Here is a 100901-nt window from a genome sequence, read left to right as displayed (position 1 = left end):
CCCGTAGTCAGACTGCTGGCCGTAACCGGGCTGAGCCTGCCCGGGTCCGGTGTTCTCCGATCGGTATCCCACGATCGTCACATCGGGGTCGAGCCCGCCCTGGGCGCGACCCGCGTTCTGCTGTCCGTATTCCGGCTGCCCCGACGGTGTGCGATCGCGGTCGGGATCATCCTGCGGATACGGCGGCTGTCCGGTGCTCACCGCGTCACCTCACTTCGACTGGGCATGTGACTTATGTCAGGCACATGCGGTGCTGGTGCACAAGGTATCGATATAGGTAACAACAGTCATCTTTTCCTACGAGTCAGCGCCAGGCCCACTCGCGTCCAGATGAAGCAGCATCCTGGTGTTTCCCAAGGTGTTGGGCTTGACGTGTTCCAGGTCCAGAAACTCGGCCACTCCTTCGTCGTAGGAGGCGAGAAGTTCGGCGTAGACCTCCGGCGCGACGGGCGTGCCCCGGATCTCCCGGAATCCGTGCCCGGCGAAGAAAGCGACCTCGAAGGTGAGGCAGAAGACCCGGCGCAGGCCGAGCTCCCGGGCGGTGCGGATGAGCGCGGAGACGATCAGGTGGCCGATGCCCATCCCCCGGCAGGAGGGATCGACGGCGACGGTGCGGATCTCCGCGAGGTCCTCCCAGAGCACGTGGAGCGCCCCGCAGCCGACCACCTCGCCGTCCCGCTCGGCGACCCAGAACTCCTGGACGTCCTCGTACAGCGTGACCGTCGCCTTCTCCAGCAGGCGCGGACCGGCCCCCGCGTAAGTGTCGACGAGCCGCCGGACGGCGCGCACGTCCGGGGTGCGGGCGCGCCGGACCGTGATCGTGCCGACTTCCCTCCGCTCCGGGAGTTCCCGTCCCGGCGATGGCTCCACAACCTGCTCCATAACCGCTCAGAGTACGTCCTCGGGGCGTGCGGATTACGGCCCATCCCTAACTCCCGCCCCACAAGCACTCGTGACGGTCTGTGGACGGCCGGTCACGATGCGCTGGCCGCACCGGCCGCAGCTCGTCCTCCACCTGGAGAAAGCACGCGGACCTGCGGAGATTCGGCGAAGTGCGACGGTGAACGGATCAGCCCAGGGTAATAGCCATGTTGATCATTCTTTCATGTGATCTGTCTGTGATCTTCCGGTTGTGGAACCTCTACCCAGTTAGCAGTTCTGGTTGAGCACGAACCTCCATTGCACTAATGTCCAGGCTCGATACCGGCCCTCCCGAAGCGGCCGGTTCGCCGAATCTCCGAACCTGGGGAACCGGGGACCCATACCTCCGGGGTGAATCCGTGGTGCGCCCCCGCACCCCGGTAGGGCTGTCTCCCGGCCCGAACCCGTCAGCTAACCCGGTAGGCGGCGTAGGAGAGGAGCCTGTTGGTGAAGCGCACGCGCGATCGTGGAGGAAGGCATGCGGGCAAGCGCGCCCGCTGCCGAGAACACGGCCCGCACGGAGCCCCCGGGAGGCTCTCCCAGAAGATCGCAGTCATCGGGATCGCTTTCGCCGCCCTGGCCCTCGGCACCCCGCTGAGCACGGCCACCGCCGATCCCCGGCCCGACATCCAGGATCTCGCCAAGCAGGCCGACAAGCTGCACACGGAGATCGGTCGGCTCACCGAGCAGTACAACGGCGAGCGGGTCAAGCTCAAGCAGGCCGAGCGGGTCGCCGAGGCGGCCAAGAAGACGCTCTCCATGAGCGAGGCCGAACTGGAGGAGCGGCGGCGCAAGGCCCGCCTGCTCGCGCAGCGGAACTACATGACCCGCGGAATGGGCCCCGGGTTCACCTTCGTCGGCTCCGGCGACCCCGACGCCTTCCTCGACCAGGCCACCACCGCCTACGCGCTCCAGCAGCGGCAGAGCGAGGAGGTCGCGCAGGTCAGCGAGGCGATGGAGGCCGCCGAGAAGGCCAAGGTCACCGCCAAGGCCCGGACCACCGAGGTCAAGGAGATCATCTCCCAGATCGAGACCAAGCGCACCAGGATCGAGCGGCTGGTCACCAGGGTCGAGAGCGACCTGTTCAGGGAGGTCCGCGAGCGGGCCGGCAACCGGGGCCGCCGCGTGAAGGTCGACATGCCCGTCACCGGCACCGGCAAGGCCGCCGAGGCCGCCCGGTGGGCGCTCACGCAACAGCTCAAGCCGTACGTGTGGGGCGCCGAGGGTCCCAGCGGCTTCGACTGCTCCGGCCTGGTCATGTGGGCCTACCAGAAGGTCGGCATCAGCCTGCCCCACTACACCGGCAACCAGTGGACCGCGGGCACGCACATCTCCAGGGAGCAGCTGCGCCCGGGAGACCTGGTGTTCTTCTACAGCGATCTCCACCACGTCGGGATCTACATCGGCGGGGGCCTGATGGTCCACGCGCCGCAGACCGGCGACGTCGTCCACATCGCCCCGATCTCGGGCCGCCCGTTCGCCGGAGGAGTCCGCATCGCGGACTGAGCGGGATCCACCGGGATCCGCGCGGTCCGCGAGAGATCCGCGAGCGGGCGGCTCGGATCAGATCAGGCGACGACGGGCGGCCCAGGCCACCGCCTCGATGGCGGTGGCCACCCCGATGCGGTCGCAGATGCCGCGGAGCCTGCGCCGGACCGTCCGCCCGCTGATGTCGAGACGGCGCCCCACACGGTCCACGGTGACCCCCTTGGCGAGCTCCGCCAGGAGGACGAGGTCGTCGTTGCTCAACCCGGCCGCACGCGCGTCCGGAAGACTGCCACTTCGATGGGAATCCACAACAGCTTCTGGATATGCCATCTCGAGATCCTCCCCCCGCACCGGAACCCAGCCGTGAGTGATCGGATGAAAATGCCGCCCGCCGGGAACGGTACCGTCAGGAACGTTAAACGCCTTCTTCAAAGGTCGTCAAGCTTCGTTCTCCGTAGAGGCGGCAGACAACATTGACATAACGGACAGCGCATGAACTACTCACGATATGTCGGAGCCTTTAAGGTTAAGCGGATTACGCGGTCACGACTCGGGTGATATGCACACGCGCAAATGCGGTTTCCGAGCTGCGCGTTAACCCCGCCGGAGTCTCGCCCCGGTCCCGCGCGGACCGCTGGGAAACAGGGCCCGGACCGCTTGACGGCACGGCCCGGACCGCGTCGGGTTCGTCCCGGACCGCGCTGATCGGCCGGGGTTCCCTCCCCGACAACGGCGATCCGCCCGGCCCGCGATCGGGCCGGGCGGATCGTCCCCTGCCTCAGCCCGCCGGCTTGACCAGCGGGAACAGGATGGTCTCGCGGATGTTCCTGCCGGTGAAGGCCATGATCATCCGGTCGATGCCGACCCCGACGCCGCCGGTGGGCGGCATCGCGAATTCCAGGGCGGTGAGGAAGTCCTCGTCAAGCTGCATGGCCTCCGGGTCGCCGCCCGCCGCCAGCAACGACTGCTCCACCAGGCGGCGGCGCTGCTCGATCGGGTCGTTCAGCTCCGAGTAGGCGGTGCCCAGCTCGGTGCCGAACCCGATCAGGTCCCACTTCTCCGTCACCAGCGGGTTGTCGCGGTGCTGGCGGGCCAGCGGGGAGGTCTCCAGCGGATAGTCCATCACGAACGTGGGCTGGATGAGCGTGTGCTCGACCAGCGCCTCGAAGAGCTCCTGGACGATCTTGCCCTGTCCCCACTTGGGGTCCCAGTGGACCTCCCTGGCGTCGGCCAGCTTGCGGACCTGCTCCAGGGAGGTCTCGGTGGTGATCTCCTCTCCGATCGCCTCCGAGACGGAGCCGTACAGCGTGATCCGCGGCCACTGGGCCAGGCCCAGGTCGACCTCCCGGCCGTCGTGCACCACGACCGTGGTGCCCAGCGCGGCGACCACGGCCTTCTGGTACATGCGCTGGGTCAGGTCGGCCATGTCGTTGTAGTCGAGATACGTCCCGTACGCCTCGAGCATGGTGAACTCGGGGTTGTGGGTGGCGTCCGCGCCCTCGTTGCGGAAGTTGCGGTTGATCTCGAAGACCTTCTCGATGCCGCCCACCACGAGCCGCTTGAGGTAGAGCTCGATCGCGATGCGGAGGTAGAGCTCCATGTCGTAGGCGTTGATGTGGGTCTTGAAGGGCCGGGCCGCCGCGCCGCCGTGGATCGGCTGCAGCATCGGCGTCTCGACCTCCAGGTAGCCCTCCTCGTGCCAGAAGTCGCGCACGGCCCGCACCGTCTCGCTGCGCAGGCGGGCCATCCGGCGGGCCTCGTCGTTGACGATGAGGTCCACGTAGCGCAGCCGGACCCGCGCCTCGGGGTCGGTGAGCCCGGCGTGCTTCTCCGGCAGCGGGCGCAGGCACTTGGAGGTGATCGCCCACCGGTCGGCCAGGATGGACAGCTCGCCCCGCTTGGAGGTGATCACCTCGCCCTCGACGCCGATGTGATCGCCGAGGTCGACGTCGCGCTTCCAGGCGGCGAGGGACTCCTCGCCGACCTTGTCCAGCGAGATCATGACCTGGAGGTCGCCGGAGCCGTCCCGGATCGTGGCGAAGCAGAGCTTGCCTCCGGTCCGGGAGAGCATGATGCGGCCCGTGACGCCCACTTTGTCGCCGGTCGCGGTGTCAGCGCCGAGATCAGCGTATTTCTCGCGGATCTCGGCGTTGGTCGCGGTGCGCGGGAAATTCACCGGGTAGGGGTCGACGCCCTCGGAACGGAGGCGGTCGAGCTTCTCCCGGCGCACGCGCATCTGCTCGGGCAGATCCTCGGCTGGAGTCACATGGTCGGTCACGCAGCCAAGGGTACCGACATTAGAGAATTGGCGTTCATCTGTATTGACGTGCGCGCGTCATGCGGTGTTGCGGTGATAGATGAGCCGGAGCCCGATCAGCGTCAGCCACGGCTCGTGCACGTCCACCGTGGCGGCCTCGCCGACCACGAGCGGCGCCGCGCCGCCCGTCGCGACCACGGTGACGTCGTCGGGGTCGTCGGCCAGCTCCGCGGCCATCCGCTCCACGATCCCGTCCACCTGCCCGGCGAAGCCGTAGATGATGCCCGACTGGAGCGCCTCGACCGTGTTCTTCGCGATCACCGAGCGGGGCCGGATCAGCTCCACCTTGTGCAGCTGCGCCCCGGCCGCGGCCAGCGCGTCCACCGAGATCTCGATCCCGGGCGCGGTGACGGCCCCGACGTACTCCCCCTTGGCGGAGACGGCGTCGAAGGAGGTCGCGGTGCCGAAGTCGACGATGATGCACGGCCCGCCGTACAGCTGGATGGCCGCCAGCGCGTTGACGATCCGGTCGCTGCCGACCTCCTTGGGGTTGTCCATCCGGACCGGCACCCCGGTGCGCACGCCGGGCTCCACGATGACCGCGGTGACGTCGCCGTAGTAGCGGCGGCACATCTCGCGCATCTCGTTGAGCACCGAGGGAACGGTGGAGCAGATCACGATGCCGTCGACGTCGGCCCCCTTGAGCAGGGGCGACTGGGCGAGCAGGCCCTGCAGCACGACGGCGACCTCGTCGGCCGTGCGCCGGGCGTCGGTCGCGATCCGCCAGTGCTCGATGACCTCCTCGCCCTCGAACAGGCCGAGAACGGTGTGCGTGTTGCCGACGTCGATGGCGAGCAGCATCAATTCCCCCGAAGGTCCAAGGCGATGTCCAGGGCCGGCGCCGAGTGCGTGAGCGCGCCCACGGCAAGGTAGTCAACGCCAGTTTCGGCTACATCACGGGCCGATTCCAAGGTCAATCCCCCGCTGGACTCCAACCGTGCCCTGCCGTTCACCAGCCGTACGGCCTCCGCCAGCTCGGCCACCGTGAAGTTGTCCAGCAGGATCTCCTCCGCCCCCTCCGCGAGCACCGGCTCGATCTGGTCGATCCGGTCGACCTCGACCTCGATCGGCAGCCCGGGGTAGGCGTCCCGGACCGCCCGGAAGGCCTCGGCCACCCCGCCCGCGGCCACGACGTGATTGTCCTTGATCAATGCGGCGTCCGACAAGGACATGCGGTGGTTGACCCCGCCGCCGGCGCGCACGGCGTACTTCTCCAGCGCGCGCAGGCCCGGCAGGGTCTTGCGGCTGTCCCGGATGCGGGCCCCCGTCCCCTCGACCGCCCGGACCCACCGGCCGGTGAGCGAGGCGACGCCGGACAGGTGGGTGAGCAGGTTCAGCGCGGTCCGCTCGGCTGTCAGCAGGTCGCGGGTGGCGCCGGTGACGGTCATCAGCACGTCCCCCCGGCTCACCCGCTCGCCGTCCTTGACGTGCCGCTCGGCGCGGCTCGCCCCGAAGCGGGCGAAGACCGCCTCGGCGACCGCGAGGCCCGCCACCACGCCGTCCGCCCGCGCCACCACGTCGGCCGTCGCGACCTGGCCGGCCGGGATCGTGGCGATGCTCGTCACGTCGCCGGCCTCCTGGACGTCCTCCCGGAGCGCGGCGTCGATCACCGCGCCGACCTCGGCGGGCTCCAGCCCCGCCGCGGTCAGCTCGTCGGCCACGTGCGCGGGCAGGGAGGCGTCGTACGCCTGCGGGGAGACGGAGTGCGGGCGGTGGCTCATCGTCAGTCCTTCTCCTGTCAGGGTCACGTCGAGGTGGCTCAGCCACCGGGCGTCGTCGCGCTCGGGGAAGTCCTCCCGCCAGTGCGACCCGCGGGTCTCCCGGCGGGTGCGGGCCGCCTCCACCAGCGCCGAGGCGACGGTCAGCAGGTTGGTGGTCTCCCACGCCTCGGTGCACGGCTCGACCGCCACCGGGGTCCAGCGGAAGTTGATCAGCGCCCGGCTGACCTCGTCGAGGCTCTCACCGCTGCGCAGCACGCTCGCACCCCGGCTCATGTGCCACTGGATCCTGGACCGGGCCCGGGAGTCCACCAGGCCGCCGGGAAGCCCGTCGGCCGCCGGTTCACGGGGCGAGAGCCGTACGGCCTCGTCCGCCCGGGGACCCCGCCGCGCGTGGATGTCCGCGGCGATCCGCTCGGCGAAGACCAGCCCCTCCAGCAGCGAGTTGGAGGCCAGCCGGTTGGCGCCGTGCACGCCGGTGCAGGCCACCTCGCCGCAGGCGTACAGGCCCGGCACGCTGGTACGGCCGTGCAGGTCGACGCGGACGCCGCCGCTGGCGTAGTGGGCGGCCGGGGCGACCGGGATGGGCCGGGTCACCGGGTCGATGCCGTGCTCCAGGCAGACCGCGTGGATGGTCGGGAAGCGGGTGCGCCACTTCTCCTCGCCGAAGTGCCGGGCGTCGAGGTACATGTGGTCGGCGCCCGTCTCGCGCATCCGCCGCATGATCGCTTTGGCCACGACGTCGCGGGGCGCGAGGTCGGCGAGCTCGTGCACGTCCTTCATGAAGCGGACCCCGTCGGCGTCGACGAGCACCGCGCCCTCGCCGCGCACCGCCTCGGAGATCAGCGGCTGCTGGCCGGTGGAGTCCTCGCCGAGCCAGAGCACGGTCGGGTGGAACTGGACGAACTCCAGGTCCCTGACGACGGCTCCGGCCCGCAGCGCGAGCGCCACCCCGTCCCCGGTGGAGACCAGGGGGTTGGTCGTGGCGGCGTAGACCTGCCCCATTCCGCCGGTGGCGAGCACCACCGCCGGGGACCGGACCGCGCCCACGCCGTCGCGCGTGCCCTCCCCCATCACGTGCAGGGTCACCCCGGCCGTACGGCCCGCGGCGTCCTTGAGCAGGTCGAGCACCAGCGCGTGCTCGATCACCTCGATGCCCGGCGTCGCCCGGACCGCCGCGATGAGGGCCCGCTGCACCTCGGCCCCGGTGGCGTCGCCGCCCGCGTGCACGATGCGGTCGCGCCGGTGACCGCCCTCCCGGGTGAGCTGGAGCTCGCCCGAGGCGTCGGTGTCGAAGCGCGCGCCCGCCGCGATCAGGCGGCGCAGCGCGTCCGGGCCCTCGGTCACCAGGACCCGGACCGCCTCCTCGTCGCAGAGGCCCACCCCGGCGACGAGCGTGTCGGACAGGTGCTCGGCCGGGCTGTCCTCGGGGTCGAGCACCGCGGCGATGCCGCCCTGCGCCCAGCGCGTGGAGCCCGCCGAGAGCACGTCCTTGGTGACGACCAGGACGCGTGCCCCGGGGTCGAGTGCGACCTGGCGCAGCGCCAGGGTCAGACCCGCGATCCCGGAGCCCACCACGACCACGTCCGCCTCGACTGTCCAGCCCGGCTCGGGCGCGGTCAGCCTCTGGGGGATGGGAGGAATACTCACGGCCGCCTCCTCGCTGTGTTTTTGGCCGTGCTGCGCACGGCGGCTCCTCGCGAACCCACGTATTTCGTCAACATGACGATAACGCCTCGCAAAGCGCGGGCCTTCCCCGGGGGCGGTCGGAGCGGGCGGGGTCAGCCCGAGACGAGGTCTCCGCGGAGGTCGGCGGAGCCGGGGACGGGCTCGGCGGGGTCGTCGCCCAGGTCGACGATCCGGTTCTCCCGGTCGACGTGGACGACGCGGGGACGGAAGATCCGGGCCTCGGCGTCGTCCATCTGGCCGTAGGCGATGATGATCACCAGATCGCCCTGGTGGACCAGGCGGGCGGCGGCGCCGTTGATGCCGATGACCCCGGAGCCGCGCGGCCCGGTGATCGCGTAGGTCACCAGCCGGGCGCCGTTGTCGATGTCCACCACGTGAACCTGCTCGCCGGGGAGCAGCCCCGCCGCGTCCATCAGGTCCTCGTCGATGGTGATCGATCCCACGTAGTGCAGATCCGCCTGGGTGATGGTGGCCCGGTGGATCTTGGAGGTCAGCATGGTTCGCAGCATGCGTCGTCTGCCTTTCTCAGGGTCGCGTCGCCAAGGGGCTCAGGGTCGTGTCGCCATGGGGCTCAGGATCGCTTCGCCACGGGCGTGCACGCCGGACAGAAGAGATGCCAGGGTATAGATCGACCTCGTACGAGGACAATGCCGCCGATCGACGCCGCCGATCAGCCCAGCGTGAGGACAACGTTGTCGATCAGCCGGGTAGTCCCGACCCTGGCCGCGACGGCGAGAATCGCCTCTCCCCCATGATCGTCGCCCACCTCGGCGAAGGTCGCCGGGTCCGCGAGGATCAGATAGTCGACGTCCGCCTCGGGCTCGGCGTCGAGCACGGCCCGCGCCGCCCGCCGGATCTCCGCGGGCGTGCCCTCCTGCGCCCCCGCGAACAGCGCCCGGGACAGCGCGAGGGCCACGGTCCGGTCCTCCGGCGACAGGTAGCGGTTCCGGCTGGACAGCGCCAGGCCGTCCGCCTCGCGGATCGTGGGGGCGCCCACGACGGAGACCGGCACGTCGAGGTCGGCGACCATCCGCCGGATCAGCGCGAGCTGCTGGGCGTCCTTGCGGCCGAACACCGCCGCGTCCGGCCGGACCAGGTTGAACAGCTTGAGCACCACGGTCAGCACGCCGTCGAAGTGCCCCGGCCGGAACGCCCCCTCGGCGACCGTGCCCATCGGGCCCGCCGAGACGGTGACCTGACGGTCCGGGAGGTACATCTCCTCGGCGGCGGGGGCGAAGACGACGCCCACCCCCTCGGCGGCGCAGACCTCCAGGTCGGCCTCGAACGTCCGGGGATAGCGGGCGTAGTCTTCGCCGGGGCCGAACTGGAGCGGGTTGACGAAGATGCTCACCGCGACGTGGTCGGCGTGCTCACGGGCCAGGCGCATGAGCGAGCGGTGCCCCTCGTGCAGGGCCCCCATGGTGGGCACCAGCGCCAGCGTGGAGCCTCCCTCGCCCACTCCCAGCGCCTGCCGGGCCTCGACCAGCTCGGCGCGGTCATCGGCCACGATCACGTCCATATGTTCCCTCCCAGCGCGTCCAGGAGGCGTTCCGCGGCCTCGGGCTTGAGCAGCCCGGCCGCGAGCGCCCGGTCCGCCGTGAGCCTAGCGAGGGCCACGTAGGCGTCCGCGGCCTCGGGTGCGGCGAGGATCAGAGCGTCCACGTGCTTGCGGACCGTCCCGGCGTCACCGCGCACCACCGGGCCCGTCAGCCCGGCGATGCCGAGCCGGAGCACGTTGTCCAGGGCCGCGCCGAGCAGCGGGCCGAGCATCCGGCCCGGCTCCCGGACCCCGATCTTCTCCAGCAGGTCGGAGGACTCCGCGATGAGCGTGACCATGTGGTTCGCCGCGCCGGCCAGGGCCGCGTGGTAGAGCGCCCGGTCCTTCTCCTCGATCCAGACCGGCTCGCCCTCCATCTCGATGACCAGGGCCTCGGCCACCATGCGGAGCTGGTCGGGCGCGGTGACCCCGAACGAGATGCCGGTCAGGCGGGCGAGGTCGTCGTCCCTGCCGGTGAACGTCATCACCGGGTGCAGGGCCAGCGGCAGCGCCCCCGCCTTGGTCGCCGGGTTCAGCACCGCCAGGCCGTACGCGCCGCTGGTGTGGACCACCAGCTTGCCCCGCAGGTCGGCGCCCGTCTCGGCGAGGCCCGTGACCAGGTCGGGCAGGACGTCGTCCGGGACCGTGAGGAGGACGAGGTCGGCCCTGGCCACCACGTCCTCGGGGCTGCTGGGGGCCACACCGAGCCGGTCGGCGGCCCGCTGCCGGGAGGCGTCGGAGACGCCGCTCGCGGCCACGATCCGATGGCCCGCGCGCGCGAGCGCGGCGCCGACCACCGAGCCGACCCGTCCGGCTCCGAGCACCCCGACCGCCAGTCGCGCCGGGTGAACACCTGTGTCCACGACGTCCCGTCCTCCGACCATCTGGAGCTCCGTCACTGGGGCTCCGCCGCCCAGTTGACCAGCGTAACGGGCGGTGCTCTCCCAACCGCGTCCCGGCATGCGCGGGAGCGGTGGTGGCGTGGCGGGGAGGCCGCGGGAGACGAGGAACCCCGCGGCGAGGAGGCCGGTGGCGGACGCCGGGCCTCTGCCTCTGGCCCGGCGTCCGCCGGAATCCGACCGGCGGGGAGACGACGCGGACCGCGCCCGCTGGGGGAGCGGGCCGGGACGGCCGCCGTCGCCGGTAAGGCAACGGTAACGCAAAGCGACGGCAAGTCCACGTCATTCATCCACCGCGCGTGTCATGGAGATCCCATTTCCCCTCCTGCCCGGCCGGGTAACGTCTGCTCTCATGTGGCTCCCCTGGCGTGCGGCGATGGAACGGGCGCTCTACGGCGAGGACGGCTTCTACCTGCGCGAGCGTCCCTCCGGGCACTTCCGCACCTCGGTCGGGGCCTCCCCGGTCTTCGCCGAGGCCCTCGCCCGCGAGCTCGTCGAGGTCGACCGCGCGCTCGGCCGCCCGGCCGTCGTCGACCTGGTGGACATCGGCGCGGGCGAGGGCATGCTCGCGGCCGGCGTCATGGCCGCCGCGCCGTCCGGGCTCCGGGCCAGGCTGCGGGTGACCGCGGTGGACCTGGCGCCCCGGCCCGCCCGGCTCCCCGGGGAGATCGTGTGGACGGAGACCCCTCCGGAGAAGATCCACGGTCTGGTGGTCGCCAACGAGTGGCTGGACAACGTCCCCGTGGACATCGCCGAGCAGACGCCGCAGGGCCCCCGGCTGGTGCTGGTCGACCCGGAGACCGGTGAGGAGCGGCTGGGGGAGCGCCCGGACGGGGCCGACCTCGCCTGGCTGGCCCGCTGGTGGCCGATGCGGGCGGCGGGCGGGCGGGCGGAGATCGGCAGGCCGCGCGACGAGGCCTGGGCGTCGGTGATCGTACGGCTCGCCCGCGGGCGGGCCATCGCGATCGACTACGCCCACCTGGCGGGGGACCGCCCGCCGTACGGCACGCTGGCCGGTTACCGTGACGGCGCGTCCGTCGCGCCCGTCCCGGACGGCTCGTGCGACGTCACCGCGCACGTCGCCCTGGACGCCTGCGCGGCCGCCGGGGAGCGCGCCGGGGCCGTCACGACGGCCCTGACCACGCAGCGGGCGGCCCTGCGGGCGCTCGGCGTCACCGGCGCCCGCCCGCCCGCCGAGTTCGCGCGCACCGACCCGTCCGGCTACCTGCGGGCGCTCGCGCGGGCCTCGGAGGAGGCGGAGCTGATCGCCCCCGACGGCCTGGGCGGCTTCGGCTGGCTCGTCCAGAGCCGCCTCTGAGGCACGCGCGGGGCGGCGGCGCGGCGGTCAGAGGCGGACCTCCAGGGAGCGCAGGCCGCGGATGATGTAGCCGGGGCCCCACTCCGGCTCGGCGGTGAGCTCCATCTTCGGGGCCCGGCGGAGCAGCGCCCCGAACGACTCGGCGAGCTCGATCCTGGCCAGCGGCGCGCCCAGGCAGAAGTGGATGCCGGCACCGAAGGAGATGTGGGGGTTGTCCGCCCGGCCCACGTCGAGGCGGTCGGGGTCGTCGAACACCTCGGGGTCGCGGTTGGCCGAGCCGAACAGCAGCGCCACCTCGCTGCCGCGCGGGATGTCCACCCCGCCGACCGAGACGTCCTCCAGCACCCAGCGCTCGAACATCTGCAGCGGGGTGTCCCACCGCATCAGCTCCTCGATCGCGGTCGGCAGCAGGCCGTGGTCGGCGCGGAGCCGTTCCAGCTCGGCGGGGTTGCGGAACAGCGACCACCAGCCGTTGCCGGTGACGTTGACGGTGGCCTCGTGCCCGGCGTTGAGCAGGAGCACGCAGGTGCCGACCAGTTCCTCCTCCGTCAGCGTGTCCCCCTCGTCGGCGACCTGCGCGAGAGCGCTGATGAGATCGTCTCCGGGGTTCGCCCGGCGGGCGCGGGCCAGCCCGACGAGGTAGTCCGAGAACTCGGAGGCGGCGCGCACGGCGGTGTGCTGGGCCTCGACCGAGGGGTTGAGCTCGTACATCCCGCAGATGTCCGCCGACCAGGGCCGGAGCAGGTGCCGGTCGGCCTCGGGCACGCCGAGCATCTCGGCGATCACGGTCACCGGGAGCGGTTCGGCCACCTCGGCGATCAGGTCTCCCCCGCCGCTGTCGGCGAACCGGTCCACGAGCTCCCCGGCGATCTGGGCGATCTTGGGGCGGAGCGCCTCGACCATGCGGGGGGTGAACGCCTTGGACACCAGCCGCCGCAGCCGCGTGTGGACCGGGGGCTCGACGTCGAGCATCCCGGCCCTGATCACCCGCCAGAACGGTTCCTGGAACTCCGGGTCGTCCGGCCTGCCGAACTCGGTGTGAGTGGCCACGTGCAGGTAGGAGCGGCCGAGCCTGCGGTCCCGCAGCAGCGCGTTGACGTCGGCGTGCCGGGCGATCAGCCACTGGCCGGTCGGCTCGAAGAAGCTGACCGGCCGCTCGCGCCTGAGCTCGGCGTAGGCCCCGTAGGGATGGGCGACGAATTCCGGATTCCAAGGATCAAAGCGCACAAGCCATGGTAATCCGGAGCCACGGCAGCCCGGGTATGGAGACACGGCGATCCGGGCGCGGAGACCACGACGGCCCTGGCGAGGCCACCGCGGCCCGGACGCGGAGACCACGACGGCCCGGGCGCGGAGAGACCCGATCGCTCAGGACTCAGGACGTGGTGCGCTCGTCCTCCTCGTAGCGGTGGTGCAGCTCGACCGGCTCCGCGCGCCCCGCCTTGGTCCGCGCCCGGATGTTGAGCAGCTCCACCACCAGGGAGAAGGCCATCGCGAAGTAGATGTAGCCCTTGGGGACGTGCTGGTCGAAGCCCTCGCCCAGGAGCACGACGCCGACCAGGACCAGGAAGGCCAGGGCGAGCATCTTGATGCTCGGGTGCTTGTCCACGAAGCGGCTGATCGGCCCGGAGGCGACGAGCATCACGATGACCGAGACGACGACGGCCGCGACCATGACGCCGATCTCGTCCACCATGCCGACCGCGGTGATCACCGAGTCGAGCGAGAACACGATGTCGAGGATCATGATCTGGACGATCACCGCCGAGAAGGATGCGGCGACCTTGCCGCTGGCGTGGCCGGACTTGCCCTCCAGGCTGTCGTGCATCTCGAAGACGCTCTTGCCCAGCAGGAACAGGCCGCCCAGGATGAGGATCAGATCTCGCCCCGAGATCTCCTGGCCCAGCACCTCGAAGAGCGGGGCGGTGAGCCGTACCACCCAGGACAGCGCCAGCAGCAGCGCCAGACGGCTGAGCAGCGCGGCCAGCAGGCCCAGCTTGCGCGCCTTGTCCCGCTGCTCGGGAGGGAGCTTGCCCGCCAGGATGGAGATGAAGATGATGTTGTCGATGCCCAGGACGATCTCCAGGCCGACGAGGGTGAGGAACCCTATCCAGATCTGCGGGTCGGTCACCCAGTCCATCGTTCTCTCCTCCGTGAACTCGCTGTGCGCCTCTGTGAGCCTCTGCGGACCTCTGCGGACCTCTGTAGACCTCTGTGAGGCCGCATCGCGTGCTTGCCGCGCCCGTCGGGCGCGCGCCGGATCGCGGCACGCGTCCGTGCCGTCACGTCCCATGACGATCGGGAGATGCCAGGAGTTCCTGCCCGTGACGATCGACACATCCCATTACGGACTTGCAAAAACAGGGTGGGTGATGGTTATAGTTCGGCCGTAGGTCATGAGTGCCAGCGACAAGCCCCGGCTAGCTGGCCGGCAACCCTCGCGCTCGCGGCGGGGTGCCCCGGGTGAGGACCTGGTCCGGCACGAGGTGTGCCGGGCAAGCGCGGGCTCCATGCACCAATGCCACGGCTTGGGGTCCGATGACCTCGAAGGAGCCCTGGCGTGTCCGCACTCAGCATCTTCGCCGCCCCCTCCCCCTCCGCCGCCGGTCCCGCCGCCGCGGACGGCCTCCTCAGCGCCTCCGGTCCCGCGGACGGCCTCCTCAGCGCCTCCGATCCCGCGGACGGCCTCCTCAGCGCCTCCGATCCCGCGGACGGCCTCCTCAGCGCCTCCGGTCCCGCCGGTGCCCTCCACGCCGCCCTCGCCGTCCCCGCCGCGCGGCCGTCCGGGGAACGGGAGATCCCCGCGGTGCTCGGAGCCGACCTGGAGGTCCCGGTCAAGGGCGGCAGGCTCGTCCGCTACGCCAACCTCGACTACGCCGCCAGCGCGCCCTGTCTGGAGCCGGTGAGCGCCGCCGTCGCCGCCGCGCTCCCGGCCTACTCCAGCGTCCACCGCGGCGCCGGATACGCTTCGCAGCTGACCACGGCCCGCTACGAGCGGGCCCGGCACACGGTCCGCGCCTTCGTCGGCGCCCGCCCCGACGACGCGGTGGTCTTCACCCGCAACACCACCGACGCCACCAACCTCCTGGCCCGCGCCCTCCCCGAGGGGACCACCGCGGTGGTCTTCGACACCGAGCACCACGCCTCGCTGCTGCCCTGGGCCGACGCCGTACGGCTCGCGCCCCCGGCCTTCCCCGGCGAGGCGGTCCGGGCCGTCGACGAGGCCCTGACCGGGATCGACGGCCCCGCGCTGCTCGTCGTGACCGCCGCCTCCAACGTCACCGGCGAGCTCTGGCCGATCGCCGCCCTGGCCCACATCGCCCACCGCCACGGCGCCCGCATCCTCGTCGACGCCGCCCAGCTCGTCCCGCACCGCCGCGTCAACCTGACCGCGCTCGACCTGGACTACGTGGTCTTCTCCGGGCACAAGCTGTACGCCCCCTTCGGCGCGGGCGCGCTCGTCGGCCGCGCCGACTGGCTGGCGGCGGCGCAGCCGTACCTGCGGGGCGGCGGCGCGGTGAAGGCCGTCGGCGACGCCGGGGACACGGCGGGGACCGAGTGGTACGACGACCCCGAGGCCCGTCACGAGGCCGGCACGCCGAACGTCCTGGGCGCCATCGCCCTGGCCGCCGCCTGCGACGCGCTGACCGCCACCGGCTGGACCGCGCTGGTCCGCGAGGAGGAGCGGCTGGTCGCCCGCCTGCGCGCCGGGCTGGACGGCGTCGAGGGCGTGCACCAGCTCTCCCTGTGGGACCGCGACCACCCCCGGGTGGGCATCGTCTCCTTCGTGGTGGACGGCCACACCGCCCGCGAGGTCGCCGAGGCGCTGTCGAGCGAGTACGGCATCGGCGTCCGCGACGGCAAGTTCTGCGCCCACCCCTTCGTCCGCCACCTGCTGGGCGCCAAGGACGGCGGCTGCGACGACGTCACGGCCTCCGCCGTCCGCGCCTCCATCGGCATCGGCACCACCGACGAGCACATCGACCGCCTGATCACCGCGCTGAAGGAGCTGACCTCCCGCTGAGGGATGTATGGGCGAGACGGTGGGGTCGTGGCAGCATGGCCCTATGACGGAACGTGTCGTGGGAGTCGGTGCGGGCGCGGACGCGGTGGGCGGCAAGGAGCTCGCGACCGAGGACATGATCCTCAACATCGGGCCGCAACATCCGTCCACGCACGGGGTGCTCCGGCTCCGGCTCACGCTGGACGGCGAGCGCATCAGCTCGGCCGAGCCGATCGTGGGCTACATGCACCGCGGCGCCGAGAAGCTCTTCGAGGTCAGGGACTACCGGCAGATCGTCGTGCTGGCCAACCGGCACGACTGGCTGTCGGCGTTCGCCAACGAGTTGGGCGTGGTCATGGCCGTGGAGCGCATGCTCGGCATGGAGACGCCGGTCCGGGCCGTCTGGGCCAGGACCCTCCTGGCCGAGCTCAACCGGGTGCTCAGCCACCTGATGTTCCTCGGGTCCTACCCCCTGGAGCTGGGCGCGATGACCCCGATCTTCTACGCCTTCCGGGAGCGCGAGACGCTCCAGGCCGTCATGGAGGAGATCTCCGGCGGCCGCATGCACTACATGTTCAACCGGGTCGGCGGCCTGAAGGAGGAGCTCCCCGAGGGCTGGCTGGGCCGCGTCTCCGAGGCGGTCGCGGACGTGCGGCGGCGCCTGCCCGACATCGAGGCCCTGCTCGTCGGGAACGAGATCTTCATGGCCCGCACGCGCGGCGTGGGCGTGCTCTCCCGCGAGCAGATCATGCAGTACGGCGTGAGCGGCCCCATCGCCCGCGCCTCCGGAGTCGACCTCGACCTGCGGCGCGACGACCCCTACCTCGCCTACGGCGAGCTGCCGGTGAAGGTCGTCACCCGGACGGCCGGAGACTGCCACGCCCGGTTCGAGGTGCTGCTGGAGCAGGCGAAGGTCTCGCTGGACCTGGCGGACGCCTGCCTGGAGCGGCTCCGCGCGCTGCCGCCGGGCCCGATCAACCAGCGCCTGCCCAAGGTGCTGAAGGTCCCCGAGGGCCACACCTACGCCTGGACGGAGAACCCGCTCGGCATCAACGGCTACTACCTCGTCTCGCGCGGCGAGAAGACCCCGTGGCGGATGAAGCTCCGCTCCGCCTCCTACAACAACGTCCAGGCGCTGCGCGAGATGCTCCCCGGCCAGCTGGTCGCCGACATGGTCGCCATCCTGGGCTCGATGTTCTTCGTGGTGGGCGACATCGACAAGTGACGGCATCGACGAGTGACGACGGCCGCCGTCTCAGCCCGCCGGGCGGGTCTTGTTGAGGTCCCCGCCGGGGTCCTTCGGCACCTTGCAACAGTGCTCCAGGTACAGGGCGGCGCCGATCAGCACCGCGCAGGCGGCGAACGAGCCGCCGGCGATGAAGAAGTCCTGGCGGGGCGTCTCCTTGTCGAGGTGGCCGGCCGTGTAGAGCGCGAAGCCGGCGAAGACGCCCGCGAAGACCGCCCCGCCGTACGCCGAGGCCTTGGCCAGGGCGGCCAGGCGCGCCACGGCCAGCGGCTCCACCGGCTCGGTGCCCGGCTTGCGACGGATCCGGGCCCTGGTCATCCAGCCGGTGTAGGCCTCGCCGACCGCCAGCAGCAGGACCGTCGGGATCGCCGTCCACGGCACGGCGGGCAGGGAGCCGTACAGATCGGGCTGCTTCAGCACCGCCCAGGTGAGGATCGCCAGGACGACCACGAGGCCGGTGAGCGCACCGGGATGACTCGGTCTCACGCGGGCTCCTGCAGGGTCAGATCGGCGCGGAGCCGCACGTAGCCCTTGTCCAGTCCGGCCAGCAGCTCCGCCACCGGCCGCCCGCCGAGGGCCGCGCCGGGATCGGCCTGGAGCCAGGGCACCAGCACGAACGCGCGCTCGTGCGCGCGGGGGTGCGGGAGGGTGAGCCGTGGGTCGTCGGAGACGACCTCGCCCGGCGCGCCGGCCGCCGGGCCGGCGATCGTGATCACATCGACGTCCAGGGTGCGCGGGCCCCAGCGCTCTGTCCGGACCCGGCCGAAGGCGTTCTCCACACCCTGTGCACGATCGAGGATCGTCCAGGGTTCCAGTGAGCTCTCCGCGACCACGACGGCGTTGAGGTACGGGTCCTGCTCGGGGCCGCCGACCGGGTCGGTCTCGTAGACCGGCGACACGGCGACGAATTCCAGGCCCGGGGCGTCGAACAGCGAGTCGATCGCGCCCTGCAGCGTCTCGAAGCGGTCTCCCAGGTTGCTGCCCAGCGCCAGCACGACCTTCATGACCGGCTCCGGGTGATCGTCACGATCACGTCGTCGAAGGGCAGCGGGATCGGGGCGGCCGGCTTGTGCACGCTCACCTCCGCCGACTCGACGAGCTCGCGGGAGAGACAGACGTCGGCCAGCCGCTGGGCCAGGGTCTCGATCAGATCGACCGGCTCCCCCTCCACGACCTTCACCAGGTCCTCGGCGAGCTCGCCGTAGTGCACGGTCTTGGTGAGGTCGTCCCCGGCCGCCGCAGGCGCCGTATCCAGAAAAAGCGTGACATCGATGATGAATTCCTGGCCGAGCTCACGCTCGGCCGCCAGCACACCGTGCCGCCCCCGGGCGCGCAGCCCCCGCAGAGCGATCCGGTCCAGCCTCCCCGTCACGACGCCTCCTCTTCCTCCTCGTCGTCGCCCTGCAGCACCGGCGAACCGTGGTGGAGCCAGAGCCGCCATCCCTCCGGAGTCCGGACGAAGGTGTTGCTCGCCACCACCTTGCCCGCCGCGAAGCTGGAATCACCCTCGTCCCCCGCGGTGAGGATGTTCTCCTCGCACGTCAGGACGGCGACGTCACCGAGCACCGTGACGCGCACGTCGGTCAGGACGAACTGGATGTAGGGGGTGTTCGCCATGATCAGCGCCCAGGAGCGCAGCACCTCGGCCCGGCCGCTCACGATCGGCCAGCCCGGGTGCACGCAGCTCACCTGGCCGCCGCCGGACTCCTCGGCCCAGATCTCCGTCATCCGGTCGAGGTCGGCGTTCTCGATGGCGGTGTAGAACGCCTGGTTGACCGTCTCGACGGCCGCGGTGTCGACGCTCATGCTCTCGCCCTCGCTCCTCGGACTGCGGCCGCCACGCGGACGGCGTCCGCGTTCGGGCCCACGTTGTGAACACGCACGCACCACGCCCCGGCCTGTGCGGCGATGGCGGTCACGGCGAGCGTGGCGTCGTCACTGCGGTCGAAGGGCCGCGGGGCTCCGTCGGGACCGGCCAGCAGGCGGCCGAGGAACCGTTTGCGCGAGGCCCCGATGAGCAGCGGGTATCCCAGCTCGGCCAGCTGGTCGATGCCCGCGAGCAGGGCCCAGTTGTGCTCGGGGTTCTTGGAGAAGCCGAGGCCGGGATCGAGCACGATCTGGCTCTCCGCGACCCCCTCCGCCAGCACCGACGCCACCCGCTTGGACAGCTCCTCGCGCACCTCCGCCACGACGTCGCCGTAGATCGCCCGGCTGTCCATCGTGTGGCTGTGCCCGCGCCAGTGCATCACCACGTACTGCACGCCGGAGTCGGCCACCACCCGCGGCATGTCGGGATCGGCCAGACCGCCGCTGACGTCGTTGACCAGCGTCGCGCCGGCCTCCACCGCGACCCGGGCGACCTCGGCCCGCATGGTGTCCACGCTGACCGTGACGCCCCGGCGGCTCAGCCCCCGGATGACCGGCTCGACCCTGGCCAGCTCCTCCTCCAGCGACACGCGCGCGGCGCCCGGCCGGGTGGACTCCCCGCCCACGTCCACGATGTCGGCGCCCTGCTCGACGAGTTCCAGGCCGTGCCGTACGGCCGCCGCCGGGTCGAACCAGAGCCCGCCGTCGGAGAAGGAGTCGGGGGTCACGTTGACCACCCCCATCACCAGGCACCGTTGCGGCGGCGACGCTGACACGTCCTCGCCCGTTCCCGGCCGGAGGCGTTCCCCGGTCGGTTCACCGGCGCCCCCTCGCGGCCCGGAGGGGCCCGAGATCTGGTGACGCGGCGTGTCACGAGGGGCGGAGGTCATCATGAAGTCAAGCCTAGGCGTTCGTGACGGGCGAACCGGCGGGCGGGTATCGCCCGCCGGTAACGAATCGGCCCCACCTGGGACCGCGGCGCGCGGGCGATCTCCGCCCCGGCTCGGGCGGTCCCCGGGCGGCCCGCCGGCGCAGGGGCCTTCAGAGCGGAGGCCCTCAGAGCAGGAGCCTCCAGAGCGGAGGCCTTCAGGGCGGAGGTCCTCAGCGCAGGATGAGGGCCATCGCCTCGGCCCGGGTCTTGTCGCTGTCGCGGAAGCTCCCGCGGACGGCCGAGGTGGTGGTCTTGGCGCCGGGCTTGCGGACACCGCGCATGGTCATGCACAGGTGCTCGCACTCGATCACCACGATCACCCCGCGCGGCTCCAGCACCCGCATGAGCGCGTCGGCGATCTGCGAGGTCATCCGCTCCTGGACCTGGGGACGCCGGGCGTAGACGTCGACCAGGCGGGCCAGCTTGGACAACCCGGTGACCTGGCCCTTCTCGTTCGGGATGTAGCCGACGTGGGCCAGCCCGTGGAACGGGACCAGGTGATGCTCGCAGGTCGAGTAGACCTCGATGTCCCGGACCAGGATCATCTCGTCGTGGTCGACGTCGAAGACCTTGGTCAGCACGTCCTCGGGGACCTGCCCCAGCCCGGCGAACTGCTCGGCGTAGGCGCGGGCGACGCGGGCCGGGGTGTCCTGGAGCCCGTCGCGGTCGGGGTCCTCCCCGATCGCGATCAGGATCTCGCGGACGGCCTTCTCGATCCGGGCGTGGTCCACCTTGAGTGGCTCACGCCCGATCTCGTCGGCCTCGAACGGCTCGCGGTCCACGTCAGTTTCCGTCCACGGCGGTGGAGTCCGAGTGGCTGCCCGCCGGGAGCGCGCCGTTGCCGGCCTGCTCCTTCGGGGTCAGGATCGGCGGGCGGTTGGACGGCAGCCGCTTGCCGTACCCGGAGTAGGACGGGCGGTGCTCCTTGACCACGACCGGAGCGAAGATCTGCAGGACCTGCTCGCGGGAGAGGGTCTCCTTCTCCATCAGCTCCAGCACCAGGTTGTCGAGCACGTCGCGGTACTCGACGAGGATCTCCCAGGCCTGGTCGTGCGCGCTCTCGATGAGGCGGCGCACCTCCTCGTCGATCGTGGAGGCGATCTTCTCGGAGTAGTCGCGCTCGTGGCCCATCTCCCGGCCGAGGAAGACCTCGGCCTGGCCGCTGCCGAACTTGCGGGCGCCGAGCTGCTCGCTCATGCCGTACTCGGTGACCATGCGGCGGGCGATGGAGGTGGCCTTCTCGATGTCGTTGGAGGCGCCGGTGGTGGGCTCGTGGAAGACGAGCTCCTCCGCGGTGCGGCCGCCCAGCAGCATCGCCAGCTGGTCCATCATCTCCGAGCGGGTCGCCAGGAACTTGTCCTCCATCGGCAGCGTCATCGTGTAGCCGAGGGCGCGTCCGCGGGACAGGATCGTGATCTTGTGGACCGGGTCGGACTTGGGAAGCGCGTGCGCGACCAGGGCGTGACCGCCCTCGTGGTACGCGATGATCTTCTTCTCCTGGTCCGACATCACGCGGGTCTTGCGCTCGGGACCGGCCATGACGCGGTCGATGGACTCCTCCAGGAGCTCCATCGTGATCAGCTTCTGGTCGGCGCGCGCGGTGAGCAGCGCGGCCTCGTTGATCACGTTGGCCAGGTCGGCGCCGGTGAACCCGGGCGTCCGGCGGGCGATGATGTCGAGGTCGACGCCCTCGGCGAACGGCTTGCCGCGGCCGTGGACCTTCAGGATGCCCTTGCGGCCCTCGAGGTCGGGACGGTCGACGGTGACCTGCCGGTCGAAGCGGCCCGGACGCAGCAGCGCCGGGTCGAGGATGTCGGGGCGGTTGGTCGCGGCGATGAGGATCACGCCGCCCTTGACGTCGAAGCCGTCCATCTCGACGAGGAGCTGGTTCAGCGTCTGCTCGCGCTCGTCGTGGCCACCGCCGAGACCGGCGCCGCGGTGGCGGCCCACCGCGTCGATCTCGTCGATGAAGATGATCGCCGGGGCGTTCGCCTTGGCCTGCTCGAACAGGTCGCGGACACGCGAGGCGCCGACACCGACGAACATCTCGACGAAGTCGGAACCGGAGATCGAGTAGAACGGCACGCCGGCCTCGCCGGCGACGGCGCGGGCGAGCAGGGTCTTGCCGGTTCCGGGCGGGCCGTACAGCAGCACGCCCTTGGGGATCTTCGCGCCGATCGCCTGGAACTTGGCCGGGGCCTGGAGGAACTCCTTGATCTCCTGGAGCTCCTCGATGGCCTCGTCGGCGCCCGCGACGTCGGCGAAGGTGGTCTTGGGGGTGTCCTTGCTGATGAGCTTGGCCTTCGACTTGCCGAAGTTCATCACCCGGGAGCCGCCGCCCTGCATCTGGTTCATGACGAACAGGAAGATCAGCACGATGAGGACGATCGGCAGGAAGCTCACCAGGAGGCCGAGAAGGAAGTTCTCCCCGGGAACGTCGGCGGTGTAGCCCTCCTTGACGCTGCCGGCCTTCTTCTGGTCGTCCAGTTCCTTCATGATCTGGGCGCCCTGGCCGTCGATCCAGAACGACTGGATGCGGTCCGTGGGCTTGCCCGCCACCGACACCGGCTTGGTGAGCGTGAGCTCCGCCCGCTGCTCCTTGTCGATGACCTTGGCGCTCTTGACGTTCCCCGCGCGGATCTGCTCGAACAGCAGCGAGGTGTCGGCCTTCGTGAAGTTGCCGTCACTGCTCCACATCGTGGTGACGAGCAGGAGCAGCACGACGATACCCAGGATCCACAGCAGTGGCCCACGTGTAAATCGCTTGAGATCCATCCGATGCGGAACCCCGGCGGGCCCGTCCCTTCCTGACCAAGGCCTGGAAGCCCCGGGCGGACCCGAGGCCGCGGCATCCCTAACCGCTCCAACTGACTACCCAGAGATGACGCGAAGCCACCTCTTGGCGTCCGAAGGTACACCGGTGCGCCGCGCAGGGTAACCGCCCGGGAGGCACCGGCTCTCTCTTAGACCAACGTACGTCAAGGGAACCCTGTTCCCTGACGCTGCGGCTAATATCACGTTCGAACTGGGCACAGAAGGGGCTCAATTCGCCCAGGGCGTATTTTCGGGCCGCCTCAGCTCGCGCCGTAAACGTGCGGGGCGAGGGTTCCGATGAAGGGAAGGTTGCGGTACCGCTCCGCGTAGTCGAGGCCGTACCCGATCACGAACTCGTTCGGGATGTCGAAGCCGACGTACTTCACGTCGATCGGCACCTTGATCGCTTCCGGCTTGCGGAGCACGGTGCAGATCTCGACGGAGGCCGGATTGCGCGACTTCAGGTTCTGCATCAGCCACGACAGGGTGAGCCCGGAGTCGATGATGTCCTCGACGACGAGCACGTGGCGGCCCGCGATGTCGGTGTCGAGGTCCTTCAGCACCCGCACCACGCCCGACGACTTGGTGCCCGCCCCGTAGGACGACACGGCCATCCAGTCCATCTGGATCGGCAGGCTCAGCGCCCTGGCCAGGTCGGCCATGGCCATGACCGCGCCCTTGAGCACGCCGACGATCAGCAGCTCCTTGCCCGCGTAGTCCGCGTCGATCTGGCCCGCGAGCTCCTTGATCTTCGCCTGGAGCTCTTCCTCCGAGATGAGGACCTTCTCGAGGTCCTTGCCCATGTCGGCTGCGTCCACCTGAGGTTCCTTACAAGGCTGGGGCTGCTGTTTACGTCGCGACGGGGGAGCGTCGCGACCCGGGGCGGGCCCTCGGGGCGGCCGGCCGGCGGCCGATCGCACCGCTAGGGCGTCGCGGCGAATATCAGGGTGCCATACCGGCGGACCGCTCCGACCCCCCCGGCCACCTCCACGCGCCGCTGGCCCCGCCAGGCGGTGATCAGACGGTCTACCTGGAGGATGTGCGCGGCCGAGAGCGTGCCCGGCGGCGCTCCCGCCGCGATGGCCGCGCGCCGCAACACGCGCCGGCGCACCGCCGCGGGCAGGGTCTCCAGCTCGGGCACGGCCAGCGTCACCGACGGAACACCAGGGGGGATATCGCTAAGAGCGCAATCTCCCGTGGCGGACGGGACTCCCCGGACGGCCGCCGCCCGCGCGTAGACGGCGTCGGCCCAGGCGTCCAGGGCGTCGGCGTCGTCCCGGCACAGGCTCGCGGTGCGGGCGAGCGCCTCGGCGACCCCGGGGCCCAGCTCCTCCTCCAGCGCCGGGAGCAGCCTCTCCCGCACCCGCACCCGCGTGTAACGGGGATCGAGGTTGTGCGGGTCCTCCCAGGGCGTCAGCCCGAGCGCCGCGCAGGCCGCGACCGTGGTGACGCGTCCCAGCTCCAGCAGCGGACGCCGGTAGAGGCCCGCCCGCGCCGGCATCCCGGCGAGCGAGCGCGTCCCGCTCCCCCGGGAGAGCCGCATCAGCACGGTCTCGGCCTGGTCGTCCCTGGTGTGCCCGAGGAGGACGGCCGCCGCCCCGAGCCTGCCCGCCGCCGCCGCCAGCGCGGCGTACCTGGCCTCCCGCGCGGCGTTCTCCGGCCCTCCCGCGGCGCCCACCTCGACGGTGAGCACCTCGGCCGGGTCGAGGCCCAGCGGGAGCCCCACGACCTCGGCGGCCTGCCGCGCCGACCCCTCCTGGAGCCCGTGGTCGACGGTCAGCAGCCCCGCCCGGAGCCCGGCCCGGGGCGCGACGAACGCCAATGCGGCGGCCAGCGCCAGCGAGTCGGCGCCGCCGCTGCACGCGGCCAGCACGAGGTCACCGGGCTCCAGATCGGCCAGCGCGAGCCGTACGGCACGGCGGACGTCCGCGACGGCGGGATGAGGACCCATGGAGCCTATTGTCAAGGATGGTATTAACGGCGACGCTGCGCGTCGCGGCTCGGGGGCGGGGTCAGCCGGTGGTGCCGTCGGCCTCGGGGAGGACGGTCCCGGGCAGGGCGGAGGCGCTGATGACGCGGGTGATCCAGAGCTCGGGCCGGGCGATCTCCTCCTGGGTCGGAAGGGTCTCAGGAGAGGTCCAGACCTTGTTGAACCCGTCCATGCCGGCGCGGTCGACGACGGTGCGGACGAAGGCGGAGCCCTCGGCGTACTGCTTCATCTTGAGGTCGATGCCGAGCAGCTTGCGCACCGTCCGGTCGAGGCGGGAGCCGCCCTCGCGGCGGTGCTGGAACTGCGCGCGGATCTGGGCCACCGAGGGGACCACCGCGGGGCCGACGGCGTCCATCACGTAGTCGCCGTGCCCCTCGACCAGGGTCATCACCGCGGTGAGGCGGTCGAGGATCTCCTTCTGCTCCGGCGTCTGGATCGCGTCGATCAGGTTGCCCTCGCCGCCCCGGACGACGTCGGCCACCGCGTCGGCGGCGGAGCGGAGCCGGTCGAGCAGGGTCGGCAGGTCCAGGTCGGAGGCGAGCAGGAACTCGGTCATCTGGGAACGGACGTACTCGCGCAGCCAGGGGACGCCGGTGAACTGCACCCGGTGGGTCTCCTCGTGCAGGCACACCCAGAGGCGGAAGTCGCGCGGATCGACGCCGAGCTCGCGCTCGGCGTGGACGATGTTGGGCGCGACCAGCGTGAGACGGCCGACCGGCGCCTGGCCGGAGGGGTCCGGCGGGAGGAAGAGCTCGTACTGACCCAGGACGCGGGAGGCGAGGAACGCGAGGACCGCGCCGACCTCGACGCCGGTGATGCGGGACCCCACGGCGCTCACGATCGCCGGGGTCTGGTCCTTGCGGGCGGCCATCCGCTCGGTCAGCGGCTCCAGCACCACCCGGAACCCCTCGACGTTCGCCCGGATCCAGCCGGGCCGGTCGACGATCGTGGCGGGCTGCGGCGCGCTCTCGGTGTCGATCCGGGTGAATTCGAGGACGTGGCCCTCGGCCTCCCGGGAAAGTCGCCTCAGCTCGGCGACTGCGTGCCGGGCCTCCTCTCGGCTCACCTGCGGCCCGGGGCGCACCAGGCGCGTTCCGGTCGCTACGGCCAGGTCCCAGTCGATCACCTGCATACCGTCCACCGTACGTGCTCTCCATCCTCATCGCGCGAATTACCCGGATTACCCGTGAGAGTCCTTCACTCACCCGTGAGAGCCCCTAACCGCCCGTGAGAGCCCTTTCAACCACCCGAGAGGAGATCTCGCGCCGGGGTCGGGGAAACCGGCGGGGAGAGCCCTCTCAGCCCGCCACCGCCACCGCCGCCGCGAGCCGGTCGAGGGCGGCCTCGGCCCTGCCCCACCCCGGCGGGACGTCGTCGGCCATGAAGGCGAACGCCACCAGCCTGCCGTCCTTGGTGGTGGTCACCCCGGCCAGCGTGCTGACCCCGTCGAGGGTGCCCGTCTTCGCGCGGACCAGGCCGTAGGCGGAGTCGCTCTTGCCGAACCTGTGTCCCAGCGTGCCGGTGAACCCGGCGACGGGCATGCCGCTGATGGCGGGATGCAGGTGCGGGTTCGCGGGGGAGGCGGCCACCGCGACCAGCCGGGCCAGGGCGGCGGGGGCGATGCGGTTCTTCGGCGACAGGCCGCTGCCGTCGAAGACCGTGACGCCGTCGGCCGCCTTCAGCCGGGTCAGGACCGCCCGGACGGCCGCCGCGCCGCCGTCGAAGGAGGCGGGCCGGCCCTCCTTGAGGGCCACGTGCCGGGCCAGCGCCTCCGACAGGTCGTTGTCGCTGAGCGTCAGCGCCCGCTCCACCAGGGCGTAGACGGGCGCGGACTCGACCCGGGCGATCTCCTCGGCGTTCGTGATGGCCCTGGTCCGCCGGGCGGTCGTGTTCGCGACCTTGAGGCCGTACTTCTTCAGCTGGGAGACGAACGCCGCGCACGCGCTCCTGGAGGGGTCGGAGACCCGCTGGCGGCTGCCCGGGGCGACCTTGCCGGAGTCGGTCATGAGCGCCGTCACCGGGGCGACGCTGCCCTCGGGCACGTACCCGGGCTTCCAGGTGGCGGCGGTGCGCGGCCCCGTGTAGAGGCTGTCGTCGTAGGCGACGGTCACCTTCGTGATCCCCGCGGCCTTGAGCGCCTTGGCCGTGCGCATGGCCAGGGTCGCCAGCGAGGCCGGCCGGGGGTAGACGGAGGGATCGATCCGGTTGGCCGTCAGGGTCGGGTCCCCGCCCCCGACCAGGATGATCGAGCTCTGCGAGGAGCCGCGGAGCACGCGGGTGCTCAGCCGGGTGTCCGGGCCCAGGGAGGCCAGCGCGGCGACCGCGGTGACGATCTTGGTGGTGGAGGCGGGGGTGATGCCCGTGTCCGCCCCGCTGGCGAACAGCGACGTGCCGGTCTCGGCGTCCACGACCGCCGCGCCGACGCTCTCCCCCAGCGCCGGGTCACCCAGCGCCTCGGCGAGTCTTGTGGTCAAAGTACCCTTGGTGGGGAGAGGTCCGTTCCCGCCCGCGGCCAGCACCGGACCCGCGGTGATGACCGGGACGGGCGGCGGCTCCGGCGACGCGACCGGCACGGGTTTCCTCTCGACCAGCTCATCGCTGGCGAGCAGGTGCACACCGGCCGCGACGACGAACAGTTGCAGCATGACGAGAGTGGCCAAGGCCACCCACCGATCGCGCCGCATCATGTCGCCGACCTCTCATCGATCCGGGTAATCACTCGGATAACAACGCCTACGAGACATTAACGCCCAGCCGGGAGTTCCCGGGGGCTTGAGCGGAGGAACCGCGGTGGAGTTCGACGTTCTCGTTGAGATTCCCAAGGGACAGCGGAACAAGTACGAAGTGGATCACGAGACCGGCCGCATCAGGCTCGACCGGATGCTGTTCACCTCCACTCAGTACCCCGCCGACTACGGCTTCATCGAGGACACCCTGGGCGAGGACGGCGACCCGCTCGACGCCCTCGTCCTGCTGCAGGAGCCGACCTTCCCCGGCTGCCTGATCAAGTGCCGCGCCGTCGGCATGTTCCGCATGACCGACGAGAAGGGCGGCGACGACAAGGTCCTGTGCGTCCCCGCCAACGACCCCCGGATGGAGCACATCCGCGACATCCACCACGTGCCGGAGTTCGACCGCCTGGAGATCCAGCACTTCTTCGAGGTCTACAAGGACCTGGAGCCCGGCAAGTCCGTCGAGGGCGCCAACTGGGTCGGCCGGGTGGACGCCGAGGAGGAGATCGCGCGATCCATCAAGCGGGCGCAGGAGCAGGGGCACGACGCGCACTGATCCTAGGCGGGCCGGATCGCGCCGACGAGGTCGCTGCGCCAGATCGGCGCGATCCGGACGACGTCCCCGGTCTGCGGGGCGTGGATCATCAGGCCCCGGCCGACGTACATCCCCACGTGGTGGATGTCGCCGGGGTTCTGGGTGATCCGGCCGAAGAACAGCAGGTCGCCGCGGCGCAACTGGTCGAACGGGATCCGCGGGCCGGAGGTCCACTGGGTGCCGGTCCAGTGGTCCAGCCGGACGCCGGCCCGCTCCCAGGCCCGCATGGTCAGCCCCGAGCAGTCGTAGCTGTCCGGCCCGTCCGCCGCCCAGACGTACGGCTTGCCGAGCTGCATGAGCGCCCAGTCGACGGCGGCGTCGCCCCGGTCCGAGGAGATCTCCGGGCTGAACGCCCAGCGCGGGGCCAGCCCGGCCGTGATCGGGTTCCACGCGCTTCCCCGCCCTCCCCGGGCATCCCGCAGCCGAGCGAGCCGGGCCCGCTCCAGGGCCTCCCTGCGCTCCCTGGCCAGCCGCTCGGCCGTGCCGCGCGCGGCGTCCGCCTGCCGTTCCAGCGTCGCCTGGACCGCCCTCAGCCGCCGGGTCTCGGTGATCTGCCGGGCCACCGCCCGCTCCGCCGCCGCCTTGGCCACGGCCATGCGCCCGGCCGCCGCCCGCTGCGCGGCGTAGGCGACCTGCGCCTGCTCCCGGAGGATGACGGCCACCTCCTCGGCGCCGCGCAACCGCTTCAACGTCTCGGCCTGCCCCTGGCTCAGGTGGGCCAGGATTCCGGCGCCCCGCAGGTGAGCCGGGTCCATCCCGTTCCCGAACCTGGTGATCGTCGCCATCGTCGGGTCCAGCGCGCCGTAACTCTGGACGGCGGTGGCGACCACGGCCTCGCGGGCCTCCTCCACCAGCCTCCCGGCCGCCAGCGCCCGCTCCCCCGCCTGCCTGCTGAGCTCCTCGGCGCGGGCGGTCTTGACCAGCTCTCCGTTGTAGGCCTCGATCAGCTTCTCCGCGTGGACGGTCAACTGCTCCAGCTCGGCCCGGGCCTCGGCGAGACGGGCGGTGGCCGTGCCGAGCAGGGCGTCCCGCTCCCGCGCCTCGGTCCTGGCCCTGGCGACCTCGTCGGCGGAGGGGCCGGGCTCACCCGGCACCGCGCCGACGGGGATCGCCGTCCCCACGGTCAGCGCGCACACCAACCCCGCCATCATCGCGGCGCGAGCACGCCTGCTCCCGACGGAACGCATGCATCCCCTTCCCGAGCCGCCGCGCGCCCTCGGCGGAACAGGCGACCGCGCTCAAGATTCCCTGCGGTCACACTACGCACACGCGTCACATACGCCGGGTAGCGGTGATGGGAGAGAGGATGTCTTGCCGCGAACGGGAGGGTTGGGTTACCCGGGACAGAACCAGTGCATACGGCTCCGGCGCGGAGAACCGTCACGTACGGCCCCCGTATGGAGAACCGTCACGTACGGCCCCCACACGGAGAACCATCGCGTACGGCCCCGCACGGAAGACCGTCACGTACGGCCAGCCCCCGCCGTGAAGCCGTGAACGGCGGGGTCGGCGGGACCGGGGCCTCACTGCCCGCCGTACGCGGATCCTCCCGCCGGAGCGGGCGAGGCGGACGACGGGGACGGCGTGGGCGTCTGCTCCGGGGTGGGTGTCGCCACCGGGGTGGCGGTCGGAGCCGGGGTCGGCTTCGCGGTCTGCGTCGGTTTCGGGTCCGGGTGCGGCGAGACCGGGCAGGGCTTGGGGTTCGGCTGCCCGCCCTGGTGATCGCGCGGCGGCTGGGTCGGGGACGACGGGCCCGTCGGCGCGTTCCCGCCCGTCGGGGCCGGGGCCGGCCGGGTCGGGGAGGCGGGCTCCTCGGGTCCGGCCGGATCGCGCCGCGGCCCGTGGGCGTCGTGGTCGGGCAGGGATCGCGACCGCATGGCCGTGATCGGCTCTTCCGCGATCCCCGGGCGCGCGACCGGCTTGCGGGGGATGAGCTCCAGCGCCATCGGACCGTACGCGAGGCCGGGGTCCCACGGCAGGCCGATGCCGGGGGGCTCCTCCACCGCGGGGAGGGCGGAGGAGCCGTTCCCGGCCGTCTCCCCGGGCCGCCCGCCGACCTGAGTGAAGATCAGGATGATGGCGGCCGCCGTCGCGACCGCAGCCGCCACACCGGCCACCGCGTGAGTCCAGCGAGGGCGCCGGCGAATCCTCTCGACGGGAAATCCGGCGCCGTCGAGGAGCCCGATCCGGCGGGCGGCGTAGCGACGGTAGGCGACGAGCTCGGGGTCGCTGAAGCAGCTCATCACCCGGATCCTGAGCGTCCCGGGCAGCGGCGCCCGCGGCAGCAGGTCGAAGACCTTCCCCTCGGAGACCTGCCGGGACCGGTGCGGCGCACAGGTGTCGCATCGTCCGATGTGGTCGATCACCTGCTCGCGCATCTCCGGGGTGAGCTCCCCGGAGAACCCGGTCAGGATCCCGGCCCGCTGCGCGCAGTCGTAGGGGCCCTTGCGGGCGAGGACCTCGGCGGTGATCGCGTCGCGGAGCCGCTCTCTGGCCGTCTCCAACATCTCCTCGGCGGTCTTGCCGGGGACGCCCAGGATCGTCGCCGCGTCGGCGAGGGAGAAGCCGTGCCCGGTGCGGAGCTCCAGGATCTCCCGGTCGTCCGGCGACAGGCTCCGGATGGCGTTCCAGGCCATCACCCCGAGGTCGGAGCCGCCGCCCCCGGCGGGCGAGGACTCGGCCGCCGGGGGCGGCGCGCCGGGGCCGACGGCCAGGCTCCGCCGTACGCACTCCCCCCGGGCCAGCGTGTAAAGCCACACCTTGAGCCGGTCGGCGTCGGCGAGAGCGTGAATATGCGCCTCGGCCACGATCAGGGTGTCGCGGAGGGCCACTTGGGCGCCGTCGATATCGGTCAGCATGGACCGGCAATATCGGTGGAGACCCTCGGCGAACGTGTCGTAGAGGGTGGAGAGCGCACCCGGATCGCGCGCGCGGAGTGCTTCGACCAGGACCCTGTCGTTCATATGACCGAAGGTAATCTCTCGATAACTACAAGTTCCACCACTTCGCCGACAGCCGCTACGACTGTATTCAGAATGTTAACCGAGAGAGTAAAGCATGCTACATATATTGAATCTGATAAACCTTAATTAATGATCGTTTGTCGGAATTAAGGGCCAGATTCGGACATTCTTATTGACGGTGCGTGCGGGCGGTGCGTGCGGGCGGCGTACGCGGACGGCGCGTGCGGGCGCCGTCTCCGGCCGTCAGGGACGCGCGTCTCCTCCGGGCGGCTCCTGGCCTCCCCGGTCCGTCTCGAACGGAGGCATGGTGGGCTTGACCGTGTGGACCGGGATCGCACCGCCCAGCGCCAGTTCCTCGTAGGGACCGCCGCTCGACCCCCAGGTCCGCGCGATCAGTTCGGTCGCGGCTATCCTGCCGGTGTCCGCGACGCTCTCGATGTCGAGGAGGAAGCGGCGCTTGCGCCCCTCCTGGACGTCGTCCACGAACGTGCTCCCGCCGCCGAGCAGCTTGCCGTCCTTGTCCCGCAGGAGGGCCGTGACCGCCAAGGTCCCGGCCGGCAGCCGGTACGGCGTGCCGACATACCCGATGACCAGATAGGTGCCGTCCGGCTGCTTCTCAGTCCGCACGCCGGAGACCGGGAACGGCTTGAAGGCGGAGGCGATCCGGCCGGCGGGACGCCACTGGGCCGGACGATACTCGATGGTCACCTTGGCGGGCCGCTCCGTCGCGAGCACCTGGCCGGTGAAGGGCAGCGACCCCGCCGGGGGCACCGCGTCCAGTGGCTGCTCCATCCGGACGATCTCGTCGCCGTCGGCGTCCTTGGCGACCACCGTGGCCACCACGTGCTCGCCGAAGTGCCAGGGGTTGGGATTGGCCAGCACCCCCGCCCAGTTCACGACATAGCCGTCGTATTCATCGCCGCCTTTGCGGATGGAGGAGACCTGCTCCTTCACCGCGAGCGGCCGGAGCTCCGGCGTGTCTTTCCGCTCCTCGCCCGAGCATCCGGTGCCGGCGAGCGCGGAGAGGAGGATCATGGCCAGGGCGCTGACGGTCCGAGTCCTGTGCGTCACCCAGCCGTCATAACCTCCGGCCGCGGCGCCCCCGTCCCGGACGCGCCGCGGCCAGGCCAACTCTTTAGCGGGAGTACGGCTCTTCGAGGAGGAGGGCCCTTCCCTGTGCGCGGCTCCTCCGGGACCGCGCTCCCTCCGGAGCCATGGGACTTCCGCGCTCCCTCCGGAGCCATGGGACTTCCGCACCCCCGGCGGAGCCATGGGACTTCCGCACCCCCGGCGGGGCCATGGGACTTCCGCACCCCCGGCGGGACGCCGCGACGCGCCCCTACCGCTGGCGCGCCACCCGCGTCTCGTCCCAGACCGCCTCCGGCGACTCGTACACCCGCCCGTCGGATCCGAAGACCAGGTAGCGGTCGAAGTCCTCGGCGAACCAGCGGTCGTGGGTGACCGCGACCACGGTCCCGTCGAAGGCGTCCAGCCCCTCCTGCAGGGCCTCGGCGCTGGCCAGGTCCAGGTTGTCGGTCGGCTCGTCCAGCAGGAGGAGCGTGGTGCCCGACAGCTCCAGCAGCAGGATCTGCAGCCGCGCCTGCTGCCCGCCCGACAACGTCTCGAACCGCTGCTCGGCGATGGACCCGGCCAGCTCGTAGCGGGCCAGCGCCTTCATCGCCTCGTTCTTCAGCCTCGCGTGCTCGGTCATGACGATCTCGCAGGGCGTCCGGCCGATGAGCTCGGGACGGGCGTGGGTCTGCGCGAAGTGCCCGGGGACGACCCGCGCGCCGAGCCTGGCCACGCCGCTGTGCCGTACCTCCTCGCCGGCGAGCAGCCGCAGGAAGTGCGACTTGCCCGAGCCGTTGGAGCCCAGCACCGCGACCCGCTCGCCGTACCAGATCTCCAGGTCGAACGGCTTCATCAGGCCGGTGAGCTCCAGCTCCTCGCAGATCACGGCCCGCTTGGCGGTCCGGCCGCCCTTGAGCCGCATGCTGATGAGCTGGTCCCTGGCGGCGGCCTCGGGCGGGCCCGCCTCCTCGAACCTGCGCAGCCGGGTCTGGGCCGAGTGGTAGGCGGCGGCCATGGTGTCCATGTACTTCGCCTTCTGTTTGAGCATGTTCACCAGGCGCTTGAGCTTGGCGTGCTCCTCGTCCCAGCGCTTCTTCAGCTCGTCGAGGCGCTCGTTGCGCTCTCTGCGGGCCTGCGCGTAGGTGCGGAAGCCGCCGCCGTGCACCCAGACGTTGCCCGACTCGACGGTGATGATCCGGTCGGCCGCGTTGGCCAGCAGCTCCCGGTCGTGGCTGACCAGCAGCACCGTCTTGGGCGTCTCGCGCAGCGCCTGCTCCAGCCAGATCTTGCCCGGCACGTCCAGGTAGTTGTCCGGCTCGTCCAGCAGCAGGGTCTGGTCCGGCCCGCGCAGCAGCGCCTCCAGCACCAGCCGCTTCTGCTCGCCCCCGGACAGCGTGTTGACCTCGCGGTACTTGCACCGGTCGTACGGCACGCCGAGGGCCGCCATGGTGCAGGTGTCCCAGAGCACCTCGATGTCGTAGCCGCCCGCGTCGGTGTAGTCCGTGATGGCCTGCGCGTAGCGCATCTGGGCCTTCTCGTCGTCGCGCTCCATCATCACGAGCTCGGCCGCGTCCAGCGCCTCGGCGGCCCGCCGTACGCGCTCGGGGGCCACACTGACCAATAGGTCGTGCACGCTCCGCCCGTCGCGGATGCCGCCGATGAACTGCCGCATGACCCCCAGCCCGCCGGAGCTCGCGACGGTCCCCTCGACCGGCTGCAGGTCCCCCGCCACCAGCCGCATCAGCGTCGTCTTCCCCGCCCCGTTGGGCCCGACGAGCGCCGCCTTCACACCCTCCCCGACCCGGAAGGACACATCGTCCAGCAACGGCCTGCCATCCGGCAGCACATACGTCAGATGCCCGACCTCGACGTGTCCCACGACAATTCCCCTCCTGGATCCCCGCGCAGGGTACATGCCGGTTTCGTCGCGGGGCATCCGATTTCCGCCGCGACGGCAGAGCATCATGATCGATATCGCCACATGGAGGTGATCTCGCCCCAAAGCGGAACGCATTGAAATCAAGAAACTACGCAGGGTTGCAACCATTCTATAGATGCATAGTATTATTCATCTATGAGGGATCTTCCGCCTCTACTCCTTCCCCTGATCCGGTCCAATGCCGTCGGCGAACTGCTCGCCTGGCTGTACCTCCACCCGGAGAAGGAGTACTCGACAACCGATCTCGCCAGGAAGACGGGTATATCCCAGCCGACTGTGAGCCGCGAGGCGGACCGATTCATCGCCGCCGGTCTGACCAGTGAAAGACGGCACGGCAACCTCCGCCTCATCCGCGCCGACACGGACACCATCGTCGCCAAGCCACTCACCGACCTGCTGGCGGTGACCTTCGGTCCGGCAGCCGTCCTGCCACCCCTTCTCCAGCCGATTCCGGGCATTGAGGAGGCATACATCTACGGCTCCTGGGCCGCCCGGCACGCGAACCAGCCCGGACCGCTCCCCCGTGACGTCGATGTCCTCGTGGTGGGATCCGCCGACGAGGACGAGTTGTACGACGCGGCGCGGGCTGCGGAGCGCATCCTCGGCCGCGAGGTGAACATCAGCCGGATCTCACCGGTGTCATGGAACGCCGACCAGAGCGACCCGTTCGTGACATCCCTTCGGAGCAAGCCCCTCCACCTCCTGATTCAACAGCGGAGCACACCGTGAGATGGATGCAAGGACGCGACCGGATCGACGCGATGCTGGACGCGGGTCAACTGGAGCGGGTGCCGCCGAACCGGGAACACGCCGACACCATGCTCGCCCAGGCCGAGCGACATATCGCTCTCGCTCGTAGCGGCGTCGGCACGGACCCCACGGGTGCTTACCAGCTCGTCTACGACGCTTCCCGGAGATCATTCCCGACGACGTCGTGCAGGACATGGTGAAAGCCGAGCAGTTCATTGTGCTCGCCGCCAAGGTGCTGGACCAGATGAGCCCGTACTGAGGCGATCCCGGAACCGACCACCCGACACTGGGAGACCACCTGGCGCGGGACGAGCGGTGTCAGGTTGGAAGTGTTCCTGCGCCACAGCCATATGAACGGTCGGTCGGTAAAGTCGCAGTCGTGAAGATCACCGTGCTGGGAGCCTGTGGGGCGTGGCCTGCGGCCGGTCAGGCGTGCAGCGGTTACCTCGTCGAGCACGACGGGTTCCGGATGCTCCTGGACCTCGGTTACGCCGCCCTCCCCCGCCTGCTCGAGCATGTGCCGGCCGAACGGGTGGACGCGGTATGGGTCAGCCATGGACACCCCGACCACTGCGCGGACCTGAACCCGCTGCTACGCGCCCGGAGCCTGCGGGACGAGCCCGCGCCGGCGCTCCCCGTTTTCGCGTTGCCCGGCGCGCTGGACGCGGTTCTCGCCCTCGACGGGCCCGGCGGGCTGAGCGACGCCTACGTCCTCCATGACATCGTCCCGGGTGAGCCGTTCGAGGTGGGCCCGTTCCGGGCGGACGCCCTCCTGCTGCCGCACCACGTTCCCAATGCGGGCGTCCGGCTGAGCGTGGACGGGACGGCCCTGGCCTACACCGGGGACACCGGGCCCAGCCCCGGCGTGGTCGAGCTGGCCCGCGACGCCGATCTCCTGGTGGCCGAGGCGACGTACGTCGACGCGGTGCCCGACAGGCATGCCCGCTACCTCACCAGTGCCCGGCAGGCAGGCGCGCAGGCGGCCCGGGCGGGCGCGGAACGGCTGATGCTGACGCATCTGTGGCCGGACACCGACCGCACGGCCGCCCGGAGGGCGGCCCGTGACGCGTTCGGCGGCGAGGTCGGCGTCGCGGACATCGGGCAGGTCGTCGACCTCGGCCGCTGAAGCCGCCACCACGTGATCGAGGCCGATGGGACCCGCCGAGCCGGTGCGGCCGGCACGCCGGGGCGACCGGATCGGCGCGACGCCGGACGTAGGCCGGTTCTCCGCCGGTCGAAGATCTTTTCCACCGGTCAGAGATCCTCGTCCCGCACGACGTCGAGGTCGAGGAACCGGGGCGGCCCGTCACAGAGATCCTGCATCCGGCGGGACATCTCCTGGGTCTTCGGCAGGTTGCTGTTGCGCATCGCCTCCTCGTACGAGGGGAACTGCACGATGGCCACGTAGTGACCGGTGCCGCCGTGGTCGCGGGTGAGAGTCGTGTGCGTGGCCGTGCTCTCCCCCGTCGTCGTCTCCCGCCACTCGTCCATCAACCGCTGGACGTCCTCCTCGCGCTGGGTGTCGAACTCGATGACCTGAACGAAGCTCATCTGACCCGCCTCCTCCGCTTCCCTCTTCGTGGCCGTCACTATCGACTCCACGCCCGGGAACAGACGCGAACAAGCAGGGGCGGGTCAAGATGGGTTCGTCTTTCCATGACGTGACGGGCGTCGGCGGCGTCGCGACGACCGCATGACCCCCGTACGTCACGACGGATCGCGCGGGTCAAGCGGGTCACGCGCGACGGGCACGCCCTCCGTCAGGCCCAGAACTCGTCGGCGGCGTACTGGTCGTCCGAGTAGACCCAGGCCTCGACAGTCTTGCCGTTCACCTGGCGGAAGACGTTGACGCCCGTCAGGTCCAGTCTCTTGCCGCCGCGCTCTCCCCGCAGGCGGACCAGCGCGACGGCGTAGTCCTCATTGGACATGATCTGGTACGGCTCCGCCGCGAAGGTGCCGCCGGTCTCCTCGAACAGGCGGAGGAAGAGCCGGATGACCTGATCCTTGCCCTGGTAGTCACCGGAGAGCCGGTTCCGCCCGGGGAAGTGCCAGATGATGCCGTCGGCGAACATCTCATCGCGGATGTGGTCGAGGTCCCCCTTGGCGAACGCCGCGAAGCCATCGCGGAGCAGCTCGGTGTTGGGATGTTCCTGCATGACGGACCCCCTCCGATTTCCTTTTCCCTCGGTCTCCTTCGATCTCCTTCGATCGACGCCCGGAACGCTACGCCTGTCACAGGGGACGGGCTGTCACCCGATGGGGAGACCTCCGGACTCACAGGGAGATGCCGGGAACGACGCCGAGAAACCTTGAGCTTCTCCCCGATTCGCCGCACTATGGGCGGAATAAAGTTCTATCGGCGGGAGCGGGCATGACGGCGACCACGCGGGACCACACTCTCCTGGAACTGATCGGCATGTTGGTCGACCCGGCCGCCCGGCCCGACCCCTATCCGGTCTACGCCCGCATCCGGGAGCTCGGGCCGTCGGTGCTGGACCTGCCCCTCTGGCAGACGCCGGGCGCCGTGATCTCCTCCTACCAGGGGTGCGAGGCGGTGCTGCGGGATCCGCGCATGAGCAGCCAGCGCGGCCGCGACCGGAACCTGGCCGACCTGATGCCGCCCGGCGCGCCGTCCTCGGTGCGTCAGCGGTGGTTCCTCTCGCTCGACGCGCCGGATCACACGCGGCTGCGGCGGCTGGTCTCGGCGGCGTTCACCGCGCGGCGGATCGGCCGGCTCTCGGAGCGGATCGCCGGGCTGGTCGACGAACTGCTGGACCGGGCCGCGGAGCGGGACGGGCCGTTCGACATCGTCGAGGACCTCGCCTACCCGCTGCCCATGACGGTGATCTGCGAGATGCTCGGCGTCCCGGCGGCCGACCAGGAACAGGTGCGCGAGTGGTCGTCCCGGCTCACCCGGTTGATCGACGGCTTCGGGGCTCCGCCGACCGAGGAGTCCATAAGCGGCCTGCTCGCCCTGAACGTCTACCTGAACGAGCTGATCGCGAGCCGGCAGGCCAGGCCGGGTGACGATCTGATCTCCGCGCTGACCGCGGTGCGGGAGGGCGGAGACTCCCTCAGCCACGACGAACTCGTCTCCATCGTCGCCCTGCTGCTGGTGGCGGGGCACGAGACGACCGTGAACCTGATCGCCAACGGCGCGCTGGCACTGCTGCGCCACCCGGAGCACCTCGCCGCGCTGCGGGAGAGCCCGCGAGCTCCCGAGCTCGCGGAGGCGGTGGTGGAGGAGACCCTGCGCTACGACCCGCCCGTGCACATCACCGCGCGGGTGGCCACGGAGGACATGGAGCTCTCCGGTGTACGGCTCCGCCGGGGCGCCATGGTGGTCCTCCTGCTGGCCGCCGCGCACCGCGACCCCCGGGAGACCGAGAAGCCGGACGTCTTCGACCCGTACCGCCCCGAGATCAAGCACCTGGCCTTCGGTCTCGGCCCGCACTTCTGCCTGGGCGCCCCGCTGGCCCGGCTGGAGGCCCGGCTGGCGCTGACCCGCCTGGCCCAGCGGCTCCCCGAGCCGGTCCTGCTCCAGGACCCGCCTCCCTACCGCGACCACGTCAACCTGAGGGGGCCGCTGAGCATCACGGTGCCCCGCCCCTCGCTTCTCACCTGACGTCCGTACGGAACCGCTTCCGCTCTCACCTGACGCCCGGCGGAATCGCTTCCGCAAGCCGCACGTCACGCCTTTACTTTTATTTGTATAGAGATCTTCCTTTGCGCTAAAGGCGGCAATTTAACCTTTGTGTGCGAGAACACCCGGACTTATCCCCATATGGATTCCCGGAACGGGTGGTCGGCCCGCGAAGCCGTCTCGTGGTCCCACCCGGCGGCAGCGATGCCCCGGTCCGGCCCGACCCCCAGACGAGCCGCCCCTCACCGCTCACCGAACGTGCCCAGGGGGCACGGCTCGTCCCCGGAAGATCCATGACACCCCGAAACCTCCTCACCACGGCCGTCGCGCTCGCCGCGGCGATCACCTTCACGGCCGTCCCCGCGGCCGCCGCGACCGGTTCCGCGGCCGCCGCGACCGGTTCCGCGGCCGCCGCGACCGACCCCGCCGACGGCAAAATCACTCCGGCGCTGGCGGCCTCCTCCGCGGAGAACCGCGTCATCGTCGAGGTGAAGAGCGCGGGCAGCGTCGACAGCGTCGCGGACAAGGCCGAGAAGCTCCCCGACACCGACGTGGTCCAGGAACCCTCGCGCGGCTCCTTCATCGTGGTGACCGCCGACGGCAACGACCTCCAGAAGCTGGCCGCCGACCCGAACGTCCTGTCCATCCGCAAGGAGAAGGCCGTTCCGCCCTCCCTGCTCGGCAGCGTGCGGACGATCGGCGGCGACCGGATCCACGCGACCGGGGTCACCGGCGCCGGGCAGAGCGTCGCGATCCTGGACACCGGGATCGACCGCGACCACCCGTTCTTCGCGGGCAGGATCGTCGCCGAGGCGTGCTTCTCCCCGCAGAGCGCCGCGCTCGGCGTCCAGTCGCTCTGCCCGAACGGCCAGCAGGTGCAGATCGGCGCGGGCTCGGCCGACGCCGAGACCGCCCGCTGCCTGGACGGGGCCGTGAACCTCTGCGACCACGGTTCCCACGTCGCCGGCATCGCGGCGGGCAAGGGCGCCGGGAGCGACAGCCGCGTCGGGGTGGCCCCGGACGCCGGGATCGTCGCCATCCAGGTGTTCAGCCGCGTCAACAACGAGAGCTACTGCGGCGCGGGGAACACGCCGTGCGTCCTGGCCTTCGACGGCGCGATCAGGGAGGCGCTCGGCCATGTCAGCGCCCTCGCGGGCAGCCACCAGATCGCCTCGGCCAACCTCAGCCTCGGCGGCGGGCAGTACTCCGGCGCGTGCGACGCCCACGCCGACGGCCAGTACATCAAGCCGGTGATCGACCAGCTCCAGAGCAAGGGGGTGGCGACCGTCATCGCGGCGGGCAACGAGTCGTACGGCAACGCCGTCAGCTGGCCCGCCTGTGTCTCCTCGGCCGTGACCGTCGGGGCGACCGACAACTCCGACCGGGTGGCGTCCTTCTCCAACCGGGGCACGCAGCTCGACGTGTTCGCCCCCGGCGTGGCGATCGACTCCTCGATCCCCGACGACTCCTACGCCCGCTACAGCGGCACCTCCATGGCCGCCCCCCATGTGGCCGGCGCCTACGCGCTCCTGCGCAGTCAGAACCCGGCCTACAGCGCCGCCCAGATCCTCGGCGCCCTGACGGAGACCGGCACGGCGGTCGCGTACGGCGGCCAGTTCAGGACACCCCGGATCGACCTCTCCCGCGCCCTCGGCGAGCTGACCACCCCGGCCGCGTCACCCGCGCCGGCCCCGCAGCCCGCCCCGGCGCCGCCCCCCTGCCTGCGAGGCGCGGCGCGCAAGGCCCTGACCTCGGCCACCTGGGCCAAGGAGTTCACCACGGGCTCCGGCACCCTGAGCGACACCGCCCTGCGGTGCTATCTGACCATGGTCCAGCAGCGGAGCAAGGTCTTCCCCGAGCTCTCGAAGGTGCGGTCGATCAGCGTCGCCCAGCAGGTCCTCAAGGCCAGGACGGGCAGGGCGGTCCTCGACCGCGAGCTGCTGGCCGCCTGGCTCAACTGGGCTCACGGCGCCTACGGCGACTCCACGAGGGTCTCGGGCAAGATCACGTTCAAGAGTGTCGTGGCGAGCGCCGAGAAGCAGCGGCTCAACCGCGGGACGACTTCCGCCGCGGCGGCCAAGACCGCCCAGTATCTCGTCAAGACCGTCAACCGCGCCCGGTAGGGCGACTCCCCGGAGGGAGGGGAGGCCGGGGCGACCGCCCTGAAACGGGCGGCCGTCCTGAAATAACCGTGGCACCGCCGCGGTTGCACAGCGTGCACCGGGACAACACCCCCGTCACCGGGGTGCGCGCTGCCTCCTCCTCGAAAGGCCCGTTCTCCATGGCTCTCCCCCTCTCCATCCTCGATCTGGCGTACATCGGCAAAGGAGAGACGGCGGGCGACAGCCTGAAGGCCAGCGTGACCCTGGCCCAGCGCGCCGAGGAGTGGGGCTACCGGCGGATCTGGTACGCCGAGCACCACAACATGCCCACCATCGCGTCCTCGGCGACCAGCGTGCTCATCGCGCACGTCGCCGCCCACACCCGGAGGATCCGCCTCGGGGCCGGGGGGATCATGCTCCCCAACCACTCCCCGCTGACCGTCGCCGAGCAGTTCGGCACCCTCGAAACGCTGCACCCGGGCCGCATCGACCTCGGCCTCGGCCGGGCGCCGGGCAGCGACCAGCAGACCGCGCGGGCTCTGCGCCGCGACCCGGCGGCCGCGGACGCCTTCCCGGAGGACGTCCTGGAACTGCAGGGATATCTGAGGGGCGAGTCCCGGATCCCCGGCGTCGACGCGACACCGGGGAAGGGCACCGACGTGCCGCTCTACATCCTCGGCTCCTCGCTGTTCGGGGCCAGGCTCGCGGCCGCGCTCGGACTTCCGTACGCCTTCGCCTCCCACTTCGCCCCCGACGCGCTCCAGGACGCCGTCGCCCTCTACCGGCGCGAGTTCCGGCCGTCCGCCCAGCTCGCGGAGCCGTACGTCATCGCCGGGGTCAACGTCATCGCGGCGGACACCTCGGAGGAGGCGCAGGAGCAGCTCCGGACCTCGCAGCGCAGGCGGGTGGGCCTCTTCCTCGGCCGGGGCCGGACGTTCACCGAGGAGGAGGCCGACGCCATTCTCGACTCCCCCGCCGGGCGGCAGATCCTGCAGATGAGCAGATACTCCGCCGTCGGAACCCCCGCCGAGGTGAAGGACTACCTCGACCGTTTCGCCGAGCACGCCCAGGCCGACGAGCTGATCGTCGTCTCCGCGGCCCCGGGCCGGCAGGCCTGGCTGCGCTCCGTCGAGCTGCTGGCGGACGTCTACGGCCTGGTCCCCGCCTGACCTCGGGCCCTGCGGACGTCTACGGCCTGGTCCCCGCCTGACCTCGGGCCCCGTGGACGCCCCCGCCGCGCGCCGCATGACCACCGGCCCGCATTCCTCTCTCAAGGGGCGTTCCTCTCTCGGAGGGCGTTCACGACCCCCGGCACGGTGATCCTCCCGTTCCCGGAGCGACACCTCGGCGCGGCGGTGCGACGATTCCCCCATGGATGTGGTCGTGCAGTTGGTCCGCACGTCGCGGACCAAACAGTCACGCGGAGGAGCCGCCGCCGCATCCCGGAACGCGCTTGCCGTCCTCAACATCGCGTACGGCCCGGCGGAGCGGGAGGTGTTCCTCGGGACCCCCACGCGGTACGTCGACGAGCGCGGCTCCCTGCGCTGACGCGGCGCCCGCTCCCCGGCGTGAAGTTCCGGGTTAACGCAGCGTTGCGGCATCCGGTCTTGTTCCGGCTGTGCCGTACCGAGAGTCTTTGTCCGGAACGAATCACCGCATCGGGAAGCGCGGTGAACCGCCACGCGCGAACAGAACGATGAACACCGTCATCCGACTGACCGAATGGAACGCGCCCGGCGGCGCCTGATCCTCCCCGGGACGGCGCTCGGACGACGCCATCCTCAAACGATCACTCTCCGCACACCACTGGAAGCCGAATGTATGCAATCGTACGCCTGCCGATGGTCGCCCCTGATCGTGCCGCGCCTCAGCACGCCGGTCCCGGCCGTCGGCCAAGCCGTGACGCCCGCCGTCGCGACACCCGCGCCGACGGCGGATCCGGGCGCGACCACGCAGGGCGTCCGGTGAGTCGCCGCTCGCGAGCCCTGCGGCGCGGCCGTGTCGTCCGCCTTCTCCGGCACCGCAGCCGGAGTGCTCGGCGCAGCCGTGATGACTCCGCCCCCCGCCGCCCCGCCGTGTCAGCGGCCGCGTCAGCACGGTGACGGCCCGGTGTCAGAGCGGTCGGCGATGGTAGCTGCCATGAACGATTCAGCGGTTGCGGCCTCGGGGCTGCGAAACGCATACGAGGACGAGAACATGCTTGACGGCATCGGTCTGGACGGCCGGTCCGGCGTCAGCAGGGCCCGGACGCCGCGGGGCTTCCGGCGGGCGGGGGTCACGGCGGCGCTGGCGGCCGCACTGCTGGCCGGGGTAGCCGCACCCGGGGCGGCAGCCGCGGACGGCGCGACCCCGCCGCAGGCCGCCGCCGGGCAGGATCGCCCGGAGCTGCGGGAAGCCATGCGGGCATTCGTCGACGCCGGTTTCCTCGGGATGCAGGTGCGCGTGCACGACGAGCGGGGTGAGTGGGTCGGCAGCGTCGGGGCGCGCAAGCTGGGGACGAGCGCGAAGCCGCCGACGAACGGGCGGTTCTGGGTGGGCAGCGTCACCAAGACCTTCGTCGCGACCGTGGTGCTGCAGCTGGTGGCCGAGGGCGAGATCACCCTGGACGACCCGGTGGCCGGCTATCTGCCCGAGTTCGGGCTGGACCGGCGGATCACGGTGCGGATGCTGCTGCAGCACACCAGCGGGGTGTTCAACTACACCGGCGAGCTCGCCCCCGACGGGACGTACGTGCCGGGGATGCCCGCGGTGGGCAAGGAGTGGGTGGACAACCGGTTCCGCTCCTACCGGCCCGAAGAGCTGGTGCGGTTCGCGTTGTCCAAGCCGGCGCGGTTCGAGCCGGGCACGGGCTGGGGCTACTCCAACACCAACTACACCCTGGCCCTGCTGCTGATAGAGAAGGTCACCGGCCACTCCTACGCCGAGGAGATGAAGCGGCGCATCCTGCGGCCGCTCGGCCTGAAGGGCACCGCGGTGCCGGGCGACCGGACGCAGCTGCCCGGGCCGCACGCCCACGGCTACTACCGGTATGAGGACGCCGGCCAGTGGAAGGTGGTCGACGTCACCCGCCAGAACCTCTCCCTGCTGGCCGGGGCCGGTGACATGCTCTCGACCACCCAGGATCTCCACACGTTCTTCTCCGCGCTGAACGGCGGCAAGCTCCTGCCGGCCGGGCTGCTGACCGAGATGCGCGAGCCGCACCCCGACAGCACCGGTCTCTACGGCCGCTACGGCCTCGGGACATACGTGCAGGACACGGGCCCGGACTGCGCCGGCGTCATCCTCAACCACAACGGCAGCCCGCCGGGGGGCTACGGGGCGCTGATGTACAGCTCGCCCGACGGCAGGACGACCCTGACCGCCTCGCTGACCGGCGGGGACGTCGCGTTCGACGTGGCGAAGGAGTTCCCGAAGGCGCTGGACGGGCTCGTCAAGGAAGTGTTCTGCGGCGGGAAGACGACGGCCGGTTGACGGGGCCGGGAACGCCATGGGCTCACCAGCCCCGTCCCCTCGAACTCATGAGCATCGCGCCGGGACGAGTCCGGCAGATCGAACACTGCACGCAAGGAGCTTCATGATGGAAAAGATCGACGGCGGCTTCTCCGCGGCGGGGCTGCGCAGGCTGCGCGAGGTGCTGGCCCGGCATGTCGACTCCGGGAAGATCCCCGGACTCGTCGCCCTGGTCAGCCGGGGCGGTCAGACGCACGTCGAAGCGATGGGGACGATGCGCCATGACGGCGGCGCGCCGATGCGCCGGGACACGATCTTCCGGATGGCCTCGACGTCCAAGCCGGTCTCGATCGCGGCGGCGATGGTCCTGCTGGATGAGTGCCGGCTGCGGCTGGACGACGTGGTCGACCCGTGGCTGCCCGAGCTGGCCGGCCGACAGGTGCTCAAGCGGATCGACGGCCCGCTGGACGACACCGTGCCGGCGCGCCGGCCGATCACCGTACGGGACGTGCTGACGTCGACGTTCGGTCTGGGCATGGACATGACGTCGGTGGGCACGCCGATCTTCAACGCGATCTTCGGACAGGGGCTCACCCCCTCGGGACCGGAGCCTCAGCCCGGACCGGACGAGTGGATGCGCCGCCTGGGCGAGCTGCCGCTGATGTACCAGCCCGGCGAGCAGTGGCAGTACCACATCAGCAACGACCTGGTCGGCGTGCTCGTCTCCCGGGTCACCGGCCAGTCGTTCGAGGAGTTCCTGCGCGAGCGCGTCTTCGAGCCCCTGGGCATGAAGGACACCGCCTTCCATGTGCCCGCCGACAAGCTCGACCGGCTGCCGGACCTCTACGCCCCCGACCCGCAGACCGGTGAGTTCCTCGTGTGGGACGAGGCCAAGAGCGGACGGTGGAGCGAGTCTCCGGCCTTCCAGGGCGGCGGCGGCGGACTGGTCTCCACCGTCGACGACTACCACGCCTACTTCCGGATGCTGCTCAACGGCGGCCTGCACCAGGGCAGGCGGATCCTGTCGCGGCCCGCCGTCGAGCTGATGACCACCAACCGGCTCACCCCCCGGCAGCAGGCCCCCCGGCACGCCATGGCCACCGACAACGTGCACATCTCCTTCGGCCAGGGCCAGCAGGGCGGCTGGGGCCTGGGGATGGCGGTGCGCACCTACCGCGGCGACTACGCGCCCATCGGCCAGTTCGGCTGGGACGGCGGCAGCGGCACCTCGGCCTACGCCGACCCCGCCAACCGGCTCACCGGCCTCCTGCTCACCCAGGTCGGCTACTCCGTGCCGAACCCGGCGCACCTGATGAACGACTTCTGGACCACGCTCTACCAGGCGATCGACGACTGACGCCGCGCCCGGCGGACCCGCCCCGCCATCCACCCGTTCACATGACTTCCCCACCAGACGCAAAGGATCACACCAGCATGTCCGTCACCCTTACCGACCAGGACAAGTCCACCCTCCGCACCGCCGCCTACGGCGCCGTCTCGCTGCTGGCCGCCGCCGGCGCCACGGGCTCGCCGCACAAGGTCGCCACCGAAGGCTCCATCGCCCTGTCCTCCGCCACCGGCCTGGTCGGGCACGTGCTCGCCGAGAAGACCAGGGACATCAACCTGGACGGCAAGTCCACGGCGGCCCTCGCCGACCGCGTGCTGCCGGCCCTGACGGCGGGCATGAGCCTGCTCAAGCAGCAGGCTCCGGCCGAGGCCGACAACTTCCGCCGCACCGTCCTCATCGCCGTCGACGCGGCCGCCCGGGCCCAGAAGGGCGAGCCCAGCCCCGCCGTGACCGAGATGGCCCGCAAGATCACCGAGGCCCTCGACGCCGCCTGACAGATGTCAGTCTGCGCAGCCCCCACGTTTCCCGGGTCCCGTCCGGACCCCGGGAAACGACGGCGTGCCGGGCCGGGAAGCACACCGGGCAGATCGCCCGGGAGGGGCTTCAGCGGTCGAACCAGGCCTTCGTCGAGGGAAGAAGCAACATCAGGAACGCGGCAGCCGGAATGAGGAGGGCGAAGCCGTCCGAAACCTCGAAGTCGGACCAGGCGTCGAAAGAGATCACCGAGACGTTGCCGACCAGGATGAGTCCTTCAAGCACGACCGAAGCAGTCCAGACCTGCGCACGCCTGGAGTTCCATCTCCCCGCCGTCCAGCCGGTCAGCAGCACCAGAACGATGCCGGCGAAGAGCAACCCGGCCTCTACCGGGCCGATGCCTCCGCCCTGCGCCCCGGACAGAAGAACGAGCAGCGATATCCCCGCCACGACGCCGAACGCCGCTTGAAGCATCATGATGACCTGGGCGGCTCTCGCCCATGACGACATGCGCTCGGTCACGGGTGCTTCGACCATGAAGGGTTCCTCTGGGGAGAGGGCGGACTCACTCCGCCCAACTCAACAGGATCCGCTGGAGTTCCGCCACCCGCCGGACCCGTTGCCCTATTCCGCTGCTGTACAAGATCGAAAAAGCCCTCCGGGATCACCCGGAGGGCTTTTCGCCTGCGGAGCCGCCTTGGGGAATCGAACCCCAGACCCCTTCATCACGGGTTAGATCACGACTGTCCAGGACCGCCCAGGCCCGTTATTAGCACCCACGTCAGCAAGATCACGCTTCAGGCCCACGGCGTGAAGCGTGATCCCGATGCGGTCACGATATGTCCTCAATGAGGACCGGCATCGTCAGCGCCTCAGCCACAAAGGATCAGCGGTCCACCTACCGACTCAGGCCAGAATCTCCGACCGGAGTACTTCCTCTCGCAAGATTCGATGGATCTCTGTGACATCGGCGTTGTAACTTGTCTGGCGTCGGACTTCCTTACGTACGGCTTCCACCACCACATCAGATAGAAGCACCTGCGCCAAGGATTTCGGCGAGGTCGCGGCCCGCGCTCTCCAGAGATCGTCGATGAGGCGGCGTTTGAATGCTTCCTTTGTGAGATAGAAGAGCGCATCGGTCTTCGCCGCCAGGCTGGCATCACTGAGTAGGTCCACTTCAAGAGCCATGTCGATGACCACGGGGAGCCCCGCAGTCATGTGATAGACCTGCCAGACTTGCCCGTTAGAGAGGATCATCCACTCAACACCCTCATTGACGGCGTACATCTGAACCTGCCGCAGATGCTTGGCGTTGAGCTTCTGACTACAGCGCTTCACTTCTATGAAGGCGACCAGCTGCTTGTCAATGCGGATTCCGTAGTCGGCGAACTCACCTTTGACTTGATATTCCGTGGTGAGGTCTTCGTACTTGTCGTATCCGAGCCCTTCGCACAGGAAATCCGTGATGAGGAGGCGCGTGTCCCCTTCGTTGGCGTCACGGGCCACCAGGTCGACGAGCGGCTTGGAGTAGCGACGTACCGCTGTTCGCACACGGTCCCGCGCATCAGCCTCCCACTTCGGGAGAGCCTTCGCCCCCGACTCCTTCTTGTTCTTGACGGGAGACCCGCCGCCCCCCTTGGAAGCTTCCGGTGAGTTGATGGCCTGCCCGTCACCGACGATCGCCTGTGCTGCCTGCTCGGTCACGTCTTCCCCCATGGTCTTCTAGTAGGGACAAGGCAGGTTAAGCAGTCCCAGAAGATCAACTCATCAGATACTTTTCAATCGATACAGAAATGACTCTTAATGCAACTATGCGAACGTTACCAATGGATAAGAATGTGATGATATCAACCAAAACACCCCAACGAGCGCAAACCCTTCGCAAACGAATTCTAAAACTATTAGTCTGTGTACATATGCAGACAATCCTTCAAGAAAGCTAGGATTGACAACGCCTCAACGAAAGCTCCTACCGTTCAACCCAGCGCGACACCTCCGCAGGACGAAGCCCCATCCTCTGAGATTGATCCACATTGATCATCTATGTCTGTGAGTAAAGGGCCTCCATCGCTTGAAGTACGTCCGTGACGATGTGGTCACCCCGTGCTTGTGACCGGGTCAGGTCCTCAGTCGATCCAAGCCGTCCGCAAACCGGCGGCCCGTCCCTCGCCGATGTCGTCGACCAGGTGGTCACCGACCATCCATCCCCCACCGGGCAGGGTCATGCCGCAGCGCGGGACAACGATCTTGAGCAGACCGGCATCGTAGGCGCGACAGCAGGTGCTGCATTCGCCGTACATCCGGACACGGCAACGGCGATTCCCATCAGCACCACAAGCGATCGATAACGTCGCACGACACCATCAACGCGACAAGAAATCCCGACTAAGCGATCTTGGCATGACATGAACCGCATCACCTAGTGATCACCTGCGTGACTGTGGAGTGAGCGATCAATCCCCAGTGAGAGGGAATGTCGGCAAAGTCACTGTTAGCAGGGGTGTTAGCAAAAGGCCCTCACCAGGAATCGGTGAGGGCCTCTGAGCTGGAGCCGCCTTGGGGAATCGAACCCCAGACCCCTTCATTACGAGTGAAGTGCTCTGGCCGACTGAGCTAAGGCGGCGTGCCGTGCGTGTCCGCACGACCTAAGGCAGTCTACATGGTCCCGGGCGTTACTCGCGCCCTCATACCAGCCGATCCCGGGCAGCGGACGCCGTTCCCGCGGGGCGGCCGGGCTGTCAGGCGGGGGACGGCGTGGGCGACCGGGGACAGGCAGATCACATCAGTGGATCCGATCCGTTCCCGGTAGGGCACGTGCATGTGCCCGATGATGGCGAGCCGCCGTCTCCCCGAACAACCCGATTTCCCTGGCCGGAGCGAGCCCGGTGACGGCTGAGCGGGTGGCGGCCGGACCGGTGCTGTGGCCCGCGGGATCCGGCGGGCTATTCCTCCGGGCGGCCCTCGGCGACCGTGACCGCCTCGCCGTACATCTCGTCGTGCTGCTTGCGCGGTGAGCAGACCGAGGCCGACGGGCACGCGCAGCGCCGGCCGCCCTCCTCCAGCCGGACCACGACGGAGTCGGAGGGGACGTTGCGTCCCACCACGGTCCCCGGCCCCTGAGGGGTGTCCACCTTCAGGCCGGGGCGGGGCATCCTGCTGTGCGCCTCGAGGTAGAGCGGGTGCTCGTACTTCAGACAGCACATCAACCGCCCGCACGCGCCCGCGATGCGCATCGGATTGACGGGGAGGTCCTGGTCCTTGGCCATCCGGACCGAGACCGGCTCGAAGTCCTTCAGGAAGGTGGCGCAGCACAGGTCACGTCCGCAGGGGCCGATGCCGCCCTGGAGGCGGGCCTCGTCGCGGGGGCCGATCTGACGCAGCTCGACCCGGGCGCGCAGGTTGCGGGCCAGGTCGCGGACCAGGGCGCGGAAGTCGACGCGGTGCGGGGCGGAGAAGTAGACCGTGTAGACGTTGTCGGCGTCGAGGTAGTCGACGCCGACGACCTTCATCGGCAGGGAGTGCCGCCTGATCAGGCGCTTGGAGACACTCCTGGCCTCCGCGCGGTGCCGCTTGTTGCTCTCGTCGCGGGCCAGGTGCTCCTCCGCCGCGATGCCCGCGCAGACCGGCAGCCCGCCGACCTCCTCGCTCGTCCACTGCGGCGCCCACACGCACTCGGCCACCTCGGGCCCGGCGTCGGTGGGCACGAGCACCTTGTCGCCGACCTTGGGGCTGTGCTCACCGGGGTCGAGGTAGTACAGCCGGCCGTAACGGGTGAAGCTCACGGCCATGATCATGCTCATGCGGCTCCCAGACCAAGCTAGTGGTACGGCTCACGTCCACACTACGCGCCGTCCCCGCCCTCGCGGGAGACCGCCAGGAGGCCCGGATCCCCGCGGGGAGGCGGCTTCCGGAGCGCAGTCACCGCCGCGGTGACCGCCGCCCCAGACCGTTCAGCGTCGGTCGTACGGGTTCAGCACGGCTCCATGGCCGGCGGGCACTGGAGGGCGGACACGACGGAGACGCCGCGGACCCCCCTCATCGTGTCGATGATCATCTGGCGATCGGCTCCGTCGTCGACCAGGGCCCGGAAGGACTCGGGCATGTCCTCGGCCTGGATCGCCCTGACCAGGACGTCGTCCTCCCCGTACATCCGCTTGAAAGCTTCGTAGGCTTCCCCACTGTCCTCGAAAGTGACGGCCGTCACTCCCGGCAGCCCTTCGAGCGTCCGCCGGATCTCCCCTTTCTCCGCCTCCGTCGCCCCCGTGTCACCGCACTGCTGCTGATAGTGGTCGTCGTCCTTGCAGAGGAAGACCCTTATCTCGGTCGCGTCAGCCTGGTCCGGCGCGGCGTCGGCCGTGGCCATCGCCGTGATGCGCTCCCTCGACAGGTCCGAAGCGGACGGCCTGAGCTCCGGCCACACGGTCATGAGAGTGATGGCGGCCGCGGTGACCGTGGCCGCAGCGGCGAGCACCGCCGGGAGCCGGAGACGGAGGTGGAGACGAAAACGGGCGCGGCGGGAGGGAACAGCCAGCGGGCGGGGCTCGACGGCGGTCGCGGCGGCCGCGGACAGGGCGTCACGCAGGCGATCCTCGACGGCGGACAGGTGGTCTTCCGAGGCGGACGGGTCGTACGGACGGTTGCCGGTGGTCATGCTTCCTCCCCAAGGGCGCGGGCGAGCGCGGCCAGGCCGCGGGTGAGAGTGGACCGGGCGGTGCTGGCGCCGATGCCCATGGTCTGGGCGATCTCCGGATCGGAGAGGTCGAAGTAGTAGCGCAGCACCAGGGCCTCGCGCTGCCGGGCGGGCAGGCGGCGCAGCGCGAGGAGCACCTCCCGGCGCTCCTCGCCGAGCAGCGTGGCGTGCTCGGCCGACCAGACCGGCGGCTCGTACGGCACGGCCCGCCGGAACGCGACCGCCCGGCGGCGCAGCACGGACCGGGCCCCGTTCAGCACCGCCGACCGGACGTAGGCCAGCGCCTTCTGGGGGTCGCGCAGGCGGCGGCGCCCGGCGTGGGTACGGGTGAACGCCTCCTGGACGACGTCCTCGGCCGTGGGCTGGTCGCCCACCATGAGCAGCGCCAGCCGTACGAGGCCGAGGTGGTGCTCGGCGAACAGCGCCGCGACGTCGATGCGCTCATCGGCCGACGGCTCCCCGCGGGAGAGCGGCGCCGGCGGCATCCCGTGGGAGAGCAGCTCTATCTCGGGTTCCGGGGTCGTCCCCGACAATGACATGGTCACATCACAGAGACGCCGTGACGGGCCCTCTGCTGCTCGGCCCGCCGACCGAAACCCGCGGAGCCCGCGGAGCCCGCCGGCCTTCCCGAGATCACGGAACCCGCGGAGTCCGCGGAGCTCGCGGAACCCGTGAAGGCCCTCAAGGTCCCTCCGGCGCCCCGGACCCCGTCGTCACCCGGCCAGTTCGGCGAAGGCGTCCTCCCAGCGGTCCGCGATCGTCGAGATGGAGTACTCGCGGGCCGTCTCCCGCGCGTTGGCGGCCATCCGGCGGCGGCCGTCCTCGTCGTCGATCATCTTGAGCAGACCCGCGGCCAGGGCGTCGACGTCGTCGGGCGGGACGAGCAGCCCGTCGTGGCCCGAGGTGATGATCTCTCTCGGCCCTCGCGGGCAGTCGAAGCTGACCACCGGAACCCCGCACGCGAACGCCTCGATGATGGTCATGCCGAAGCCCTCGAACCGCGAGCTGACCGCGTGGATCGAGGCCTTGGCCAGCTCGCCCTCGATGTCCCCGGTCGATCCCATGAACACGACGTTGTTGTGCAGGCGCAGCTTGGTGGCCAGTTTGACCAGCTTGTCGCTGACCCGGCCCTCCCCGTAGATCCGCAGTTTCCAGTCCGGCCGGACCGCGATGACCTGCGCGAACGCCTTCAGCAACCGGTCGTATCCCTTGACCGGCACCAGCCGCCCGGCGGCCAGCACGATCCGGTTCTCCTGCCGGGACACCGGGCGCGGTCCTCCGGCCAGCCCGTTGCCGATGGTGAACACTCCCGTGCCGGACCGGTCGAGCATGCCCCGGTAGTCCTGCTCGTCCGCCTCGGTGAGGGTGACGACCGCGTCCAGCTTCGGGTACCACTGCCGGATCTCCTCGAAGATCCCCGGCTTGTGCGCCGCGAAGTGCAGGTGCTCCTGGGCGATCGTGACGACCCTCCTGCGGGCGAAGCGGGCGGCCATGACGTTGAGCCCGGCCCGGGTGGTCACGAGCACGTCGGTGCGGAGCCTGCGCAGCTCCCGCCGGAGGACGTCGTCACTCCACGCGGTGAAGGAGGCGTAGGCCCGCTCCTCCGGGTGGATCAGCGCGCTCGGCTCCTGGCTCAGCCGCTCGGCCCGCTTCGTGTACGGCCAGCGGACCTTCGCGCCCTCCCGCAGGTCCACCAGCGAGCGGAGCCGGACCTTCGCCCCCAGCGGGAGGAACGGCCGGTCGGCGTGCTGGAAGACACTGATGACCTCGACGTCGTGCCGGTCGGACAGCTCGGTGGCGAGGTCGAGGGTGGCCCGGATCGTGCCACCCATCCCGTATGCGTTGAGGATCAGGAAGGAGATCTTCATGAGGTCTTCTCCTCGATCGTGCACGCGACGGCCAGACTGTCGGCGTCGGTGAAGTACGGCCGCACCCGCACCTGCCCCAGGTACTGCGCGGGGAACCTCATCCGGGTCTTCTTCTCGGTGACGTCGTCGAGTCGGGCGGCCAGCGCGAGCCGTACCCCGTCGATCTCGGCGAACAGGTCCCAGAAGACCCGCCGTCTCGTCTGTCCCTCGGCCAGCGGCGTGATCGGGATCCTCCCGGTGAACCGGCGTCCCGCGACCGTCCCGCCGCCCGCCGAGTGCGGGCCCTTCCTGGCCACGGCCACGAGTCCGGCCGGACGCTCGGCCGGGAACGACTCGCCGTACGCGATCAGCCCCTCAACGGTGATCATGCCGCCTTCCGGGCAGACCCGGGTCACCTCGACGTACGGCTCGACCTCGCGGACCAGCACGTGAAGGGTTCCCTCCCGGGTGCGGAACGCGCGGATCTCCTTGCTGCGGGGCCTGCCCGCGTAGGCGGTCAGCCCGTCGAGGGAGAATCCCGGGTCATCGGTGACGAGGGGGGCGCCGTGCTTCCACACCGCCCACGTCCCCGGCGCGAGACCGGACAGCTCGGCGCCGGCGTGCTCCTCTCCCGTCTCCGTGTGCCGTAGGACGATTTCCCCGTCGTCCGGTTCCGGCCACTCGATCCTCAATGAGTCGTCGTCGGCCACCCGGCTTGTGACGGCCCTTCCGGCCCCCGCTGGAGCGGTCTCATAACGTGTTTCCCTGCCGGCCAACAGACCCCCGGTCCCTTCCGCTCATCCCCGTAGCGCAGGACACACTGACACCATTTATAACGAATGGGTAGATTTTTCCTGTGATTCTAACGATCTTCTCCGTCTCTTGGAGGGGAGTTAACGGAGATCGGTTCCATTAGTATGAAAAATACGAAATGGAGCCATCCGATTACGGATAGCTCCATTTCTTCGTTCCAGAGGCCTGGAGAAGCGCGCAAGGAACCGAGAGCCCGCACCAGGATGGGAGTCCCGCGAAGGATCAGGGGCTGTACGGGGAGATCAAGGGTCGCGGGAGATCAAGAGGCGCGCAGGAGGATCAGAGGGTGAGCGGGGAGATCAAGGGGTCGCCGGAGAATCAGGGGCTGCGCAGGGAGAGCGTCATGGCCTCGACGGCCATCTGGGGGCTGACGTTGGCCGCCAGCCGTCTCCGGCAGAGCATGATCGCTTCGATCCTGCGCAGGTTGCCCTCCGGCGTGGAGGACCGCGCCACCGCCTCCAGATCGGCCCTGCGGTCCTCGGTGGCCAGCTCCACCTGCGCCCCGAACTGTACGGCCAGCACGTCGCGGTAGAACGCCACCAGATCGAGCAGGGCCGCGTCGATGACGTCGCGCTTGGTCCGGGTGGCCCGGGACTTCTGCCGCTCCTCCAGCTCCTTGAGCGCCCCGGCCCCGCCCCGGACAAGCCCCTTGTTGAGCCCCTTGCCGGTGGAACCCTCCCCGTAGACCTTGCGGAGCTCGGTCGTCTCCGCCTCGTTCAGCACAGAGGTGACCGCGACGGCCTCCTCCTCGGCCGTCTTCACCAGCCTCTCGGCCGCCGCCACGCACTCTCCCACGCCGGTGAGCGCGGCGGGGATGGACAGCACCGCCTCCCGCCGCCCGCGCGCGTCGGCGTCCAGGGCGAGCCTGCGGGCCCGGTCGAGGTGGCCCTGGGCCGCCCGGGCGGCGAACGCCGCCATGTCCGGCGGCACGTTCTCACGGGTGGCCAGCACGTGGGCGACCGCGGAGGTGGGCGGGGTGACGAGGGTGACCACCCGGCAGCGCGACCTGATGGTGATCATCATGTCGTCCGGGGAGGGCGCGCAGAGCAGCCAGACCGTCCGCGGCGGCGGCTCCTCGATCGCCTTGAGCAGCGCGTTGGAGGCGCCCTCGGTGGCCCGGTCGGCGTCCTCGAACAGGACCACCCGCCAGCGGCCCAGGGTCGGGGCCCCCGCCGCGCGGAGGATGAGCTGGCGGGTGTCCTTGACGCCGTAGGAGAGCCCCTGCGGGCGCACGGTCTCCAGGTCCGGGTGCGAGCCGACCATCACCTGGTGGCACATGTCGCAGTGACCGCATCCGCCGCCGGAGCAGAACAGCGCGGCGGCGAACGCCCGCGCGGCCTCCTCCCGTCCGGAGCCGAGCGGGCCGGTGAACAGCCACGCATGGGTCATCCCCGCCCCGGAGCCTCCCGCCAGCGTCTCCGCCGCCGCGGCGGCGGCCCGGCGGAGCGTCTGCACGGCGCGTTCCTGACCGACGAGGTCATCGAAGACTCCCACGCCGTCAAACCTACCGTCGCCGCCGCCGAGGTCAGGCGCGGACGACGGGTTCCGCCGGTCACGGGTGGCCTCGATCCGCCGGAGCCGGGGACTCGGCGGGATCAGTCGCGGATGGCCGGCATGGTCCCGGTGATGTCCTCGGCCTCCCGCGGCACCGGGTCGGGCAGGATCTCGTGGACCCGGTCCTGGATGAGCCGGGAGACCGCCTCCTGCTCCAGGGTGCCGTCGACGACCAGGTAGCGGTCGGGGGCGGCGGCGGCCAGGGCGCGGAACTCGCGGCGAACCCGCTCGTGGAACTCCATCGGCTCGGACTCGATCCGGTCGGCGGCCCCGCCCAGCCGGGTCAGGCCGATCGACGGCGGGGTGTCGATGAGCACGGTCAGATCCGGAACCAGCCCGCCGGTGGCCCAGGCGTTGATCCGCGCCACGTCCTCCTGCTCCAGCGACCGGCCCGCCCCCTGATAGGCCAGCGAGGAGTCCACGTAGCGGTCGGAGATCACCATCGCTCCCCGGTAGAGCGCCGGGAGGATGACCTTCTCCACGTGCTCGGCGCGGTCGGCGGCGTACAGCAGCGCCTCGGAGCGGGCCGACAGGCCCTGGTGCACGGCGTCCAGCAGGATGGCCCGCAACCTCATGCCCACCTTGGTCGATCCGGGCTCCCGGGTCTGCACGACGTCGTAGCCCTGGTCGCGGAGCCAGATCGCGAGCAGCCGCGACTGGGTGGTCTTCCCCGACCCCTCGCCGCCCTCGAAGGCGATGAAGACTCCGCGCGACGCCTCGGCGTGCTCCGCCTCCGGCTGCTCGCCGCGGACCGCCGCGATCAGGTCGGCGATGATCGGGACGCCCTTGCGGTCGTCCATGTGCCGCAGCGAGAGCAGGCCGACGCCGACCGCGAGCAGCGCGCCGATCAGCATCACCAGGTTGGAGCCGTCGAAGCGGTAGACGGGTTCCCCGCTGATCGTGACGTCGCGGGAGCCGTACAGACCCGCCAGCATCGGCGCGGCCGCGACGACCGCCAGCAGGGTGACGCGGGCCAGCGACTGCAGGAAGGAGAACGTACGGCCCCGCAGCTGGTCCTCCACCTCCAGGCCGATCATGGTGTAGCCGATGATCCAGGCGATTCCGGCGCACGCGCCGAGCAGCACGGTCAGCAGGACGACGATCGCCAGGTTGTGGATGAGCGCGATCGCGGCGAGCACGGGACCGGCCACGATGATCGAGAGCCCGAACAGCCGCCGCCGCGACAGCCCTCGCAGCAGCCGGGTGCCGAAGAACATGCCGGACGCCATGCCGGCGAAGACCGCCCCGAACACCACGCCGTAGGCCGCGTCGCCGCCGCCCAGTCCCTGCTGCACGTAGATCTTGGCCACCCCGATCACCGCGCCGCCCGCGGCGAACGCGCCGAGCATGCCGATGATCAGACCGCGGACCAGCCGGTCGCCCCGGACGAACTGCCATCCCTCGGCGATCTGCCGCGGCACCGACGGGGCCGCGACCCCGGCGACGTTGCTGCGGGGGATGTCGCGGAGCGTGAAGATGAGGAACGCCGAGATCAGGTAGGCGAGGGCGTTGACGAACAGCGCGAGGTGGGTGTCGCGCTCGGCGAAGTACGGGATGAGGCTGCCCAGGCCCTCACCGGCGACCGACAACATCGCGAACAGCAGGGCGGCGACGGGGGCGGTGCCGTACGTGACCAGCAGGCTGAGCTGGTTGGCCGCCTCCAGGCGCTCCTTGGGCACCAGGTTCGGCACCGTGGCGTCCTTGGCCGGGACCCAGAACAGGTTGACGCACTCGACCAGGAACGTGGCGATGATGAGCCACTGGTAGTTGGCGTCCAGCAGCGGGATCGACAGCACCAGCGTGAACCGCGACAAATCCGCGACGAACATCGTCAGCCGCCGGTCGAAGCGGTCGGCGAACGCGCCCGCCAGCGGGGCGAGCACGATCGCCGGGAGCAGCTTCATGACGAAGACGCCGCCGACGGCGAGGCTCTGCGTGCGGTAGTCCTCCCCGGCGGTGAGGTTGCCCGCCAGCGCGGTCAGCGCCAGGAGGTTCAGCCAGTCGCCCAGGCTGCACACCGACATGGCCGTCCACAGCTTGCGGAACGGGGCGTTGGCCAGCACGTGGGGAGGCTTGCGGCGCGCGGTGCTCCGGCCGGGGGAGGTCATGGTCTCAGCGTATCCAGGTGCTCACCGGACTGGGGACGACACGGGCCAGACTGATATGTCCCATGTTGGCCCGCTCATCGCATGAGCCTAGTACGTCACCCTTGTCCCCAACAGCCGCTCAGACGCAGATCTCCGGGCCGCTCAGGCGCGGAGTTCGAGAAGGGTGATCTCCGGGGGTGCGCCGACCCTGACCGGGGGACCCCAGAAACCCGCGCCGCGGGTCACGTAGACCTGCGTGCCGTCCACCTCGCCGAGTCCCGCGACGACGGGCTGCTGCACCGGGACGACCAGGTTGAAGGGGACCATCTGGCCGCCGTGGGTGTGCCCGGAGAGCTGGAGGTCCACGCCGTACCCGGCCGCCTCCCGCGCCTGGATCGGCTGGTGGGCGAGCAGGACCGTGGAGCGGGAGCGGTCCCGCCCGCCGAGCGCCCGCTCGAAGTCGGGGCCCGCGTCCACGGTGCCGCCGGCGACGTCGTTGACCCCGGCGAGGTCGAGTACGGCTCCCGCGTGGCCGATCTCGACCCGTTCGTTCTGGAGCGGGCGGATGCCGAGGGCGCGGAGCTCCTCGATCCACTCGCCGGGCCCGTTGGCGGTGTAGTACTCGTGGTTGCCGGTGACGAAGTAGGACCCGTAGCGGGACTCCAGGTTCGCCAGCGGGCGGGCCAGCCGGCCGAGCTCGGCCACCGTGCCGTCGACCAGGTCGCCGACGACCGCGACCACGTCGGCCTCCAGCTCATTGATCATCCGGACGATGCGCTCGGTGTGCTTGACCCCCGTGAGCGGGCCGAGGTGGATGTCGCTGACCACCGCGAAGCGCAGGCCGGACAGGCGCGGATCCAGCCGGGGCAGCGTGACCCCGACCCGTTCGATCACCGGGTCGCCCAGGGCGGTGCGGACGCCGGAGCCGACCGTGACGAGCGCGCCGACCCCGGCGACGGTCGCGGCCGTCCGGGCGATGAACAGCCTGCGTCCGATCCCCGCCCCGGCGCCGATCCCCGTTCCCGCACCGGTTCCCGTTCCCGCACCGGTTCCCGCCTCGGCGCCGGTCTGCGCCTCGGTCTCGGCCCCAGCCGAGGCGGCCGCGGCGGGGGAGGCCGCGGCGGAGACGGCCACACCGCCGGACGGGACGGGCTCGGCGACGCGGACATCGGAACGCCGGGCGGCGGCACGGCGCTCCATGCGGCGTACGGCGAGCAGGGCGAGCGCCCGGGGGATCTCCAGGACCACCAGGAAGACCAGCAGGTAGAACATCAAGGCGAGCCAGAAGAAGCCCGGCCAGGCCAGGAAGTGCCCCCACCCGGCGCGCGAACCGATCATGGTCACCGGGACGAGCAGGCCCATGGCGATCAGGAGCCAGGTCAGCACCCGGCGGGTCCGGCCGGGGAGCGTGGTGGCGCGGACCAGGCGACGCCACAGGTAGTAATGGATCAGCACCACCACGCTGAAGACCATCGCCACGAATCCCACAACCGCCACCCTTGTCTCGCGCGCGCGCCCGCCCACCGTACCTCGCGTGCTGGACAGAACGCCGGGAACGACGGATGCGTTCCCGCCGGCCTGAGAGAGCTCTCAGAGTCCGGCGGTCCCGCGCCCACGCCTCGGCGGTCCGCACGGCCGGCACGCGAGTCCTGGACATCAGACCGCGGCCGGCGTCCTGACATCAGACCGCCGCCGGCGCTCGACCGGCGCGGTCCCGCGCGTCAGGCCTTGGTGCTCTTGCCGCCGGTGGCGGTCTTGGTTCCCGTGCCGGCCTTGGCGGTCTTGGTCGTCTTGGTAGCCGTGGTGCTCTTGGCGGCCGTGGTGCTCTTGGCGGCCGTGGTGCTCTTGGCCGCCGCGGCGCGGGTGGTGCGCGGCTTCTTGGCCGCCGGGCCCCGGGCCCGGCGGTCCGCCAGGAGCTCGGCGGCCCGCTCGGTGGTGATCTGCTCGACCTCGTCGCCCTTGCGCAGCGAGGCGTTGGTCTCGCCGTCGGTCACGTACGGCCCGAAGCGGCCCTCCTTGACCACGATCGGCTTGCCGGAGACCGGATCCTGTCCCAGCTCGCGCAGGGGAGGCGCCGCGGCGGCCCGGCGGCCCCGGGTCTTGGGCTGGGCGAACAGCTCCTTGGCCTGCTCGATCGTGACCGTGAGCAGCGCCTCCTCCGAGGTCAGCGACCGCGAGTCCGTGCCCTTCTTGATGTAGGGGCCGAACTTGCCGTTCTGCGCCGTGACCTCCTCGCCGTCGATCTCTCCGACCGTCCTGGGCAGCGAGAGCAGGTTCAGGGCGTCCTCGAGCGTGACGGTGTCCAGCGACATCGTCTTGAACAGCGAGCTGATGCGCGGCTTGGGGGCGTCGGCCTTCTTCGTCCGCCGCTTGGCCGCGCCCTCGGCCGGCGGGGCCTCCTCGGGGAGGATCTCCGTGACGTAGGGCCCGTACCGGCCGTCCTTGGCCACGATCATGTGGCCGGTGACCGGGTCGCGGCCCAGCTCCCGCTCCCCGCTCGGGCGGGCGAACAGCTCCTCGGCCTTCTCGGCGGTCAGCTCGTCGGGCGCCAGGTCCTCGGGGATGTTCACCCTGGCACCGTCGCGGTCCAGGTAGGGGCCGTAGCGGCCGACCCGGATCATGATGTCGGTGCCCCTGATCGGGAAGGAGCTGATCTCCTTGGCGTCGATCTCGCCGAGGTCGGTGACCAGCTCCTTCAGGCCCTCGTCGCCCTCCTCGCCGAAGTAGAAGCGGCGCAGCTCCGGCACCCGCTCCGCCCGGTCGTTGGCGATGTCGTCGAGGACCTTCTCCATGTCCGCGGTGAAGTCGTAGTCGACGAGGTGGCCGAAGTGCTGCTCCAGCAGGTTGACCACCGCGAACGCCAGGAAGGACGGCACCAGCGCGGTGCCCTTCTTGAACACGTAGCCGCGGTCGAGGATCGTCCCGATGATCGACGCGTAGGTCGACGGCCGGCCGATCTCGCGGTCCTCCAGCTCCTTGATGAGCGAGGCCTCGGTGTAGCGCGCGGGCGGCTTGGTCGCGTGCGAGAGCGCGGTGAGCTCGGCCGCGGTGAGCCGGTCGCCCTCGGCCAGCTCGGGCAGGCGCTTCTCGGAGTCGTCGCGGTCGGTCGCCGGGTCGTCCGCGCCCTCGACGTACGCCTTGAGGAAGCCGTGGAAGGTGATCGTCCGGCCGGAGGCGGTGAACTCGACCCGCTCGCCCGCGCTGGAGTCGCCGCCCACCTTGACGATGACCGACTCGCCGACCGCGTCCTTCATCTGGGAGGCGACGGTGCGCTGCCAGATCAGCTCGTACAGCCGGAACATGTCGCCGCTCAGCCCGGTCTCGCCCGGCGTGCGGAACTCCTCGCCCGAGGGGCGGATCGCCTCGTGCGCCTCCTGCGCGTTCTTCACCTTGCTGGCGTAGACGCGCGGCTTGTCGGGCACGTACGCCGCGCCGTACAGCTTGACGGCCTGGCTGCGGGCGGCGGCCACGGCGGTCTCCGACAGCGTGGTGCTGTCGGTTCGCATGTAGGTGATGAAGCCGTTCTCGTAGAGCCGCTGGGCGATCTGCATGGTCGTCTTCGCGGAGTAGCCCAGCTTCCGGCTGGCCTCCTGCTGCAGCGTGGTCGTGCGGAACGGCGCGTAGGGCTTGCGGGTGTACGGCTTGCGCTCGACGGAGACGACGGCGTACGCCGTACCGGCCAGCCGGCCGGCCAGGGCCCGCGCGGCCTCCTCGTTCAGGTGGAGCACCCCGGCGCTCTTCAACGTGCCGTCGGTGGCGAAGTCGCGGCCCTGGGCGACGCGCTTGCCGCCCACCCCGGTCAGCATGGCGGTGAACTCGCGCGGGACCTCGTCGCGGCCGGTGTCGAACAGCGCCTGAAGGTCCCAGTAGCTCGCGCTGGTGAACGCCAGGCGCTCGCGCTCGCGCTCCACGACCAGCCGGGTCGCCACCGACTGCACGCGGCCGGCGGACAGGCGGGGCTTGACCTTCTTCCACAGGACCGGGCTGACCTCGTAGCCGTAGAGGCGGTCGAGGATGCGCCGGGTCTCCTGGGCGTCGACCAGCCGCAGGTTCAGGTCGCGCGGGTTGGCCACCGCCTCCTGGATCGCCCGGGGAGTGATCTCGTGGAACACCATGCGGTGCACGGGCACCTTGGGCTTGAGCACCTCGCGGAGGTGCCAGGCGATCGCCTCGCCCTCCCGGTCCTCGTCGGTGGCGAGGTAGAGCTCGTCGGCGTCCTTGAGCAGTTCCCTGAGCTTCCTCACCTGCGCGTGCTTGTCCGGGTTGATGATGTAGAGCGGCTCGAAGTTGCCGTCGACGTTCACCCCCAGACGGGCCCAGGGCTTGCTCCGGTCCTTGTCGGGGATGTCGTCGGCCTTCTGGGGGAGGTCGCGGATATGCCCGATGCTGGACTCGACGACGTAGCCACGGCCGAGGTACCCGGCGATGGTCTTCGCCTTGGAGGGCGACTCGACGATCACCAGGCGGGTTCCGCCGCCACTGCCGTTCTTGGCTGGCACGCTGCTTCCTACCTCGCTGTTCGCATCCGTTCCCCGTTAACTTTCCCTCAGGGCTACCCGATACGGATCGGGGACACTCCCAAGGAAAGCCGCAAGGACGCAGAATAAAGCCCAATGAGTGCCGACGTCCCCCAGCCCACCCCTCGGAGACTAACCGCTGTGCTCACCTACTCCTACTTGGTTCTCCATCTCCCGCGCGGAACATCCAGGGACGTGGCACGACAGATCCTGACCGAACACGCAGAATACGGCGGATGGGAGCTCGACCGCCTGCGGCTTTACCCGGACGGTCGCCGGGATGTCCGGCTGCGCCGAAAGATCATACGTGCGGTCAAGACGATGTGACCCCGTCCGGCCTGTCCGGAATCGGACACGGCCGACAGCGGGAAGGTCCCGCGCCCGGGCGGGGTGACCGGCTGTCACCCCGCCCGCCTGGCGCGGGACCTGACTATCGGTGCGTATGACCGCAGGGCGCGTGACTGACGGTGCGCATGCCCCCGGGCCGCTCCATCCACGGTCCGCGGGTCAGCCCGCCCGTCCGGCCGGTTCGCCCGGCCGCCCGGCGATCGGGGACGTCACTTCTTGCCGAAGCGGGCCCGGCGAGTGATCGAGAACATGGCGGCGGAGACGGTGGCCAGGCCGCCGAACACCAGGGCGAGCAGGGAGCCGGAGTTCATTCCGGCCACCCCCACCGGCTGGGCGGCGCTCATCAGGCCGGCCTCACCGAGGGGCAGGACACCCCCGACCGGGGTGGAGGCCGCCAGGTCGGTCACCGGGGCCAGCGGCGAGTTGGCCTGGTGGACTCCCTGGCCGGCGGCGCCCACCGCGGGCAGCGCGGCCAGGTCCTTCACGTCGCCCACGACGGGCAGGCTCGGGCCGTTCGCCCGGTGGGCGGTGTTGCCGGTCTGCTGGACGCCGCCCAGGGCCGGGACGGCGGGCAGCGCGGGCAGCATGCCGCTGGTGTGGTGCTTGCCGGGCTTGGCGCCCCAGTTGTTGCCGCCGTAGCCCTGGCCGGGGTTGGGCCGGCCGGGGCCGCCCAGGCAGCCGGCCGCGGCGTCGCCCAGGACGGCCGCCGCGGTGCCGCAGACGTTGATCGGAGCACCGATCGGCGCGTTGACCTGGTTGCCGCTCCCGGCGCCGAAGCTGCCGTCGGTGCGGCCGCCGGTCGAGGACGACCGGCCCTGCCCGGCGTCGCTGCCGCCCCGGCAGCCCGTGAACGCCTCGCCGAAGGCCGCGACGGAGTTGCCGCAGACGTTGATCGGGGCGGTGATCGGCGCGTTGGCCTGGTTGCCGCCGAGGACGGACGAGCGCCCGGAGGTGGTGCCGCCCGAGCCGCTCCGGCTCGACCCGTTGGCCGAGGAGCCGCCGCGGCAGTTCGCGTCCGAGGTGCCGAACAGCGACAGGGCGTTGCCGCAGGCGTTGATCGGGGCGGTGATCGGCGCGTCCACCTGGTTGCCGCCGCCGACGCTGCTGGTTCCGGAGGTCCTGCCGGAGGGAGCGGACCCGCCGTTGTTCCCGGCGGAGGCCCCGCCGCGGGAGCCGGCGTCCGACTCGCCGAAGGCCCCGACGGCGTTGCCGCTGATGTCGATGGGCAGGGTGATCGGAAGGTTGACCTGGTTGCCGCCGCCGGCGGAGTGGTCGCCGTCGGTGTCGGCGAGGGCCGTACCGCCGAAGGTCATGACGCCCAGCGCGAGCAGCGCCGCAGGGGTGGTCCTCTTAGCCCATGTACGCATGGTTTCAGTACTCCTTGTGGCTCATGGGGGGGTTACCTGACATCTCGTGCACGGCGTGCGAGGGCATGCGAGGTCTCACTCGGAAGACCGCACCGGTCCTGACCGGAGACCGCACAGCGGACGCCCGGCACTGTCACGAGAGGGGGGAATTGCTCATCACCCGCGTCCCGGAACCGGCGCCTGCGGGCGAACTGACCCACCGCGCGTTCCGGGCGGCCGGCCGGTCCTGGGAAGGACGAGGCCGGCAGGAGGCGGGATCAGTCAGGAGAGAAGGAAGGGTCGTCCGCCGCTGTGCGGACGACGGGAGGGAGCACGACGGCCCGCGGGGCACGCTCTGCCCTCATCTGCGGGTCGTATACGAAACGTGCGATGTCTCCCACACCCGGCCCGGAGGGGCCGGATCCACCGCCGGGCTGGGGCACGAATCCGTTGGCGCCAGCGCTGTGGTCGACGGTGGGGGGTGCCGGGAGAACCGGGGACGACTGGCTGGTCAGCCCGTCGACGCCCCGCCCGGCCATTGCCTCGGCGTTTCCCGCTGCCGAGAGATCGCCGTCCTCCGTGGGGAAATCATCGACCTGGAGGGCCGACTCGGAGGCGGCGCCGTCGAGGGGACCGGAGCCCGCAGCCCCTGTCACCGCGGTGGTTTCCGCGGTCGCCGGAGCGGCGCCGAGGAACCCGAAGACGACGGAGAGCACCCACCCGGCGGCGACCATGCCGCCGACCATGAGGGCTCGCCTGACGATCCGCCGGGCGCCGGCCGCGAACCGCGCCATCCGGTCGCTCCGAGCGGAGATCGCCTCGCCGGAGGGGACGGCCGCGGGCACGCGCCGCAGGACGGCGGACGGCAGAGCCCCCCGCCACCTGTGCGGCATGCGTGCCACGCGACCTCCCGAAGCTCCTGGCGGACCGTGCTCGCACGACCCGCCCTCTCGACGGAGAGTTACGTTAGCACTACGTCGCGTCAGTGCAATGAGTTTCCGGAGAACGTCTCAGCAGCCATCCAGGAAGCGGTCAAGGACCCGCACACCAAACCGGAGCGAATCCACCGGGACGCGCTCGTCGACCCCATGGAACATGCCGGAGAAGTCCAAGTCGGCGGGCAGGCGCAGCGGCGCGAACCCGAACCCGCGCATGCCCAGCCTGCTGAACGCCTTCAGGTCCGTCCCGCCCGAGAGCGTGTACGGCACCGCCAGCGCGCCCGGGTCCTCCGCGACGAGCGCGTCGGCCATCGCCCGCACCAGGGGCCCGTCGAACCCGGTCTCGATCGCGATGTCGTGGTAGACGAACTCCCTGGTCACGTTGGGGCCGAGCAGCTCGTCGATCGTCTCGAAGAACTCGTCCTCGTAGCCCGGCAGGAACCGGCCGTCCACGTGCGCGGTCGCGGTCTGCGGGATGACGTTGGCCTTGTAGCCGCCCGCCAGCATGGTGGGGTTGGCGGTGTTGCGGAGCGTGGCGCCGATCATCCGGGCCAGCGGGCCGAGCTTGGCCACGGTCGCCTCGGCGTCGTCGGGGTCGAGCTCCAGGTTCAGGGCCTGGGAGACCTCGGTGAGGAAGGTCCGCACCGTCTGCGTCAGCCGTACCGGCCACTCGTAGCGCCCGATCCTGCCCACCGCCTCGGCCAGCTCCGTGACGGCGTTCTCCGTGTTGAGCATGGAGCCGTGCCCGGCGCGGCCGTGGGCGGTCAGGCGCATCCAGGCGATGCCCTTCTCGGCCGTCTCGATGAGATAGAGTCTGCGCGCCCCGTCGACGGAGACGCTGAACCCGCCGACCTCGCCGATCGCCTCGGTGCAGCCCTCGAAAAGGTCGGGGTGCTTCTCCGAGAGCCACTGCGCGCCGTACGTCCCGCCGGCCTCCTCGTCGGCGGTGAACGCCAGCACGACGTCCCGCGGCGGGCGCCGCCCCTGGCTGAGCCGCTGCCGGACGACCGCCAGGATCATCGCGTCCATGTTCTTCATGTCGACCGCGCCGCGCCCCCAGACGCACCCGTCGGCGATCTCCCCGCTGAGCGGGTGGTGGGTCCAGTCACCGGCGTGGAAGGGGACGACGTCGAGGTGCCCGTGGAGGAGCAGGGCGTCGCGAGAGGAGTCCTCCCCCGCGATGCGGGCGACCACGTTCGCCCGCCGGCTGTCCGATTCCAGGATCTGCGGCTCCAGTCCAGCCTCGGCCAGCTTCTCCGCGACATATTCGGCGGCGGCCCGCTCTCCGGGGCCGGCGTTGTCTCCCGCGTTGGTCGAGTCGATCCGGATGAGATCCCGGCACAGCTCGACGACCTCGTCCTCACCATTGAGCACGGCCATGTCGACTCCTTCGGTTTGGTACGGCTTGCGTCCCCATCCTGCCGCCGCCGACCCTCCTCAGGCATCTCCCCTGGACCCCGGCGGTTTTCCGATATGACGCAGCCCCAAAGGTTTGCTAACCTAGGTCCGCCGACGAGGGATGACGGTCTCTCGTGCAGGCACCAAGTCCGGGTGGCGGAATGGCAGACGCGCTAGCTTGAGGTGCTAGTGCCCTTTACGGGGCGTGGGGGTTCAAGTCCCCCCTCGGACACGCACTCTCTCACTACGTGAGGGTTGAGGATCACCTCAGCCCTCACTTTTGATTTCTGGGGCAGGTAGGTCGGCTTGAGCCCGAGGCGCTGGTAGACGGGCGCTTTCAGGTCCGCTGAGGCTCCGCTGACGGCTCGGGCCATGTCGCCGATCCCGGTGACGGCGGCCACGTCGCCGACGTCGGGCGGTTCACCGCGATCGACATGAAGATCGCCCAATAAAAGGCGATTTGCGTTAGAGCGCGCTCGAAGTCCTAGCGTCACATCCATGACGACACAAACATGGATCATCACCGGCGCATCCCGCGGCCTCGGACGCGCACTGGCCGAGGCCGCCCTCGCGGCGGGCGACAACGTCGTGGCCGCGGTGCGCACCCCCGGCAGCGTCGCCGACCTCGCGGACGCGCACCCCGGCGCCTTCCTGGCCATCCCCTTCGACGCCCGCGACGTCGCCGCAGCGCCCGCCCTCGTGCAGGCCGCGATCAACCGGTTCGGACAGGTCGACGTGCTGGCCAACAACGCAGGACGGGCCGTGGTCGGAGCGGTCGAAGAGGTCACCGACGAGCAGTTGCGCGAGCTGATGGACCTGCACCTGTTCGGCCCCGCCGCTCTCGTGCGGGCGGTGTTGCCCGGCATGCGCACCCGCAGATCCGGCACCATCGTGCAGATGAGCAGCCAGGGCGGGCGCATGTCCTTCCCCGGCGTGTCGGCCTACTCTGCGTCGAAATTCGCCTTGGAAGGCTGGTCGGAGGCGCTGAACGGAGAGGTCGCACCGTTCGGCGTCCGCGTGATGATCGTCGAGCCGAGCCGGTTCCGCACCGGATTCAACGGCGCCGACGTGCTGGAGTTCGCCGAGCCGTCGGAGACCTACCGCACGGTGCTGGCCGCCGTGCGCGCCGACATGGCCGGCACGGACGGCCGTCAGGAAGGCGACCCGGCGCGGGCGGCCGAGATCATCGTCTCGCTCGTGCACGGCGAGGAGGTGCCGCTGCGGCTGCCGCTCGGGCGCGAGGCGGTCGAGCGCATCTCCGGCGTCTACCGGCGCGGCCTGGCCGAGACCGCCCGCTGGGCCGAGGTCGCCCAGGCCGCCGACTTCGCCGACGCACCCGCCTCGGTCCGGCCCGTCTAGGCCGGCGGACACGGCCACTGACGACCTGATGACCAAGGTCCTCGACGCGCTCGGCGACGCCCAGCCCGGGACGGCTGGTGTTCCTGACCCGGATGCGGCTGTCGGGGATGCCCATGCGCGAGCTGCAGCACTACATCGAGCCGGTCGACGCGGGTGAACGCACGGTGCCCGAGCGGATGGCCATGCTGGCCGAGCATCGCGACACGATCGTGCGGCGGCTGCGCGAGCTGACGTTGTCGCTGGCCGCCGTCGACTACAAGATCGCCACGTACGGCGGGGCAACCGGCTCCGACATCGAGCGCCGCCCTTCACGCGACGCCGTTGCCTGACCCCCGTCAAGGACATGTCGGGCAATCGCCCGACGGGGGTCAGCCGCCATGCGGCGGCAGGCGGCGCTCACCGTCTCGGCCGGGCGAGACGCTGGGATATACGCCGGAGACGGGCGGCCATTCCGTGAACCTATCGGGCTGCCTACCGTTGATCGCACCAACCCCATTGATCAGGAGTGCTCTCATGCGTGCTGTGACCCAGACCGCCTTCGGCGGTCCCGAGGTACTGCAGGTCGCCGAGGTCGAACGGCCCGTGCCGTTGTCCGGCGAAGTGGTGATCCAGGTGCGGGCGAGTGGTGTGAACCCGGTGGACGCCGCCGTGCGCTCGGGCGCCTACCCCTTGCTCGGCGAGCCGCCGTTCGGCGTCGGTTGGGACATCTCCGGAGTCGTGGTGGAGGCGGCTCCCGGCGCCAGGTACAAGGTGGGTGAGGAGGTGTACGGCATGCCGTTCTTCCCCAGGGCCGCGACCGGCTACGCCGACTACGTCGCCACACCCTCACGCCAGGTCGCCCGCAAGCCCGCCGCCGTCGACCACGTCCACGCCGCGGCGCTGCCGCTGGCCGGGCTGACCGCCTGGCAGGGTCTGGTGGACGCGGCCGGGGTCGGCCAGGGTGACCGGGTGCTGATCCACCGCGCCGCGGGCGGGGTCGGCCATCTGGCGGTGCAGATCGCCAAGGCCCAAGGTGCGTACGTGATCGCGCTGGCCAGTGCCGGCAAGCACGAGTTCGTCCGGTCCCTCGGCGCCGACGAGGCGATCGACTACCGGGCCGTCGACTTCACCGAGGTGCTCGGCGACCTGGAGGACATGGTCGACGTCGTCTTCGACTCCAGCTCGCAGGGCGAACGCTCGCTGGCCGTACTCAAGCCCGGCGGCGTGCTCGTCAGCATCATGGAGCACGGGAACGCCGAGCTGGCCGCGAAGGTGGAGGCGGCGGGCAGGCGTTTCGCCGGGGTTTCGGTCGAGCCCGACTACGCGGCGCTGGAGGCGATCGCCGAGCTGGTCGAGACCGGCCGGCTGCGCCCGCATGTGGAGCAGACCTTCGCGCTGGAGGAAGCGGGCAAGGCGCACGAGGTGCTGGAGTCCGGCCAGGTCCGGGGCAAACTCGTGCTGACGCTATAAAGCAGGACATGGATCTGCTTGCCGAGGCGCTGGAGTCGATGCGGACCGGGCGTCCCACCTCCATCCGGACCGACGGTCACGCGCCGTGGGGGCTGGAACTGCCGCCCACCGCCGGCGCCGGCTTTCACGTGGTGCTGCGCGGCTCGTGCTGGCTGGTGCCCGTAGACGCCCCGCACCTGTCGCCGTCCCTGCTGGAGAGCGGCGACGTGGTCTTCCTGCGCAGTGGCTCCCGCTTCGTGCTGGCCGACCATCCGGCCACTCCCGCGCAGGTGCCGGGACCGGAGCGCTACACCAAGGCGCCGCCTATCGGCTCGGTCGTGCTGGGCGCCGAGAGCCCGGACGGCAGCGGGCCCCGCACCAGCCTGCTGTGCGGCAACTACCACCTCGACATGGCCCGGCCCCATCCGTTGCTCCGCCACCTTCCCGAGGTGGTCCACCTGTCCACCCGGCAGGGGCGGCACAGCGGGCTGACCGCCGCGGTCCAGCTGCTCAGCGCCGAACTCGACCATCCGCGCATCGGCTCGCAGGGCATCGTGCCCGCCCTGATCGACTCGTTGCTGCTGTACATCCTGCGGGCCTGGCTGGAAGAGCAGCCCGCGTCCGCCCGAGGCTGGTCGGCCGCGCTGCGTGACTCCGCGGTCGTCGCCGCGCTGACCGCGATCCACGACGCTCCGTCGGCGGCGTGGACGGTCGAGTCGCTGGCCGTGCGGTCCGGCCTGTCCCGCGCCGCCTTCGCCAAAAGGTTCGCCGTCCTGGTCGGCGAGCCGCCCATGGCCTATCTGACCCGCTGGCGCATGACGCTGGCCGCCAGACTCCTGCGGGACTCCGACATCCCGCTGGCCACCGTCGCCGCGCAGACGGGGTACAGCACGGAGTTCGCCTTCGCCAAGGCGTTCAAGCGGGAGTACGGCATCGCCCCCGGTGGCTACCGCCGCCAGGTCAGAGCCGCGTGACCCGTTATGTCTCTCACTTCGAAGGGTTCTCCTGATGCCCACCGTGCCCTGGATCCGTGTCGGCGCTCCCGACCACCCTGAAACGTTGATCATGGCTTCGCGGTTGGAGGTCAGATCGTTGCGTCAGGTGCCGGGATTCTTCCTGGCCTCGCTGAGGCTGCTCCGCCAGGCCCGGCGAGCGCCCGGCGCACTGGGGGTGTCGTTGAAGGCCGAGCTGTTCAAGCGCACCTTCTGGACTGTCTCCGCGTGGAACGACAAGGCCTCCATATACGCCTACTCCTCCGCCGAACCGCACAAGTCGACCATGCGGCGCCAGCGTGCCGTGATGCGGGAGTCCACGTTCATCTTCTGGACGATGCCCGCCGCCCAGCTGCCCGTCGCGTGGGATCAGGTGCGCGAGCGCATCGCCTACGAACGCTCCACGGGGCATGACGAGCATCGGAACGAGCCCGGTTAGCGGAGTAGAGCCCCGGCCTTCCTACCTTGACTTCGAACTCATCCCACTCGCCGCCGATGCGTACGACCTGGACTCAGAGTGGCAGCGCCGCTTCTCCAGATGAGGGGCTGGGCGGCCTCACGTTTCGCTTCTTCCCACAGACAGGTGAGGGCTGAGACGGATCTCAGCCCTCACTTCCGTTCTCCCTGCTTGACGGGTCAGCCCCGGGCCGAGGCCGCAGCGTGGTCCCAGAGGTCCGCGGCCGCCGGGGCGGCGGTACGGCACCGCGTGACGAAATCGGCCAGGCCGGGATGGCGGAACAGCGCGCTGGGCCGGACGGCGACGCCGAGATCCCGCTGGATCCGGGCGGCGATCAGCACCGCGTCGATGCCCTTGCCGCCCAGCTCGGTGAAGCCCGCGTCGCCGTCCGCGCGACCGGCGCCGAGGGCCGTCCGCCAGATCTCCGCGATCCGCTGCTCGACGTCCCGCATCAGAGCGGGACGTTTCCGTGCTTGCGCTGGGGCTGCGGCTTGCGCTTGTCGCTGAGCATCTCCAGCGCCCGCGCCACCGCGACGCGTGTCTGAACCGGGTCGATCACGTCGTCGACCAGTCCTCGCTCCGCGGCGTAGTGGGGGTGCGCCAGCTTCTCGGAATACTCCTTGACCAGTTTCGCCCGCAGTTCCGCCGGGTCGCCGGCCGCGGCCAGTTCCTTGCGGTAGATGACGTTGACCGCGCCCTCGGCGCCCATGACGGCGATCTCGTTCGTGGGCCACGCCAGCGACACGTCCGTGCCGATGGAGCGGGAGTCCATGACGATGTAGGCCCCGCCGTACGCCTTGCGCAGGATGACCTGGACCCGCGGCACCGTCGCCTCGCAGTAGGCGTAGAGCAGCTTGGCGCCGTGCCGGATGATCCCGCTGCGTTCCTGGTCGGTGCCCGGGAGGAAGCCCGGCACGTCGACCAGGGTCACCAGCGGGATGCTGAAGGCATCGCAGAAGCGTACGAACCTGGCGGCCTTCTGGGGGGCGGGCACGTCCAGCACGCCGGCCAGGACCAGGGGCTGGTTGGCCACGACGCCCACCACGTGACCGTCGACGCGGCCGAAGGCGCAGATGACGTTCGGCGCCCAGCGCTCGTACGTCTCGAGGAACTCGCCGTCGTCGACCAGCTCGGCGATGACCTCTCGCATGTCGTACGGCTTGCTGTTGTCCACCGGGACGATCTCGGCGAAACGCGGGCGCACGTCGGCCGTCGCACCGCAGGGCGCGCCCTGGGGCGGCGACTCCATGTTGTTGGCCGGCAGCATCGAGACGAGGTACCGCACGTCGTCCAGACAGCTCTCCTCGTCGTCGTGGACGAAGGCGGCCACGCCGGAGTGCTCGCCGTGCACCTCCGTCCCGCCGAGCTGGCCGTGCGTGACCCGCTCGCCGGTGACGGCCTCGACGACGTCGGGGCCCGTGAGGTACAGGTGCGCCGTGTCGCGGACCATGAAGGTGAAGTCGGCCAGCGCCGCGGAGTAGGCGGCTCCGCCGGCACACGGTCCGAGGACCACGCTGATCAGCGGAATCACACCCGACGCCTGGACGAAGCGCTGGAAGATGCCGCCGTAGCCGTTGAGGGACATCACGCCCTCCTGGATCCGGGCGCCACCGCTGTCGTTCACCCCGATGAAGGGCGAGCCGGTCGAGATGGCCAGATCCAGCACCTTCTGGATCTTGGCGGCGTGCGCCTCCCCCAGGGACCCGCCGAAGATGGCGAAGTCCTGGGCGTAGACGAATACGCGGCGTCCATGGATGGTGCCCGCTCCCGTGACCACGCCGTCGGTGTGCGGCTTGTTCTCCTCCATGCGCAACCCGTGCGCCTGGTGCTTGCGGTACATGTCGATCTCGACGAAGGATCCTTCGTCCAGCAAGAGTTCCAGGCGCTCTCGGGCTGTCCGCTTGCCAAGCCCGTGCTGGCGCTCGACGGCGTTCCGGCGGCCGGCGACGATCTGGTCCCGCAGCCGTTCGTGCCGTTCTCGCAGGGCGTCCATCGTGGGGACGCGCGGCTTGGCAGGTGTGGGGGGTTTGAGGTCGATCTCCGCATCAGTCTGGCTGACGAGATCGAGTTCGGAGATGCTCATCGGCGCTTCCCCCAGTGTTCCGGGCGAAGGGGGGATGCCGCGACCGGTCGGATGCCGCCGGTCAGGCTTGCAAGCATTCGGTTACCCCTTTCTTCATCCCACCAGTCAATTACTCCGGCGGGGCGGGGGGCATCTCCGATCGTGCTGATGGCCGGCAGTGTGGCCGACGCGGTGGACAATGCGCTTCCTTGCGTTTCCCGGACGTTTCTCCCGGGCTTTTCCCATGCTTTTCTTCAGCGCTTCTAGCGCGGCTGGATCAGCCCCACTGGCCGTTGGCGTTGGTGGCGGTGGGGGTGGGGGTGGGGGCGGGGGTCGAGGAGTCCTCGGCGAGGACATGGGAAACGTTCTGCGACTGCTCGGCGACGGCCACGCAACCGACCGCGGAGAAGGCGGCGATAAGACCGGCGGCCAGGGCACCGACGAGCTTGACGGAGAAGGTGGTCTTGGCGGCGGAGGCGGTGTTCTTCTGCATTTTCTTGTCCCTTTCTGGACTGCGTTTGTTCGTTGCAATACCTAATCTGCGGCATCCGCCGGCCGGGATCCATAGGGAACGGCGGCAGCATGCTGCAGGGCCGTGTCCGCTTCCTGTCACGGGCCGGGCGCATGCGTTGCCCTCGCGTGGATCCAGCGCGCTCCGCCGAGGCGGCCGGTATCCTTCAAACCCCATCTGACCTGCCCTTATAAGGGGAAGTACGGCAGCCGCAGCCGTGCCGGCGACCGCGTGGACAGAAGTGGACACGGTCTTCACCCCTATCCCGGGAGAGCCCGCCAAACCTGGCCGGCGAGGGGTCGCGGGCACGCGCGGGGGTGCTGGCAGGAAGCGGACAGCGGCGGGCAGCTTATTGACCCGGACTTCTCTGGTGCGGCGCACGCAGATGCCGCAGTGTTTGTTGTGTCAAACCGAATGACCGACAAACGAACCGGAGATCACATGGCCCGATCAATCAGTCCAAGAATCGCGCCCGACAATGCAATCGACAGTCAAGGCGACGGGATCGCCAGATGGTAGCGGAATTGAAATTCCGCTATACCGGCGGAGATTCGCTGACCAATTCGCCGATAGCCGGTATCCGAATTATGGCGGCCCTGCCGTCGAACTGGACGAAGGACCTGGCACACAGCATCGGAGAGGTCGTCCTCCTCGTCCGCGCGGATACGGATATCAACCACATTCATTCTCAGACGATCACAGCCCTCAAGCGACCGGAAAACGCCGGCTGGGAACTCGTCGCCTGCCGTGACATGCCTCGTTCCGACGCATCGAAAGGACTCGACTCATGACCAGCATCGACCTGCGGGACAACGAATGCCGCGTGTGGTGGCTCGACCCCACCCAGCTGTCCGTCGAGAAACTCACCTCGACGCTCACCAACGCCGAACTGCGGCGGGCTCTGACGTACCGGAAGGAGGAGGACAGGCGGCGGAATCTGGCCGGGTGCTGGCTGCTCCGCACGGCCGTCTCGGCCCACCTCGGCATCGAACCCCGCGAGGTGACCGTCGACCGCAGCTGCCGGCACTGCGGCAAGCTGCACGGCAAGCCGCGGATCGTCAACACGGACACCGAGGTGTACGTGTCGGTGTCGCACTCGGGCGACCGCGTCGCGGTCGCGCTGACCCTGGCCGGCGAGGTCGGCGTGGACGTCGAAGCGGTGCTGAACGACCAGATCCGGCAGCTGACGGGATTCGCGCTCTCCCCGGAGGAGGCGCAGGCGCTGCGCGCGCTTCCCGAGGAGCGGCAGCACGCCGCCTTCACCCAGTACTGGTCGTGGAAGGAGGCCGTGCTCAAGATGACGGGCCACGGGCTCCGCCTCGCGCCCAAGAAGCTGCACATCAGCGGCTCAGGGCAGAATCCCCGGCTCGTCACCTGGCCGCTGGACATCCCCACGGAGAAGGTGCAGCTGCGGACGCTCAACCTCGGCTCCGAGTTCACCGGCGCCGTCGCCGTCCTGTCCGAGACGGGACCCATCGTCATCCGCCAGGCGGACATCACTGATCTCCACCGGGATGTCACCCAGAAGGAAAGACGTCCCGGCTCCGGGGCAGTACCTGTTCAGACGGCCGCTTAAGGGAGGAAGCTCATGTCTGTGAAGCGCTCCTTCGTTCTGCTTCCCGGCCTCTGGACAGGCGCCTGGGCCTGGGTCGGCGTGGCCCAGAGACTCAAGCGCTTCGGCCACGACGCCAGGACGTTCACGCTCTCCGGTCTCGACGACGCGGACGTCGACGTCTCGCACATCGGCCTGACGACCCACGTCGACGAGGTGCTGGCGGTCCTCGACAAATTCGATCTGCACGAGGTCTATCTCGTCGCGCACAGCTATTCGGGGATCGTGGCCGGCATGGTGGCCGACCGCGCCCCCGAGCGGGTCGCGCACACGGTGTTCGTCGAAGCCTTCCTGCCGCACGAGGGCAAGTCGCTGCTGGACGCCTTCCCCGACCGCGTGCGCGACTACGAACTCGAGACGATCGAGGAGAGCGGCGGCCGGTGGCCCCCACCCGACGTCACGGTGGTGGCCGAGGGGCAGGACCTGTCCCGGCAGCAGGCGGAGTTCCTGCGGGTCCGGATGATCGCCCATCCGGGACGCACGATCTCCGAACCGGTCACGATGTCCCAGCCCGTCTCCAAACTGCGGGGAACCTATGTGGTCTGCGAGAAGGATCACTTCGGCGGGCGCGTCGCGCCGGAGATCGAGGCCCTGCGCGCCGAGCCGAGCTGGGACTTTCGCACCCTCACGACCGGGCAGTGGCCGATGTTCTCCAATCCCGACGGGCTGGCCAGGCTGCTCGCCGACGTGGCGGCCGACGACGTCTAGCGTGTTCCCCCCGGGGCGGCGCCGCCCACCTGTGAACGCGGCGCCGCCCACCTGAAACCGCCCACCTGAAACAGCACTTTCGATGACCGCGCATCCGAGAATGGAGTGCCGCACGCCCGAAGATGCGGCGTCACGACAGCCGTGCCAAGGATAAAGCAGGTCACCCACGACTTTCCCGACGATCGGATCTGCTATGGCAACGACATCCGTCCGGCGTTCGTCGTCTCTCAATTCCCATCTTCACAAGACGGCGCTGGGTGTATTCCTCTTCATCGTCATCGCGCACTGGGCGGAGCACATCGCCCAGGCCGTACAGGTCTATCTCCTCGACTGGCCCCTGCCCCAGGCCAGGGGGGTGCTCGGCATCCCGTTCCCCTGGCTGGTCACCTCCGAGTGGATGCACTACGGGTACGCCCTGGTGATGCTGGCCGGGTTCATCGCCCTGCGCAAGGGCTTCACCGGCAGCTCCAGGACCTGGTGGAACGTCGCCCTCGGCATCCAGGTGTGGCACCACTTCGAGCACTTCCTCCTGCTGATGCAGAACCTCAGCGGTCTCCACCTGCTCGGCAAGCCGGTGCCCACCAGCCTCATCCAGCTCCTCCTGCCGCGCATGGAGCTGCACCTGCTCTACAACGCCATCGTCTTCGTCCCCATGGTCGTGGCGATGATCCTCCACCGCCGTCCCCGGTCCGCCGACCGGGACGCCGCCACGTGCACCTGCGCCGTCGCCTTCGCCCACTGAGATGCTCTGGAAAATCGCCAGATCGCTGGTGGGGATCCTTCTCCTCTACCTCTCGATCCCGAACATCGGCCCCGCGGTCCGTGCCGCGCGGGCCGATGGGGTTTCCGGTGTCTTCACGGCCAGGACCCTGGACTGCGTCCAGCACCCGGGGCACGAGTCGTGCACCTGGATCGGCGACTTCCGGTCCGCCGCCGGCCGGACCGTCCGTCCGTCCGTCGCCCTGTACGGCAGCAGCCGCGAATCGCTGACCGCCGGGGCGACCACGCCGGCGGTCGACACGGGGCGCGCCAACCGCGTCTACGGACCCGGCGGCTCCTCGGAGTGGATCTTCACGTCCCTGCTCGCCGGCACGGGCCTGGCCCTCCTCCTGTCACCGCTGTTCAGGAAGGCGTTCCCGGCCGCGAGACGGGGTCGGACGCACCCGTCGGCGGTTCCCACCTGATACGTACGATCCCCTGACATACCCCGGTGGCGCGCGGGGTCCACAGGTTCACAGCGTCCGCGGGGAGACACGGAGAACGCCCCGGCCGTACCCGGCCGGGGCGTCCGCTCGCGGTCTCCCTAGATCCAGTTCTCCTCCTTCGCCCTGAGCGCCGCCTGGAAGCGGTTGACCGCGCCCAGCCGGCTCATCAGGTCGGCGACGTAGCGACGGTAGGTCCGTACGGACACGTCGAGCTCACGCGCGGCGATCTCGTCCTTGTCCGCGCTGGCCATCACGGTCAGCACCCGCCGTTCCAGCTCGGTGAGGTCGGGCCCGTCGGTGCTCGGCGACTGGTACTCGCGCAGATCGACGGCCGCCTGCCACACACCGCTGAAATACGTGTGCAGCTGGGAGACCAGTCCCTGCTCGCGGACGAACAGCGCGCCCTTGGTGGTCTCCTTGGGGTCGATCGCGACGACGGCCACGCTGTCATAAATGATCATGCGGTCCATCGGCTCCTCGGTGATGCGCACCTCGGCGCCCAGGCTGATCGTCTCGTACAGGTAGGCCTCCAGCACCGGGTCGGCCAGGACCGAGGGATGGTAGACGGCGCGCATCGTCAGCCCTCGCCGCAGGCTGCGCATGTCGGTCTTGCGGGCCGCCTCCACGTAGCCGGCCACCATCAGGCCGGTCGGGGAGGCCGGGTGCAGGGCCAGCACGTGCTTGTAGGAGAAGAACGCCAGGTCGTCTATCCGGCGGCGGACCTCGTCCAGTCCCTCGATGCGCTCGATGGCGAGGGCGGCCTCGGAGTCCTCGCCCCGCTTCTGGTCCTCCACGAACGAGGCGATGGCGTCACGCGCCGACAGGACCTGGCGGATCTCGGTGTTGAGCTGGTCGATGCGCTTCTCGATGAGCCGCTCGATGCCGACGCGCGGCTCGGTCGCCAGCACGCGGTGACGATCCGCGATGTCGAGCAGGCCGAGCTTGGACAGGTCCTCGATGAGGCATTCAAGCTTGTCCTGGTCCATCTGCAGGGCCTGGCGCGCCCCGCCGACGCCTTCGCCCGGGCTGCGCAGGAAGTAGCGGTAAACCTCCGCCGCCTCAGCCGATATCCCAAGGACGGAAAGGTCCACGATTCACCTCCACGGCTGCGCACGCCACCGGGGCCCTCCCCGCCCCGTGGCCGTGGGCATAGACGACGCGAAAGGCACCGATGGCTCATCACGCATCAGTGCCTCCGGCGTTCGAGCCCGGCGGTCACGTCGCGCCGGGCTCGCATACGGGTATCGGATGCGTCAGCTCCCCCCGGCGGGGCTGTTCTGGTAGGCGGCCAGGCGCCACGCGCCGTCCTCCCTGGCGACCACCCAGGTCGCCTTGACGGCGCGCTCGGGGGAGACTTCGCTCTCACCCGGCGCCAGCACGCCGCCCTTGGTGACGATCACGGCGACGTCGTCGCTGAGGAAACGCAGGTCCAGCGGCTGACCGGTGACCTGGGTGCCCTTGTAGGGACCCGCGAAGGCCGCCGTCATGAACCCGGCGATCGCCTCCCGCCCCTTCTGGTGGACGCCAGGAAGGATCATGCTCCCGTCCTGGGTGAACACCTCGGCGAAGGCCCGGCCGTCCTGGGCCGCCCAGGCCTTGACGATGGCGGCCGGAACGGATGCCACGGCTGCCTTGTCGGCCTCCGTGACGCCCGGCTCGACTACGGATGACGTCATGCTCCTGCTCCGTCTCTCGGGGATCGGATCTCGGGGGATCGGATGTGGCTCGGGGTCAGAGGTAGAGGGTGCCGGGCTCCTGACCGCACAGGACGCGGCCGTACAGCTCGGCGTTGGTGTTCGGGTTCATGAGCGCGTGCATGTTCACGGCGCCGATGTCGCGGGCGATCCGCTGGATCGGCACGTCGGAGTAGATCGACGACCCGCCGCTGGCCGAGGCCAGGATGTCCACGGCCTCCTTCCCCAGCCTGCACACGGCGCCGAGCTCGGCCCGCGCCCTGACCCGCTCCTCCAGGGTCCAGGGCTCCGCGCCCTTGCCGTCGACGAGGTCCGTGAGGCGGTGGGCGTGGAAGGCGGCCTCGTCGATCTTCATGACGGCGTCCGCGACCTGCAGGTGGGTGATGGGGGCCGCGGCCTGGCTGTCGTAGTGGGTGTAGGTGATCTTCCGGTCCGGGAGCCTCTCGAAGAACGTCTCCTTGGCGGCGTTCGCCAGCCCGAGCACGGTGCCGACCGAGGAGGCGGACGCGACCGGCAGCAGCGGAGCCCGGTAGATCGGGGATCCGGCGTTCAGCGCCGAGGCGCCCTCCCCCTGGAGTACGGCCGGCAGCGGCAGGATCCGGGCGCTGGGGATGAACACGTTCTCGGCGATCGTGGTGACGCTGCCCGTGCCCCTCAGACCCGCGGTGTGCCAGTCGTCCACGATCCGCAGGTCCGACATCGGCACCAGAGCCATGATCGGCATCGGCTCGGCGTCCGGCGTCATCAGGACCGCGATGACCTCCTGCCAGTGGCTGTGCCACGCGCCGCTGATGAAGCTCCACTTGCCGTTGACGACGACCCCGCCGTCGACCGGGGTGGCCATCGCGCCCGGGCTGAGCGTCCCGCAGATCCGGACGTCGGGGGTGGAGAACACCTCGTCCTGCACCTCGTCGGGGAACAGGCAGGCCATGTAGGTCGGGATCCAGTACACCGAGGCCGTCCACGCCACCGAGCCGTCGGCCCGGCCCAGTTCGGCGGCCACGTCGACCAGGGTGCGGGTGTCGGCTTCGTAGCCGCCGTAGCGCCGCGGCACCCGGAGCTTGAACACGCCGGCCCCGGCCAGCGCCTCGACGGTCTCCTCGTGCAGGCGGCGGTTCTCCTCCGTCCAGGCCGTGTGCTTCCGGATCGCGGGCACGAGCTCGGTCACACGCGCAACGACCTCTTCACGAGTTTGACTCTCAGTTGTCAGCATCGGCCCTCCGGAAGAGCTGAATGTGAATTGACGAACCCCAGAACCCGAGAATCCCAGCCGGTCGGAGACGCTGCATCTCCTGAATTGCGAACAGCCGCCCACCAGGCGTTTCACGGACACTCCGCATGTTCGGAGAAGCGCGCAATAAAAAAGGCTGACAACCTGAATAAGCCGGTCGGCCACCGACGATTCATGAGGAGTGCAATGACCGCAGACCAGGGAGGGCAGCCGAAGACGCGGCCCCTGACCGGAGCGGAATACATCGAGAGCCTCCGGGACGATCGCCAGATCTACCTCTACGGTGACCGGGTCAAGGACGTGACCTCGCACCCGGCATTCGCCAATCCGGCCCGCATGGTCGCGAGGCTGTACGACGCGCTGCACGACCCGGCCCACCGGGACGTCCTCACCACGGCGACCGACACGGGCAGCGACGGATACACCCACCGGTTCTTCACCACACCCCGCACTCCGGAGGACCTCGTCGCCGACCAGCAGGCCATCGCGGCGTGGGCGCGGATGAGCTACGGCTGGATGGGGCGGAGCCCGGACTACAAGGCGTCCTTCCTCGGCACGCTGGGAGCGAACGCGGAGTTCTACGAGCCGTTCTCGGACAACGCCCGGCGCTGGTACCGCGAATCGCAGGAGAAGGTCCTCTACTGGAATCACGCCATCGTGCATCCTCCGGTCGACCGGAGCCTTCCCCCGGACCAGGTCGAGGACGTCTTCATCCATGTGGAGAAGGAGACGGACGCCGGACTGGTCGTGAGCGGCGCGAAAGTGGTCGCGACCGGGTCGGCGCTCACCCATTACAACTTCATCGCCCACTACGGACTGCCCATCAAGGACCGGAAATTCGCCCTGGTGGCCACGGCCCCGATGGACGCCCCCGGCGTGAAGCTGATCTGCCGGCCGTCCTACACCGCCATGTCCGCGGTCATGGGCAGTCCCTTCGACTATCCGCTCTCCTCACGCCTGGACGAGAACGACACGATCCTGGTGTTCGACAAGGTGCTCATCCCCTGGGAGAACGTGTTCGTCTACGGGCACCTGGGCAAGGCCATGCTCTTCACCGGGCAGTCCGGGTTCCCCGAGCGCTTCACCTTCCACGGCTGCACGCGCCTGGCGGTGAAGCTGGAGTTCCTCGCCGGCCTCCTCTACAAAGCCCTTGAGATCACCGGCACCAAGGACTTCCGGGGGGTGCAGACCCGCGTCGGCGAGGTGCTCGCCTGGCGGAACCTCTTCTGGGCCCTGTCCGACGCCGCGGCGCGGAACCCGGTGCCGTGGAAGAACGGCGCCATGCTGCCGAACCCCCAGTACGGCCTCGCCTACCGGTGGTTCCTGCAGCTCGGCTACCCGAGGATCAGGGAGATCATCCTGCAGGACGTCGCGAGCGGCCTGATCTTCGTGAACTCCAGCGTCAAGGACTTCAAGAACCCCGAGATCCGCCCCTACCTGGACAGGTTCTGCCGGGGCTCGAACGGCGTCGAGGCGGTGGACCGGGTCAAGCTCATGAAGCTGCTGTGGGACGCCGTGGGCACCGAGTTCGGCGGCCGGCACGAGCTCTACGAGCGCAACTACGCGGGCAACCACGAGAACACCCGCGTCGAGCTGCTGCTCTCCCAGCTCGCCAACGGGCAGATGGACGGCTACACCGCGTTCGTGGAGGAGTGTCTCAGCGAATACGACATGGACGGGTGGACGGTCCCGGATCTGGAGTCCTTCGAAGGGCTCAAGAACTTCTTCTGAGATCCGCGGAAGGGCCTCGCCGGGGCGGACCGAGAGTCCGCCCCGGCGAGGCCCTTCCGGCGTTCACCTGCGCGGGGCGGACGTGAGAATGACCTGGCCGGACATGAGAATGACCTGGCACAGTCTCTGTGCCAGGTCACCTTCAGCGTGCGGCTTCGGCCTGCTCCAGGAGCGAATAGGGGTCCTCCATCTCGTACCAGCCCAGGCCCGGCGGGCAGCGGTCGTACCCCAGCAACCGCCGGACCTCCTCTGGATAGGCCAGCACCGCCTCCCGGGGGACGGCGAGGTACTGGTTCTCCTCCTGGCGCAGATTTCCCAGGTCCAGCGCGATGGTGAGCCCCGTGCGCGGGGTGTCGGCCAGGTTGCGCCCCCCGCCGTGGTAGACCCCGCCGAGCCAGATGAGGCCGGATCCGGCGGACATCTCCGTCGGGAAGGCCTCGTCCGCACCGGGTGCGCGCTCGTCGTCCCAGTGGTGACTCCCGGGGATCACCATGGTCCCGCCGTTCTCCGCGGTGAACTCGCTCATGGCCAGCATCAGCTGCACCCGGCTCGTCGGCCCGGGATGGGGGCGCAGGTGCAGCGCGTCGTCCCGGTGGAGCGGCTGCTTGCCCTGGCCCGGATGGATCTGGATCACCTGGGTGCCGCTGATCTGGATGCTCGGCACCATCTCCACCCGGACCTTGCCCATCCAGATGTGGGTCGGCTTCTGCATGATCCGGCGGGCCGCGCCCAGGTAGAGCGGGTGCGTCACCACCGGGGTCAGCTGGGCCGTCCTGGCGAACAGCGACGAGACCCGCCGGGTCCGCGTGCCGTTGTACCAGTCGCCGCTGAAGTCGCGCGCGTCGAGCGCGGGACCGAGGTCGTCCCACAGCCGCGCGAGCGTCTCGTCGTCGACCAGGTCCTCGACGATCACGGCGCCGTCGCGTTCCAGGATGGCGACGACCTCGTCCAGGTCGGCGTCGGGTCTCACCCGCGGTGTGCCGGTCATGCCCCGGCCTCTCACGACTGCGCCGCGTCGGCGCGCGCCGCCACGGTGCGGATGAACTCCGTCATGGTGGGGTCCTCCTCGAAGATGTCACCCACCTCGATCCAGACGCCCAGCTCGTCCTCCACCCGGGCGACGATCCTGGCCGCGGCCACCGACTCGCCGCCGAGTTCGAAGAAGCTGGCGTCTTCCTGACCCTCCGTGACCTCCAGCACCTCGGTCCAGATCTCCTCCACCTTCTTCTGGACGACGGGGAAGCCCAGGTTCTCTGGGAAACCGATGCTCACTTTCGGAACCTCCTGATTCTCCTGGTGATCAGAAACGAGCGAGCGGGGCGTCCAGGGCCACTACCGCGCTCCGCAGTACCTGCCGGAAGTCCGCAGCCATCTCGGCGATGGTGCTCTCGAGGAAAAGGTTGGTGTTGTAGGCCAAGGTCCCGTTGATCCCGCCGGCGGGGAGCAACTCCAGGTGCCACATGGCCCCGTCGGGCACGTCGCCGCCGCTGGCCTGGGGCAGCCGCCGCTCCCTGAACTCGGCGTACTCCAGCCCGCCGACCGTGTGGCGGTCGGACCCCAGCGGGGATCGGAAGACCTGGAAGGCGAGGACCGCGCGGTCGTCCGCGGCGGCCGGGCTCATCAGCTCCGGCGCCTCCTCCAGGATCTTCGCGAAGGGGATGTCCCGGGTGTACGCCTCCAGGCAGGTGCTCCTGACCCGCGTCACCGCCTGGCGGAAGCTCTCGCATCCGGAGAGGTCCATCCGCAGGGGGACGAAGTTGAAGAAGGAGCCCACCGTGTCGTGGAAACCGCCGTGCGCGCGGCCCGAGGTGAAGGTCGGCACGACGATGTCGGTGAGCCCGCTGGACCGCTGGAGCACCACGCTGTACGCCGCGAGCAGGACCATGAACGGCGAGCTCTTGGTCGTTCTGGCGACCTCGGTGAGCCGGTCGGTGACCTCCTTCTCGACGGAGAACCGGTACCACGCGGTCTCCTTGGGCAGATTCGCCGACCTGGGGTGGTCGGTGGGGGTGGCGAAGATCCGCGCGCCGTCGAGCTTCTCCCGCCAGTACCGCTGCGACCTGCCGTCGGCGTCGGACGACTGCTGCCACCGGGTGAACTCCCGGTACTGGCGGACCGGCGGAAGGTCGGGCACCAGCTCGCCGGTCCGGATCGCATAGCGGACGGCGAGGTCTCGCATGATCAGTCGCATGGACCACTCGTCGGCCGCCGTGTGGTGGGCGACCAGGACGAGAATCGCGTCATCGCTGTCGAACTGGCCCAGGAAGGCCCGCAGCAGCGGCAGATCCTCCAGGCCGTAGGCGCCGGACTCGACCTCGATGAGGAGCTCCTCGGCCGCCGGGCCGCGCCGGTCCGGCTCGGCCCCGGACAGGTCCTTGACCACCAGGGAGGGCCGGCTCGGCGGGAAGATCTCCTGGTGGCCGTCCTCCCCGTCGAGGACGATCCGGGAGCGCAGCGCCTCGTGGCGCGTCACCACGTCCGTCAGGGCGTCGTGCAGGGGGCCGACCGCGATGGGCCCCCTGATCCGCCAGCCGCACACGATGTTGTACTTGGGACCGAAGGGCCCCTCGCCGTCGCCCTTGTCGAAAACGCGCAGGAACTGCTGGTTGAAGGAGAGCGGAGCCCGTTCGACCACGGGCGCGGGCGATGTCATCAACGCACCTCGATCCCGCCGACGCGGAGGAACTCGCCGCGGGCCAGCGCGTCCGCGATCGCCTCGATGTCGTCCGACATGTACCGGTCGTGCGGGACCCAGGGGACGATCGCGCGCACCCTGTCGTAGGTGTCCTTGCCCGCGGGGCTGAGCCGGTCGTACCGCGCGGACAGGTCGACCGCCTGCGCCGCGCACAGGAACTCGACGGCGAGGATCTTGTAGTTGTTCTCCAGCACGCGGCGGGCGTTGCGCGCCGAGATCAGGCCCATGCTGACCACGTCCTGGTTGTCTCCGTTGGACGGGACGCTCTGGGTGCTGGCCGGGCCGATGGTGCGGTTCTCGGCCACCAGGGCCGTCGCCGGGTACTGCGCGCCGGCGAAGCCGCTGTTGAGTCCGGGCTCACCGGCGACGAGGAACTCCGTCAGACCGCTGAGATGCCGGTTGAGCAGGCGGTTGGTGCGCCGCTCCGAGAACACTCCGAGCTGGGTGAGCGCGATCGTCACGTAGTCCATGGCGAAGGCGATCGGCTGGCCGTGGAAGTTGGCGCCGTGGAAGATCTCCTTGCCCTCGAAGAACAGCGGGTTGTCGTTGGAGGAGTTCAGCTCCGTCTCCAGCGTCTGCCGCGCGTGGTAGAGCACGTCCCTGACGGCGCCCACCACCTGGGGGATGGCCCGCAGCGTGTAGGCCTTCTGCAGGTAGACGCGGGTACGGGAGACCCTGCTGCCCTCCTTCTGGGCCTGGGCCTCCTTGCGCAGATCGGCGTGCTCGACGGCCAGGCGGCTGCCGTGGAGCAGGGCCCGCATGTTGGCGGCGGTGTCCATCTGCCCCCGGTGCGGCCGGGCCAGGTCGTGCCCTTCGGCCAGGAACGGGCTGGTGGAGCCGCGCATGGTCTCCACGACCAGCGCGGTGACCGCTTCGGCCTGCCGTACCTGGTCCAGGGCGCGGTTGACCACCAGGGAGCCCAGGCCGGTCATGGCCGAGGTGCCGTTGATCAGCGACAGGCCCTCCTTGAAGCGCAGCTCCAGCGGCTCGATGCCCAGCTCGCGCAGCACCTGGCCGGTCGGGGTCCGCTTGCCCTCCCGCAGCACGTAGCCCTCGCCGATCAGCGTGACGGCGAGGTGCGCCAGCGGAGCCAGGTCGCCGCTGGCGCCGAGGGATCCGATCTGGGGGATGGCGGGCGTGACCCCCTTGTTGATGTAGAGCTCCAGGCGCTCCAGCAGCTCGGGGCGGACCGCGGAGTAGCCTCTGGCCAGCGCGTTCAACCGGGCGACGAGGATCGCCCGGGCCTCGTCCTCGGCGAACAGCGGCCCCACGCCCGCGGCGTGGCTGCGCACGAGGTTGGTCTGCAGCTCCACCTCCTTCGAGGTGTCCACGAGCATGTAGATCATTTCGCCGTAACCGGTGGTCACGCCGTAGACGGGGATGCCCTCGCTGACGTGGTCCTCGAAGAGCGTCCTGCTGGCGGCGGCCTTGGCGAGCGCCGACGCGGACACGGCGCAGGGAGCCCAATCCTCGGCGACCCGCTTGACCCCGGTGATGTCGAGGTTCTCCCCGTCAAGATCGACTGTGCGTTCAGTTGCGAGCAGGGTCACGTTTGCCTTCCAATCGTGAGCGGTCCACCTTGCCGCCGACGTTCCGCGGCAGCTCGTCCAAGATCTTGAAAATCACCGGCGGCATGGACGCGCCGTACGCGCCCCGCAGGGCCCCGCGCCATGCCGTCTGCTCTCCCTCGTGGCCGCGTGGTACGACGTAGGCCACCAGCTGTGACACCAGGCCGTCCGCACCGGTCACGGCGCAGACGGCGCAGTCGGCCACCGAAGGCTGCGCCAGCAGCGTGGTCTCCAGGTCGGCCAGTTCCAGGCGGCTGCCGTTCACCTTGACCTGGGAGTCCTCGCGCCCGACGTACTCCAGCACGCCGTCCCCCCGGCGGCGGCCCAGGTCGCCGGTGCGGAAGGCGTGCCGGCCCTCCAGCGGCCGGAAGGCCGTGCGCCGCCCGGCGGCCACGCCCACGTACCCGGGCGTGACGTACGGGCTCACGATGACGATCTCCCCCGTGACGCCGGGCGGGCAGGGGAGGTCGTGCCCGTCCACCACCAGCACCCGGCGGCCGGGGATGGGGCGGCCGATCGGCACCGTCCCCCGGAACCGCCGGTCCACCTCGAACCAGGTCGCCAGGATCGACTCCGTCGGGCCGTACAGATTGATCAGCCGCACGGCGGGCAGGGCCGCGCCCAGCGCCGCCGCCAGGTCTCCCGCCAGGACCTCTCCCGCGAGCAGGAGATGCTCCAGTCGCGGCAGTCCCGCGAGCGCGGGCAGGCACGTGCGGATGAAGCTGGGAACCGTCTGGAAGTGAGTGATCTGCTCGGCCTCCAGCCAGCCCACCAGCCGTTCCGGGGTCGTCCGCGTCCGCTCGGGCACCGGGCACAGCGTCGCGCCGGCGGCGAGGGCCGCGAAGATCTCCACGAGATTGGCGTCGTATCCCGGCAGGGCCCATTGGGCCACGCGAGAGCCCGGGCCGATGCCGAACTCTCCCGCGAACCAGGTGACGAACTGGGCGAGGGCGCCGTGAGTGTGCGGGATTCCCTTGGGCCTGCCGGTCGTGCCCGAGGTGTAGGCGATGTAGGCGAGGTCCTCCGGCGCGCGCGGCGCCGGCGGGACCTGCGCCCGGTCCCCGGCGTGCGCCGGGTCTCCGGAGGGCGCCGGGTTCCCGGAGGGCGCGAGCTCCCCGGGGTGCGCCGGGTTCCCGGAGGGCGCGAGCTCCCCGGGGTGCGCCGGGTCTCCGGGGTGCAGGGTCGCACCGCCCAGCTCGTCCCGGAACCATCGGGCCAGCTCGTCGTCCGCGCCCACCAGCGCGGCGGGCCGCAGCTCGTCCAGCACGGCCCGGCCGCGGTCTCCGACCTCGCCCGCGCTCATGCAGACCACGTGCGCGCCCGCGCTCAGCGCGCCGAGCACCGAGACGACCTGGTCCGGACCCTGCGGCAGCCGCACCGCCACCGGCCTGCCCTCGACCGGCCCGCGTGCCCGCAGAGCCTGGTGGATCCCGGCCGCCCGGGTCGCGAGCTCCCCGTAGGACAGCCGGACGCCGCCCCACTCCACTGCGACCGCATCCGGCCGCCGGCTGACGTGCAGCCCCACCATGTCATGGACTGACCCGCTCACTCGCGCTTCCCCCGCCTCAAGGCTGCAGCGCCGTCTCCCGCTCCTCTTCCGGCAGAGGTGCGGCAGCCCAGCTTGCGACGCGGTCGGGGGACTCGGGAGTCAGGCCGGCCGCGGCCAGCAGCACGCGCAGGAGGAAGGCCGGCCGCTGCAGCGTCGAGGGGTGCTCCACCTGGCCCGCCACCCGCATGTACGCCGCGGTGACCTTGTTGTCGCGCGTGGCGGCCTTCTGGATGAGGGCCATCATCTTCTGCTCCAGCTTCAGGGAGAGCGGGCGCTCGCCCTCGACGCCGGGGAAGCTCAGGTCGACGTTGTGGGTCATCTGCCACACCGGGTCGATGACGTTGGCGGCCAGGTCGCGGAAGTAGTCGAGGGGCACGGGGTGGGCGCCGGTGTGCAGGTGCTCGCGGATCGTCATCGCGGAGAGCGCGGCGACCGTCATGCCGCCCGCGTACACCGGGTTGAAGCAGGACACCGCGTCACCGACCACCAGCAGCCCGTCGGGGAAGCGCGGCATGTCCTCGTAGCGGCGGCGCAGCGTGGTGGGGAAGCTGAACTTGACCGGCTCGTCGAGCGGCACGGCCTGGATGACGGCCTCGTAGATCTCCGGCACGCCCAGCGACTTGATCCACTCGTACAGGGCCTTCTGGTCGGTGGGCGGGTGGTCGCCGAGGATGCCGTACGTGGTCATCTCGACCCGGCCGCCGTCGGTCTTCGCGAAGATCACACCGCGCGGGTTGCCGGGGTGGGCGACGCTGTTGATGGACAGGTCGCCCAGGTACGGGTCGGTGCGCAGGCGGTAGTGCTGGGTCACGTAGGCCAGACCGATCTTCTTCCGGTCCTCCTTGACCCGCGGATAGCCCAGGTCCTCCAGCCAGATCGGGGTGCGCGAGCCCCGGCCCGTGGCGTCGACGACGAGGTCGGCGCCCAGGACCTCCTCGACGCCGTCACCGCCGAGGTCGTGCACGCGCACGCCGGTGACGCGGCTGTTGTCCGGCGTCGTCACCAGCCCCAGGATGTCGTGGCGCTCGGCGATCCGGACGTTGGGGATGGACAGGGTGCGCTCCCTGACGTGGTGCTCCAGCTTGGGACGGCTGGGGCCGATGCAGAGCATGTCGGCCTTGCGCTGCTTGAGCCGCTTGCCGCGGACGTACCAGCGGACGGTCCCGGCCAGGTCCCCCTTGGGCACACCGTCGGAGAGCATCTCCTCGGTGATCCCGGGGTACATCTCCTCGATGGCTATCTGACCGCGGGTGAGCAGCCCATTGATGTGCCGGCTCTGCGGGCAGCCCCGGCGTGGCCCGTCCACGCCCAGAAGCTCGTCTCGGTCCACCACGACGACCTCGTCGTATGCGTCGGAGAGAACTCTGGCCGCGAACAGCCCGCCAAGGCTGCCGCCGAGCACCACCGCACGGGTACTGACATCGTTGCCCATAGTGGTCTTCTCCTCGAAATCCGGTATTGCTCAGCCGCATATGCGAGGCAGGCGAATATTGGCCTGAGCGCGACTTTTGACCCGCGCTCATCGTCTGTCTCCGACATTCGGCACTGCATCTCCCGAAATGCTTTCGCCGGAAGCAGCGAAAAAGCACCGCAATTACGGAGGTGTGGTGAGAGAAGCCGGATGTGAGCCTGGCGGCATGGCGGAGTTCGAAGGAAAAACCGTATTGATCACCGGCGGTGGCAGCGGCATGGGCCTGGCCACCGCGCAACGACTCGTGGCGGAGGGCGCGAACGTCGTGCTCGCCGGGCGCAGCCCGGAGCGGCTGGCCACCGCGGCGAAGACGCTGGACGCCGACGACCGGGTGCTGACCGTGCCCGCCGACGTGTCCCGGGTCGCCGACCTGGATCGGCTCCACGACGAGACCCGGCGGCGTTTCGGCCGCCTGCACGGGGTCTTCGCGAACGCGGGCATCGCGCAGTTCGCCCGCGGCGCGGAGGTGTCCGAGGCGGACTTCGACCACGTCGTCGGGGTCAACTTCAAGGGCGTCTACTTCACCGTCCAGAAGTCGCTCCCCCTGCTGGAGGACGGGAGCTCGATCGTCGTCAACGGCTCCTGGCTGGCCCATCGCGGCATGGCGTTCACCTCCGTGTACGCCGCGGCCAAGGCCGCCGTGATCAACCTGACCCGCACCCTGGCCGCCGACCTGGGCCCCCGGGGCATCCGGGTCAACGCCATCAGTCCCGGCTACATCGTGACGGAGATGTTCGAGGGCATCGCCACCACCGAGGAGGCGAGGGAGGCCTGCCGCGGCAACGTGGCGCTGGGCCGGCTCGGCGCCGCCGAGGACGTCGCCGACGCGGCCCTCTTCCTGCTCTCGTCCCGTGCCTCGTACGTCACCGGGCAGGAGATCGCCGTGGACGGCGGGCTGACGACGTCCATCCCTCTGTAGCCCCCCGCAGACCCCTGCAGACGCCCATCCCCGCGGACGTCCATTCCCCGCGGCGGCGACGATTCCCCGAGAAGCAGCAACGGCCGGGAGAGGATCCCCTCTCCCGGCCCTGTCCCGTTCTCAGCCCCGTCCCGTTCTCGCCACGATCCCGTTCAGTACGGCAGAGCCGTGCAGTTCGGGCTGATGTCGCGGCGGAAAAGACCGCCGGGATCGACCCGGGCGCGGATCCGGTCCAGGATCGCCACCCGATCGTCGTCCAGGTGCCGCTGGGGCTGGTCGATCCGTTCCACGAAGGTCGGCACGGTCCCGCCCGTGTCCCAGGGCGCCAGGGCGGCGCGCACGGCCGCGCAGTACTCCCGGATCGTCTCGGCGCTCAGCTCCTCGTGCGGGACGCCGGCGCCGGAGTAGGCGTAGCGGGCGGTGACGTGGGTGAACGCGCCCTCCGCCGACGGCCGCGAGAACGCCCCGCCGAGCTGCCGCAGGCCCGCGGTGATCAGGGGCGACTCCTTCCCGATGACGCCGGCGAGCGCCGCGATCCCCTCCTCGCCGAGCTCGCCGAGCAGCAGGTGGTCCCCCACGATGGCGACGGGGTCGGCGGGATCCATGTGCGCCTCCAGCACGCCCACGGCCCCGGTGGTCTGCCAGGTGTCCATGACGGGGTCGGCGACCGCGCGCAGGGGCCCGAGCAGGTCCTCGGCCTGTCGCAGGGCGGTGGCGGCGTCACCCGGTTCCCCGGCCAGCACCGCGCCGTCCACGCAGAGCACCGGTCCCGCGGCCAGGACGGGCGGGACCTCGGGCAGCGGCGGCAGGTTCAGCACGCGGGCCGACGTGGTCACCTCCCACGGGGCCTCCAGCGTCCACTCCCGCCAGATCCGCAGCAGCTCCGGAGCGTGCGCGACCGGCCAGAAGGAGGCGCCCGTCACCACCGAGGCCACCGGGAGCAGGTCCACCTCCACCGCCGTGACGACGCCGAATCCGCCGCCGCCGCCGCGCAGCGCCCACAGCAGCTCGGGGTCGGCCGCCTCGTCCGCCCGGCGCAGTTCGCCGTCGGCGGTCACCAGTTCCGCGGCCCGCAGGCAGTTGGTGGCCAGGCCCACCTTGCGCCCGTAGAAGCTCATTCCGCCGCGCAGGAGATAGCCGACGGCGCCGACGTCGGCCGAGGAGCCGTGCGGCGGGGCCAGCCCGTACGCCGCGGCGGCCTCGACCACCGCGCCCCACCGCGTCCCGGCCGGGACGCGGGCCACCCGGCGGGCGCTGTCGATCTCCACTCCGCCGGCGAGCTCCGTCCTGATCAGCAGGGTGCCGCGCCTGGAGCGGGCGGCCGCGGAACCGTGCCCGGTGGTGTGGACGGTCACCGGCAGGCCGGCCGCGGCGGCGTGGCGGACGGCGCCCCGGACCTCGTCCACCGTGCGCGCGGTCAGCGCCGCGGCGGGTTCGGCGGGCGCGACGAGGTTGAACACCCGCGTCGCGGCCCCGTAGCCCGGTTCGCCGGGCTCCGCCAAGCCGGCGGGCCTGGAGGCGTCGATCACGGTCACCGGGTTCAGTCCTCCCGCTCGGCCGTGATGAAGACGAACGTGCCGGGGCCGGACATGTCACGGACCTTCAGGCCCGCGTCCGCCAGCCACCGGTGGAGCTCCTCCCGCTCGAACAGCAGCATGCCCTCGACGCGGCTGGGGAAGAAGTGCGAGGCCTGGAAGTGGCGGGCGATCGGGTCGGAATCGAACAGGAAGGTCATCATGGTCAGGGTGCCGCCCGGCCGCAGGACGCGTCCCATCTCCGCGATGGCCGCGGCCGCGTCGTCCGGGAAGGCCTGAAGGGCGTTCCAGCAGTTCACCGCGGCGAAGGAGGCGTCCTCGAAGGGCAGCCGCAGGGCGCTGGCCCGCACCGCCGGCACCTCCGGGAGCCTGCCGCGGAGCACGGTCAGCATCGGCAGCCCCATGTCCATGGCGATCAGCCGGTCGGCGCCGACGGCCCCGGCCACCACCTCCGTCCACCGGCCGGCCCCGGCGGCCAGGTCCAGGACCGGCCCCCCGACACCCGTCAGGTTGCGGGCGATGTAGCGGTCCTCCTCCTCGGGGGTCACCTCGTCGCCCCAGTTCGCGCCGGCGATCCTGAGGAAGGCCGGGCGGAGCACGGCCTCGTAGTACAGGCCCATGCTCGGCATCTCGGCCAGTTTCTGGAGCAGACCGGCGGTCGCCTCGTCGGTGGAGTCCGTCGCGCCGAACGTGGTCTCCTCGACCCCCTCGGAGAGGTCGAGGATGCCCCGGGCGAGGGGATAGCGCAGGGAGCACGCGCCGCACCGGACGTGGTCGTCCTCGAACGACAGGGGGCCCCGGCAGGCCGAGCAGCGCAGCGCGTCGCCGTACCGGCTGAAGACCTCCAGACCGAGCTCGGGCGCGGGCGGCGGGTCGTAGGAGTCGGGCTCCGGGCCGATCGCCGCCGGGGCGCCGTACCGGACGGCCCAGTACGCCTTCGCGCCCGAATAGCCGAGGATGGTGCGGCTGTCGTTCTGCCAGTTGGCGGTGATCTGCTGGAGCGTCAGGTTCTTGATCGACGCCTTGTCGTACTCGCGCTCCTGCTCGGTCAGCTTCCACACGGACGGCGACGGCCAGACGCGGCCGAGCTCGGGCTGCTCCGGGTCCAGGTGCCGCAGGTTGCGCTCCAGCCGGGTCAGGTCGTCGGCGTCCAGGCCCAGCGGCGCCACGGCCGCCAGGATCCGGTCGCGATCGTCCGGGAAGTGCGAGACCAGGTAGAGCAGGGCGAGCGTCAGCGGGTCGTCCTTGGCGCCCCGCGACAGCAGGTCCAGATAGAGGTCGAGTCCTTCCCGGACCGCCCGGGAGAGCGGACCGCCGACGGCCGGGTACTCGGATTCGGCGAGCAGTCCCAGCAGGACCGCCAGGTAGCCCTGCCGGGCGGCGTCGGCGCGGCCCAGCTCGGACACGAGGCGGGGCACCGCGGGCAGCGCCGCGTCCTTTGCGACACCCTCGTGCCACAATTCGCCGACCAACCGCAGGTAGCTGTCCCCCACCGAGTCGAGCGGCGCCGCGGCGAACTGCGCGACCAGGTCGTCGGCCTCCGTGCGGACGGTGGAAACGGTCATGTCATGGGTCCTCTCGCGATAAAAAGAGCAGGGCGAATCGCGGCAGTTCCCCATCCTCACCCGCATGCTTTTTCCCGGCATCTCTGTGCGTGCGTATCATCCAGCAACCGGAGAGATGCGGACCCGTCCGATTCGGCGGCTAATTCAAAGCATGGAAACCATCGGCATGTCGGAAATCGGCACGCACTACGACGAGCGTTCTCCGATCGCGGATGAATTGCGCGACGGCCAGGTGCACATGTGGTACTGGTACGACGAGGAGGACCAGGTCCCGCTCAGGGACGCCGTGCACCGCATCACCCGGAAGGTCACCGACACCCTCGGCCTCCGTTCGGGGGAGCGGCTCCTGGACGCCGGCTGCGGGCCCGGCGAGACCGCGGTCTTCCTCGCCAAGCGGTACGGCGCGGAGGTCACCGGGATCACGCTGAGCGGTTACGAGCTCGACCAGGCCGAGCGGCGCTCCGCGGCGAACGGGGTCGCGCACCTGACGCGCTTCGAACGTGCCGACTACATGGAACTGCCCTTCGACGACGGCTCCTTCGACGCGGTGCTGGCGCTGGAGTCGCTGCAGAACGCGCCCGACCCGGCCCGCGTCTTCGCCGAGTTCCTCCGGGTGCTGCGCCCCGGCGGCCGGGTCTCCTTCTCCGACTTCAGCCTGGAGTCCGCGCGGGAGCCGGAGCGGGTGGCCACCTTCATGTCCACCCTGAAGCTGCCGCAGCTCCCGACGCTGGGAGAGTGGCTGGAGTACGCCACGGCGGCCGGGTTCGAGATCGAGGAGTACACCCAGTGCGGCCCGCGGGTGTACGGGCGCAAGTCCAAGTACATCAAGGCCGCGCTGGAGCAGCGGGAGGAGCTGCTGGCCAAGTTCGGCCAGGCGGCGCTGGACGAGTTCGCCCGCAGGCACCACGGCTTCTTCGTGCCCCGCAAGGACCAGATCGGCTACGTGATCGTCTCGGCTCGCAAGCCACGCGGGTGACTCGGCTCGCAAGCCACGCGGGGAGTCCCCGAACACGCGGGTGGGTCCCCGCCGGACATGTCACCGGGGTCATGTCACGGGTGAGCCCCCGCCGGGCACGGCCGGCGGGGGCTCACCCGTGACATGGGCTCACCTGTGACGGGGGCTCAGTGCGCCGCCTCCACCACGCCGAACCTGGCCTTGGCCAGCTCCCGCTTGGCGATGGTCGACAGGAAGACGGCGAAGCCGGCGTGGCTGTGGAACATCGACATGTCGCGCCACACCCGCTCGATGCGCTCTCCCTGGCGGACCGCGCTCGAACCCGCGGTCGGGAACAGGTAGTCGGCGACCGCCCGCCAGCACAGCTCGACCACCTGGTGGCAGACGGCCGCGATGCGCATCTCCAGCTCCTGGGTGATCGCCGCCGGGCCCTCGGCGCTGGTCTCGCGCCACTCCCGCACGATGCTGAGCACCGCCGCCTCGCCTGTGGCGATCATCCCGGCGGCCTGGCCGTACCAGAACTGGTAGTCGGGGTCCTGCGCGCGGGGCAGGTTGGGCGGGAAGGGGGCGGTTCTGGACCGCATCAGATCCTCGTAGGCGTCGAGCGCGCCGCGCGCCATGCCCACCGCCAGGATGGCGTCCTCGATCACCATGAAACTGAGCTGGCCGCCGCCGTACTCGGGGTTGCCGTGCAGGTCCCGGCCGGGCGTCCCGTCCGTGACGGTCACCTGGCTGATGTGGGTGTCCATGGTGTAGTGGGCGGGGATGAGCGCGTCGCGCATGGCGATGCCGTGCGACCCGCTGCCCTTGAGGCCCAGCTGGAGCCCCCAGTCGTCGAGCCGGGTCCACTCGCGGCGCGGGACGATGAACATCATCGGCCCGGCGGGCTCCCCCGCCGCGGGCGAGACCATGGTGTGGCCGAGGAAGTGCGTGGCGTACGGGGAGCCGGAGCAGTAGTTCCAGGTGCCGTTGAGCCGCCAGCCGCCCTCGGGCGTGCGCTCGGCGGTCCCGCTCGGGACGACGGTGGCCGGGCAGATGAAGTCGCCGCCGCTGAACAGCTCGGTCTGCGTGCGCTCGTCGAACAGCGACGCCACCACGAGCGCGTGCGAGGCGCCCAGGCAGTACATCCACCCGGTGGACGGGCAGGCCCGGGTCAGCGTCATCACGACGCGCGCGAAGGTGTCGACGCCGAATTCGTAACCGCCGAACCGGCGCGGCACGAGAATCCGGTAGAAACCTGCTTTCCGGAACTCCTCGTGCGTGTCCTCGGCGTAGTACCCGCGCGCCTCCGTCTCCGCCTGCCGTGCGACGAGCCCGGCCGCGATGGCCTCGGCCCGGGCGACGACCGTTTCCGGCGTCAGATCGGGTTCCGGCGGGGAAGCGTGGGTGTGCTGAGAAAATTCCGTGGCTACAGCCATCGCATGAATCCTTCGGATCCGGATTTACATAAGGTGAGAGCCGCCTCGCCCACTTTCGCCGGACCCGGCCTTTCCGGCACCTTCTGGAATGCGAATGCCCGGAAGCGGTCCGGAGGGGCGGCGCAACCACGCAATTCAGAAGACGCCCGTGACGCGGCCCGTCGCGATACTGGGGTCCGAGCGTTGTCCCGGGCACGCGCGCGTGCGCACCGGCCGAGTCGGCTCGATCAGCACGTGCGGGCTTCCGTCCGGGCACGCGCACCGGCCGGCTGCCGCCGGCTCTCGCTGATCATCTCAGTGGAAGGACTCCGATGCGGATCCTGTTCGTCACCAACCCCTTCCGGGCGCATCTCTACGTCCAGGTCCCCATGGCGTGGGCCCTGCGCACCGCCGGGCACGAGGTGTGCATCGCCGCCCCGCCCGACATGGCGGAATCCGTCGCCCACACCGGGCTCCCCGGCGTCTCCGTGGGCCCCATGCTGCGGCTGGAGGAGAGGATGGCGAACGTGTCGCCCGGCGACCAGCCCATGAGGATGACGCCCACGACGCCGCCGGAGGAGTTCGGCCCGTGCGACCCGCGGGGCCTGCGGACCGGGCGGTCCGACCAGGGCGACTACGGCTGGGACGATCCCCACATCGAGCTGGAGGACTTCACCGCGGGCGTGCGCGACGTCTTCTTCCCCGAAGAGGTCTTCGACGACCTGGTGGACTTCGCCCGCGTGTGGCGTCCCGACCTCATCGTCACCGATCCCACCGCCTTCCCCGGCGCCGTCGCGGCCCGGGTCGTGGGTGCGGCCCACGCCCGCATGTTGTGGAACGTGGACCGCGTCGCCCAGCTTCGCGCCGCGTGCCGGTTCGGCCCGGACTCCGCGGAGGACCCGGTCCGGCAGTGGCTGGAGCCCATCCTCGATCGATTCGGCTGCGAGTTCGACGAGGTCGTCGCGCTCGGGCACTGGACGATCTCCCCCTCCCCGCCCTGGATCTGGCAGCCCGAGGGGGTGCACTACCTGCCGGTGCGCAACATCCCCTTCAACGGCCCGGCCACCACCCCCCGGTGGGTCTTCGAGCGGCCCGCCCGCAGGCGCGTGTGCATCACCCAGGGCATCTCCCATCGGGACGCGACCATCGGCGGCTCCTCCCCCGCCCAGGCGCTGTTCGACGCGGTCGCCGACCTCGACATCGAGGTCATCGCCACCCTCGACGCCCGCCAGCTCGGCTCCGCCACCGTCCCCGACAACGTCCGCGTCGTCGACTTCGTGCCCCTCAACGCCCTGCTGCCCAGCTGCTCGGCCTTCGTCCACGAGGGCGGCACGGGGGCCTTCGCCTCAGCCCTCGAACACGGCGTCCCCCAGATCATCGTGCCCAACGACTTCAAGGTCGAGAAGTGGGGCGGGCCCCTGGCCATGGGCCTCGGCCTGGAACACCGCGGAGCCGGCGTCTACGCCGGCAACTCCGGCACCTTCACCGCGGACACGCTCCGCGACAGCCTCAAGAAGATCCTGGAGGACCCCTCCTACGCCGCCAACGCCGCCCGGCTCAGCACCGAGTACACCGCGATGCCCGGCCCCAACGACGTCGTACCGGCACTGGTGAGGCTGACCGCCCAGTACCGCGCCGCACACTGACACCCCAGGGGAAGCCTGATGAACATCACCGAATGCACCGAGTGCCGCATCTGCCGGAACCGTGATCTGATACCCGTCCTCGACCTGGGAGTCCAGGCGCTGACGGGAGTCTTCCCCCGCAGCGCCGACGAGGTCGTGCCGTCGGCCCCGCTGGAACTCGTCAAGTGCTCCCCGGACGGCTGCGGGCTGGTCCAGCTCCGGCACACCGCCGACCTCTCCCTGATGTACGGCGACCGCTACGGGTACCGCTCCGGCATCCGGCCATTCATGATCAACCACTTGCACGGCAAGGTCGCCAGGCTCACCGGCATGGTCGGCCTGGACGGCGCCGACCTGGTCGTCGACATCGGCAGCAACGACTCCACGCTGCTGCAGGCGTACCCGGCCGACGGTCTCACCCTGGTCGGGATCGACCCCACGGGCGAGAAGTGGCGGCAGTACTACCCCGACCACATCGACCTGGTCCCGGACTTCTTCTCCAAGGAGGTCTTCACCGAGCGGTACGGCGACCGCAAGGCCAAGATCGTGACCTCGATCGCGATGTTCTACGACCTGCCGGACCCGCTCGGATTCATGGCCGACGTGCGCGACATCCTCACCGAGGACGGGGTGTGGCTGGTCGAGATGAGCGACGCGGGCTCGATGGTGGAGTCGCTGGCCTACGACGCGGTGTGCCAGGAACACCTGGAGTACTACGCGTTCAGCCAGATCGAGTGGATGGCCGAGCGCGTCGGGCTCACCGTGACGTCCGCTGAGATCACCGACGTCAACGGCGGCAGCCTCTGCGTCACCCTGGTGAAGGACCCCGCCCGGCACCCGGCCGACACCGCCTCGATCGAGCGGGTCCGCCGCCGGGAGGCCAGGCTCGGGCTGGATTCCGTGGCCACCTACGAGACCTTCGCCCGCCGCGTCCGCCACCACCGCGACGAGCTGCTCGGCTTCCTGGACGACTCGCGCGCCGCCGGCAAGCTGACCCTGGGGTACGGGGCCTCGACCAAGGGCAACGTGCTGCTCCAGTACTGCGGGATCGGTCCCGGGGACCTGCCGTGCATCGGCGAGGTCAGCCCAGAGAAGCACGGCGGCTTCACCCCCGGCACCCGCATCCCCATCGTCTCGGAGGAAGAGGCCAAGGCGCGCCGCCCCGACCAGCTGCTGGTGCTCCCGTGGGTGCACCGCGGCGGGTTCGTCGAGCGGGAGCGGGAGTTCCTGGCGGCGGGCGGGAAGATGGTCTTCCCGCTGCCCACCGTCTCCGCGGTCTGACGACGCCCGTGGACGGCCTCCTGCGCTTCGGCGCGATCGGATGCTCGGCGTTCGGCGACCGCAGCATGCTCCCCGTCATCCGGGACAACCCCGCGACCCGCCTGGCCGCCGTCGCGAGCCGGGACCGCGCCCGGGCGGCGGCCTTCGCGGAGAAGTTCCGCTGCGAGCCCGTGACGGGCTACCGGGACCTGCTGCGCCGTACGGACGTCGACGCCGTGTACATCGCACTCCCCAACGCCCTGCACTACGAGTGGGCGCACGCGGCGCTGGAGGCCGGCAAGCACGTCCTGTCGGAGAAGCCGCTGGCCGTCACGGTCCGGGAGACCGCCGCGCTGGCCGCGCTGGCCGGTGAGCGCGGCCTGGTCCTGCGGGAGAACTTCGGCTTCGAGCACCACGGGCAGCACCGGCGCGTGCGCGCCCTGCTGGAGGAGGGCCGCATCGGCCGGCTGCGGCACCTGGAGGCCTCCTTCTGCTTCCCGCCCATGCCCGACGGCGACGTGCGCTACCGGCCCGAGCTGGGCGGCGGGGCCCTGCTCGACCTCGGCGTCTACGCGACACGGGCGATGCAGTACTTCCTCGGCGACGACCTGACCGTGGCGGGCGCCGTGCTGCGGTGCGACCCGCGCTTCGGCGTGGACGTCGCGGGCAGCTTCGTCGCGTCCTCACCGGACGGCGTGATCGCCACGGGGAACTTCGGCTTCGAGCACAGCTTCGGCTCGCGCTACCGGCTCTGGGGCAGCGGCGGCCAGCTCACCGTGGAGCGGGCCTTCACGCCGCCCCCGTGGTACGCCCCGACCCTGCGCATCGTGTCCCAGGATCATGTCGAGGAGATCACCCTGCCCGCCGAGCACCAGCTCGGCGCGAGTGTGACCGCGTTCGCCGGGGCGGTCGAGGCCGCCCGCGTCCTGGGGCACGACCCGCATCACCGGGAATGGTCGGCGACGGCCGTCCGCACCGCCGAGCTGGTCGCCCGCATCGGCGAGACGGCGCACCGGATCGAGGCCGGCCGGGATCTCCTGGTCAGGCTCTGAACCTTTCCCGGGATCTCCTGGTCAGGCTCTGAACCTTTCCCGGCCAGGGAGTCCTGCCTGGTTGGGGGCCTTGCCTGGTCAGGGAGTCTTACCTGGTCAGGGAGCCTTTTCTGCCAGAACCCCGAGTCCGGCCGGGTTCCCCGCCGGGGGGTCCGGCCGGTCCCTCCACCCGGCCGGACGGCGGGTCCCGTCAGGCCGCCCGGGTGCGGCGGCGCCGGGCGGTCACGCAGGCGCGCACCTCGGTGACGACCCGGTCGACGTCGGCGTCGGACAGCGACTGGTGGATCGGCAGGAGCAGCGTCCTGGCCGCCGCGGCCTCGGCCCGGGGCAGCACGGCGTCCGAGCCGTACGCCTTGACCTGGTGCATGAGGGGGTAGCGGAAGGTGGTGTAGATGCCGCGCTCGAAGAGGTCGCGCGCGATCTCGTCGCGGATGTCGTCCTCGAACTGCAGCCAGTACATGAAGTACGAGGAGGTGTGCCCGGCGGGCAGCGGGGGCGGCACGCGCACGCCGGCCAGGCCGGCCAGGCCCGCGTCGTAGGCCCCGGCGACCTCCCGGCGGCGGGCGATGAACTCCCCCAGCCTGTCCAGCTGGACGACGCCGATGGCCGACAGCACGTCGTTGGTGGTGGAGCGGCCGGAGAACGACACGACGTCGTAGTCCCACCAGCGGGTCTTCGAGCGCAGCGCCTGGTCGTAGCCGCTGTGGAAGGACGCGGGCGACGCGGACGCGGCGGCGCGCGGCTCCAGGCCGAGATAGGCGACCTTGGGCGCGCGGGCGGCGAGCTCGGGGTCGCGGACGTACAGCATGCCGCCGTCCACGGTGACCACGATCTTGGCGTGGTCGAAGCTCCACACGCCCATGTCGCCGAACGTTCCGCAGGCGCGCCCGTCCACGGTGGAGGCGATCGCCAGGGCGGCGTCCTCGATCAGATGGACGCCGCGGTCCCGGCACAGCTGCGCGATCTCCGCGACGGCGCCCGGATGGCCCCCGTAGTGCAGGATCACCACGGCTCTGGTGCGCTCGGTCAGCGCCGCCTCGATGTCGGCCGCGCTCGGGTTCAACGTGTGCTCGTCGACGTCGCAGAAGACCGGCCGGGCGCCGCGGGCGGCGATCGCGTTGCCGGCGGCGACGAAGCTCACCGTCGGCAGCACGACCTCGTCGCCGGGCCGGAGGCCGAGCAGCTCCATCGCGACGAACGTGGCCGAGCTGCACGAGTTGGCCGACGTGACGTGCTCGCGGCCCACGCCGAGATGCCGCGCGAAGGCCGCCTCGAACTCGCCGGTACGGGGACCGCGGCCGACCCAGTTGCTCTCGAACACCTCCCGCACCGCCGCGAGCTCGCGCTCGCCCAGCGACGGCTGCACGACATTGATCATTTTGCCCATCGGCACTCCTTGTCTCAGGTCAGACATGGCGGGATGAGCTAACCGTCGCAGCGGTGCGTGGGCCGCGCATCTCCATGAATGCGGCCGTTCACGGCCGGCTCCTCCCCGGCCCGCTCGTGCATCAGCAGCAGCAGGTAGGCGGCGACGGTGGAATCGTCGCGGATGCTGCCCGCGCGGATCATCTGCTCGAACTCCCCGCGTGAGACCCAGCGGTGGCGCATGTCCTGCTCCTCGTGCTCGCGCTGGGGCACGCCCGCGCTCAGGCCGGTGGCCAGGAACACGGTGAAGGACTGCCCGCTGGCGCCGTGCCAGCCGAAGAGCCTGCCGAGCGGTGTCCACGACGCCGCGCTCAGCCCGGTCTCCTCGGCCAGCTCGGCGCGTGCCAGCTCCTCCGCCGTGCCCGTCCGTCCCTGGGGGAAGCAGCCCTGCGGGAACTCCCAGTACCGCCCGCGTATCGGGTACCGGTACTGCTCGACCAGGTGGAACCCGCCGCCGTCCGCGGCGATCACCACGGCGTAGTCGGGCCTGTCGACCACCGAGTAGATGCCGCGGGTGCCGTCCGCGCGCTCCACCACGTCCTCGCGGAACGACAGCCACCTGTTGCGGTACACCTCGCGCGTCGAGACCGTCCGGATGGTGCCGGGCAGGGTCATGCGGTTTCTCCTCAGACTGTCGTCGTCACGGACGGCCTGTCCCCCGACCCGGCGCCGGGCCGCTCGCCGTCCGTTCCGGTGCCGCCGGGCCCCGCGTCGCCCGGCCCGACGCCGCTGTCGGGCTGGGCGAGCCACCACGGGTTCCGCCGCGCCCACTCGATGGTCCTGGCCAGTCCCTCGCGCAGGTCCGTCGTGCACCGCCAGCCGAGCATCCGCCTGATCTTGGCGGTGTCCGGCACCCGCCTGCGCAGGTCCTGGTAGCGGTCGCCGAGATGCTCCCGGGTCCGGACCGGCACCGCCGCCCCGGTGCCCGTCAGCTCCGCGACCATCGCGCTCAGCTCGGCCACCGTCGTCTCGACCGAGCTGCCGACGTTGAAGCACTCGCCGTCGGCGGCCTCGCTGGCGCCGACGGTGATCGTCGCGTCGATCGCGTCCCGGACGAAGGTGAAGCACCTCGTCTGGCCGCCGTCGTCGTAGACCACCTGCGGCTGTCCGTTCAGGGCCCGGTGGATGCTCCGGCTGACGACGAACGCGGGGCGCTGCCGCGGGCCGTACACGTTGAAATAGCGCACGACGGCCGCCCTGAGCCCGCGGTCGCGGACGAAGGCGAAGGTGAGGTGCTCGCCCAGCGCCTTGCTGGACGAGTAGCACCACCGGTCCACGGCGGTGCTGCCCAGCACCCGGTCGTCGTCTTCCCGCCAGGGCACGGCGGGGTTCTTGCCGAAGACCTCGCTGGTGCTCGCGACGACGACCTTCGCCCCCACGCCGGCGCAGAGGTCCAGGACGTTCCGGGTGCCGAGGAGGTTGATGTCGATGACGTCGACCGGGCTGGCGAGGTAGCGGTCGACGCCGACGACGGCGGCCAGGTGGTAGACGATGTCGACGCCGCCGGTCACCGCCTCGGCCAGCTGAGCCGCGTCCCGGATGTCCCCGCTGAC

General features: G+C 70.6%; 92 protein-coding genes, 2 tRNA genes, 1 pseudogene and 2 riboswitches (1 of these 97 cut by a window edge). Of the genes and pseudogenes, 33 read left to right on the top strand and 62 right to left on the bottom strand.

All coding sequences use genetic code 11. The features are described 5' to 3' along the window. Both Plo01_RS09980 and Plo01_RS09975 read right to left on the bottom strand, forming a co-directional pair. Positions 1 to 201: pseudogene (locus Plo01_RS09980) on the bottom strand (DUF4870 domain-containing protein); the annotation flags it as partial. A gap of 96 nt (positions 202 to 297) precedes the next feature. After that, complete coding sequence (locus Plo01_RS09975) at positions 298 to 882, bottom strand: amino-acid N-acetyltransferase (RefSeq protein WP_239316082.1); 585 nt, start codon at positions 880 to 882, stop codon at positions 298 to 300. Positions 883 to 1217: 335 nt separating this feature from the next. Continuing rightward, positions 1218 to 1363, top strand: a riboswitch (cyclic di-AMP (ydaO/yuaA leader). A 5-nt stretch (positions 1364 to 1368) separates the two neighbouring features. On the opposite strand from Plo01_RS09975, the gene Plo01_RS09970 reads away from it, so the two are divergent. Then, positions 1369 to 2427, top strand: coding sequence for a C40 family peptidase (locus Plo01_RS09970; RefSeq protein ID WP_239316080.1), 1059 nt, complete (start codon positions 1369 to 1371; stop codon positions 2425 to 2427). 57 nt (positions 2428 to 2484) lie between these two features. On the opposite strand, the gene Plo01_RS09965 is transcribed toward Plo01_RS09970, so the two are convergent. The 7 genes from Plo01_RS09965 to Plo01_RS09935 all read right to left on the bottom strand — a co-directional run bounded on the left by Plo01_RS09965 (position 2485) and on the right by Plo01_RS09935 (position 10554). Further along, positions 2485 to 2670 carry a helix-turn-helix domain-containing protein gene (locus Plo01_RS09965; RefSeq protein ID WP_203890219.1) on the bottom strand — a complete coding sequence of 62 codons (186 nt, stop codon included), beginning with the start codon at positions 2668 to 2670 and terminating at the stop codon, positions 2485 to 2487. Between the two features lie 517 nt (positions 2671 to 3187). Next, positions 3188 to 4687: a bifunctional lysylphosphatidylglycerol synthetase/lysine--tRNA ligase LysX gene (gene lysX, locus Plo01_RS09960; protein ID WP_203890218.1), complete on the bottom strand. Its 1500-nt coding sequence runs from the start codon at positions 4685 to 4687 to the stop codon at positions 3188 to 3190. 57 nt (positions 4688 to 4744) lie between these two features. After that, complete coding sequence (locus Plo01_RS09955) at positions 4745 to 5527, bottom strand: type III pantothenate kinase (RefSeq protein WP_203890217.1); 783 nt, start codon at positions 5525 to 5527, stop codon at positions 4745 to 4747. Next, positions 5527 to 8094: an L-aspartate oxidase gene (locus Plo01_RS09950; protein WP_203890216.1), complete on the bottom strand. Its 2568-nt coding sequence runs from the start codon at positions 8092 to 8094 to the stop codon at positions 5527 to 5529. The genes Plo01_RS09955 and Plo01_RS09950 overlap by 1 nt, the downstream gene beginning before the upstream one ends. A gap of 131 nt (positions 8095 to 8225) precedes the next feature. Further along, positions 8226 to 8642, bottom strand: coding sequence for an aspartate 1-decarboxylase (panD, locus tag Plo01_RS09945; protein WP_203890215.1), 417 nt, complete (start codon positions 8640 to 8642; stop codon positions 8226 to 8228). A 161-nt stretch (positions 8643 to 8803) separates the two neighbouring features. Beyond that, the gene (gene panC, locus Plo01_RS09940; RefSeq protein WP_203890214.1) at positions 8804 to 9652 is read right to left on the bottom strand and encodes a pantoate--beta-alanine ligase; all 849 of its coding nucleotides are present in this window, start codon (positions 9650 to 9652) and stop codon (positions 8804 to 8806) included. Then, positions 9643 to 10554 (bottom strand): Rossmann-like and DUF2520 domain-containing protein, encoded by a 912-nt coding sequence (locus tag Plo01_RS09935; protein WP_203890245.1) that lies wholly within the window; start codon positions 10552 to 10554, stop codon positions 9643 to 9645. Before Plo01_RS09935 ends, panC begins: the two co-directional genes overlap by 10 nt. A 367-nt stretch (positions 10555 to 10921) precedes the next feature. On the opposite strand from Plo01_RS09935, the gene Plo01_RS09930 reads away from it, so the two are divergent. After that, complete coding sequence (locus Plo01_RS09930) at positions 10922 to 11887, top strand: SAM-dependent methyltransferase (protein ID WP_203890213.1); 966 nt, start codon at positions 10922 to 10924, stop codon at positions 11885 to 11887. Positions 11888 to 11914: 27 nt separating this feature from the next. Here Plo01_RS09930 and Plo01_RS09925 read toward each other — a convergent pair whose 3' ends face one another. Together Plo01_RS09925 and Plo01_RS09920 are read right to left on the bottom strand one after the other, a co-directional pair. Next, positions 11915 to 13114 carry a cytochrome P450 gene (locus Plo01_RS09925; RefSeq protein WP_203890212.1) on the bottom strand — a complete coding sequence of 400 codons (1200 nt, stop codon included), beginning with the start codon at positions 13112 to 13114 and terminating at the stop codon, positions 11915 to 11917. A 148-nt stretch (positions 13115 to 13262) separates the two neighbouring features. Continuing rightward, positions 13263 to 14027: a TerC family protein gene (locus Plo01_RS09920; protein WP_203890211.1), complete on the bottom strand. Its 765-nt coding sequence runs from the start codon at positions 14025 to 14027 to the stop codon at positions 13263 to 13265. Positions 14028 to 14279: 252 nt separating this feature from the next. Beyond that, positions 14280 to 14395, top strand: a riboswitch (SAM riboswitch). A 289-nt stretch (positions 14396 to 14684) separates the two neighbouring features. Between Plo01_RS09920 and Plo01_RS09915 the strand changes: the two genes are divergently transcribed. Then, positions 14685 to 15911: an aminotransferase class V-fold PLP-dependent enzyme gene (locus Plo01_RS09915; protein WP_239316094.1), complete on the top strand. Its 1227-nt coding sequence runs from the start codon at positions 14685 to 14687 to the stop codon at positions 15909 to 15911. 43 nt (positions 15912 to 15954) lie between these two features. Beyond that, positions 15955 to 17115: an NADH-quinone oxidoreductase subunit D gene (locus Plo01_RS09910; protein ID WP_203890210.1), complete on the top strand. Its 1161-nt coding sequence runs from the start codon at positions 15955 to 15957 to the stop codon at positions 17113 to 17115. 30 nt (positions 17116 to 17145) lie between these two features. Here Plo01_RS09910 and Plo01_RS09905 read toward each other — a convergent pair whose 3' ends face one another. From Plo01_RS09905 to dacB, 11 genes are all read right to left on the bottom strand, one after another. Then, positions 17146 to 17622: a DUF3180 domain-containing protein gene (locus tag Plo01_RS09905; protein WP_203890209.1), complete on the bottom strand. Its 477-nt coding sequence runs from the start codon at positions 17620 to 17622 to the stop codon at positions 17146 to 17148. Next, on the bottom strand, positions 17619 to 18140 hold the full coding sequence (folK, locus tag Plo01_RS09900) for a 2-amino-4-hydroxy-6-hydroxymethyldihydropteridine diphosphokinase (RefSeq protein WP_203890208.1): 522 nt from the start codon (positions 18138 to 18140) through the stop codon (positions 17619 to 17621). Before folK ends, Plo01_RS09905 begins: the two co-directional genes overlap by 4 nt. Further along, entirely contained in the window at positions 18137 to 18508 is a 372-nt protein-coding gene (gene folB / locus Plo01_RS09895) for a dihydroneopterin aldolase (protein ID WP_239316076.1), read from the bottom strand. Before folB ends, folK begins: the two co-directional genes overlap by 4 nt. Then, positions 18505 to 18942, bottom strand: coding sequence for a nuclear transport factor 2 family protein (locus Plo01_RS09890; RefSeq protein WP_203890207.1), 438 nt, complete (start codon positions 18940 to 18942; stop codon positions 18505 to 18507). Before Plo01_RS09890 ends, folB begins: the two co-directional genes overlap by 4 nt. Continuing rightward, positions 18939 to 19745, bottom strand: coding sequence for a dihydropteroate synthase (gene folP / locus Plo01_RS09885; protein ID WP_203890206.1), 807 nt, complete (start codon positions 19743 to 19745; stop codon positions 18939 to 18941). The genes Plo01_RS09890 and folP overlap by 4 nt, the downstream gene beginning before the upstream one ends. Positions 19746 to 20103: 358 nt before the next feature. After that, positions 20104 to 20715 carry a GTP cyclohydrolase I FolE gene (folE, locus tag Plo01_RS09880; RefSeq protein WP_373871675.1) on the bottom strand — a complete coding sequence of 204 codons (612 nt, stop codon included), beginning with the start codon at positions 20713 to 20715 and terminating at the stop codon, positions 20104 to 20106. 1 nt (position 20716) lies between these two features. Beyond that, the gene (ftsH, locus tag Plo01_RS09875; protein WP_203890205.1) at positions 20717 to 22708 is read right to left on the bottom strand and encodes an ATP-dependent zinc metalloprotease FtsH; all 1992 of its coding nucleotides are present in this window, start codon (positions 22706 to 22708) and stop codon (positions 20717 to 20719) included. A 299-nt stretch (positions 22709 to 23007) separates the two neighbouring features. Continuing rightward, positions 23008 to 23565, bottom strand: coding sequence for a hypoxanthine phosphoribosyltransferase (hpt, locus tag Plo01_RS09870; RefSeq protein ID WP_239316075.1), 558 nt, complete (start codon positions 23563 to 23565; stop codon positions 23008 to 23010). 104 nt (positions 23566 to 23669) lie between these two features. Further along, complete coding sequence (tilS, locus tag Plo01_RS09865; protein WP_203890204.1) at positions 23670 to 24698, bottom strand: tRNA lysidine(34) synthetase TilS; 1029 nt, start codon at positions 24696 to 24698, stop codon at positions 23670 to 23672. Between the two features lie 61 nt (positions 24699 to 24759). Then, complete coding sequence (locus tag Plo01_RS09860; RefSeq protein ID WP_203890203.1) at positions 24760 to 25869, bottom strand: Rv3626c family coenzyme F420 biosynthesis-associated protein; 1110 nt, start codon at positions 25867 to 25869, stop codon at positions 24760 to 24762. 166 nt (positions 25870 to 26035) lie between these two features. Then, entirely contained in the window at positions 26036 to 27403 is a 1368-nt protein-coding gene (gene dacB, locus Plo01_RS09855) for a D-alanyl-D-alanine carboxypeptidase/D-alanyl-D-alanine endopeptidase (protein WP_239316074.1), read from the bottom strand. Positions 27404 to 27527: 124 nt separating this feature from the next. Here dacB and Plo01_RS09850 point away from each other — a divergent pair, with 124 nt between their 5' ends. Next, positions 27528 to 28025: an inorganic diphosphatase gene (locus Plo01_RS09850; protein WP_203890202.1), complete on the top strand. Its 498-nt coding sequence runs from the start codon at positions 27528 to 27530 to the stop codon at positions 28023 to 28025. Between the two features lie 2 nt (positions 28026 to 28027). On the opposite strand, the gene Plo01_RS09845 is transcribed toward Plo01_RS09850, so the two are convergent. From Plo01_RS09845 to Plo01_RS09830, 4 genes are all read right to left on the bottom strand, one after another. Then, entirely contained in the window at positions 28028 to 29251 is a 1224-nt protein-coding gene (locus Plo01_RS09845) for a C40 family peptidase (protein ID WP_239316073.1), read from the bottom strand. Between the two features lie 336 nt (positions 29252 to 29587). After that, positions 29588 to 31027, bottom strand: a complete 1440-nt coding sequence (locus Plo01_RS40900) for an RNA polymerase sigma factor (protein ID WP_203890201.1) — start codon at positions 31025 to 31027, stop codon at positions 29588 to 29590. Positions 31028 to 31270: 243 nt separating this feature from the next. After that, positions 31271 to 32098: a hypothetical protein gene (locus Plo01_RS09835; RefSeq protein ID WP_203890200.1), complete on the bottom strand. Its 828-nt coding sequence runs from the start codon at positions 32096 to 32098 to the stop codon at positions 31271 to 31273. Between the two features lie 268 nt (positions 32099 to 32366). Continuing rightward, on the bottom strand, positions 32367 to 33977 hold the full coding sequence (locus Plo01_RS09830) for an ABC-F family ATP-binding cassette domain-containing protein (RefSeq protein ID WP_203890199.1): 1611 nt from the start codon (positions 33975 to 33977) through the stop codon (positions 32367 to 32369). 195 nt (positions 33978 to 34172) lie between these two features. Between Plo01_RS09830 and Plo01_RS09825 the strand changes: the two genes are divergently transcribed. The 3 genes from Plo01_RS09825 to Plo01_RS09815 all read left to right on the top strand — a co-directional run bounded on the left by Plo01_RS09825 (position 34173) and on the right by Plo01_RS09815 (position 35913). After that, the gene (locus tag Plo01_RS09825) at positions 34173 to 34766 is read left to right on the top strand and encodes a MarR family transcriptional regulator (RefSeq protein WP_203890198.1); all 594 of its coding nucleotides are present in this window, start codon (positions 34173 to 34175) and stop codon (positions 34764 to 34766) included. Positions 34767 to 34771: 5 nt separating this feature from the next. Continuing rightward, positions 34772 to 34987, top strand: coding sequence for a hypothetical protein (locus Plo01_RS09820; RefSeq protein ID WP_203890197.1), 216 nt, complete (start codon positions 34772 to 34774; stop codon positions 34985 to 34987). A 179-nt stretch (positions 34988 to 35166) separates the two neighbouring features. Next, on the top strand, positions 35167 to 35913 hold the full coding sequence (locus Plo01_RS09815; RefSeq protein ID WP_203890196.1) for an MBL fold metallo-hydrolase: 747 nt from the start codon (positions 35167 to 35169) through the stop codon (positions 35911 to 35913). Between the two features lie 128 nt (positions 35914 to 36041). Here Plo01_RS09815 and Plo01_RS09810 read toward each other — a convergent pair whose 3' ends face one another. Continuing rightward, positions 36042 to 36338, bottom strand: a complete 297-nt coding sequence (locus tag Plo01_RS09810; RefSeq protein ID WP_203890195.1) for a hypothetical protein — start codon at positions 36336 to 36338, stop codon at positions 36042 to 36044. Between the two features lie 209 nt (positions 36339 to 36547). Next, the gene (locus Plo01_RS09805; RefSeq protein WP_203890194.1) at positions 36548 to 36943 is read right to left on the bottom strand and encodes a nuclear transport factor 2 family protein; all 396 of its coding nucleotides are present in this window, start codon (positions 36941 to 36943) and stop codon (positions 36548 to 36550) included. A gap of 215 nt (positions 36944 to 37158) precedes the next feature. On the opposite strand from Plo01_RS09805, the gene Plo01_RS09800 reads away from it, so the two are divergent. The 7 genes from Plo01_RS09800 to Plo01_RS09770 all read left to right on the top strand — a co-directional run bounded on the left by Plo01_RS09800 (position 37159) and on the right by Plo01_RS09770 (position 45824). Next, the gene (locus Plo01_RS09800; protein WP_203890193.1) at positions 37159 to 38412 is read left to right on the top strand and encodes a cytochrome P450; all 1254 of its coding nucleotides are present in this window, start codon (positions 37159 to 37161) and stop codon (positions 38410 to 38412) included. A gap of 311 nt (positions 38413 to 38723) precedes the next feature. Continuing rightward, on the top strand, positions 38724 to 40553 hold the full coding sequence (locus tag Plo01_RS09795; RefSeq protein ID WP_203890192.1) for a S8 family peptidase: 1830 nt from the start codon (positions 38724 to 38726) through the stop codon (positions 40551 to 40553). Positions 40554 to 40711: 158 nt separating this feature from the next. Next, the gene (locus tag Plo01_RS09790; RefSeq protein ID WP_203890191.1) at positions 40712 to 41701 is read left to right on the top strand and encodes an LLM class flavin-dependent oxidoreductase; all 990 of its coding nucleotides are present in this window, start codon (positions 40712 to 40714) and stop codon (positions 41699 to 41701) included. A gap of 202 nt (positions 41702 to 41903) precedes the next feature. Then, the gene (locus Plo01_RS09785) at positions 41904 to 42080 is read left to right on the top strand and encodes a hypothetical protein (RefSeq protein ID WP_203890190.1); all 177 of its coding nucleotides are present in this window, start codon (positions 41904 to 41906) and stop codon (positions 42078 to 42080) included. A 648-nt stretch (positions 42081 to 42728) separates the two neighbouring features. Continuing rightward, on the top strand, positions 42729 to 44003 hold the full coding sequence (locus tag Plo01_RS09780; RefSeq protein ID WP_239316072.1) for a serine hydrolase domain-containing protein: 1275 nt from the start codon (positions 42729 to 42731) through the stop codon (positions 44001 to 44003). Between the two features lie 106 nt (positions 44004 to 44109). Then, positions 44110 to 45339 (top strand): serine hydrolase domain-containing protein, encoded by a 1230-nt coding sequence (locus tag Plo01_RS09775; protein ID WP_203890189.1) that lies wholly within the window; start codon positions 44110 to 44112, stop codon positions 45337 to 45339. Between the two features lie 77 nt (positions 45340 to 45416). Then, positions 45417 to 45824 carry a hypothetical protein gene (locus Plo01_RS09770; protein ID WP_203890188.1) on the top strand — a complete coding sequence of 136 codons (408 nt, stop codon included), beginning with the start codon at positions 45417 to 45419 and terminating at the stop codon, positions 45822 to 45824. Positions 45825 to 45933: 109 nt separating this feature from the next. Here Plo01_RS09770 and Plo01_RS09765 read toward each other — a convergent pair whose 3' ends face one another. The 13 genes from Plo01_RS09765 to topA all read right to left on the bottom strand — a co-directional run bounded on the left by Plo01_RS09765 (position 45934) and on the right by topA (position 61294). Next, positions 45934 to 46341: a hypothetical protein gene (locus Plo01_RS09765; protein WP_203890187.1), complete on the bottom strand. Its 408-nt coding sequence runs from the start codon at positions 46339 to 46341 to the stop codon at positions 45934 to 45936. A gap of 369 nt (positions 46342 to 46710) precedes the next feature. Then, complete coding sequence (locus Plo01_RS09760; protein ID WP_239316071.1) at positions 46711 to 47508, bottom strand: type I restriction enzyme HsdR N-terminal domain-containing protein; 798 nt, start codon at positions 47506 to 47508, stop codon at positions 46711 to 46713. Between the two features lie 422 nt (positions 47509 to 47930). Continuing rightward, the gene (locus tag Plo01_RS09755; RefSeq protein WP_203890185.1) at positions 47931 to 48104 is read right to left on the bottom strand and encodes an HAD hydrolase-like protein; all 174 of its coding nucleotides are present in this window, start codon (positions 48102 to 48104) and stop codon (positions 47931 to 47933) included. A 246-nt stretch (positions 48105 to 48350) separates the two neighbouring features. Next, positions 48351 to 48427: transfer RNA gene (locus tag Plo01_RS09750), tRNA-Thr, on the bottom strand. 319 nt (positions 48428 to 48746) lie between these two features. Then, positions 48747 to 49592: a PSP1 domain-containing protein gene (locus Plo01_RS09745; RefSeq protein WP_373871677.1), complete on the bottom strand. Its 846-nt coding sequence runs from the start codon at positions 49590 to 49592 to the stop codon at positions 48747 to 48749. A gap of 182 nt (positions 49593 to 49774) precedes the next feature. After that, on the bottom strand, positions 49775 to 50455 hold the full coding sequence (locus Plo01_RS09740; protein WP_203890184.1) for a permease-like cell division protein FtsX: 681 nt from the start codon (positions 50453 to 50455) through the stop codon (positions 49775 to 49777). Then, positions 50452 to 50979 carry a SigE family RNA polymerase sigma factor gene (locus Plo01_RS09735; RefSeq protein WP_373871676.1) on the bottom strand — a complete coding sequence of 176 codons (528 nt, stop codon included), beginning with the start codon at positions 50977 to 50979 and terminating at the stop codon, positions 50452 to 50454. Before Plo01_RS09735 ends, Plo01_RS09740 begins: the two co-directional genes overlap by 4 nt. A gap of 228 nt (positions 50980 to 51207) precedes the next feature. Continuing rightward, the gene (locus Plo01_RS09730) at positions 51208 to 52362 is read right to left on the bottom strand and encodes a glycosyltransferase family 4 protein (RefSeq protein ID WP_203890182.1); all 1155 of its coding nucleotides are present in this window, start codon (positions 52360 to 52362) and stop codon (positions 51208 to 51210) included. Next, positions 52359 to 53033: a hypothetical protein gene (locus Plo01_RS09725; RefSeq protein WP_203890181.1), complete on the bottom strand. Its 675-nt coding sequence runs from the start codon at positions 53031 to 53033 to the stop codon at positions 52359 to 52361. The genes Plo01_RS09730 and Plo01_RS09725 overlap by 4 nt, the downstream gene beginning before the upstream one ends. 439 nt (positions 53034 to 53472) lie before the next feature. Then, positions 53473 to 54648 (bottom strand): DNA polymerase III subunit delta', encoded by a 1176-nt coding sequence (locus Plo01_RS09720; protein ID WP_203890180.1) that lies wholly within the window; start codon positions 54646 to 54648, stop codon positions 53473 to 53475. Positions 54649 to 54749: 101 nt separating this feature from the next. Further along, the gene (gene tmk / locus Plo01_RS09715) at positions 54750 to 56816 is read right to left on the bottom strand and encodes a dTMP kinase (protein WP_203890179.1); all 2067 of its coding nucleotides are present in this window, start codon (positions 56814 to 56816) and stop codon (positions 54750 to 54752) included. Between the two features lie 141 nt (positions 56817 to 56957). After that, entirely contained in the window at positions 56958 to 58283 is a 1326-nt protein-coding gene (locus Plo01_RS09710; protein WP_239316070.1) for a metallophosphoesterase, read from the bottom strand. Between the two features lie 233 nt (positions 58284 to 58516). Beyond that, the gene (gene topA, locus Plo01_RS09705) at positions 58517 to 61294 is read right to left on the bottom strand and encodes a type I DNA topoisomerase (RefSeq protein WP_203890177.1); all 2778 of its coding nucleotides are present in this window, start codon (positions 61292 to 61294) and stop codon (positions 58517 to 58519) included. A 114-nt stretch (positions 61295 to 61408) separates the two neighbouring features. Here topA and Plo01_RS09700 point away from each other — a divergent pair, with 114 nt between their 5' ends. After that, positions 61409 to 61639: a DUF5703 family protein gene (locus tag Plo01_RS09700; RefSeq protein ID WP_444980758.1), complete on the top strand. Its 231-nt coding sequence runs from the start codon at positions 61409 to 61411 to the stop codon at positions 61637 to 61639. 230 nt (positions 61640 to 61869) lie between these two features. Here Plo01_RS09700 and Plo01_RS09695 read toward each other — a convergent pair whose 3' ends face one another. From Plo01_RS09695 to Plo01_RS09685, 3 genes are all read right to left on the bottom strand, one after another. Next, complete coding sequence (locus tag Plo01_RS09695; protein WP_203890176.1) at positions 61870 to 63027, bottom strand: chaplin family protein; 1158 nt, start codon at positions 63025 to 63027, stop codon at positions 61870 to 61872. 257 nt (positions 63028 to 63284) lie between these two features. Further along, a complete protein-coding gene (locus tag Plo01_RS09690; protein WP_239316093.1) occupies positions 63285 to 63899 on the bottom strand; it encodes a hypothetical protein in 615 nt (204 codons plus the stop codon). 117 nt (positions 63900 to 64016) lie between these two features. Beyond that, positions 64017 to 65324 carry a M20/M25/M40 family metallo-hydrolase gene (locus Plo01_RS09685; protein ID WP_203890174.1) on the bottom strand — a complete coding sequence of 436 codons (1308 nt, stop codon included), beginning with the start codon at positions 65322 to 65324 and terminating at the stop codon, positions 64017 to 64019. Positions 65325 to 65489: 165 nt separating this feature from the next. On the opposite strand from Plo01_RS09685, the gene Plo01_RS09680 reads away from it, so the two are divergent. The 6 genes from Plo01_RS09680 (at position 65490) to Plo01_RS09655 (ending at position 69560) form a co-directional block, all read left to right on the top strand. After that, positions 65490 to 65574, top strand: a tRNA-Leu gene (locus Plo01_RS09680). Positions 65575 to 65840: 266 nt separating this feature from the next. After that, positions 65841 to 66701 (top strand): SDR family NAD(P)-dependent oxidoreductase, encoded by an 861-nt coding sequence (locus Plo01_RS09675; RefSeq protein WP_203890173.1) that lies wholly within the window; start codon positions 65841 to 65843, stop codon positions 66699 to 66701. Between the two features lie 77 nt (positions 66702 to 66778). Then, entirely contained in the window at positions 66779 to 67030 is a 252-nt protein-coding gene (locus Plo01_RS09670; protein ID WP_373871674.1) for a MerR family transcriptional regulator, read from the top strand. A gap of 184 nt (positions 67031 to 67214) precedes the next feature. After that, the gene (locus tag Plo01_RS09665; RefSeq protein ID WP_203890171.1) at positions 67215 to 68150 is read left to right on the top strand and encodes an NADP-dependent oxidoreductase; all 936 of its coding nucleotides are present in this window, start codon (positions 67215 to 67217) and stop codon (positions 68148 to 68150) included. An 8-nt stretch (positions 68151 to 68158) separates the two neighbouring features. Further along, positions 68159 to 69103, top strand: a complete 945-nt coding sequence (locus tag Plo01_RS09660) for an AraC family transcriptional regulator (RefSeq protein ID WP_203890170.1) — start codon at positions 68159 to 68161, stop codon at positions 69101 to 69103. Between the two features lie 91 nt (positions 69104 to 69194). Beyond that, on the top strand, positions 69195 to 69560 hold the full coding sequence (locus tag Plo01_RS09655; protein ID WP_203890169.1) for a hypothetical protein: 366 nt from the start codon (positions 69195 to 69197) through the stop codon (positions 69558 to 69560). Positions 69561 to 69757: 197 nt separating this feature from the next. Here Plo01_RS09655 and Plo01_RS09650 read toward each other — a convergent pair whose 3' ends face one another. The 3 genes from Plo01_RS09650 to Plo01_RS09640 all read right to left on the bottom strand — a co-directional run bounded on the left by Plo01_RS09650 (position 69758) and on the right by Plo01_RS09640 (position 72133). Further along, the gene (locus Plo01_RS09650; RefSeq protein ID WP_203890168.1) at positions 69758 to 70030 is read right to left on the bottom strand and encodes a phosphopantetheine-binding protein; all 273 of its coding nucleotides are present in this window, start codon (positions 70028 to 70030) and stop codon (positions 69758 to 69760) included. Then, positions 70030 to 71661, bottom strand: coding sequence for an acyl-CoA carboxylase subunit beta (locus Plo01_RS09645; protein ID WP_203890167.1), 1632 nt, complete (start codon positions 71659 to 71661; stop codon positions 70030 to 70032). Before Plo01_RS09645 ends, Plo01_RS09650 begins: the two co-directional genes overlap by 1 nt. Before the next feature lie 256 nt (positions 71662 to 71917). Further along, on the bottom strand, positions 71918 to 72133 hold the full coding sequence (locus Plo01_RS09640; protein WP_203890166.1) for a hypothetical protein: 216 nt from the start codon (positions 72131 to 72133) through the stop codon (positions 71918 to 71920). Between the two features lie 530 nt (positions 72134 to 72663). Between Plo01_RS09640 and Plo01_RS09635 the strand changes: the two genes are divergently transcribed. From Plo01_RS09635 to Plo01_RS09615, 5 genes are all read left to right on the top strand, one after another. Continuing rightward, entirely contained in the window at positions 72664 to 72942 is a 279-nt protein-coding gene (locus tag Plo01_RS09635) for a hypothetical protein (protein WP_203890165.1), read from the top strand. After that, entirely contained in the window at positions 72939 to 73727 is a 789-nt protein-coding gene (locus Plo01_RS09630) for a 4'-phosphopantetheinyl transferase family protein (protein WP_203890164.1), read from the top strand. Before Plo01_RS09635 ends, Plo01_RS09630 begins: the two co-directional genes overlap by 4 nt. Before the next feature lie 12 nt (positions 73728 to 73739). After that, entirely contained in the window at positions 73740 to 74471 is a 732-nt protein-coding gene (locus Plo01_RS09625) for an alpha/beta fold hydrolase (RefSeq protein ID WP_203890163.1), read from the top strand. Between the two features lie 193 nt (positions 74472 to 74664). Beyond that, positions 74665 to 75213 carry a hypothetical protein gene (locus Plo01_RS09620; RefSeq protein WP_203890162.1) on the top strand — a complete coding sequence of 183 codons (549 nt, stop codon included), beginning with the start codon at positions 74665 to 74667 and terminating at the stop codon, positions 75211 to 75213. Positions 75214 to 75241: 28 nt separating this feature from the next. Then, a complete protein-coding gene (locus tag Plo01_RS09615; RefSeq protein WP_203890161.1) occupies positions 75242 to 75655 on the top strand; it encodes a hypothetical protein in 414 nt (137 codons plus the stop codon). Positions 75656 to 75774: 119 nt separating this feature from the next. On the opposite strand, the gene Plo01_RS09610 is transcribed toward Plo01_RS09615, so the two are convergent. From Plo01_RS09610 to Plo01_RS09600, 3 genes are all read right to left on the bottom strand, one after another. Then, a complete protein-coding gene (locus Plo01_RS09610) occupies positions 75775 to 76767 on the bottom strand; it encodes a helix-turn-helix domain-containing protein (protein WP_203890160.1) in 993 nt (330 codons plus the stop codon). Positions 76768 to 76929: 162 nt separating this feature from the next. Next, positions 76930 to 77352, bottom strand: coding sequence for an SgcJ/EcaC family oxidoreductase (locus Plo01_RS09605; RefSeq protein WP_203890159.1), 423 nt, complete (start codon positions 77350 to 77352; stop codon positions 76930 to 76932). Between the two features lie 55 nt (positions 77353 to 77407). Next, a complete protein-coding gene (locus Plo01_RS09600) occupies positions 77408 to 78583 on the bottom strand; it encodes an acyl-CoA dehydrogenase family protein (protein WP_203890158.1) in 1176 nt (391 codons plus the stop codon). A 204-nt stretch (positions 78584 to 78787) separates the two neighbouring features. Here Plo01_RS09600 and Plo01_RS09595 point away from each other — a divergent pair, with 204 nt between their 5' ends. Beyond that, positions 78788 to 80332, top strand: coding sequence for a 4-hydroxyphenylacetate 3-hydroxylase family protein (locus tag Plo01_RS09595; protein ID WP_239316067.1), 1545 nt, complete (start codon positions 78788 to 78790; stop codon positions 80330 to 80332). Positions 80333 to 80474: 142 nt separating this feature from the next. Here the strand turns inward: Plo01_RS09595 and Plo01_RS09590 are convergent, their stop codons facing one another. The 6 genes from Plo01_RS09590 to Plo01_RS09565 are packed head-to-tail and all read right to left on the bottom strand — an operon-like array spanning position 80475 to position 87576. Further along, complete coding sequence (locus Plo01_RS09590; RefSeq protein ID WP_203890156.1) at positions 80475 to 81320, bottom strand: phytanoyl-CoA dioxygenase family protein; 846 nt, start codon at positions 81318 to 81320, stop codon at positions 80475 to 80477. 11 nt (positions 81321 to 81331) lie between these two features. Further along, complete coding sequence (locus Plo01_RS09585; RefSeq protein ID WP_203890155.1) at positions 81332 to 81604, bottom strand: phosphopantetheine-binding protein; 273 nt, start codon at positions 81602 to 81604, stop codon at positions 81332 to 81334. 28 nt (positions 81605 to 81632) lie between these two features. After that, the gene (locus Plo01_RS09580; RefSeq protein ID WP_203890154.1) at positions 81633 to 82985 is read right to left on the bottom strand and encodes a condensation domain-containing protein; all 1353 of its coding nucleotides are present in this window, start codon (positions 82983 to 82985) and stop codon (positions 81633 to 81635) included. Next, on the bottom strand, positions 82985 to 84577 hold the full coding sequence (gene cmdF, locus Plo01_RS09575; RefSeq protein WP_203890153.1) for a tyrosine 2,3-aminomutase: 1593 nt from the start codon (positions 84575 to 84577) through the stop codon (positions 82985 to 82987). Before cmdF ends, Plo01_RS09580 begins: the two co-directional genes overlap by 1 nt. After that, on the bottom strand, positions 84558 to 86144 hold the full coding sequence (locus tag Plo01_RS09570) for an amino acid adenylation domain-containing protein (protein WP_203890152.1): 1587 nt from the start codon (positions 86142 to 86144) through the stop codon (positions 84558 to 84560). The genes cmdF and Plo01_RS09570 overlap by 20 nt, the downstream gene beginning before the upstream one ends. 16 nt (positions 86145 to 86160) lie before the next feature. Then, positions 86161 to 87576 (bottom strand): NAD(P)/FAD-dependent oxidoreductase, encoded by a 1416-nt coding sequence (locus tag Plo01_RS09565; protein WP_203890151.1) that lies wholly within the window; start codon positions 87574 to 87576, stop codon positions 86161 to 86163. 205 nt (positions 87577 to 87781) lie between these two features. Between Plo01_RS09565 and Plo01_RS09560 the strand changes: the two genes are divergently transcribed. Next, positions 87782 to 88534, top strand: coding sequence for an SDR family NAD(P)-dependent oxidoreductase (locus tag Plo01_RS09560; protein WP_203890150.1), 753 nt, complete (start codon positions 87782 to 87784; stop codon positions 88532 to 88534). 152 nt (positions 88535 to 88686) lie between these two features. On the opposite strand, the gene Plo01_RS09555 is transcribed toward Plo01_RS09560, so the two are convergent. Together Plo01_RS09555 and Plo01_RS40130 are read right to left on the bottom strand one after the other, a co-directional pair. Further along, complete coding sequence (locus Plo01_RS09555; RefSeq protein WP_239316065.1) at positions 88687 to 90069, bottom strand: FAD-binding oxidoreductase; 1383 nt, start codon at positions 90067 to 90069, stop codon at positions 88687 to 88689. 5 nt (positions 90070 to 90074) lie between these two features. Further along, positions 90075 to 91634, bottom strand: a complete 1560-nt coding sequence (locus Plo01_RS40130; protein WP_239316063.1) for a class I SAM-dependent methyltransferase — start codon at positions 91632 to 91634, stop codon at positions 90075 to 90077. 151 nt (positions 91635 to 91785) lie between these two features. On the opposite strand from Plo01_RS40130, the gene Plo01_RS09545 reads away from it, so the two are divergent. After that, positions 91786 to 92610, top strand: coding sequence for an SAM-dependent methyltransferase (locus tag Plo01_RS09545; protein WP_203890149.1), 825 nt, complete (start codon positions 91786 to 91788; stop codon positions 92608 to 92610). Between the two features lie 146 nt (positions 92611 to 92756). On the opposite strand, the gene Plo01_RS09540 is transcribed toward Plo01_RS09545, so the two are convergent. Beyond that, positions 92757 to 94007 (bottom strand): acyl-CoA dehydrogenase family protein, encoded by a 1251-nt coding sequence (locus Plo01_RS09540; protein WP_203890148.1) that lies wholly within the window; start codon positions 94005 to 94007, stop codon positions 92757 to 92759. Between the two features lie 311 nt (positions 94008 to 94318). Between Plo01_RS09540 and Plo01_RS09535 the strand changes: the two genes are divergently transcribed. Genes Plo01_RS09535 through Plo01_RS09525 form a run of 3 tightly spaced genes read left to right on the top strand, consistent with a single transcriptional unit; the run spans position 94319 to position 97923 of the window. Next, the gene (locus Plo01_RS09535) at positions 94319 to 95632 is read left to right on the top strand and encodes a nucleotide disphospho-sugar-binding domain-containing protein (protein ID WP_203890147.1); all 1314 of its coding nucleotides are present in this window, start codon (positions 94319 to 94321) and stop codon (positions 95630 to 95632) included. An 18-nt stretch (positions 95633 to 95650) separates the two neighbouring features. After that, on the top strand, positions 95651 to 96892 hold the full coding sequence (locus Plo01_RS09530; protein WP_203890146.1) for a class I SAM-dependent methyltransferase: 1242 nt from the start codon (positions 95651 to 95653) through the stop codon (positions 96890 to 96892). Positions 96893 to 96900: 8 nt separating this feature from the next. Then, positions 96901 to 97923 carry a Gfo/Idh/MocA family protein gene (locus Plo01_RS09525; RefSeq protein ID WP_203890145.1) on the top strand — a complete coding sequence of 341 codons (1023 nt, stop codon included), beginning with the start codon at positions 96901 to 96903 and terminating at the stop codon, positions 97921 to 97923. A gap of 190 nt (positions 97924 to 98113) precedes the next feature. Here the strand turns inward: Plo01_RS09525 and Plo01_RS09520 are convergent, their stop codons facing one another. The 3 genes in view from Plo01_RS09520 to Plo01_RS09510 are tightly spaced (at most 38 nt apart) and all read right to left on the bottom strand, a layout consistent with a single transcriptional unit that may run on beyond the window. Next, positions 98114 to 99310: a DegT/DnrJ/EryC1/StrS family aminotransferase gene (locus tag Plo01_RS09520; protein ID WP_203890144.1), complete on the bottom strand. Its 1197-nt coding sequence runs from the start codon at positions 99308 to 99310 to the stop codon at positions 98114 to 98116. Positions 99311 to 99348: 38 nt separating this feature from the next. Next, positions 99349 to 99963 carry an NUDIX domain-containing protein gene (locus Plo01_RS09515; protein WP_203890143.1) on the bottom strand — a complete coding sequence of 205 codons (615 nt, stop codon included), beginning with the start codon at positions 99961 to 99963 and terminating at the stop codon, positions 99349 to 99351. An 11-nt stretch (positions 99964 to 99974) separates the two neighbouring features. Continuing rightward, on the bottom strand, positions 99975 to 100901 hold the 3' portion of the coding sequence (locus Plo01_RS09510) for an NAD-dependent epimerase/dehydratase family protein (protein WP_203890142.1). It continues 141 nt past the right edge of the window; the window shows 927 of its 1068 coding nt (coding positions 142-1068); its start codon lies beyond the right edge, outside the window — the gene reads right to left on this strand; the stop codon is at positions 99975 to 99977.

This window comes from Planobispora longispora (assembly GCF_016863135.1).
Taxonomy (GTDB): domain Bacteria; phylum Actinomycetota; class Actinomycetes; order Streptosporangiales; family Streptosporangiaceae; genus Planobispora; species Planobispora longispora.
The sequence above is the reverse complement of the archived record's forward strand: the minus strand, read 5'-3'. Positions and strand labels throughout refer to the sequence as shown.

Coding starts and splice junctions, on each gene's coding strand:
- Plo01_RS09975 (WP_239316082.1), bottom strand. CDS start 882: ATGGAGCAGGTTGTGGAGCCATCGCCGGGACGGGAACTCCCGGAGCGG.
- Plo01_RS09955 (WP_203890217.1), bottom strand. CDS start 5,527: ATGCTGCTCGCCATCGACGTCGGCAACACGCACACCGTTCTCGGCCTG.
- panD (WP_203890215.1), bottom strand. CDS start 8,642: ATGCTGCGAACCATGCTGACCTCCAAGATCCACCGGGCCACCATCACC.
- panC (WP_203890214.1), bottom strand. CDS start 9,652: ATGGACGTGATCGTGGCCGATGACCGCGCCGAGCTGGTCGAGGCCCGG.
- Plo01_RS09935 (WP_203890245.1), bottom strand. CDS start 10,554: ATGGTCGGAGGACGGGACGTCGTGGACACAGGTGTTCACCCGGCGCGA.
- Plo01_RS09930 (WP_203890213.1), top strand. CDS start 10,922: ATGTGGCTCCCCTGGCGTGCGGCGATGGAACGGGCGCTCTACGGCGAG.
- Plo01_RS09920 (WP_203890211.1), bottom strand. CDS start 14,027: ATGGACTGGGTGACCGACCCGCAGATCTGGATAGGGTTCCTCACCCTC.
- Plo01_RS09910 (WP_203890210.1), top strand. CDS start 15,955: ATGACGGAACGTGTCGTGGGAGTCGGTGCGGGCGCGGACGCGGTGGGC.
- folK (WP_203890208.1), bottom strand. CDS start 18,140: ATGAAGGTCGTGCTGGCGCTGGGCAGCAACCTGGGAGACCGCTTCGAG.
- Plo01_RS09890 (WP_203890207.1), bottom strand. CDS start 18,942: ATGAGCGTCGACACCGCGGCCGTCGAGACGGTCAACCAGGCGTTCTAC.
- folP (WP_203890206.1), bottom strand. CDS start 19,745: ATGGGGGTGGTCAACGTGACCCCCGACTCCTTCTCCGACGGCGGGCTC.
- ftsH (WP_203890205.1), bottom strand. CDS start 22,708: ATGGATCTCAAGCGATTTACACGTGGGCCACTGCTGTGGATCCTGGGT.
- tilS (WP_203890204.1), bottom strand. CDS start 24,698: ATGGGTCCTCATCCCGCCGTCGCGGACGTCCGCCGTGCCGTACGGCTC.
- Plo01_RS09860 (WP_203890203.1), bottom strand. CDS start 25,869: ATGCAGGTGATCGACTGGGACCTGGCCGTAGCGACCGGAACGCGCCTG.
- Plo01_RS09845 (WP_239316073.1), bottom strand. CDS start 29,251: ATGCGTTCCGTCGGGAGCAGGCGTGCTCGCGCCGCGATGATGGCGGGG.
- Plo01_RS40900 (WP_203890201.1), bottom strand. CDS start 31,027: ATGAACGACAGGGTCCTGGTCGAAGCACTCCGCGCGCGCGATCCGGGT.
- Plo01_RS09825 (WP_203890198.1), top strand. CDS start 34,173: ATGAGGGATCTTCCGCCTCTACTCCTTCCCCTGATCCGGTCCAATGCC.
- Plo01_RS09820 (WP_203890197.1), top strand. CDS start 34,772: ATGCAAGGACGCGACCGGATCGACGCGATGCTGGACGCGGGTCAACTG.
- Plo01_RS09810 (WP_203890195.1), bottom strand. CDS start 36,338: ATGAGCTTCGTTCAGGTCATCGAGTTCGACACCCAGCGCGAGGAGGAC.
- Plo01_RS09805 (WP_203890194.1), bottom strand. CDS start 36,943: ATGCAGGAACATCCCAACACCGAGCTGCTCCGCGATGGCTTCGCGGCG.
- Plo01_RS09800 (WP_203890193.1), top strand. CDS start 37,159: ATGACGGCGACCACGCGGGACCACACTCTCCTGGAACTGATCGGCATG.
- Plo01_RS09795 (WP_203890192.1), top strand. CDS start 38,724: ATGACACCCCGAAACCTCCTCACCACGGCCGTCGCGCTCGCCGCGGCG.
- Plo01_RS09790 (WP_203890191.1), top strand. CDS start 40,712: ATGGCTCTCCCCCTCTCCATCCTCGATCTGGCGTACATCGGCAAAGGA.
- Plo01_RS09785 (WP_203890190.1), top strand. CDS start 41,904: ATGGATGTGGTCGTGCAGTTGGTCCGCACGTCGCGGACCAAACAGTCA.
- Plo01_RS09780 (WP_239316072.1), top strand. CDS start 42,729: ATGCTTGACGGCATCGGTCTGGACGGCCGGTCCGGCGTCAGCAGGGCC.
- Plo01_RS09775 (WP_203890189.1), top strand. CDS start 44,110: ATGGAAAAGATCGACGGCGGCTTCTCCGCGGCGGGGCTGCGCAGGCTG.
- Plo01_RS09770 (WP_203890188.1), top strand. CDS start 45,417: ATGTCCGTCACCCTTACCGACCAGGACAAGTCCACCCTCCGCACCGCC.
- Plo01_RS09765 (WP_203890187.1), bottom strand. CDS start 46,341: ATGGTCGAAGCACCCGTGACCGAGCGCATGTCGTCATGGGCGAGAGCC.
- Plo01_RS09755 (WP_203890185.1), bottom strand. CDS start 48,104: ATGTACGGCGAATGCAGCACCTGCTGTCGCGCCTACGATGCCGGTCTG.
- Plo01_RS09745 (WP_373871677.1), bottom strand. CDS start 49,592: ATGGCCGTGAGCTTCACCCGTTACGGCCGGCTGTACTACCTCGACCCC.
- Plo01_RS09740 (WP_203890184.1), bottom strand. CDS start 50,455: ATGACCACCGGCAACCGTCCGTACGACCCGTCCGCCTCGGAAGACCAC.
- Plo01_RS09735 (WP_373871676.1), bottom strand. CDS start 50,979: ATGCCGCCGGCGCCGCTCTCCCGCGGGGAGCCGTCGGCCGATGAGCGC.
- Plo01_RS09730 (WP_203890182.1), bottom strand. CDS start 52,362: ATGAAGATCTCCTTCCTGATCCTCAACGCATACGGGATGGGTGGCACG.
- tmk (WP_203890179.1), bottom strand. CDS start 56,816: ATGACCTCCCCCGGCCGGAGCACCGCGCGCCGCAAGCCTCCCCACGTG.
- Plo01_RS09700 (WP_444980758.1), top strand. CDS start 61,409: ATGAGTGCCGACGTCCCCCAGCCCACCCCTCGGAGACTAACCGCTGTG.
- Plo01_RS09695 (WP_203890176.1), bottom strand. CDS start 63,027: ATGCGTACATGGGCTAAGAGGACCACCCCTGCGGCGCTGCTCGCGCTG.
- Plo01_RS09690 (WP_239316093.1), bottom strand. CDS start 63,899: ATGCCGCACAGGTGGCGGGGGGCTCTGCCGTCCGCCGTCCTGCGGCGC.
- Plo01_RS09685 (WP_203890174.1), bottom strand. CDS start 65,324: ATGGCCGTGCTCAATGGTGAGGACGAGGTCGTCGAGCTGTGCCGGGAT.
- Plo01_RS09675 (WP_203890173.1), top strand. CDS start 65,841: ATGACGACACAAACATGGATCATCACCGGCGCATCCCGCGGCCTCGGA.
- Plo01_RS09665 (WP_203890171.1), top strand. CDS start 67,215: ATGCGTGCTGTGACCCAGACCGCCTTCGGCGGTCCCGAGGTACTGCAG.
- Plo01_RS09660 (WP_203890170.1), top strand. CDS start 68,159: ATGGATCTGCTTGCCGAGGCGCTGGAGTCGATGCGGACCGGGCGTCCC.
- Plo01_RS09655 (WP_203890169.1), top strand. CDS start 69,195: ATGGCTTCGCGGTTGGAGGTCAGATCGTTGCGTCAGGTGCCGGGATTC.
- Plo01_RS09650 (WP_203890168.1), bottom strand. CDS start 70,030: ATGCGGGACGTCGAGCAGCGGATCGCGGAGATCTGGCGGACGGCCCTC.
- Plo01_RS09645 (WP_203890167.1), bottom strand. CDS start 71,661: ATGAGCATCTCCGAACTCGATCTCGTCAGCCAGACTGATGCGGAGATC.
- Plo01_RS09640 (WP_203890166.1), bottom strand. CDS start 72,133: ATGCAGAAGAACACCGCCTCCGCCGCCAAGACCACCTTCTCCGTCAAG.
- Plo01_RS09635 (WP_203890165.1), top strand. CDS start 72,664: ATGGTAGCGGAATTGAAATTCCGCTATACCGGCGGAGATTCGCTGACC.
- Plo01_RS09630 (WP_203890164.1), top strand. CDS start 72,939: ATGACCAGCATCGACCTGCGGGACAACGAATGCCGCGTGTGGTGGCTC.
- Plo01_RS09625 (WP_203890163.1), top strand. CDS start 73,740: ATGTCTGTGAAGCGCTCCTTCGTTCTGCTTCCCGGCCTCTGGACAGGC.
- Plo01_RS09620 (WP_203890162.1), top strand. CDS start 74,665: ATGGCAACGACATCCGTCCGGCGTTCGTCGTCTCTCAATTCCCATCTT.
- Plo01_RS09605 (WP_203890159.1), bottom strand. CDS start 77,352: ATGACGTCATCCGTAGTCGAGCCGGGCGTCACGGAGGCCGACAAGGCA.
- Plo01_RS09600 (WP_203890158.1), bottom strand. CDS start 78,583: ATGCTGACAACTGAGAGTCAAACTCGTGAAGAGGTCGTTGCGCGTGTG.
- Plo01_RS09595 (WP_239316067.1), top strand. CDS start 78,788: ATGACCGCAGACCAGGGAGGGCAGCCGAAGACGCGGCCCCTGACCGGA.
- Plo01_RS09590 (WP_203890156.1), bottom strand. CDS start 81,320: ATGACCGGCACACCGCGGGTGAGACCCGACGCCGACCTGGACGAGGTC.
- Plo01_RS09580 (WP_203890154.1), bottom strand. CDS start 82,985: ATGACATCGCCCGCGCCCGTGGTCGAACGGGCTCCGCTCTCCTTCAAC.
- Plo01_RS09565 (WP_203890151.1), bottom strand. CDS start 87,576: ATGGGCAACGATGTCAGTACCCGTGCGGTGGTGCTCGGCGGCAGCCTT.
- Plo01_RS09560 (WP_203890150.1), top strand. CDS start 87,782: ATGGCGGAGTTCGAAGGAAAAACCGTATTGATCACCGGCGGTGGCAGC.
- Plo01_RS40130 (WP_239316063.1), bottom strand. CDS start 91,634: ATGACCGTTTCCACCGTCCGCACGGAGGCCGACGACCTGGTCGCGCAG.
- Plo01_RS09545 (WP_203890149.1), top strand. CDS start 91,786: ATGGAAACCATCGGCATGTCGGAAATCGGCACGCACTACGACGAGCGT.
- Plo01_RS09540 (WP_203890148.1), bottom strand. CDS start 94,007: ATGGCTGTAGCCACGGAATTTTCTCAGCACACCCACGCTTCCCCGCCG.
- Plo01_RS09535 (WP_203890147.1), top strand. CDS start 94,319: ATGCGGATCCTGTTCGTCACCAACCCCTTCCGGGCGCATCTCTACGTC.
- Plo01_RS09530 (WP_203890146.1), top strand. CDS start 95,651: ATGAACATCACCGAATGCACCGAGTGCCGCATCTGCCGGAACCGTGAT.
- Plo01_RS09520 (WP_203890144.1), bottom strand. CDS start 99,310: ATGGGCAAAATGATCAATGTCGTGCAGCCGTCGCTGGGCGAGCGCGAG.
- Plo01_RS09515 (WP_203890143.1), bottom strand. CDS start 99,963: ATGACCCTGCCCGGCACCATCCGGACGGTCTCGACGCGCGAGGTGTAC.